At 68.7% G+C, this 112,780-nt stretch carries 109 protein-coding genes and 2 pseudogenes (2 of these 111 running past the window's edge); 32 read left to right on the top strand and 79 right to left on the bottom strand.

The window, feature by feature from the left end:
- The 3 genes in view from CAURIS_RS02520 to CAURIS_RS02510 are tightly spaced (each overlapping or abutting the next) and all read left to right on the top strand, a layout consistent with a single transcriptional unit that may run on beyond the window.
- A protein-coding gene (locus tag CAURIS_RS02520; protein ID WP_290342665.1) for a carbohydrate ABC transporter permease crosses the window boundary here: on the top strand, positions 1-232 show its final stretch. Its footprint begins 599 nt before the window's first position; 232 of the gene's 831 nt are visible here — the last part of the coding sequence; its start codon lies beyond the left edge, outside the window; it ends in the stop codon at positions 230-232.
- Entirely contained in the window at positions 232-1,560 is a 1,329-nt protein-coding gene (locus CAURIS_RS02515; protein WP_290342663.1) for an extracellular solute-binding protein, read from the top strand. The genes CAURIS_RS02520 and CAURIS_RS02515 overlap by 1 nt, the downstream gene beginning before the upstream one ends.
- Positions 1,560-2,246: a DUF1868 domain-containing protein gene (locus tag CAURIS_RS02510; protein ID WP_290342662.1), complete on the top strand. Its 687-nt coding sequence runs from the start codon at positions 1,560-1,562 to the stop codon at positions 2,244-2,246. The genes CAURIS_RS02515 and CAURIS_RS02510 overlap by 1 nt, the downstream gene beginning before the upstream one ends.
- Before the next feature lie 56 nt (positions 2,247-2,302).
- Here CAURIS_RS02510 and CAURIS_RS02505 read toward each other — a convergent pair whose 3' ends face one another.
- Complete coding sequence (locus tag CAURIS_RS02505) at positions 2,303-2,911, bottom strand: HAD family hydrolase (protein ID WP_290342661.1); 609 nt, start codon at positions 2,909-2,911, stop codon at positions 2,303-2,305.
- Positions 2,912-3,179: 268 nt separating this feature from the next.
- Between CAURIS_RS02505 and CAURIS_RS02500 the strand changes: the two genes are divergently transcribed.
- From CAURIS_RS02500 to CAURIS_RS02475, 6 genes are all read left to right on the top strand, one after another.
- Positions 3,180-4,502, top strand: coding sequence for an O-acetylhomoserine/O-acetylserine sulfhydrylase (locus CAURIS_RS02500; protein WP_290342660.1), 1,323 nt, complete (start codon positions 3,180-3,182; stop codon positions 4,500-4,502).
- Positions 4,503-4,533: 31 nt separating this feature from the next.
- Positions 4,534-5,637, top strand: a complete 1,104-nt coding sequence (metX, locus tag CAURIS_RS02495; protein WP_290342658.1) for a homoserine O-acetyltransferase MetX — start codon at positions 4,534-4,536, stop codon at positions 5,635-5,637.
- 523 nt (positions 5,638-6,160) lie between these two features.
- Positions 6,161-7,201 (top strand): extracellular solute-binding protein, encoded by a 1,041-nt coding sequence (locus tag CAURIS_RS02490; protein WP_290342657.1) that lies wholly within the window; start codon positions 6,161-6,163, stop codon positions 7,199-7,201.
- Between the two features lie 27 nt (positions 7,202-7,228).
- Positions 7,229-8,287, top strand: a complete 1,059-nt coding sequence (locus CAURIS_RS02485) for an ABC transporter ATP-binding protein (RefSeq protein WP_290342656.1) — start codon at positions 7,229-7,231, stop codon at positions 8,285-8,287.
- Between the two features lie 26 nt (positions 8,288-8,313).
- Positions 8,314-10,113 carry an ABC transporter permease gene (locus CAURIS_RS02480; RefSeq protein ID WP_290342654.1) on the top strand — a complete coding sequence of 600 codons (1,800 nt, stop codon included), beginning with the start codon at positions 8,314-8,316 and terminating at the stop codon, positions 10,111-10,113.
- The gene (locus CAURIS_RS02475) at positions 10,113-10,985 is read left to right on the top strand and encodes a glycerophosphodiester phosphodiesterase family protein (RefSeq protein WP_290342653.1); all 873 of its coding nucleotides are present in this window, start codon (positions 10,113-10,115) and stop codon (positions 10,983-10,985) included. Before CAURIS_RS02480 ends, CAURIS_RS02475 begins: the two co-directional genes overlap by 1 nt.
- A 44-nt stretch (positions 10,986-11,029) precedes the next feature.
- Here CAURIS_RS02475 and CAURIS_RS02470 read toward each other — a convergent pair whose 3' ends face one another.
- Positions 11,030-11,290, bottom strand: a complete 261-nt coding sequence (locus tag CAURIS_RS02470) for an ArsR/SmtB family transcription factor (protein ID WP_290342652.1) — start codon at positions 11,288-11,290, stop codon at positions 11,030-11,032.
- A gap of 228 nt (positions 11,291-11,518) precedes the next feature.
- Here CAURIS_RS02470 and CAURIS_RS02465 point away from each other — a divergent pair, with 228 nt between their 5' ends.
- On the top strand, positions 11,519-13,459 hold the full coding sequence (locus tag CAURIS_RS02465) for a glycerophosphodiester phosphodiesterase family protein (protein ID WP_290342651.1): 1,941 nt from the start codon (positions 11,519-11,521) through the stop codon (positions 13,457-13,459).
- On the opposite strand, the gene CAURIS_RS02460 is transcribed toward CAURIS_RS02465, so the two are convergent.
- Positions 13,456-13,791 (bottom strand): DUF3017 domain-containing protein, encoded by a 336-nt coding sequence (locus CAURIS_RS02460; protein ID WP_290342649.1) that lies wholly within the window; start codon positions 13,789-13,791, stop codon positions 13,456-13,458. The genes CAURIS_RS02465 and CAURIS_RS02460 overlap by 4 nt on opposite strands.
- The gene (locus CAURIS_RS02455; RefSeq protein WP_290342647.1) at positions 13,784-14,632 is read right to left on the bottom strand and encodes a bifunctional methylenetetrahydrofolate dehydrogenase/methenyltetrahydrofolate cyclohydrolase; all 849 of its coding nucleotides are present in this window, start codon (positions 14,630-14,632) and stop codon (positions 13,784-13,786) included. The genes CAURIS_RS02460 and CAURIS_RS02455 overlap by 8 nt, the downstream gene beginning before the upstream one ends.
- 25 nt (positions 14,633-14,657) lie before the next feature.
- Between CAURIS_RS02455 and CAURIS_RS02450 the strand changes: the two genes are divergently transcribed.
- Positions 14,658-15,128: a tRNA (cytidine(34)-2'-O)-methyltransferase gene (locus tag CAURIS_RS02450; RefSeq protein WP_290342646.1), complete on the top strand. Its 471-nt coding sequence runs from the start codon at positions 14,658-14,660 to the stop codon at positions 15,126-15,128.
- A gap of 10 nt (positions 15,129-15,138) precedes the next feature.
- Here CAURIS_RS02450 and CAURIS_RS02445 read toward each other — a convergent pair whose 3' ends face one another.
- The 3 genes from CAURIS_RS02445 to CAURIS_RS02435 all read right to left on the bottom strand — a co-directional run bounded on the left by CAURIS_RS02445 (position 15,139) and on the right by CAURIS_RS02435 (position 20,676).
- Positions 15,139-16,440: a PH domain-containing protein gene (locus tag CAURIS_RS02445; protein ID WP_290342644.1), complete on the bottom strand. Its 1,302-nt coding sequence runs from the start codon at positions 16,438-16,440 to the stop codon at positions 15,139-15,141.
- Positions 16,440-16,922: a PH domain-containing protein gene (locus CAURIS_RS02440; protein WP_290342643.1), complete on the bottom strand. Its 483-nt coding sequence runs from the start codon at positions 16,920-16,922 to the stop codon at positions 16,440-16,442. Before CAURIS_RS02440 ends, CAURIS_RS02445 begins: the two co-directional genes overlap by 1 nt.
- 625 nt (positions 16,923-17,547) lie before the next feature.
- Positions 17,548-20,676: an error-prone DNA polymerase gene (locus tag CAURIS_RS02435; RefSeq protein WP_290342642.1), complete on the bottom strand. Its 3,129-nt coding sequence runs from the start codon at positions 20,674-20,676 to the stop codon at positions 17,548-17,550.
- Between the two features lie 144 nt (positions 20,677-20,820).
- Here CAURIS_RS02435 and CAURIS_RS02430 point away from each other — a divergent pair, with 144 nt between their 5' ends.
- Genes CAURIS_RS02430 through CAURIS_RS02415 form a run of 4 tightly spaced genes read left to right on the top strand, consistent with a single transcriptional unit; the run spans position 20,821 to position 24,339 of the window.
- Complete coding sequence (locus CAURIS_RS02430; protein ID WP_290342641.1) at positions 20,821-21,711, top strand: MetQ/NlpA family ABC transporter substrate-binding protein; 891 nt, start codon at positions 20,821-20,823, stop codon at positions 21,709-21,711.
- A gap of 27 nt (positions 21,712-21,738) precedes the next feature.
- A complete protein-coding gene (locus tag CAURIS_RS02425; RefSeq protein ID WP_290342640.1) occupies positions 21,739-22,629 on the top strand; it encodes a MetQ/NlpA family ABC transporter substrate-binding protein in 891 nt (296 codons plus the stop codon).
- 1 nt (position 22,630) lies between these two features.
- The gene (locus tag CAURIS_RS02420; RefSeq protein WP_290342639.1) at positions 22,631-23,659 is read left to right on the top strand and encodes a methionine ABC transporter ATP-binding protein; all 1,029 of its coding nucleotides are present in this window, start codon (positions 22,631-22,633) and stop codon (positions 23,657-23,659) included.
- Entirely contained in the window at positions 23,656-24,339 is a 684-nt protein-coding gene (locus CAURIS_RS02415) for a methionine ABC transporter permease (RefSeq protein WP_290342638.1), read from the top strand. The genes CAURIS_RS02420 and CAURIS_RS02415 overlap by 4 nt, the downstream gene beginning before the upstream one ends.
- A gap of 4 nt (positions 24,340-24,343) precedes the next feature.
- On the opposite strand, the gene CAURIS_RS02410 is transcribed toward CAURIS_RS02415, so the two are convergent.
- Positions 24,344-25,258: a sucrase ferredoxin gene (locus tag CAURIS_RS02410; RefSeq protein WP_290342637.1), complete on the bottom strand. Its 915-nt coding sequence runs from the start codon at positions 25,256-25,258 to the stop codon at positions 24,344-24,346.
- A 117-nt stretch (positions 25,259-25,375) separates the two neighbouring features.
- On the opposite strand from CAURIS_RS02410, the gene CAURIS_RS02405 reads away from it, so the two are divergent.
- A complete protein-coding gene (locus CAURIS_RS02405) occupies positions 25,376-25,969 on the top strand; it encodes an AMIN-like domain-containing (lipo)protein (protein ID WP_290342636.1) in 594 nt (197 codons plus the stop codon).
- Positions 25,970-25,974: 5 nt separating this feature from the next.
- Here the strand turns inward: CAURIS_RS02405 and CAURIS_RS02400 are convergent, their stop codons facing one another.
- The 8 genes from CAURIS_RS02400 to CAURIS_RS02365 all read right to left on the bottom strand — a co-directional run bounded on the left by CAURIS_RS02400 (position 25,975) and on the right by CAURIS_RS02365 (position 35,439).
- Positions 25,975-27,519: a Y-family DNA polymerase gene (locus CAURIS_RS02400; protein ID WP_290342635.1), complete on the bottom strand. Its 1,545-nt coding sequence runs from the start codon at positions 27,517-27,519 to the stop codon at positions 25,975-25,977.
- 1 nt (position 27,520) lies between these two features.
- Complete coding sequence (gene imuA' / locus CAURIS_RS02395) at positions 27,521-28,252, bottom strand: DnaE2-dependent mutagenesis accessory factor ImuA' (protein WP_290342634.1); 732 nt, start codon at positions 28,250-28,252, stop codon at positions 27,521-27,523.
- Positions 28,253-28,351: 99 nt separating this feature from the next.
- Positions 28,352-28,999 (bottom strand): LuxR C-terminal-related transcriptional regulator, encoded by a 648-nt coding sequence (locus tag CAURIS_RS02390; RefSeq protein WP_290343282.1) that lies wholly within the window; start codon positions 28,997-28,999, stop codon positions 28,352-28,354.
- Positions 29,000-29,024: 25 nt separating this feature from the next.
- Positions 29,025-30,257, bottom strand: a complete 1,233-nt coding sequence (locus CAURIS_RS02385; RefSeq protein WP_290342633.1) for an alkylhydroperoxidase domain protein — start codon at positions 30,255-30,257, stop codon at positions 29,025-29,027.
- Positions 30,250-31,872 carry a dipeptide ABC transporter ATP-binding protein gene (locus CAURIS_RS02380; RefSeq protein WP_290342631.1) on the bottom strand — a complete coding sequence of 541 codons (1,623 nt, stop codon included), beginning with the start codon at positions 31,870-31,872 and terminating at the stop codon, positions 30,250-30,252. Before CAURIS_RS02380 ends, CAURIS_RS02385 begins: the two co-directional genes overlap by 8 nt.
- Positions 31,869-32,729 carry an ABC transporter permease gene (locus CAURIS_RS02375; protein WP_290342630.1) on the bottom strand — a complete coding sequence of 287 codons (861 nt, stop codon included), beginning with the start codon at positions 32,727-32,729 and terminating at the stop codon, positions 31,869-31,871. Before CAURIS_RS02375 ends, CAURIS_RS02380 begins: the two co-directional genes overlap by 4 nt.
- Positions 32,726-33,718, bottom strand: a complete 993-nt coding sequence (locus tag CAURIS_RS02370; protein WP_290343281.1) for an ABC transporter permease — start codon at positions 33,716-33,718, stop codon at positions 32,726-32,728. The genes CAURIS_RS02375 and CAURIS_RS02370 overlap by 4 nt, the downstream gene beginning before the upstream one ends.
- Positions 33,718-35,439 (bottom strand): TIGR04028 family ABC transporter substrate-binding protein, encoded by a 1,722-nt coding sequence (locus tag CAURIS_RS02365; RefSeq protein ID WP_290342629.1) that lies wholly within the window; start codon positions 35,437-35,439, stop codon positions 33,718-33,720. The genes CAURIS_RS02370 and CAURIS_RS02365 overlap by 1 nt, the downstream gene beginning before the upstream one ends.
- 135 nt (positions 35,440-35,574) lie before the next feature.
- Here CAURIS_RS02365 and CAURIS_RS02360 point away from each other — a divergent pair, with 135 nt between their 5' ends.
- Positions 35,575-37,497 carry an FAD/NAD(P)-binding protein gene (locus CAURIS_RS02360; RefSeq protein WP_290342628.1) on the top strand — a complete coding sequence of 641 codons (1,923 nt, stop codon included), beginning with the start codon at positions 35,575-35,577 and terminating at the stop codon, positions 37,495-37,497.
- Here CAURIS_RS02360 and CAURIS_RS02355 read toward each other — a convergent pair.
- Complete coding sequence (locus tag CAURIS_RS02355) at positions 37,481-38,659, bottom strand: ATP-binding protein (protein WP_290342627.1); 1,179 nt, start codon at positions 38,657-38,659, stop codon at positions 37,481-37,483. The genes CAURIS_RS02360 and CAURIS_RS02355 overlap by 17 nt on opposite strands.
- 111 nt (positions 38,660-38,770) lie before the next feature.
- Here CAURIS_RS02355 and CAURIS_RS02350 point away from each other — a divergent pair, with 111 nt between their 5' ends.
- Entirely contained in the window at positions 38,771-39,859 is a 1,089-nt protein-coding gene (locus CAURIS_RS02350; RefSeq protein ID WP_290342626.1) for a PspC domain-containing protein, read from the top strand.
- Between the two features lie 39 nt (positions 39,860-39,898).
- Here CAURIS_RS02350 and guaA read toward each other — a convergent pair whose 3' ends face one another.
- From guaA to guaB, 3 genes are read right to left on the bottom strand one after another with little or no spacing between them, the layout of a single operon-like run.
- Entirely contained in the window at positions 39,899-41,455 is a 1,557-nt protein-coding gene (guaA, locus tag CAURIS_RS02345; protein WP_290342625.1) for a glutamine-hydrolyzing GMP synthase, read from the bottom strand.
- A 10-nt stretch (positions 41,456-41,465) separates the two neighbouring features.
- A complete protein-coding gene (locus CAURIS_RS02340) occupies positions 41,466-42,620 on the bottom strand; it encodes a GuaB3 family IMP dehydrogenase-related protein (RefSeq protein WP_290342624.1) in 1,155 nt (384 codons plus the stop codon).
- A gap of 19 nt (positions 42,621-42,639) precedes the next feature.
- Positions 42,640-44,175 (bottom strand): IMP dehydrogenase, encoded by a 1,536-nt coding sequence (gene guaB, locus CAURIS_RS02335; protein ID WP_290342623.1) that lies wholly within the window; start codon positions 44,173-44,175, stop codon positions 42,640-42,642.
- A 150-nt stretch (positions 44,176-44,325) separates the two neighbouring features.
- Between guaB and CAURIS_RS02330 the strand changes: the two genes are divergently transcribed.
- Positions 44,326-44,697: a DUF5319 domain-containing protein gene (locus CAURIS_RS02330; protein ID WP_290342622.1), complete on the top strand. Its 372-nt coding sequence runs from the start codon at positions 44,326-44,328 to the stop codon at positions 44,695-44,697.
- 7 nt (positions 44,698-44,704) lie between these two features.
- On the opposite strand, the gene CAURIS_RS02325 is transcribed toward CAURIS_RS02330, so the two are convergent.
- Complete coding sequence (locus CAURIS_RS02325) at positions 44,705-45,544, bottom strand: hypothetical protein (RefSeq protein ID WP_290342621.1); 840 nt, start codon at positions 45,542-45,544, stop codon at positions 44,705-44,707.
- Positions 45,541-46,113, bottom strand: a complete 573-nt coding sequence (locus CAURIS_RS02320) for a sigma-70 family RNA polymerase sigma factor (protein ID WP_290342620.1) — start codon at positions 46,111-46,113, stop codon at positions 45,541-45,543. The genes CAURIS_RS02325 and CAURIS_RS02320 overlap by 4 nt, the downstream gene beginning before the upstream one ends.
- Before the next feature lie 378 nt (positions 46,114-46,491).
- Here CAURIS_RS02320 and CAURIS_RS02315 point away from each other — a divergent pair, with 378 nt between their 5' ends.
- Positions 46,492-46,791 (top strand): WhiB family transcriptional regulator, encoded by a 300-nt coding sequence (locus tag CAURIS_RS02315; RefSeq protein WP_290342619.1) that lies wholly within the window; start codon positions 46,492-46,494, stop codon positions 46,789-46,791.
- A 91-nt stretch (positions 46,792-46,882) separates the two neighbouring features.
- On the opposite strand, the gene groL is transcribed toward CAURIS_RS02315, so the two are convergent.
- The 11 genes from groL to glmS all read right to left on the bottom strand — a co-directional run bounded on the left by groL (position 46,883) and on the right by glmS (position 56,459).
- Positions 46,883-48,493, bottom strand: a complete 1,611-nt coding sequence (gene groL, locus CAURIS_RS02310; RefSeq protein ID WP_290342618.1) for a chaperonin GroEL — start codon at positions 48,491-48,493, stop codon at positions 46,883-46,885.
- A 21-nt stretch (positions 48,494-48,514) separates the two neighbouring features.
- Positions 48,515-48,814: a co-chaperone GroES gene (gene groES / locus CAURIS_RS02305; protein ID WP_290342617.1), complete on the bottom strand. Its 300-nt coding sequence runs from the start codon at positions 48,812-48,814 to the stop codon at positions 48,515-48,517.
- A gap of 170 nt (positions 48,815-48,984) precedes the next feature.
- Positions 48,985-49,461: a hypothetical protein gene (locus tag CAURIS_RS02300; RefSeq protein WP_290342616.1), complete on the bottom strand. Its 477-nt coding sequence runs from the start codon at positions 49,459-49,461 to the stop codon at positions 48,985-48,987.
- 90 nt (positions 49,462-49,551) lie between these two features.
- Positions 49,552-50,598: a tRNA (adenosine(37)-N6)-threonylcarbamoyltransferase complex transferase subunit TsaD gene (gene tsaD, locus CAURIS_RS02295; RefSeq protein WP_290342615.1), complete on the bottom strand. Its 1,047-nt coding sequence runs from the start codon at positions 50,596-50,598 to the stop codon at positions 49,552-49,554.
- Positions 50,595-51,092 (bottom strand): ribosomal protein S18-alanine N-acetyltransferase, encoded by a 498-nt coding sequence (gene rimI / locus CAURIS_RS02290; protein ID WP_290342614.1) that lies wholly within the window; start codon positions 51,090-51,092, stop codon positions 50,595-50,597. Before rimI ends, tsaD begins: the two co-directional genes overlap by 4 nt.
- Positions 51,089-51,769, bottom strand: coding sequence for a tRNA (adenosine(37)-N6)-threonylcarbamoyltransferase complex dimerization subunit type 1 TsaB (gene tsaB, locus CAURIS_RS02285; protein WP_290342613.1), 681 nt, complete (start codon positions 51,767-51,769; stop codon positions 51,089-51,091). The genes rimI and tsaB overlap by 4 nt, the downstream gene beginning before the upstream one ends.
- On the bottom strand, positions 51,766-52,272 hold the full coding sequence (locus tag CAURIS_RS02280) for a hypothetical protein (RefSeq protein WP_290342612.1): 507 nt from the start codon (positions 52,270-52,272) through the stop codon (positions 51,766-51,768). The genes tsaB and CAURIS_RS02280 overlap by 4 nt, the downstream gene beginning before the upstream one ends.
- A gap of 11 nt (positions 52,273-52,283) precedes the next feature.
- On the bottom strand, positions 52,284-52,775 hold the full coding sequence (tsaE, locus tag CAURIS_RS02275; protein WP_290342611.1) for a tRNA (adenosine(37)-N6)-threonylcarbamoyltransferase complex ATPase subunit type 1 TsaE: 492 nt from the start codon (positions 52,773-52,775) through the stop codon (positions 52,284-52,286).
- 9 nt (positions 52,776-52,784) lie between these two features.
- Complete coding sequence (gene alr, locus CAURIS_RS02270; protein ID WP_290342610.1) at positions 52,785-53,888, bottom strand: alanine racemase; 1,104 nt, start codon at positions 53,886-53,888, stop codon at positions 52,785-52,787.
- Between the two features lie 24 nt (positions 53,889-53,912).
- A complete protein-coding gene (locus tag CAURIS_RS02265) occupies positions 53,913-54,584 on the bottom strand; it encodes a hypothetical protein (RefSeq protein WP_290342609.1) in 672 nt (223 codons plus the stop codon).
- A 12-nt stretch (positions 54,585-54,596) separates the two neighbouring features.
- Positions 54,597-56,459 carry a glutamine--fructose-6-phosphate transaminase (isomerizing) gene (gene glmS, locus CAURIS_RS02260; protein ID WP_290342608.1) on the bottom strand — a complete coding sequence of 621 codons (1,863 nt, stop codon included), beginning with the start codon at positions 56,457-56,459 and terminating at the stop codon, positions 54,597-54,599.
- 99 nt (positions 56,460-56,558) lie between these two features.
- Between glmS and CAURIS_RS02255 the strand changes: the two genes are divergently transcribed.
- Complete coding sequence (locus CAURIS_RS02255) at positions 56,559-57,413, top strand: dienelactone hydrolase family protein (RefSeq protein WP_290342607.1); 855 nt, start codon at positions 56,559-56,561, stop codon at positions 57,411-57,413.
- A gap of 11 nt (positions 57,414-57,424) precedes the next feature.
- On the opposite strand, the gene CAURIS_RS02250 is transcribed toward CAURIS_RS02255, so the two are convergent.
- From CAURIS_RS02250 to eccCa, 10 genes are all read right to left on the bottom strand, one after another.
- Positions 57,425-57,700, bottom strand: coding sequence for a hypothetical protein (locus CAURIS_RS02250; protein ID WP_290342606.1), 276 nt, complete (start codon positions 57,698-57,700; stop codon positions 57,425-57,427).
- The gene (locus tag CAURIS_RS02245; protein ID WP_290342605.1) at positions 57,700-59,268 is read right to left on the bottom strand and encodes a hypothetical protein; all 1,569 of its coding nucleotides are present in this window, start codon (positions 59,266-59,268) and stop codon (positions 57,700-57,702) included. Before CAURIS_RS02245 ends, CAURIS_RS02250 begins: the two co-directional genes overlap by 1 nt.
- Positions 59,268-59,573: a hypothetical protein gene (locus tag CAURIS_RS02240; RefSeq protein WP_290342604.1), complete on the bottom strand. Its 306-nt coding sequence runs from the start codon at positions 59,571-59,573 to the stop codon at positions 59,268-59,270. Before CAURIS_RS02240 ends, CAURIS_RS02245 begins: the two co-directional genes overlap by 1 nt.
- A 139-nt stretch (positions 59,574-59,712) precedes the next feature.
- Entirely contained in the window at positions 59,713-61,056 is a 1,344-nt protein-coding gene (gene glmM, locus CAURIS_RS02235) for a phosphoglucosamine mutase (RefSeq protein WP_290342603.1), read from the bottom strand.
- 127 nt (positions 61,057-61,183) lie between these two features.
- Positions 61,184-61,732: a 30S ribosomal protein S9 gene (gene rpsI, locus CAURIS_RS02230; RefSeq protein WP_290342602.1), complete on the bottom strand. Its 549-nt coding sequence runs from the start codon at positions 61,730-61,732 to the stop codon at positions 61,184-61,186.
- Positions 61,732-62,175 carry a 50S ribosomal protein L13 gene (gene rplM / locus CAURIS_RS02225; protein ID WP_290342601.1) on the bottom strand — a complete coding sequence of 148 codons (444 nt, stop codon included), beginning with the start codon at positions 62,173-62,175 and terminating at the stop codon, positions 61,732-61,734. The genes rpsI and rplM overlap by 1 nt, the downstream gene beginning before the upstream one ends.
- 360 nt (positions 62,176-62,535) lie before the next feature.
- Complete coding sequence (locus tag CAURIS_RS02220) at positions 62,536-62,820, bottom strand: WXG100 family type VII secretion target (protein ID WP_290342600.1); 285 nt, start codon at positions 62,818-62,820, stop codon at positions 62,536-62,538.
- 53 nt (positions 62,821-62,873) lie between these two features.
- A complete protein-coding gene (locus CAURIS_RS02215) occupies positions 62,874-63,185 on the bottom strand; it encodes a WXG100 family type VII secretion target (protein WP_290342599.1) in 312 nt (103 codons plus the stop codon).
- Between the two features lie 87 nt (positions 63,186-63,272).
- On the bottom strand, positions 63,273-64,247 hold the full coding sequence (locus CAURIS_RS02210) for a type VII secretion-associated protein (RefSeq protein ID WP_290342598.1): 975 nt from the start codon (positions 64,245-64,247) through the stop codon (positions 63,273-63,275).
- Positions 64,244-67,864 (bottom strand): type VII secretion protein EccCa, encoded by a 3,621-nt coding sequence (gene eccCa, locus CAURIS_RS02205; RefSeq protein WP_290342596.1) that lies wholly within the window; start codon positions 67,862-67,864, stop codon positions 64,244-64,246. The genes CAURIS_RS02210 and eccCa overlap by 4 nt, the downstream gene beginning before the upstream one ends.
- A 156-nt stretch (positions 67,865-68,020) precedes the next feature.
- Between eccCa and eccD the strand changes: the two genes are divergently transcribed.
- Positions 68,021-69,337: a type VII secretion integral membrane protein EccD gene (eccD, locus tag CAURIS_RS02200; protein WP_290342594.1), complete on the top strand. Its 1,317-nt coding sequence runs from the start codon at positions 68,021-68,023 to the stop codon at positions 69,335-69,337.
- Complete coding sequence (locus CAURIS_RS02195) at positions 69,338-70,504, top strand: S8 family serine peptidase (RefSeq protein ID WP_290342593.1); 1,167 nt, start codon at positions 69,338-69,340, stop codon at positions 70,502-70,504.
- On the opposite strand, the gene eccB is transcribed toward CAURIS_RS02195, so the two are convergent.
- The 22 genes and pseudogenes from eccB to CAURIS_RS02085 form a co-directional block, all read right to left on the bottom strand.
- Positions 70,470-71,741: a type VII secretion protein EccB gene (gene eccB, locus CAURIS_RS02190; RefSeq protein ID WP_290342592.1), complete on the bottom strand. Its 1,272-nt coding sequence runs from the start codon at positions 71,739-71,741 to the stop codon at positions 70,470-70,472. The two genes, CAURIS_RS02195 and eccB, sit on opposite strands and share 35 nt — an antisense overlap.
- 113 nt (positions 71,742-71,854) lie before the next feature.
- On the bottom strand, positions 71,855-73,999 hold the full coding sequence (locus tag CAURIS_RS02185; RefSeq protein ID WP_290342590.1) for a DUF6541 family protein: 2,145 nt from the start codon (positions 73,997-73,999) through the stop codon (positions 71,855-71,857).
- A gap of 97 nt (positions 74,000-74,096) precedes the next feature.
- On the bottom strand, positions 74,097-74,993 hold the full coding sequence (gene truA, locus CAURIS_RS02180; protein WP_290342588.1) for a tRNA pseudouridine(38-40) synthase TruA: 897 nt from the start codon (positions 74,991-74,993) through the stop codon (positions 74,097-74,099).
- 82 nt (positions 74,994-75,075) lie between these two features.
- Positions 75,076-75,576 (bottom strand): 50S ribosomal protein L17, encoded by a 501-nt coding sequence (gene rplQ, locus CAURIS_RS02175; RefSeq protein ID WP_290342586.1) that lies wholly within the window; start codon positions 75,574-75,576, stop codon positions 75,076-75,078.
- 45 nt (positions 75,577-75,621) lie between these two features.
- Entirely contained in the window at positions 75,622-76,635 is a 1,014-nt protein-coding gene (locus CAURIS_RS02170) for a DNA-directed RNA polymerase subunit alpha (RefSeq protein WP_290342584.1), read from the bottom strand.
- 120 nt (positions 76,636-76,755) lie between these two features.
- Positions 76,756-77,361, bottom strand: coding sequence for a 30S ribosomal protein S4 (gene rpsD / locus CAURIS_RS02165; protein ID WP_290342583.1), 606 nt, complete (start codon positions 77,359-77,361; stop codon positions 76,756-76,758).
- 25 nt (positions 77,362-77,386) lie between these two features.
- Positions 77,387-77,791 (bottom strand): 30S ribosomal protein S11, encoded by a 405-nt coding sequence (gene rpsK, locus CAURIS_RS02160; protein ID WP_019193981.1) that lies wholly within the window; start codon positions 77,789-77,791, stop codon positions 77,387-77,389.
- Positions 77,792-77,794: 3 nt separating this feature from the next.
- Positions 77,795-78,163: a 30S ribosomal protein S13 gene (gene rpsM / locus CAURIS_RS02155; protein WP_006839471.1), complete on the bottom strand. Its 369-nt coding sequence runs from the start codon at positions 78,161-78,163 to the stop codon at positions 77,795-77,797.
- Between the two features lie 184 nt (positions 78,164-78,347).
- Positions 78,348-78,566, bottom strand: coding sequence for a translation initiation factor IF-1 (gene infA, locus CAURIS_RS02150; RefSeq protein ID WP_019193979.1), 219 nt, complete (start codon positions 78,564-78,566; stop codon positions 78,348-78,350).
- 157 nt (positions 78,567-78,723) lie between these two features.
- A complete protein-coding gene (locus CAURIS_RS02145; RefSeq protein WP_290342582.1) occupies positions 78,724-79,533 on the bottom strand; it encodes a L,D-transpeptidase in 810 nt (269 codons plus the stop codon).
- 46 nt (positions 79,534-79,579) lie between these two features.
- Positions 79,580-80,320 carry a type I methionyl aminopeptidase gene (gene map, locus CAURIS_RS02140; protein WP_435384033.1) on the bottom strand — a complete coding sequence of 247 codons (741 nt, stop codon included), beginning with the start codon at positions 80,318-80,320 and terminating at the stop codon, positions 79,580-79,582.
- A 91-nt stretch (positions 80,321-80,411) separates the two neighbouring features.
- The gene (locus CAURIS_RS02135; RefSeq protein ID WP_290342580.1) at positions 80,412-80,957 is read right to left on the bottom strand and encodes an adenylate kinase; all 546 of its coding nucleotides are present in this window, start codon (positions 80,955-80,957) and stop codon (positions 80,412-80,414) included.
- On the bottom strand, positions 80,957-82,285 hold the full coding sequence (gene secY, locus CAURIS_RS02130) for a preprotein translocase subunit SecY (RefSeq protein WP_290342579.1): 1,329 nt from the start codon (positions 82,283-82,285) through the stop codon (positions 80,957-80,959). The genes CAURIS_RS02135 and secY overlap by 1 nt, the downstream gene beginning before the upstream one ends.
- 367 nt (positions 82,286-82,652) lie before the next feature.
- Positions 82,653-83,090, bottom strand: a pseudogene (gene rplO, locus CAURIS_RS02125) (50S ribosomal protein L15); the annotation flags it as partial.
- A 7-nt stretch (positions 83,091-83,097) separates the two neighbouring features.
- Positions 83,098-83,283: a 50S ribosomal protein L30 gene (gene rpmD / locus CAURIS_RS02120; RefSeq protein ID WP_019193972.1), complete on the bottom strand. Its 186-nt coding sequence runs from the start codon at positions 83,281-83,283 to the stop codon at positions 83,098-83,100.
- Positions 83,284-83,288: 5 nt separating this feature from the next.
- Positions 83,289-83,921, bottom strand: a complete 633-nt coding sequence (gene rpsE / locus CAURIS_RS02115; RefSeq protein ID WP_290342578.1) for a 30S ribosomal protein S5 — start codon at positions 83,919-83,921, stop codon at positions 83,289-83,291.
- Between the two features lie 40 nt (positions 83,922-83,961).
- Positions 83,962-84,366 (bottom strand): 50S ribosomal protein L18, encoded by a 405-nt coding sequence (rplR, locus tag CAURIS_RS02110; RefSeq protein ID WP_290342577.1) that lies wholly within the window; start codon positions 84,364-84,366, stop codon positions 83,962-83,964.
- A 2-nt stretch (positions 84,367-84,368) separates the two neighbouring features.
- Positions 84,369-84,905, bottom strand: a complete 537-nt coding sequence (gene rplF, locus CAURIS_RS02105) for a 50S ribosomal protein L6 (RefSeq protein WP_290342576.1) — start codon at positions 84,903-84,905, stop codon at positions 84,369-84,371.
- Positions 84,906-84,923: 18 nt separating this feature from the next.
- Positions 84,924-85,322 carry a 30S ribosomal protein S8 gene (gene rpsH / locus CAURIS_RS02100; RefSeq protein WP_290342575.1) on the bottom strand — a complete coding sequence of 133 codons (399 nt, stop codon included), beginning with the start codon at positions 85,320-85,322 and terminating at the stop codon, positions 84,924-84,926.
- Positions 85,323-85,641: 319 nt separating this feature from the next.
- The gene (locus CAURIS_RS02095; protein WP_290342574.1) at positions 85,642-86,946 is read right to left on the bottom strand and encodes an esterase-like activity of phytase family protein; all 1,305 of its coding nucleotides are present in this window, start codon (positions 86,944-86,946) and stop codon (positions 85,642-85,644) included.
- Positions 86,947-87,087: 141 nt separating this feature from the next.
- Positions 87,088-88,704, bottom strand: coding sequence for a lipase family protein (locus tag CAURIS_RS02090; RefSeq protein WP_290342573.1), 1,617 nt, complete (start codon positions 88,702-88,704; stop codon positions 87,088-87,090).
- 112 nt (positions 88,705-88,816) lie between these two features.
- Positions 88,817-89,536 (bottom strand): DUF2786 domain-containing protein, encoded by a 720-nt coding sequence (locus tag CAURIS_RS02085; protein ID WP_290342572.1) that lies wholly within the window; start codon positions 89,534-89,536, stop codon positions 88,817-88,819.
- Between the two features lie 162 nt (positions 89,537-89,698).
- Between CAURIS_RS02085 and CAURIS_RS02080 the strand changes: the two genes are divergently transcribed.
- The 5 genes from CAURIS_RS02080 (at position 89,699) to CAURIS_RS02060 (ending at position 96,285) form a co-directional block, all read left to right on the top strand.
- Complete coding sequence (locus CAURIS_RS02080; RefSeq protein ID WP_290342571.1) at positions 89,699-90,178, top strand: carboxymuconolactone decarboxylase family protein; 480 nt, start codon at positions 89,699-89,701, stop codon at positions 90,176-90,178.
- Positions 90,179-90,182: 4 nt separating this feature from the next.
- Complete coding sequence (locus CAURIS_RS02075; RefSeq protein ID WP_290342570.1) at positions 90,183-91,043, top strand: formate dehydrogenase accessory sulfurtransferase FdhD; 861 nt, start codon at positions 90,183-90,185, stop codon at positions 91,041-91,043.
- Between the two features lie 77 nt (positions 91,044-91,120).
- Complete coding sequence (locus tag CAURIS_RS02070) at positions 91,121-92,572, top strand: pyridoxal phosphate-dependent decarboxylase family protein (RefSeq protein WP_290342569.1); 1,452 nt, start codon at positions 91,121-91,123, stop codon at positions 92,570-92,572.
- A 15-nt stretch (positions 92,573-92,587) separates the two neighbouring features.
- Positions 92,588-93,931: a lysine N(6)-hydroxylase/L-ornithine N(5)-oxygenase family protein gene (locus CAURIS_RS02065; protein WP_290342568.1), complete on the top strand. Its 1,344-nt coding sequence runs from the start codon at positions 92,588-92,590 to the stop codon at positions 93,929-93,931.
- Complete coding sequence (locus tag CAURIS_RS02060) at positions 93,928-96,285, top strand: GNAT family N-acetyltransferase (protein ID WP_290342567.1); 2,358 nt, start codon at positions 93,928-93,930, stop codon at positions 96,283-96,285. The genes CAURIS_RS02065 and CAURIS_RS02060 overlap by 4 nt, the downstream gene beginning before the upstream one ends.
- Here CAURIS_RS02060 and CAURIS_RS02055 read toward each other — a convergent pair.
- Genes CAURIS_RS02055 through CAURIS_RS02040 form a run of 4 tightly spaced genes read right to left on the bottom strand, consistent with a single transcriptional unit; the run spans position 96,282 to position 100,114 of the window.
- On the bottom strand, positions 96,282-97,079 hold the full coding sequence (locus CAURIS_RS02055) for an ABC transporter ATP-binding protein (protein WP_290342566.1): 798 nt from the start codon (positions 97,077-97,079) through the stop codon (positions 96,282-96,284). The genes CAURIS_RS02060 and CAURIS_RS02055 overlap by 4 nt on opposite strands.
- Positions 97,080-97,105: 26 nt before the next feature.
- A complete protein-coding gene (locus tag CAURIS_RS02050; RefSeq protein ID WP_290342565.1) occupies positions 97,106-98,137 on the bottom strand; it encodes an iron chelate uptake ABC transporter family permease subunit in 1,032 nt (343 codons plus the stop codon).
- On the bottom strand, positions 98,138-99,160 hold the full coding sequence (locus CAURIS_RS02045; RefSeq protein WP_290342564.1) for a FecCD family ABC transporter permease: 1,023 nt from the start codon (positions 99,158-99,160) through the stop codon (positions 98,138-98,140).
- A 6-nt stretch (positions 99,161-99,166) separates the two neighbouring features.
- Entirely contained in the window at positions 99,167-100,114 is a 948-nt protein-coding gene (locus CAURIS_RS02040) for an ABC transporter substrate-binding protein (RefSeq protein WP_290342563.1), read from the bottom strand.
- Positions 100,115-100,243: 129 nt separating this feature from the next.
- Between CAURIS_RS02040 and CAURIS_RS02035 the strand changes: the two genes are divergently transcribed.
- The gene (locus CAURIS_RS02035; RefSeq protein WP_290342562.1) at positions 100,244-101,038 is read left to right on the top strand and encodes a siderophore-interacting protein; all 795 of its coding nucleotides are present in this window, start codon (positions 100,244-100,246) and stop codon (positions 101,036-101,038) included.
- A 437-nt stretch (positions 101,039-101,475) separates the two neighbouring features.
- Here the strand turns inward: CAURIS_RS02035 and rplE are convergent, their stop codons facing one another.
- The 4 genes and pseudogenes from rplE to CAURIS_RS02015 all read right to left on the bottom strand — a co-directional run bounded on the left by rplE (position 101,476) and on the right by CAURIS_RS02015 (position 104,869).
- Positions 101,476-102,054, bottom strand: coding sequence for a 50S ribosomal protein L5 (gene rplE / locus CAURIS_RS02030; RefSeq protein WP_290342561.1), 579 nt, complete (start codon positions 102,052-102,054; stop codon positions 101,476-101,478).
- Positions 102,055-102,056: 2 nt separating this feature from the next.
- Positions 102,057-102,371: a 50S ribosomal protein L24 gene (gene rplX / locus CAURIS_RS02025; RefSeq protein WP_290342560.1), complete on the bottom strand. Its 315-nt coding sequence runs from the start codon at positions 102,369-102,371 to the stop codon at positions 102,057-102,059.
- Positions 102,372-102,373: 2 nt separating this feature from the next.
- Complete coding sequence (gene rplN / locus CAURIS_RS02020) at positions 102,374-102,742, bottom strand: 50S ribosomal protein L14 (RefSeq protein ID WP_115685305.1); 369 nt, start codon at positions 102,740-102,742, stop codon at positions 102,374-102,376.
- Positions 102,743-102,958: 216 nt separating this feature from the next.
- Positions 102,959-104,869 (bottom strand): annotated as a pseudogene (locus CAURIS_RS02015) (PTS sucrose transporter subunit IIABC).
- 88 nt (positions 104,870-104,957) lie between these two features.
- Between CAURIS_RS02015 and CAURIS_RS02010 the strand changes: the two are divergent.
- Positions 104,958-105,752, top strand: a complete 795-nt coding sequence (locus CAURIS_RS02010; protein WP_290342559.1) for a formate/nitrite transporter family protein — start codon at positions 104,958-104,960, stop codon at positions 105,750-105,752.
- Positions 105,753-105,756: 4 nt separating this feature from the next.
- On the opposite strand, the gene CAURIS_RS02005 is transcribed toward CAURIS_RS02010, so the two are convergent.
- Positions 105,757-106,944: a glycoside hydrolase family 32 protein gene (locus CAURIS_RS02005; RefSeq protein WP_435384015.1), complete on the bottom strand. Its 1,188-nt coding sequence runs from the start codon at positions 106,942-106,944 to the stop codon at positions 105,757-105,759.
- Between the two features lie 96 nt (positions 106,945-107,040).
- On the opposite strand from CAURIS_RS02005, the gene CAURIS_RS02000 reads away from it, so the two are divergent.
- Together CAURIS_RS02000 and CAURIS_RS01995 are read left to right on the top strand one after the other, a co-directional pair.
- A complete protein-coding gene (locus CAURIS_RS02000) occupies positions 107,041-107,919 on the top strand; it encodes a PfkB family carbohydrate kinase (RefSeq protein WP_290342558.1) in 879 nt (292 codons plus the stop codon).
- A 58-nt stretch (positions 107,920-107,977) separates the two neighbouring features.
- Positions 107,978-109,513 carry a bifunctional hydroxymethylpyrimidine kinase/phosphomethylpyrimidine kinase gene (locus CAURIS_RS01995; RefSeq protein ID WP_290342557.1) on the top strand — a complete coding sequence of 512 codons (1,536 nt, stop codon included), beginning with the start codon at positions 107,978-107,980 and terminating at the stop codon, positions 109,511-109,513.
- Here CAURIS_RS01995 and CAURIS_RS01990 read toward each other — a convergent pair.
- From CAURIS_RS01990 to rpsC, 5 genes are all read right to left on the bottom strand, one after another.
- Positions 109,510-111,594, bottom strand: coding sequence for a PhoX family protein (locus tag CAURIS_RS01990; protein ID WP_290342556.1), 2,085 nt, complete (start codon positions 111,592-111,594; stop codon positions 109,510-109,512). The genes CAURIS_RS01995 and CAURIS_RS01990 overlap by 4 nt on opposite strands.
- Positions 111,595-111,774: 180 nt before the next feature.
- Entirely contained in the window at positions 111,775-112,074 is a 300-nt protein-coding gene (gene rpsQ, locus CAURIS_RS01985) for a 30S ribosomal protein S17 (protein ID WP_290342555.1), read from the bottom strand.
- Between the two features lie 2 nt (positions 112,075-112,076).
- Positions 112,077-112,307, bottom strand: coding sequence for a 50S ribosomal protein L29 (gene rpmC, locus CAURIS_RS01980; RefSeq protein ID WP_290342554.1), 231 nt, complete (start codon positions 112,305-112,307; stop codon positions 112,077-112,079).
- Positions 112,307-112,723 (bottom strand): 50S ribosomal protein L16, encoded by a 417-nt coding sequence (gene rplP / locus CAURIS_RS01975; protein ID WP_019193943.1) that lies wholly within the window; start codon positions 112,721-112,723, stop codon positions 112,307-112,309. Before rplP ends, rpmC begins: the two co-directional genes overlap by 1 nt.
- A gap of 3 nt (positions 112,724-112,726) precedes the next feature.
- Positions 112,727-112,780: the 3' end of a 30S ribosomal protein S3 gene (rpsC, locus tag CAURIS_RS01970; protein ID WP_290342553.1), read on the bottom strand. 690 nt of this gene lie beyond the right edge of the window; the window shows 54 of its 744 coding nt (coding positions 691-744); its start codon lies beyond the right edge, outside the window — the gene reads right to left on this strand; the stop codon is at positions 112,727-112,729.

Raw genomic sequence — 112,780 nt, 5'->3', positions numbered from 1 at the left:
CGTGACCGGCGCGATTGCGGCGTGGAACGGCTACATGTGGCCGTTGCTGATCACCCAGTCGGCCTCCGTCCGCACCATCCAGCCCGGTATCAAGGCGCTGGCGGACGAAACAGCTGTGGATACAGGCCTGGTCCTCGCCGGCCTGATCATCGCAGCACTGCCCACCATCATCCTCGTGGTCTTTGGTCAGAAGTACCTGAGCCGCGGCCTAACCGAAGGAGCTGTCAAGTAATGAAGAAGTACACCCGCATCCTGTCTCTGACCACCCTGACCGCCGTCACCGCCACCACCCTCGCGGCCTGCGGCTCCGGCGCAGACACCCCCACCAACGCCGACGGCGAAGTCGTCGTCGACTTTTGGCACTCTTCCTCCGGCGCCGCCGGCCAAACCCTGCAGCAGCTTGTGGACGAGTTCAACGAGCAGCACCAGGGTGAGATCGAGATTGCCGCCTCCTACCAGGGCGACTACGGGGATTCCATCTCCAAGTTCGTCGCCTCCGTTCAAACGGTCGACCTGCCCGCGCTCCTGCAGGCCAACGACGTCCAAACCCGCTACCTCAAGGACTCCGGGCTGGCCATCCCCGCAGAGGAGCTCGCGAACGAGGACGACTCCTACGACTTCTCCAACCTCATTCCCGCCGTGGCCAACTACTATACGATGGATGATATGGTCTACTCCATGCCCGCGATGGTCTCCCAGCCCGCACTGTTCACCAACGACACGCTGCTGGCCGAGGCCGGGGTTGACCCGAACTCCCTTGACACGGTCGAAGGCCTGCTTGACGCTGCCGAGCGCGTTCACGAGGAAACCGGCCGCGCCGGCCTGACCTTCCACCACTCCGGGTGGTACATGGAGGAACTGATGGCCTCGCTGGGCAACGAGTTCTGCTCCCCCGAAAACGGCGTGGGCGCCGAGCAGCCCACCGAGTTCAACCTCACGCACCCCGACCTCGTGGCAACGTGGGAGCGGATCGGCGAGCTGTACGAGAAGGGGGCGATCCACAACCCCGGCAACGACGGGTCGGCGGCGACCGGCGCGTTCCTCAGCCAGGAGGCCGCCATTCAGATGAACTCCTCCTCGAACTACGGCAACGTCAGCCAGGCCAACATCGACTGGGACTGGTCCATCCGCACCATGCCGCGCGACACTGCCGAATCCGGCGCCGTACCGGGCGGCAACTCTCTGTGGGCGATCGAGGAGGGCACCTCCCAGGAGGAGCGGGACGCCGCCTGGGAGTTCATGAAGTTCATCGGCTCGGACGAGTCCCAGAAGACGATATTTGAGGAAACCGGCTACCTGCCGACAACCTCCTCCGCCGCCGAGGATCTCACCGACCTGACCCCGCAGCTCGAGTCGCTGCTTGACCAGCTGACCACCACCCCGGTGAACACCGTCACCGCGGGCTGCCACTCGGGTGCCCTCAACGACGCCCGCAGCTCCTACGGCGAGGCCATGTCCACCATCGCCAACGGCGAGGACGCGGAGACCGCGCTGGAGACCGCCAAGCAGGGCGCGGACGCCTCCATCGCCTCCTACAACGAGCGCGCCGGAAACCAGTAATGGCGGGCTTCGTTGATAACGCGCGCACGTGGGAGAAGTTCGACACCACCGGGGTGGCGCTGCGCCACCCGGGGTCCACGTTCGTCTCCGCGGTGCCCGCCACCTCGCCCCTGTACACCATCGGGCGCCGTATCCAGGACGACGTCACAGCGCGAGGCTGGGCCGGAAACTACGGCCTGACCGTGCCCTCAAGCTTCCACATGACGGTTCTGCAAGGCCTGAAGGAGCGTACCTTCGCCGGGCAGGACGCCGCGTGGCCCGCCTGGCTCGACGGTGCCGCGGACTTCCCTGAGGCGGTCCGCCTCATGCTGGGGCGCCTGCTGGAGGCAGGCATCCGCGGACCGCGGTCGGTGACCATGACCTCCCCGGGCGTCTGCCCGCTGGAAGGCAGGCTCACCATCCGCATGGAGCCCGCCAACGACGAGGTCGCCCGCGAGTTGGAGCGCTTCCGCCAGCAGGCCGGCGAGGTGCTGGAGATCCCCGTCGAGGCCCCCGGCGAGTACCGCTTCCACACCACCTTGGGCTACCGCTTAACGACGTCCGAGGACCGCGACCCCGAGCTCGGCGCCGCCGCTGAGGAGTACTCCTCGTGGCTCCGGCAGCACCCGGTGTACGAGCTGGAGGCCCCCGCGTTCTGCATCTTCAACGACATGCAGAGCTTCTCCCCGCTGCTCTACTTCAGGTAGCAGAGTCCGCCCCGCCCGGGTCGTGAAACCCGGGCGGGGCGCGCGTCGTGAGCGCGTCAGAGAAGGCCGCGGCGGGCGCCCTCAACTCCTTCCCAGAGGTGCGCGTCCCACCCGAACTCGCGGGCGGCGCTGACGTTGACGTCGCGGTCGTCAAAGAAGTGCACGGCGCAGCGCTCGTAGCCGTCGAAGGCCGCGGAAAGCTCCCGCTCGGCGATCTCGTAGATCTTCCTGTCGGGCTTTGCCACCCCTGCCTCGGCGGAGAAGATCTTCACCTCGATTCCGCTCGCCCAGTCTGCCTCGCGCACCGCGTTGACCATTGAAAACGGGGCGTTGCTGAGCAGCGCGAGGCGATGCCCGGCTGCGGCAAGGTCGCGCAGCAGCTCGTGCACGGCCGGGTCGGCGGTGGCGTTGCGCTCCCCGTCAAGGCGGCCGAGGGCCTGGTAGTCGATATCGCCGCCTGTCGCCCCGGCGCGGTCGAGGACGTGCGCCCAGTAGGTGTCGTCGTCAAGGCCGAGGTCGTAGTCGTCTCGCAGCTCCCAGTAGCTCTCCATCAGCTCCTTCACGCCGACCTCGACGTCGTTGCTGCGCAGGAAGTTCACCAGCCGCGGGACGCGGTCCCCTTCGGGGACGATGACCTTGCCGATGTCGAAGACAACTATTGCCACTTTCTCACTCCTTGGTCCACGAGATGTACCCTGCCCACTGTATTGGCCGCTGCCCATTCGTGAATTAGGCGGACATATGTTCACCAAGCTTTCATTCCGCGCGTTTACCCGGGGTTCATAACACGTCGCCAACAGCGATGCCGCCATTAGACCCCTCGGTCCATTCACGTGCCACTCTGCATATTTTTATTCACGCAAAATGCCTGCTCAGAGACGTAGACAGACAGCTTGGTACACGAACGCTTTGGGAGCCGATACATTGATGCCCATGACCAAGTACGACAACACGCAAGCAAGCGAGTGGGGCTTTGGCACCCGCTCCATCCACGCAGGCCAGACCGTTGACTCCGACACCGGCGCTCGCAACCAGCCGATCTACATGACGACGTCCTACGTCTTCAACGACGCCCAGCACGCCGCCGACCGCTTCAGCCTCGCCGACCCCGGCCCCATCTACACCCGCCTGACCAACCCGACCCAGCAGGCGCTCGAAGACCGCATTGCCAGCCTCGAGGGCGGCGTTGCCGCCGTGGCCTTCGCCTCGGGCATGGCCGCAGAGACCGCCGCCATCACCAACCTCGCCACCTCCGGCGACCACATCGTCACCTCCCCGCGCCTCTACGGCGGCACCGAGACCCTCCTCCAGTTCGCGATCAAGCGCTACGGCATCGACGTCACCTTCGTGGAAAACCCGGACGACCCCGAATCCTGGCAGGCCGCCGTCCAGCCGAACACCAAGGCCTTCTACGGCGAGACCTTCGGCAACCCGATCGCTGACGTCCTGGACATCCCGGCCGTCGCCGAGGTGGCTCACCGCAACAGCGTCCCGCTCATCGTGGACAACACGGTGGCCACCGCCGCCCTAGCCAAGCCGCTGGAGCTCGGCGCCGACATCGTCGTCGCCTCCACCACGAAGTTCTACACGGGCAACGGCGCCGCAGTCGGCGGCGTGCTCGTCGACGGCGGCAAGTTCGACTGGACCGTCGAGCGCGACGGCAAGCCGGTCTTCCCCTACTTCGTCACCCCGGACCCCGCCTACCACGGCCTGAAGTACGCCGACCTCGGCGCCCCGGCCTTCGCTCTCAAGGCGCGCGCCGGCATCCTGCGCGACACCGGCGCCGCAATCTCCCCCTTCAACGCATGGGTTGCGCTGCAGGGCCTCGACACCCTCGGCCTGCGCCTCGAGCGCCACAACCAGAACGCGCTCAAGGTCGCGGAGTTCCTGACCAACCACGAGAAGGTCTCCCACGTTAACTTTGCCGGCCTGAAGGACTCGCCCTACTACGCCGTCAAGGAGAAGCTGGGACTGCCCTACACCGGTTCCGTGCTCTCCTTCGACATCGCGGGCGACGAGAACGACCGCGCCAAGGCGTGGACCTTCATCGACGCGCTCACCCTGCACTCGAACCTCGCCAACGTCGGCGACGTGCGCTCCCTGGTCGTCCACCCGGCCTCCACCACGCACTCCCAGTCCGACGAGGCAGGCCTGGCCCGCGCCGGCATCACCCAGGCGACCGTCCGCCTGTCGGTAGGCATCGAGGACATCGAGGACATCATCGCCGACCTCGAGCGCGGCTTCGCCGCCATCTAGAACACGCCAACTGTTTAAGGAGGCACACACGTTGACTCTCCCGGAGGCCGGACAGCTCCACGAGGTACGAATCGGGGACTTCGAGACGGAAGCTGGGGCGCTGATCCGCGATGTTCGCATTGCCTACCAGCGCTGGGGGGACCTCCGCGGAGACAACGTGCTACTGGTCGAGCACGCCTTGACCGGCGATTCCAACGCCGCCGAGTGGTGGAGCGAAGCAGTCGGCCCGGGCAAGGCGCTCGACACCGATCGCTGGTGCGTCATCTGCACCAACGCCCTCGGCTCCTGCTACGGCACCACCGGCCCGGCAAGCACGCACCCGGACGGTGGCGCCTGGGGCTCGCGTTTTCCCGCCGTATCCATCCGCGACCAGGTGCGCGCCGAAAAGGCCTTCCTCGACATCCTCGGAATTAAGCGAGTGCACGCGGTGCTCGGCGGCTCCATGGGCGGGGCGCGCAGCCTGGAGTGGACGCTGCTTTACCCCGACATGGTGGAAAGCGCCTGCGTCATCGCGGTCTCCGCGCGCGCCAGCGCCTGGCAGATCGGCATCCAGAGCGCGCAGATCTCGGCGATCACCCGCGACCCCGCCTGGCGTGGCGGCGACTACTACGACACGGACGACTCCCCCGATCAAGGCCTCGCGGCGGCGCGCCGCCTGGCGCACCTGACCTACCGCGGTGAGCTGGAGATCGACGAGCGGTTCGGCACCTCCGCCCAGCCCGGCGAGGATCCCCTGGGAGCCTTCCGCAGCGATGACCAGCGCTTCGCCGTCCAAAGCTACCTTGAGCACCAAGGGAAAAAGCTGGTCAAGCGTTTCGACGCCGGAGCCTACGTCTGCCTCACCGAGGCTCTCAACCGCCACGACGTCGGCCGCGACCGCGGCGGACTGAACAAGGCGCTGGCTTCCTCGCAGGTCCCGACCATGGTGGTGGGCGTAGACACCGACATCCTGTACCCCTACCACCAGCAGGAACACATCTCGCGCAACCTGGGCAACCTGCTGGGCATGTCCAAGCTGTCCAGCCCCATGGGCCACGACGCCTTTTTGACCGAGGCGCGCCAGATGGACCTCATCCTGCGCAAGTTCATCGCGCTGACCCAGGACGACCCCACGGGCGGGCAGTACTGCATCTAGATTTCATGCCCTCTACCCGGGTGGCTGCTGCCGTACAGCAGCCACCCGGGTTTTTGCATCTCCGCGCTGAAAGCGTAGCTGCCTATTGAACAGTAGCCCTCAGGCGACTGTAGCCATTTCCTAATGTGTCATAGTTCATATCGGAACTAGGCAATCTTTACGCGTCACATTTTTCTCGAATGTCAATTCGATCCCTATGGTAATGATAAGGGAATCGATACCCCTTAGACCCCCTTCAGGGGGTAGCTGCTACAACAGTGCGGCACCGGGCAGTAACCGGAACGCGGCACAGCCTCAAGAAAACCTACGAAAACGATAGTTAAGCACCTGGCCATGTAATTACCGCAAGGTTTTCGCGAAGTTAACGTAATAGTCATGGGAACGTTCAAGTTAGGCCACAGTTAACTGCCAAGCTATCGGGGAGCATTTCGTTTCCGCTGTCTATTTTGCTGTCCAAAAAACAGAGATCGAACGGATTTTCGCACGAAATGCCGCGTCGACCGACCTAGGAAAGGAATCCACAATGCGATTTGGTTTGGCAAAAGCCGCCGCATCCGTACTCGCCGCAACGATGGCTGCGACGACCCTCAGCGCCTGCGGCTCCGACCCGGAGAACGAACCCCTGGTGATCTACTCCAACTCGGTGTCCGACGGCCGCGGCGAGTGGCTGCAGGAGGAAGCTGCCGCAGCTGGTTTCGAGATTGAGTTCGTCGACCTCGGTGGCGCCGACATCCAGAACCGCCTCATCGCCGAGCAGGCCAACCCCATCGCGGACGTCGTGTACGGCCTCAACAACATCTACTTCGAGAACCTGAAGTCCTCCGGCGTGCTCCAGCCGTACACGCCGGCATGGTCCGACCAGGTTGACCCTTCCATGGGTGACGGTGAGACCTTCTGGCCCATCGTCCGCGAACCCATCATGCTCGTCTACAACGACGCCGCGTACACCCCGGAAACCGCGCCTGACGACTGGCCGGACCTGTGGGAGAAGGAGGAGTACCACGGCCGTTACGAGGTGCCCCGCAACCTCGGCGGCGCCACCACCCAGCTGGTGATCTCCGGCATCCTTGCCCGCCACTTCGACCCGAACGGTGACCTCCACGTCAGCCAGGAGGGCTGGGACGCAATCGAGGCCTACTTCGAGCACGGTGTGCCCGCCGTCGAAGGCCAGAACCTCTACGGCCACATGGCCAGCGGTGAGGTGGACATGGGCCAGATGTACCTCGCCGGTAAGGCCGCCCGCGAGGAGGAGTACAACCTTCCCACCACCGCCGTCCACCCGCCGGTGGGTGTCCCGATGGCAACGCAGCAGGTCGGCCTGGTCGCCGGCACCGATAAGCCGGAGCGCGCGCAGGAGTTCATCGACTGGTTCGGTGGTGCTGAGTTCCAGGCCAAGTGGTCCAACCAGTTCTTCACGGCCCCGACCAACCAGGAGGCCCTCGAGGACGCGGACCAGGAGGCGGTCCAGCAGACCGAGGCGTTCGAGGAGCAGGACATCGACTGGACGATCGTCTCCGAGAACCTCGCCGCCTGGATTGAAAAGATCGAGCTCAACTACCTCTAAGCTCACCAACTCTGAAGGAAGAATCCCGTGATCAAGTTCGAAGACATCGTTGTCCGCTACGACAACGACTTCCTCGCGTTGCCCGAGTTCAATCTGACGATTGAAGACGGTGAGTTTTTCACCCTCCTCGGGCCGTCCGGCTGCGGCAAGTCCACCGCGCTTCGCACGCTGGCGGGCTTCATCAACCCGACGTCCGGCCGAATCCTGTCGAAGGACCGTGACATCACCCGTGCACCGAGCAACAAGCGCGGCATCGGCATGGTCTTCCAGAACTACGCCCTGTTCCCCTCCATGTCCGTGGGCGACAACATCGCGTACGGCCTGAAGACCGCGAAGGTTGCAAAGGACGAGATTTCCGAGCGCGTCGCCGAGGTGGCACGAGAGGTCAACCTCACCCCCGAGCAGCTGGACAAGGGCATCGCCGCCCTCTCCGGTGGCCAGCAGCAGCGCGTCGCCATCGCGCGCGCCCTCGTCATGCGCCCTGACATTCTGCTTCTCGACGAGCCCCTTTCCAACCTCGACGCCAAGCTGCGCCAGCAGCTTCGTGTGCAGCTCAAGGACCTCCAGCAGCAGTCGGGTATCACCACCGTGTACGTGACGCACGACCAGGAAGAAGCGCTGTCTATGAGCGACCGCATCGCGGTGCTCAACCGCGGCATGATCGAGCAGGTTGGGCGCCCCCAGGACGTCTACAGCGACTCCGCCACCGAGTTCGTCTGTAACTTCCTCGGCGACGTGAACCGGCTCTCCCCCGGCCAGGTCGCGGAACTCAACAACCAGGGCGCCGGGCTTAACCCCGAGCACAACCACTACATCCGCCTGGAGAAGGTCCGCTTCACCCAGAACCAGGCTGAGCTTCCCGCCGGTATCCACGTTCTGCGTGGCGTTCCCGAGGGTCGCAGCTACCTCGGCACGACTTCGGTGTACACCATCCGCGCGCTGGACTCTGCGATCCGCGTGCTCGTGCAGGAGTCGGGCCACTTCGAGTGGGCCGAAGGCGAGGTCTACCTCGGCATCGATCCCCAGTGGATTCGAAGCTACGCGCCGTCGACCGAAAACTTCGGGGATAGCGGGGAGAAAAAGTGAGTCGACAGAAGAAAGACATCCAATCGATGTTCAGGTCGCCCCTGAACATCATTGTGATGATCATCGTGGCGTGGTTTATCCTCGCCTTCCTCATCGTCCCGTTGGTCACCCTCCTGCTGACGGTGTTCCGACCCGGCGGCGAGTGGTCCTTCAGCGTCTTCCCGCGGCTGTTCTCCTCCGAACGCGCCATGATGTCGCTGCGAAACTCGTTCCTGCTCGCCGTTGTGCTCTCGTTCACCGTGAACATCGTCGGTGTCTTCATCGTTCTGGTGACGCGCTACTTCGACATCAAGGGCGCCCGAATCCTCTACCTGGGCTTCGCCACCACCCTGTTGTACGGCGGCGTGGTCCTCGTGTCGGGCTACAACCTCATCTACGGTCCGAACGGCTTTATCACCTCCCTGCTCTCGAACTACTTCCCCGACATGAACAGGGAATGGTTCACTGGCATGCTCGCCGTGGTCCTCGTCATGACGTTCTCCACGACGGGTAACCACCTGCTGTTCATGACCAACGCGATCTCCAAGATCGACTACCAAACCATCGAGGCAGCAAAGCAGATGGGCGCCAGCACGTGGGGCGTGATCTCCCGGATCGTCCTTCCCGTGATGAAGCCGATCTTCTTCTCCATCACCGTGCTGACCTTCCTCACGGGTCTCAGCGCCATGTCTGCACCGCTGATTCTCGGCGGCGACACCTTCCAGACGATCTCGCCGATGATCCTGACGTTCGCGAACACCGTCTCCTCGCGCGACCTCGCGGCTGCGCTGGCGATGTTCCTCGGTATTGCCACCATCCTGCTTCTGGTGATCCTGAACCGCCTGGAAGCAGGCGGCACCTACTTCTCGGTGGCAAAGGTCCCCTCGCCTCTGCCGAAGCAGAAGATCGAGAACCCGGTTGCGAATGTGCTCGTTCACTTCTTCGCCTACGTGCTGTTTGTGATCTACGCAATTCCGCCGGTGCTGATCACCATCTTCTCCTTCACGGATGCGCAGACCATCTCTACCGGCCAGCTGACGCTCGATTCGTTCACCCTGGACAACTACCTGCTGATCGTCACGGACGCGGCCGCCCTGCGCCCGTTCCTCATCTCGATCATCTACTCCGCCGTCGCCTCCGCGATCGTCGTGTTCTTCCTCCTCTTCGTGGCGCGCATCGTCCAGAGGCACAAGAACTGGATCGCGGTGGCCTTCGAGTACCTGCTCCACATCCCGTGGATCCTGCCGTCGACCCTCATCGCCCTCTCGCTCGTGCTCACCTTCAGCCAGAGCAACGTGCTTGTGGGTGGTCTGGTGCTGACGGGTACGACGATCATCCTGGCGATCGGCTACATCATCGAGAAGATCCCCTTCACCCTGCGCATGTTGAAGGCGAGCTTCATGGGTGTCCCCGACAGCCTGGAGGAGGCCGCGCAGATGCTCGGCGCGTCCTCGTTCCGTGTGTTCCGAACGATCCTGCTGCCGATTGTCTTCCCGGTCGCGATGGGCATTTTCGCCCTGAACTTCAACTCGCTGCTGGACAACTACGACATCGCAGTGTTCCTGTCGCACCCCTTCTACCAGCCGCTGGGTATCTTCATCCAGAGCGCGACAACCTCCGAGTCGATCAACGACACTACGGCGCTGACGTTCGTCTACACCGTTTTGCTCATGATCATCTCCGGCATCGTGCTCTACCTGGTGTACGGTCCCTCGATTTTCAAGGGCACCCGCCGGACCGCGAAGTCCTCCGCTTACTCCGAGATCCTGCGCCGTAAGCTGACCGAGGACGCGGATGACCTCAACCCCGCCGTCACCGCGAACATCGAAGGTGGTACTGGTAAGTAATGACCTTCGAACATTCCTCCATCGGCCTCCCCGAGTGCGCGGAAACCAACGCGATTCTCCTGGAACGGCTATCGAACCAGCCCTTCCTCATCGCCGCGCACCGCGGTCAGCCCGGCGGCACGATCGTCGAGAACACGACTGCGGCTGTCAACGCCTGCTTCAACCTGGGCGCGGATATCGCGGAGATTGATCTCATGCGTTCGGCAGACGGAGTGTTCTACCTCTACCACCCCGGTTACGAGAAGATGCACTTCGACCTCGACGTCGACATCAGGACGCTGCGGTCCGAAGAGATCGACAACCTCCAGTACGCGTGGTTCGTCCGCGCAAGCAACCGCCCTTGCACCCCGGTGCGGTTGTCGGAGGTTCTCGACAGCATCGGCGACGGCCTGCTCAACCTGGACAAGTCGTGGAAGTACGGGCACGAGATGCTCGACTTCTTGGCGCAGCACCGCGCCCACAAGAACTCGATCTTGAAGGGCCCGGCGCACGCCGAGACCCTCGAGCTCATGAGCTCCCACGACGAGAAGTTCATGTTCATGCCCATCGTCGAGACCGCCGAGGAGCTGGAGACAGCACTGGCGGCCGCCGACAGCGGCACGATCAACATGGTGGGCCTCGAGCTGCTTGCCGACGGCACCGATGCCACCCTGGCATCGGCGGAGACGCTACAGCGCATCCGTAGCAAGGGGCTCTACCTCTGGCTCAATGCCATCAACATCGCCGAGGGAACGCCGATGTACCTGGGCTGGGACGACGAGACATCCGTGCTCCAGGATCCGGACCTGGGATGGGGGCGGCTCGCCGAGGCCGGGGCTGATGTCATCCAGACAGACTTCACACCGGCTCTGGCTTCCTACCGGGCTTTGTAGATCCTCCGAAGAAGTGCCCCACCGCCTCTGGCGGTGGGGCACTTTTACGTCAGGTGGGCGTCGTCAAGCGGAAGCGAGCGCTTCAGCACCATGCGCGCGGACTCGGTGGCGGTGATTTCGCGCGTGCGCCCGCGTCGCGCGGATTCGATGAGTCCCGCCCGCTTCAGGATCTGGATGTGGCGGCACAGTACCGAGGAAGAGACCCCGAGAATTAAGCGCAGCTCCGTTTGTGTGCGCTTCCGCGAGCCGCACAGGCGCAGGATGTTCCACCGAACTCCGTCGGCGACAGCGGCCAGGATCCGCACGTGCGCCTCACCGTAGCGGTAACAGTTGATTCGGCCACCGGGCTCAAGGAAATCTCGCGGATTATTCACCACGGAATCACCCTAACTTTTGACCGCCGTCCGAGAAAGGCCATCACCGTTTCCCAATTCTCTGAATGAGATCTTCGTCCTGTTGCCCGGAGTGCCCTGCTCTTTATCGTCGCGGTAGGTCAGCTGAAAGGCAGTTGACACGAACAAGGGAGATTCCCTATGACGCGCTTACAACCCGGCGCTTATCGCACCCTAGCTCTGCTGCTTTCCCTAGGGCTTGCGCTCAGCCTGCTACCGCACGCCGAGGCCGAAGACGGTCCGCAGTGCCTGCCGTGGCGGGGCCAGTACGACCAGGTCGTCGACAAGCGGACGAACGCGAAGGTCATCACCGCGCAGCATCGCGGGGCGTTTAGCCACGACGTCCCGGAAAACTCAATCGAGGCATTCAAGCGCGGCTTTGCGCAATGTCGCCCGGCCATTGAAACCGACGTGCGCCTCACCTCCGATGGCGAGCTGGTTCTCTTCCACGACACCCACATCGGAAAAATGCTCGAACCGGAGTACAACCCGGAGACGAACGAGGGGCCCAACCCGCCGATCAACCAGGTCTCCTACGCGGACATCGCCTCCAAGCCACTCCTGAAACCCGACCGGACGACAACGCACCACGTCGTTCCCCGCCTAGACGACCTCATCGAGTTCATGGCGCACAATCGGAGCGACTCCCTCATTCACCTGGAGGTGAAGGACACCCCGGCGATCACCAAAGCGATCAGCATCTTGGCCAGCGCGGACAAAGAGTACCCTGATCAGCACTTTCTGCAGCGGTTCATCGTGAAAATGCCTATGTCGGAGTACCCCACCCCGCAGCAATGGCGCGACGCTGTTGACGCCGCAGGAGCCGCTGGCCCAATCATGGCTATGCCCGTCATCGCCCCGTGGAACGCCGCGAAGATCGACTCGGGGCCTGAGCTCCCGGATCCCGCCGAGCTGCACCTGCCCTCGAACGCCAGCCGCGCCGTCGCAGCGTGGGCCGCGGAGGATCCCCAGTGGGCTCCGTTCGTGGAAGTGGTCATCAAGGACTCGCACGAATTCACGCAGAAGGTGCACAACCCGACGAGCAACTTCGGCGCCTTCGACTCTCCCGCTTCGCTTGCCCTAGACAACGCGGAGCCCGGCACCGTGGCAGAATTCGTATCGCTCGTCCACTTCTACGAGAAAAAGCTTGGCGCATTCGTTCCCGTGCCCACCTTCGTGATGTACACCGATGGGCCCACGGCAGGCTTCACCGTCCCGAACAAGTACGGCGATAGGCGCCCCATCCCTGCCACCGACGCCTTTTACAACGCCGATTCCAGCTGCTGCTACCTACTCAACGACCGGCGCAAAGCCTCCCGGTACGCACGGGAAGAACACGACTGGAGAGACAACCTGGATTGGCTGCGCTCCATCGGAGCGAACGTGCTTACCTCCGACGACCCCGACACCATCGATATCTACGCAAGCCTCAAGGGTTACCTGAACACTACGGCGCAGCCGGACCCCGCCACTCCCCCTGCAGGATTGAACTCCAGCCTGTACACGCGCATGCGGGGAAGCGCCGTGGCGGACTACGATTACGTGACCATCAAGGGGTGGAACGGCGGCGCCTCCGGAGCGTGGGGCGGCCAGGTGTGTCTCTTCACTGACCCCGGGTTCTACCTGTGGACGGTGGCCTGCCAGTACGAAAACCCCGCGTTCAGCAACGAACTGGAAATACGGACGACCGGCGACGGCCACATGCAGATCCGTGACGTCACCTCGGGCCAGTGCCTCTACTCCGACCCGCAGCGCGACTGGGCGATTTTGTGGAGCCACGACTGTACCTCGACGCGCGCAAAGTGGACGCGCACCCCTGACCACCGCTTCGAAGATGTAGACGGACGGCAGATCAACTTCGAATGGGACGACAGGTATGCCTACGGCTACCCCTTCGCCTACAACTACCTAACGCGCGGCGACACGTCGCCGTGGTCGATCTGGAAACTGGAGCGAGCGGAGGGCTCCACCGATCCGAAGCCGCCACATGAGGCACCCAGCGCGATGGAAAAACCGCGCGCCCCGGAAAGCGGCCACCGGCCAGGGCCCGACGAACCCCGCCACCCAGAGGACACGCGCTAACTCCCCAGCGCGTCCACCGAGCCCGCGAGGAACATCATCGCGGCCCCCAGGCCGGCGCAGAACAGGGCGTCGAAGCGCCGGGAGCGCACGGCGAGAAGGCCGATCAGCCGCGAGTCACAGGCGTAGCGCACGAGCGCCAGCCAGAGCATCGCCGCCCCGAGGGTGAAGGTGGCGCGGCGCCAGTGCTCGGTGAGCGCGAAGAGGCAGGAGGCGACGAAGCCGATAACAAATAACCCGGCCATCACCCGCTGCGCCCACAGGGGCAGCGGGGAGGGCGGGTTCTCGGCGTCGTGGGGGTTGTCAACGGATAGGCCCCCGGGGGCGTTAGACAAGCTGCTCGGCACGCTCCACGATGTTGCGGACCAGGAAGGTGCGGGTCATCGGGCCCACCCCGCCCGGGTTCGGGGAGACCCAGGCGGCCTTGTCCCACACCTCGGGGTGGACGTCGCCGACGGTTTTGCCGTCGACGCGCGAAACGCCCACGTCGAGAACCGCCGCGCCCTCTTTGACCATATCGGCGGTGAGCATGTGGGGTTTGCCGGCGGCGGCGATGATGACGTCGGCCCGGCGCGTCTCCGCCGCCAGGTCCTTCGTCCCGGTGTGGCACAGCACGGCGGTGGCGTTAATCGAGCGGGCGGTGAGCATGAGCGAAAGTGGGCGACCCACAGTCACGCCGCGGCCGATGACGCAGACGATGGCGCCATCGAGCTCCACGCCGAAGCGCTCGAGCAGCATGAGTGAACCGTTCGGGGTGCACGGCAGCGGAGCGGGCTCGTTGAGCACCAGCTTACCCAGGTTGACCGGGTGGAGCCCGTCGGCGTCCTTGGCCGGGTCGATGAGGCCGAGCACGCGGTTTTCGTCGAGGTGCTCCGGCAGCGGCAGCTGGACGATGTAGCCGGTGACGGCCGGGTCGTTATTCAGGGCGTCGATAAGCTCCTCGAGCTCTTCCTGCGTGGTGTCTTCGGGCAGCTCCTTCCTGATGGAGGCGATGCCGAGCTCCTCGCAATCCCGGTGCTTCATGCGCACGTAGTTCTGGCTCGCGGGATTCTCGCCGACGAGCACCGTGGCCAGGCCCGGGGTCACCCCCTTCTCCTGCAGCGCCGCGACGCGCTTTTTCAGGTCCGCGAAAATCTCCTCGCGGTAGAGCTTGCCGTCCAGTTTCTTCGCACTCACGACCCCCATCCTAGACTTGGAGCCCGTGTGCGCACTCCATGTCATCTTTGATAATCCCGTGATTCCGCCGAACACGGGCAACGCGATCCGCATGTGCGCGGGCACCGGGGCGACCCTCCACCTCGTCGAGCCCCTCGGCTTCGACTTGAGCGAAAAGCACCTGCGGCGCGCGGGCCTCGACTACCACGACCTCGCACACGTGGTCATCCACCCCGACCTCGACGCGTGCTTCGCCTCGCTTGACCGCGCCCGCGTCTTCGCCTTCACCACCCAGGCCACCACCTTCTACCACGACGTGGCCTACCGCGACGGCGACGCCCTCCTCTTCGGCACCGAGCCGACCGGGCTGCCCCGCGCGCACTCCCACCACCCGGGCGTCACCGAGCGAGTGCGGGTGCCCATGCTGCCGGGGCGCCGCTCCATGAACCTGTCCAACACCGCCGCCGTGGCCTGCTACGAGGCGTGGCGCCAGCTCGGCTTTCCGGGCGGCGTGTAGCCCCGCGGCCTCAGCCGGGAAGGGCGCGCCCGCGAAGCGTATCGACGACCCGCCGGGCCTCCCCCTCGTCCACATCGCGCGCCGTCGCCCGCACCGGCCCCGGCACGAGGTCGAGCTGCACGCTCGCCAGGCGCAGGGCGCGCTGCAGCGGGCCCTGTTTCAGCGTGAGTTCCTGGATGTGGGGGGCCTCCACCATCGCGTAGCGCCGCGAGATCCTGCCCGCGGTCACCACGACGACGTCCCGGCGCAGCGCCAGCGTCTGGCGCCCGAAGTCTATCGGGGAGACCCAGCGCGCCCGGCGCGGGGAACGCACGTCGACCTCTGCCTCGGCCGGGTCCAGGTCCGCGAGCTCCGGGGCGTTCAGCGGGCTCAGCGCGTCCACCACCGCGAGCGCCTGGTCCAGCGTGCCCACGGGCAGCAGCGTGAGCGTGCCCCCATCGCTTCCCACCTTGTAACCGGCCACGTTGACCTTGACCTGCCACCACCCGAGCGGGCGCCACAGCGGGGGCTGCGACAGTGAGACCGCGTGGATGCGGTTGAGGGGCACGACCTGGCGGCGTCGATTAGCGAGGCCATATGTAACGGTGAGAACCTCCGACTCCTCACCGCTTTGGACCGAATTGAACCGCCACGACTGGTCGATCATCTGCCACAGCGGGGGAATCGCACCGATGAGAACCACCACGGCGGCACCGGCGGTGAGGTCCGTGAGCAGCGGAATCGCGGCGATCAGCGCCGCAGCCAGCGTGCCTACCTGCAGCGTCGTGCCAATAATCGTGCGCCGAATCGGGACGGGCTCCACCAGGTAGTCAGTGGCCTCGCCGCCCGCCGTGGCCGCGTCCTCGCCCTCGCGGGCGACCGCGTGCATGATCTCCGCCCGGACCTTCTCGGCCTCCTGCTTGGGCAGGTAGGCAATTTCGAGCGCCGAGTCCCCGCCGCCGGCGGCTTCCACGCGAACCGCCGCCAAGCCGAAAATGCGCGCCGCCAGGGGCTCCACCACGTCGACGGCCTGGACCCTGTCGTAGCGCACCGTGCGCACGTGCGTGGTCAACAGCCCCCGCGTCATTCCCACTTCCTCCTTGCCGACGCCAAAGCCCATCTTCGCCCACCACAACTGGGACGCCGCGCCGAGGATGATCACCCCAACCACGAGGACCACCACCACGCGCACGATGATCGCTGTGCCCAAGTCCCCCTCGCGCGCCCAGTTGTACAGCGGCGTGAACCCGTTAACCAGCGCGACAACGAGCAGGGCGAACACAATCGTCCACCCCCTGATGATGGGAGTCAGCCGGTGAACTTTTCTGTCCATCACAGCCCGCTCATCCGCTCGCGCGCCTTCTCGGCCAGGCGGTCACGCAGCGCGTCGGCCTCCTCCGCCTCAATCCCCGGCAGCGCCGAAACTGACGTCGTCGACGCCGTATTGACCTCCAGCTTCTTCACGCCCACTGCGCGCTCCACCGGGCCCGAGGTCACATCGACGAACTGGATCCGCCCGTACGGCACCGCCGTCATCGACCGCCACAACCGGCCCCGTGCCAGCACGAGCTCATCATCCGTTTCCAGCCACCCCATCGCGCGCACCCGCAACGGGATAAGCACCGCCTGCACCAGCACGATCGCGAGCAGAACACCAAGCGGGATGAGCCACCACTTCCCCCAAATCAGGTACGCGACCACCAGCGCAGCGCCAATGATCACCGTCCACATCAGCAAAGTGACGTACTGGGGGACCACCAACTTCGGCGAAACGCGGTTCATCTCCTCGGCGGTCCTTGGCAGCGGGTGTGTCATGGCGGACAGTTTAACATTGGAGGCACATATGCACAGGCTGGGCGCTTGCTGCGTCGACCGGTGCGGGGGCTTTTGGGTTGTGCGTTCTGGTTTTGCGCTGCGGTCGGAGTTTGCGGTTCTGGTTCTTCGGTGGGGTCGACCCTGGTCGACCGCAACGCAGAGTCGGGGTTCGCGACCCTGGGGTTTCACGCGCTGGTTTTCGCTGCGGTCGACCAGCACCCACGCACAGTCGGGGTTTAGCGCCTCGTGGTCGACCCCAACGCACAGCCGGGGTTCGCGACCCTGGGGTTTCACGCGCTGGTTTTCGCTGCGGTCGACCAGGGTCCGAGCGAAGTCGGGGTTTGGCGCCTCGTGGTCGACCCCAACGCACAGCCGGGGTTCGCCACCTGGGGTTTCACGCGCTGGTTTTCGCTGCGGTCGACCAGGCCCCCCGCAAAGTCGGGGTTTAGCGCCTCGTGGTCGACCCCAACGCACAGCCGGGGTTCGCCACCTGGGGTTTCACGCGCTGGTTTTCGCTGCGGTCGACCAGCACCCACGCACAGTCGGGGTTTAGCGCCCCCCCCCTGGTCGACCCCAACGCAAGCCAACGCCACCTGAGCCGCCTGGCCCGCCAAGGCGCCGTGCCTCAGTGGAAGTCGCGCGACCCGCGCGAGAGCCACTCCCCCATGACCAGGGGCTCGAGTTTGTCAGCCACCACGGTGACCGCCCCGGTGGCGTTTTGCACTACCCCGCGCACGATGAGGGCTTTCGCCGTGCGCGCCACCACTTTCTGTCGTTTCCACAGCCCCGGCGAGACGAGGACGTTGATCAGGCCAGTCTCGTCTTCCATGCCGAAGAAGGTCACCCCGCCGGCGGTGCCGGGGCGCTGGCGGTGGGTGACCACGCCGGCGACGCGGGCGCGGGTGCCGTCCTCGACGGTGGGGAGGTCCTGGGCGGTGAGGATGCCGTCGTGAAGCAATGCCTCGCGCAGTAGCTCGATGGGCTGCCTGTCCGGGGTGACCCCCGTGGCTGCGATGTCGGCCGCCATGAGTTCGAAGGCGTTCATGCCGGGCAGGGCGGGGGCGGCGATGGCCGACAGGCCCGGCAGCATGCCCTCGCGCTCCGTCGCGGCGACGCCGGCCTGCCACAGGGCTTGGCGGCGTTCCACGCCGAAGCAGTCGAGCGCCCCGGCCCGGGCGAGCGCCGCGACCTGCTCCACCGACAGGTCCGCCCGGCGCGCCAGGTCCGGGATGCCCGTGAAAGGCTGCGCGGCCTCGACGCGCTCGGCAGCCTTGGCCCCCAGGCCGGTGACCAGGTTCAACCCCACGCGAATGGTCGCGTTGTCGCAGCAGCGCGCCTCGACGCCCGAGTCGTTGACGCTCACGGGCAGGGCAGTGATGCCGTGGCGGCGCGCGTCCTGGATGAGCGACTGCGGCGAGTAGAACCCCATCGGCTGGGCGCGCAGCAGGCCCACGCAAAATTGCGCCGGGTAGTAGCGCTTGAACCAGGCAGAGAAGTACACCAGCGAGGCGAAGGACTGCGCGTGCGACTCCGGGAAGCCGTAGGCGGCGAAGGCCACGATCTTCGCCCAGAGCTTGTCCGCGGTGGCCGCGTCGATCCGGTTGGTCTCCCAGCAGCCGTTGAAGAAGCGGGCCTTCAGCGCCGCCATCTTCTCCGGGGAGCGCTTCGCGCCCATCGCGCGGCGCAGCGCATCCGCCTCGCGCCCGCTAAAGCCCGCGGCGTCGACGGCGATCTGCATCAGCTGCTCCTGGAACAGCGGGATGCCCAGGGTTTTGCCCAGGGACTTCTCCAGCACCGGGTGGTCGTAGTCCACCGCCTCCCTCCCGTCGCGGCGGCGCAGGTAGGGGTGCACGGACCCGCCCTGGATCGGGCCGGGGCGGATGAGCGCGACCTCGACGACGAGGTCGAAGAAGCAGCGCGGCTTGAGGCGCGGCAGCGTGGACAGCTGCGCGCGCGACTCCACCTGGAACACGCCCACCGCGTCGGCGCGGCAGAGCATGTCGTAGACCTCGGCGTCGGCGAGGTCGAGCTCCCACAGGTTGACCTCGCGCCCGGTGGTATCGCGCACCAGGTCGATCATGTGGTGCAGCGCCTCCAGCATGCCCAGGCCGAGCAGGTCGAACTTGACCAGGCCAGCCGAGGCGCAGTCGTCCTTGTCCCACTGCACCACCGAGCGGTTTTCCATCCGCGCCCACTCCACCGGCACGACGTCGGCGATGGGGCGGTCGCAGATGACCATGCCGCCGGAGTGGATGCCCAGGTGGCGGGGCTGCCCCTTGAGCTGGTTCGCCAGCTCCGCCACGGCCTCGGGCGGGTCGGCGGTGCCCTTCGACCACGCGTCGGCCGCGCCTTGGGCGTAACCGAGGGCGCGCGCCGCGTCCCGGACCGCGCCCTTGGTGCGGTAGGTGATCACGTTGGCCACCTGCGCGGCGTTGTCGCGGCCGTAGGTGTCATAGACGTACTGGATCACCTCCTCGCGCCGGCCCGATTCGATGTCGAGGTCGATGTCCGGCGGGCCGTCGCGGTCCGGGGAGAGGAAGCGCTCGAAAAGCAGGCCGGCCGCGATCGGCTCGGCGTTGGTGATACCAAGCGCGAAGCACACCGCAGAGTTCGCCGCCGAGCCGCGCCCCTGGCAGAGGATGTTCTCCCGGCGGCAGAAGCCCACCAGGTCGTGGACGATGAGGAAGTAGCCGGGAAAGTTCAGCTCCGCGATGACACCCAGCTCGTAGTCGATCTGCGCCAGCGCCCGCTCGCGGATGTCCGCCGGGCGGGTGGCGTAGCGCACCTCGGCGGCGGCCAGGGTGATGGCGCGCAGCCAGCTCATCTCGTCGTGGCCGGCGGGCGTGGGAAAGCGCGGCAGCTCCGGGGCGACCAGGTTCAGGGTGAAGGCGCACTGTGCCGCGAGCTCGACCGACGCCGCCAGCTTGTCCTCGCAGCCCGGGCACAGCGCCAGCAGCTGCGCGCCCGAACGCAGCCAGTTCGCGCCCATCGGGTGCAGCTCGCCGTGGGCGGCATCGATTGCTTGGCGACGCCCCAGCGACCGCTTCGCCGCGGCCAGGCGCGCCTGGTCCCGGGTGGCGGCAGCGGGGGCAGCGGTGATGATGGCCGGGACGTGGGGGGAGGCGTCGAGAAGCGCGTGGTGGTCCGCGTCCTCCGGGGTGAGGGAGACCTCGTACTCCCTGACCACTCGGTCTAGTCCGAATAATTCGACCAAGTGAGCGATGTCGTCGGCCCAGCGCCACCCGGCCAGGACGGTGCAGGTGCCGTCCAGTTCGGCGGCGATGGACTCCAGCGGCGGGTAGGACACCCGCCCCTTCTCGCGCGTTGCCATGTGCGCCCGGGACATCAGCCGCGACAGCCGCCGGTAGCCCTCGGGCCCGCGGGCGAGGACGGGCAGGATGCGCTCGCCGAGAGTGAGCTCCGCGCCGAAGACGGCGTCAATCCCCGCGGCGGCCGCGGCCTCCGCAAACTTCACCGCGCCGTAGAAACCGTCCCTGTCCAGCACCGCAAGGGCGCCAATGCCGAGGTGCAGGGCGCGTTCTACGAGCCCTTCCGGCTCGCTCGCCCCGTCGAGGAAGCTGTAGGAGGACACGGCGTGCAGCTCGGCGAAGGGCGTGGCCACCTTGCGGGGCGCCGGTGGGGCGTCGACAAGCGAGCTCGCGTGATTGACGGGCAGGGGGACGGGCCCTGGCCTGCCGGAGAGGATGCGCTCCAGGCGCGACCACGACAGCACCTCTCCCCCGTTGAATCTCATGGCTCCATGCTACACGCAATCGCCACTACGTTCGAACGCGCCGGATGGGGCGAGTCCGCGCGGAATAGACTAAGCGGTATATCGGGTGATAAGTTGTCACACGTCAATAATTTCCGGCTACACACACTTTTAAGGAGTCCTCTCATGCGCTTCAACCGTGCTTTCGCCGCCGCTGCGGCGACGCTCGTCACCGCGGCGGGCCTGACCGCCTGCTCCGACGAGAACGCCGAGCAGGCCGACAACGCCGAGGGCGAGCCCACCGTCGTCCGCATCGGCACCACCGACGCTGACCAGCAGGCGTGGTCGGTCTTCTCCGACCTCGCCGCCGAAGAGGGCATCGAGCTCGACCTCGTCTCCTTCTCCGACTACAACCCGGTCAACGAGGCCCTCGCGCAGGGCGAGCTGGACGTGAACAAGTTCCAGCACATCAAGTACCTCTCCGAGTACAACGTCAACTCCGGCAACGACCTGCGCATCGTCGGCTCCACCGAGATCGTGCCGCTGGCGCTGTTCTGGAAGGACCACGACTCCCTCGACGGCATCGAGGGCGAAGAGGTGGCCATCCCGAACGACCCCTCCAACCAGGGCCGCGCCATCAACGTGCTCGCCCAGGCTGACCTGGTGACACTGAAGGAAGGCGTCCAGGACCCGCTGACCCCGACCCCAGCCGACATCGACGGCGAGAACTCCAAGGTCTCCGTCGTCCCGGTCGACGCCTCCCAGACCCCCTCGGCCTACAACGAGGGCCGCCCCGCCATCATCAACAACAGCTGGCTGGACCGCTCCGGCATCGACCCGCAGCTGGCCATCTTCCAGGACGACCCGAACTCCCCGGAGGCCGAGCCCTACATCAACGTCTTCGTCACCACCGCTGACCGCGTCGACGACGAAGTCCTGAACCGCCTCGCCGAGATCTGGCACGACCCGCAGGTCACCGAGGCCGTGGCCCAGGACTCCAAGGGCACCTCCGTTCCGGTCCAGCGCGACAAGGACGAGCTCAACGACATCCTGGAGCGCCTGGAGAACCAGAACTAGGCCCCGGAAGGACACCAAGGAACCGCCATGCGCCTATCCCATCTCGCCGCGGCGACCGCCGCTACCCTCGCGGCGACCAGCCTCGTCGCTTGCTCCGACGATTCCAACGACGCATCCGGCGGCAACGCCTCCGGCGACGCCGTTACCGTGACAATCGGCACGACCGACGCCGACCAAGAGGCGTGGTCGGTATTCGAGCAGAAAGCTGAGGAAAACGGCGTCACCCTCGATATCGTCCGCTTCACCGAATACCCGCCGGTCAACCCGGCGCTGGACGAGAACCAAATCGAGATCTCCAAGTTCCAGACGATCAACTACCAGGCCCAGTACAACGCCTCGTCCGGCAAGGATCTGCGCATCATCGGCTCCGGCGAAATCAACATCCTCGGCCTGTACTGGAAGGACCACGACTCTCTCGACGGCATCGAAGGCGAAGAGGTGGCCATCCCAAACGATCCCTCCAACCAGGGCCGCGCCATCAACGTGCTGGTGCAGGCCGGGCTGGTTTCCCTCCGGGAGAACGCGCCACGGCTCACCCCGACGCCGAACGACATCGACGAGGCCGCCTCCACGGTCAAGGTCGTCGCGGTTGACGCCTCCCAGACTCCTTCCGCCTACAACGAAGGTCGCCCCGCCGTCATCAACAACAACTGGCTCGGCCGTGCTGGCATCGACCCGGCTTCGTCGGTCGCCGCCGACGACCCGAACTCCGAGCTCGCGGAGCCCTACATCAATGTTTTCACCGTACGAGCCGAAGACGTTGACAACGAAACCTACGCCAAGCTTGTCGACGCCTGGCAGTCCGACGAGGTCACCGAGGCTCTCGACCGCGACTCAAACGGTACCGCCGTCCAGGTGAAGCGCTCCAAGGAGGAGCTCAACGAGATCCTCGATCGACTCGTGGAGGAGTACAGCTAACGTGTCCACAACTGGTACCCGGGTGGAACTCCGGGACGTATCCAAGGTTTTCACCGCCGGCGACCGCACCGTCACCGCAGTCGACGGCGTCACCCTCACCGTCGAACCCGGGGAGATCCTCGGCGTGATCGGCTACTCGGGCGCCGGTAAGTCGACGCTCGTGCGCCTCATCAACGGCCTCGACATGCCCACCGGCGGGGAGCTTCTTCTCGACGGCACCGACGTCGTCGGCATGAGCGAAAAGAAGCTGCGCGCCATCCGCCGCAACGTGGGCATGATCTTCCAGCAGTTCAACCTGCTGCAATCGCGCACCGCGGCGGGCAACATCGCCTACCCGCTGGAGCTGGCCGGCATGAGCAAGGCGCAGCGCAAGGAACGCGTCGCGGAGCTGCTCGACTTCGTCGGCCTCAGCGACCGCGGCGGCAACTACCCGGAGCAGCTCTCCGGCGGCCAGAAGCAGCGCGTGGGCATCGCGCGTGCGCTTGCGACCAACCCCTCGCTTCTGCTTGCCGACGAAGCCACTTCCGCCCTCGACCCGGAAACCACCCAGGAGGTGCTGGCCGTGCTGCGGCGCGCCAACACGGAACTGGGGGTGACCATCATTGTGATCACCCACGAGATGGAGGTCATCCGCTCCATCGCCGACAAGGTCGCGGTGATGGAAGACGGCAAGGTGGTCGAGTACGGCTCGACCTACGAGGTGTTTTCCTCCCCGCAGGCGGCGGTGACCCGGCGCTTCGTGGCCACCAGCCTGCGCGATACCCCCGACGCGGTCGAGGTCGCCGCCCTGCTGGACGCCCCGGGGCGCCTGTTTACGGTCAGCCTGACGGAGGAGTCCGGTTTCTTCGGCGCCGCCGCCCGCGCGCGGGACAAAGGGGTGTCGGTGCAGCCGGTCCACGCGGGCATCACCACGCTGCAGCACCACTCCTTCGGCAAGATGACGGTGCGCCTCAACGGCAGCGACGCCGCTATCAACGAGTTCCTCTCCACCCTCCAGAGCACCACCGACATTGAGGAGATCACCCGATGAACCAGTTCGTCCTCGCTGCCGGGCCGGACTGGGACCGGCTCGGACCGCTTTTCGTCGAGGCCATCGGCGACACCCTCGTGATGGTGAGCATCACCATGGTCGTCGGCGGCCTCTTCGGCCTCATCCTCGGCCTGCTGCTCTACACCACGCGGCCCAGCGGGATCCTGAAGAACGCCCCGATCTACTGGATCATCAACATCCTGGTCAACTTCTTCCGCCCGATCCCCTTCATCATCATGATCGCGATGCTCTACCCCATCACCCTGAACGTGGTGGGGACGACGATCGGGCGCGAGGCCGCCACCTTCGTCATGTGCGTCGCGGCCACCTTCACCGTGGCCCGCATCGTCGAACAGAACCTCGTGGCCATCGACCCGGGCGTTATCGAGGCGGCCCGCTCGATGGGCGCCGGCCCCTGGCACATCATCCGCACGGTGATCCTGCCCGAGGCCCTCGGCCCCCTCATCCTCGGCTACACCTTCATCTTCATCGCCGTGATCGACATGTCCGCCATGGCCGGCTACATCGGCGGCGGCGGTATCGGTGACTTCGCCATCGTGTACGGCTACCGCCAGTTCCAGCCCTCGGTCACCTTCGCCGCGGTCATCGTCATCGTGGTCATCGTGCAGCTGGCCCAGTTCCTGGGCAACTGGCTGTCGAAGAAGGTCATGCGCCGCTAGCACCTCACGACGCGCGGGGCGCAACCTCCTCCGCAGCCCAGTACGCCCCGTCCTTCGGGGCGTCGCCGCAGGAGGAGATGATCCCCGACGCCTCGTGGCGCCGCAGCCGCACCTCGTACTCGGCGCCGGAGGTGGTGTCCGCCACCGTGACGGCGGCCTCCTCCTCCCCCTTTTCCTCCGCCGCGATGCGCAGCTGGCCGTACATCACCCGCTGCCCCGCCTCCGCGAGGTGGGCGGCCACCGCGATCTCCGCGGCCTGGCCCACCGGCGAGTAAATACCCCGCCCGCGGTTGCCGGGGACGAAAAACAGCCCGCGCATAGCCTCGGCGAGCATGGATACGGTCGCCTCGAGGTTCATCCGCCCGAAGCTGTAGCCCCAGGGCATGAGCAGAAGCGTCGCGGCGAAGCGGTGGCCCTTCATGTGGGACGTCTCCCACACCACGTCGCGGCCCTCCTTGAAGGGGTAACGGCGCTCGATCTCGTTGACGAGCGGCCGGCCCTTGATCGCGCAGCAGCGATCGCGCTTGGCGTGGGTGCACACCAGCACGAGGGGGGCCAGGCGCGCCATCGCGTCGTTGCGGCCCGGCCCAGACAGGTCGAGGTCGAGGATCGCCTCGGGCCCGTCGACATGCTTGACCTCTGTCAGCCCAATATCGCTGAAGACGATGTAGAGGTGGTGGTCACTAATCTTCCGCCCCTCGCGCGTAGGGTGGCGGATCAGCTGCAGCGATGCGCCCCACTTCGCCATGTGCTCCTTGAGTTTGGCGGTGAGCTCGGGGCCGAAGGTGTCCCCGTCGAGGATGTCGTGGCTCCAGCGGCCGGGCCACTCGAACAGGACGTAGACCACCCCCTTCTTCGCGGTTCCGGGCAGAGGTTCGACCTCGTTGTCCGAGCAGAGAATGTCCACCGTGTCGTTCATGCACCCCACTGTAGTGACTTTAGGTAACCCTAACCGCAACCCCGGCCATTCGGGGGATCGGATCTTTTTGCCGCCGGGCATTTCCCATCCACCCCCGTGTTCACTACCATAATGCTCATGAATTTTAAGGCAGGGTTCGTGGGCGCCGTGACCGCGGTCGCGGCGTCCGTTGCGGGCTGCGCGGCCCCGGCGCCCGGCGACCCGAACTCGGAGGAGCGAGTCGCGTCCCTGCCAACCACCACCCCAGCCGCGGCCACCTCCACCGAGCTCGCCCCGCTGGGCACGCCGGACGCCTCGCCGAAGACCATGCGCCCCGAGGAACCAGCCGAGCTCGCCGTCACGGGTGTGCGCGTGGGCAGCCACAAGGCCTTCGACCGCGTCGTGGTCGACCTCGCGGGCTCCGGCACCCCGGGCTGGTACGTGGACTACGTGTCCTCCCCCATGCAGGAAGCGACGGGGCAGCCGCTCAATGTGGTCGGCTCCGCCTTTTTGAACATCTACATCGACGGCACGATCTACCCCTTCGAACTGGGCCTGGGGCAGGTCCCGGTCGACCCGTCGGGCGGGTCGAGCAACATCGTCGACGTGCTCAACGTGGGCACCTCGGAGGGGCGCAGCCAGGTCGTGGTGGGCCTGCGCTCGGAAAAGCCCTTCTCCGTGCAGGTCCTGGGCAACCCCACCCGGCTCGTCGTCGACGTGCTCAAGTCCTAAACCCGCTAACCGTACACCGCCTCCACGCGCCACCTCTGGCGCGTCCACACCAGAAGCCAGGCGTGCACCTTTTCGCCTTTTTCTTGCTTGCCGACGACCTGCAACCGCGCCACCTTATTCGGCCGCGCACCCCACCAGCCCTCGTCCACCGGCCACGGGCCCGCCCAGCCCGTCACGACGTAGCGCTCCTTGCCCCACGCCATCGCGTAGGGTGCCGCGGTGAGCAGCGCTTCGGCGGTGACCCCGACGCGGCGCGCTGAGGCGTCGATAAGCGTGACGGCGGAAGCGGGGTGGTCGATACCGCCGCCGAGCCGGGCGGGCAGCGGCGGCGGGATTGCCCCGGGCCAGGAATGCTGCTTCGTGTCCGGGGGTTTTTCGCCGAAGGGGACGAGTGCCACGCGCTCGGCCACCCCGCGCCCGCCGACGTAGACGGGCTGGACAACGGCGTCGATGCCGAGCTGCGACTGGACCCGCTCGACCACCCGGCGCGCGGCGTCCGTGCTGGTCCCGTCCGCCCAGAGCTCCGCCACGGTATCGGGCTGCGCCAGCTCGAGCGGCTCGAGGATGAGTGAGGTGATCGCGCCCGCGCCGCCGCCGGTGAGCCAGCCGTCGAGCTGCCAGCGCACCCGGTCCGCCGTGGCGGATTCGCTGAGCGCCTCGCGGGTGCGCCAGACGCGCTCGACCCTCTCGCCCGTCTCCAGCTCCGCGGTGACCTTGAGGCGCAGGCAGTTGCAGCCGGCCGCCTTGAGCCGCTCGTGCAGTCCCGCCGCGAGGGCGCGGGCGGCGAAGGCGGCGGCGTCGACGCGCTCGATCGGCTCCTCCGGGGTGACCGCCACGGCGAGGTCCGCCGCCGGCAGCTCGGGGGCGACCCGGCGGTCGGGGGCGGCGCGGGCGATGCGGTGCAGGTGCATGCCGGGCGGCCCGAAGCGGGTGGTCATCGCCGTCGCGGGTACGTCCGCGAGCTCACCGAGGGTGGAAATGCCCAGCTGGCCGAGCTCCGTCACCGTCTGCGCGTCGGCGCCCAGCGCCGCCTCGGCGAGCAGGACGCGCAGGGGAAGCTCCGCGAGAAAGCGGGCGGAGGCACCGGGGGCAACGACGGCGGAGACCCGCGCGGCGATGACGGCGGTGGCGATCTCGTCGGCCACGCCCGCGAAGGCGTCGATACCGCGGCGGGAGGCGGCGTCGAGAAGCATCTCCGTGGCCACGTCCTCGCCGCCGTGGAAGCGGCCAGCAGCGGCGGCGTCCACCACGACGAGCCCGGGCCGCAGCACCTCGACGGACGAGGCGACCTCGTCGAAGCTTGAGGCCAGGGCGGCGAAGGTGCGCCCGTCTCGGTCCGGGTTGTCCTCCACGACGCTGAGCGCCGGGGCGAGCGCCTGGGCGTGGCGCAGCTTCATCCCGCGGCGCACGCCGCACTCGCGTGCGGCGGCCGAGCACGCCTTGACGCGGCGCTGTGCCACCACCGCGACGGGCTCGGCGAGCGCATCGTCCGCCTCGAGGCGCGCCGCCTGCACGGGCCAGTCCGGAAACCACACGGCGGCGACGCGCACGCTACTTCACCACCTTCAGCGCCGGGCGCGGCTGCGGGGCTGTGCCCAGGGTGATCACCCGCGACGCCGGGCGCGATCCCTTGGCCTGAGCCCGCACCCGGATGTCGATGCCCGTGATCCGCCCGCTCCCGTGCCCGACACCGTGCACGCCCGCGACTTCACCGACCACCTCGAGCGCCGGCGAGGGCACGCGCGTGCCCACCGCCACCAGCGCGGCGCGGCCCTGGCGCAGCCTGGCCAGAAGCGGCCGCGCCCGCACCGGGGACAGCTCGAGGCGCTGCGGGGTGTACACCACCACCAGGTCGAGCCCCTCCGCCAGCACGCCGGCCACTCCCAGGGGGTCGATGCCCGGCTCGGGCACCGCCACGACGCGCTCCAGGTGCTCCGGCAGCACCCCGGCGTAGGAGAGCTGTTCCCACCCGACTACGCCGCAAAAGCCCCCGGCGGCGGCGACCTGCTTGATCATCTCCACGACGAGGGCGGGGGTGTCGCTGACGTGGCTCACCGCGCCCCGCGGCAGGCCACCTCCCGGAAGAAGTGTTCGAAGCTCCTCCCCGACGGGGAGCACCTGAGCGGGCGCGGAAACCGGGGCGTCCGGCTCGCCGCCGAGGGCAGCCATGCGTGAGCGCAGCTCGGCGATCTGCTCAGCTCTGGTCGGCTGAGCAGGCTTTTTATCCGCCGCCGCCAGGGCCGCCGCGGCCCCCGACACGCTTCGAATGGGTGTTCTCCTCACGGGTTTTAGTATGCACCCGCGGGCAGGCACGGGCAACAGGCCAGATAGAACACGTTTTCTAATGCGTGCGTGGGCGCAGCTCTGCTGCTGGGGGCGGCGCTAATCCAGGTCGCGGTCCGCCGCCCAGCGCGTGAGCTGGTGACGGTTGGAGGTCTGCGTCTTGCGCAGGATGTTCGAGGCGTGAGTCTCCACCGTCTTGACGGAGATGAACAGCTGCTTTCCGATCTCCTTGTAGGTGTAGCCGCGCGCGAGCAGGCGCAGCACCTCCACCTCCCGGCGCGTCAGCGCGTCGACGGCGGGGTCCTCCACCTTGACCGGCTCCCCCTCCGGGTCGTCGACCACCCCGCCCGAGACGAAGGCGTCGAGCACGAAGCCTGCCAGCCGCGCCGAGAAGTAGGCGTCGCCGCCGTGGACCCGCTCGATGGCCTCCGCCAGCTCTTCACCGCCGATGTTCTTGGTCACGTACCCGCGCGCGCCCGCGCGGATCAGGGCGATGACGTCCTCGGCCGCGTCCGACACGGACAGGGCGAGGTAGCGCGGCCCGGGCACGGCGCCCCGGAGGACGGCGAGGCCGCCGCCGTCGGGCATGTGGACGTCGAGAAGCACCACGTCGGGGCGCGTCTCGTCGATGCCCGCGATGGCCTGGGCCACCGTGCCCGCCTCGCCGACGATGTCCACCTGGCCGGACAGCTCGGCGCGCACGCCCGCGCGGAAGACGGAGTGGTCGTCGACGAGGAATACTCTCAACATGCCCTCAGGATAGCCCGGCGCGCTAGCGGAAGCGCTTGGGCACGTCCGGCTCCCCGAGCCCCAGCATCAGGCGGTTGGCCCAGTTGAAGAAGGAGGCGGAGTTGATGACGTCGATAATGCTGAGCTCGTCGAGGCCCGCCTCGCGCAGCCGCTCCACGTGGCTGGCGGAGAACTCGGCGGGCGTCGCGGTGAGCGCCACGGCCGCGTCCCGGATCGCGTGCCACAGCGGCGAGCCCAGGTCTGCGCCCACGCCGTCGGCGAGGAGCCTGTCGATCGCCGCCGCGTCCCCGCCTTCCTCCTTCGCGCGGGCCTGGTGCACCGAGGCGCAGTACGCGCAGCCGTTGAGGCGCGAGACCACGGTCGCCGCCAGCTCGCGCTCGGCGCGGCCCAGCCCGCCGCTGGTGTTGTAGAAGATGTCCAGGTCCGTCAGCGTGCGCGCCTTCAGGGCCTCGGGATCGCGGGCGAGGAGGCGGAAGTACTCGGAGCCGATGCGCTCGGGCTTAATCAGGGCGTCGCGGTGGCGCTGCGTGAACTGCTCCTTCGGCAGGTCCGCCAGCCAGGGCTTCCACCCCAGCGAGTGCGCCACGAAGCCCTCGGGGGCCACCACCTGGGGAAGCAACGTGCGCGGCCCCGGCTCCCAGCCCGGCTCGTCCACTCCCTGCGCGCGGGTGGCCCCGGCCACAGGCGCCGGGTTCCCGGCCAGCACGGCCACCCCGTGGGCCACGCGCAGCTGGAAGGCCACGAACGCGACCAGCTGGGCAAAGGAGACGATGGCGTCGTCGCTCCACCCGGCCTTTTGCAGGTGGCCGATCGCCTCCGGCGAGGCGTCCTTCGGGTGGAAGGTGAAAAGGTGCGCGACGTCGAAGGCCGCCGCCAGCGCGTCGCCGAGCCCGTCGGCGGGGTCGAAGGTGACAAAGCCGCCGCCCGCGTAGGGCCCCGTGGACGCCCCGCGCTCGATTGCCTTATCGACGCCCGAAGTCAGCGCCCCCTCATCCCCTTCCGCCTCCTCTTCCAGAAGCTCCCGGTAAAACTCGCGCGCTCGCGGGCTGCCGGAGATGCCGGCCACGAAGGCTGCCACGGCGAGGCGCCAGGCCTGCGGGAAATCCCCCGGCTCTGCCGGCTCGAGCAGGGCGCGGAAGCTCGCCTCGGCGTTGGCTGTGGCGTCGGGGCGGCGCTGGCGCAGCGCGGCGATCTCCGCGGGCGCGTCGGCCAGCAGGTCGACGACGTTGGCGGAAGCGGCGGACTGCTTAGACAAAGAACTCTCCTAACTCGCGGGCGCGGAAGACGGCGCCCGGAATCGCGTCGATGAGCGTGCGGGTGACCTCGGCTCGGGGGTGGGCGAACACGTCCTCGGTACGCCCCCTTTCTACCTGGGCCCCGCCGCTGAAGACACTGACCGTGTCCGAAATCTGCCTGACCACGGCGAGGTCGTGGGAGATGAAGATGAACGTCAGGTCCAGCTCGCGCTGCAGGTTGTCCAGCAGGCGCAGGATCTGCGCCTGCACGGTGACGTCGAGGGCCGAGACCGCCTCGTCGAGCACGACGAGCTCCGGCTCGACCACGAGCGCGCGGGCGATGGCGACGCGCTGACGCTGCCCACCCGACAGCTGCGCCGGGCGCCTGTCGGCGTGCTGCGGTCCCAGTGCCACCCGCTCGAGGTACTCGCGGGCCTTTTCGCGCGCCTTCGCCTTGCCCAGCCCGCCGACGTTGCGCACGGGCTCGGCGACGATGTCCTCGACCGTCATGCGCGGGTCCAGGGAGGAAAAGGGGTTTTGGTGCACCATTTGGATCCGGCTGCGCAACCGGCGCCGCTCGGCGGCCGAGGCCCGGGTGATGTCCTCGCCGCCGAAGACGATGGAGCCCTCGTTCGGGGGCCGAAACAGCGAGATCGCGCGGCCCGTCGTGGTCTTGCCGGAGCCGGACTCCCCCACCAGCGCGTGGGTGGAGCCGCGCGCCACGTCGAAGCTCACGCCGCCGACGGCCGTGATGTCCCCGAAGCGCACCGCGAGGTCGCGCACCTCGAGCAGGGTGTCGCCGGTGGCGGCGGGGCGCCGGTAGGCGTTGGCGGAGGCGAGCGAGGGGGCGTCGGCGAGCAAGCGGCGCGAGTAGTCCTGCTGCGGGTTGGCCAGCACCGCCTCGGTGGGCCCGGCCTCGACGACCTTGCCGCGCTCCATGACGACGATCTCGTCGGCGCGGTCGCCCGCCACCGCGAGGTCGTGGGTAATCAGCAGGATCCCCAGACCGAGGTCCTCGCGCATGCGGTCGATGAGGTCGAGGATGGTCTTTTGCACCGTCACATCCAGCGCGGAGGTCGGCTCGTCGGCGATGAGCACCTCGGGCTCCAAGGCGACGGCCGCGGCGATGAGCACGCGCTGCTTCATCCCGCCCGACAGCTCGTGCGGGTACTGGCCGTGGCGGCGCTGCGGGTTGTCGATGCCGACCTGCTCGAGCAGCTCCACCGCGCGCTGGCGGCGCTGCTGCGCGGTGCCGACGCCGTGGATGGCCAGGCCCTCCTCGATCGACGCGCCGACCGTCTTGAGCGGGTTGAGCGAGTTGTTCGGGTCCTGCGGCACCAGCCCGATGCGCTGGCCGCGCACGGCGCGCCAGTCCGCCGCGGTGGCGCCCATGATCTCCTCGCCGGCGAACTCGACGGAACCCGCGGCCACCGTGGCGGAGGGGCCGAGCAGGCCGATCGCCGCCAGGGCCGAGGTGGTCTTGCCGGAGCCGGATTCGCCGACGAGCGCCGTCATGCGGCCCGGGCGCACCGCGAAGCTGACGTCGTCGACGGCGCGCACGCCGCCGTAGTCGACGCTGAGCCCCGTGACCACCAGCGACGCCTCATTTGTGCGCTGCTTTTCCTTTGCGGTCATTGCTTCTCCTCCACACCGATGTTGCGCGACAGGCGGTTGGCCGACATGACGGTGGCCACGATGGCCAGCGCCGGCAGCGTGATGGTCCACCACGCGAAGGCCATGAAGTCCCGGCCCTCGGCGATGATCAGGCCCCACTCCGGCACCGGCGGCGGGGCGCCGTAGCCCAAAAAGCCCAGGATGGACAGCTGCAGCACGGCCGTGCCGAACTGCAGGGCCGCCAGCGCGACCACCGGGGTCAGCGAGTTGGGCAGCACGTGGCGCCACAGCACCTGCGCGCGCGTCGCCCCCGAGCCGTAGGCGGCCTCGACGTAGTCGGCCTGGGCGACCGTCATCACGTTCGAGCGCGCCAGGCGGGCGAAGGTGCCGATGGTGGTCACGCCCACCGCGAAGGCCGCCTGCAGGGAGCCGAAGCCCAGCACGATGATGAGGGAGAGGGACAAAAGGATGCCCGGGATGGCCAGGAAGACGTCGACAAGCCGCATGATCACGGTGTCCACCCAGCCGCGCAGCGCCCCGGCGATGAGGCCGAGCGCCGTGCCCACCACGAGCCCGACCGCGACGGCGAGGAGCGCGCCGAACAGCGACTGCCGCGCGCCGTAGACCACGCGGGAGTACACGTCGCGGCCGACGGAGTCGGTGCCGAACCAGTGCTCGCTGCTCGGCGGCAGCAGCGCCTCGTCGGCCCCGGTGTAGGGGTCCCACGTGGCAAACACACCGGGGATGAGCGCCCAGAGGAAGGCGACGGCGAGAACGACGAGCGCCAGGATCGAGCCCGGCGCAAGCCACGGGTTCGCGCGCCCGCGCTTGGCAAAGCGCTTGCTGGGGTGCCTAGAAGGGGTCAGTGCCTGGCTCATGCGCTGTGCCTCGCTTCCTCAGTTGCCTGCTCCGCGTGCAGCTGTTGCGTGCGGGGCTGCTCGTACTCCCCGCGCAGCCGCACGTCGAGCACGGGGTAGAGCATGTCGACGATGAAGTTGATCACCACGTAGGCCACCGCGGCCACCAGCACCACGCCGAGCAGCACCGGCGTATCCCTGTTGGACACCGCAGTGACCACCAGCGAGCCCAACCCGGTGCGCCCGTAGACCGTCTCGGTGACCACGGCGCCGCTGATCAGCTCGCCGAACAGCAACCCCGCCATGGTCAGCGCGGGCAAGGTGGCGTTGCGCAGCACGTTGCGCCAGAAGATGCGGGCCTCGCCCGCGCCGCGCGAGCGCAGCACCTGCACGAAGGGCTGCGCCTTGACCTCGTCGATCGAGCGGATGAGCACCTGGATCAACGGCGCGGCCATGGGCACGACGAGCGTGAGCGTCGGCAGTATCAGGCCCTCCAGCGGGCCCGGGTCGATCACGTCCACCCAGCCCAGCCGGAAGGAGAAGAACTGCAGCAGCAGGATCGCGACCCAGAAGCCGGGCAGGGAGACGAGGAACGAGGGCAGCGCGCGGAAGAAGGAGCCGACCGCCCCCATCCGCGGCAGCGTGGCCACGTACGCGATGATGAGCGCGAGCACCGCGGCCAGGGCGATCGCCGCGCCGGCGAGGGCGAGGGTGTAGGGCAGCGCGTCCGCGATGAGCGCGGCCACGGGGGTGCCCGTGCGCACCGAGTAGCCCAGGTCGCCGGTGATAAACCCGCCGAGCGCCGCGAAGTACTGCACGATCACGGGTCTGTCGGCGCCGAGCTCGCGGCGGATCTCCTCGATCTCCTCCTGCGACAGCCCGAGGGCGGGGTCCGCGTAGCGGGCCATCACGCCGTCGGAGGGCAGGGCCGACAGGAGGAAGAAGGCCACCGTGTAGGCGATCAACAGCACGATCAGCCCCTGCCCCAGGCGGCGCAGTGCGTACTTCATCATTGTGCGCTCCCTTCGCCAGTATCGCTCTTTGAGCTACCCGAGCGGTCCACGTAGACGCCGTAGAAGGACGGCCGCGCCACAGCCTCCGCCGAGAAGCCCTTCAGGCGCGGCGAGAGGGCGTAGACCTGCGGCTCCTCGAACAGTGGCAGGGCGTAGGCCTGCTCGGTGACGTAGTCCTGCACCCGGCCCACGGCCTTGTCGCGGTCCTCCTCCTCGGGCAGGGAGACGGTCTGCTGCAGCAGGTCCTCGAGGTAATCGTCGGCGACTGTCTCCTCGCCGCCGTCCCCGTCGAAGGGGCGGTTAATAAAGACGTCGCGGGCCGAAACCGAGTAGAGCGACTCGATGGCGCCGTAGTCCGCGCGGCCCACCATGGAGTGGTAGATCTGGATCTTCGCCGGGTCCTTGGAGTCGGCGTTCTGGCTGGCGTTGTCGCCGGAGTTGATGTTCAGCTCGACGCCGATGTCGCGCAGCTGGTCCTGGATCATCGTCTGCACCTCCCGCGAGCGCGGCTGCGGCCCCGCGATGTTGACGCGCAGGGAAAGGCGCTCACCGTCTTTTTCGCGCACCCCGTCCGGCCCGGGCTCCCACCCGGCCTCGGACAGCAGGCGCCGGGATTCTTCCGGGTCGTAGGCGTAGGCCTGCGGTTGCTGCGCCCGGTAGCCCAGCCCGTTCTCGGCGACGGTGGAGGTGGCCAGCGGGTAGGAGGGCGAAAACAGCACGCGCAGGATCTCCTCCCTGTCGATGCCGTGGATAATGGCCTGGCGCACCCGGATGTCGCGCAGCAGCGGGTGGTCGAAGCGCAGCGCCAGCTGGTTGTTCATGGAGTTGGTGCCGTGGGACTCGACGATCACGCCGGCGTCTTCCAAATAGCTCTCGGCCGGCGCCGTGATGCTGCGGGCGATGTCGGCCTGGCCCGAGAGCACCGCCCCGGTGCGCATGGACTCCTCCGGGGCGTGGACGTAGCGCACCCCGCCGATGCGGGCGGGCCCCTGGTGCTCGCGCACGGGCGGCGCCCAATTGTAGTCCTGCCGGGTCACCAGGGTCAGCTCGGTGTTGATCTCCTCGCCGGCGATGACGAAGGGCCCGGAGCCGACGATGTTGACGGCGTTGCCGGGGCCGAACTCCTCGTTGCTGAGCTCCAGGGTGGCGTCGGAAAGCAAACCGGCGTTGTAGACGGAGACGGCCTGGGGGAAGCCCGGGGCCGGTTCGGTGAAGTGGAAGCGCACCGTGTTCTCGTCGATGACCTCGCCATAGTCGTAGCCGCTGATCTGCTCGGAGGCGCTGAGCACGCGCTCGGGGTCGCCGCGGCCGTAGAGGTCGATGTTATCCACGACGTTCTGGGCGGTCATGGGCGTGCCGTCGGAGTAGGTCACGTCGTCGCGGATGGTGAAGGTGAACTCGGTGGCGTCCTCGTTGACCTCGGGTAGCTCGGTGGCGATCCAGGGGTGCAGCTCGAGCGTCTCCGGGTCCTGGTAGAGCAGCCTGTCGGTGATCTGGTTGACCACCCCGCCGTTGGGGTAAAAGCCGGCCGCGGGCGGGTAGAGGGAGGTGAACCAGTTCGGTTCGAGGTACGTGATCATCTCCTCTCCCTCCGGCTGACCGACGGAGTCCGCCGGCTTCACGGAATCCGCCGGGGCGCCGCAGCCCGCCACGAGGGCCCCCGCGACCAGGATGGCGGCGCCACCCCGCCGACGCGCCGCGTTCCACACCGCTTTCACGCCACGTCTTCCTTTCTCATCGCTTCTCATCGCTTCTCATCGCTCACAGGCAACGCACGGTACCATACATAGACGACTCTGTTTCTTTCAAGTAGACCGAACGGTACGTAATGGGGTGGGGGTACAGTGGAGGCCATGCACGCCGAGACCTCCATCGCGCTCGTGGGCATGGGCCCGCGCGGCATCTCCACCATCGAGCGCATCGCCGCTTACCTCGCCGCCTCCTCCACCCCGCAGCCCCGGCTCGCGCTGCACCTCATCGACGACTCCGAGATCGGCGCGGGCCGCGTCTGGCGCACCGACCAGACCCGGACGCTGTGCATGAACACGCTCGCCGGCGCCGTCACGCTGTTCACCGAGCCCGGCGCGACCATCGGCGCGCCCGCCCTCGAAGGGCCCACCATGTACGAATGGATCCAGCTGCAGCGCGGCGAGCGCGAGGAGGTCGCCCGCCCGGCGCAATCGCTTTACGACGCCCACCCCGCCGACCCGGCCCGCCTTGAGCGCTACTCCGCGGAGATCTCCGCCACCCGCCCCGAGTCCAACCCCTCGCGCGCCCTCTACGGCGAGTACCTGCACTGGGTCTACGGAGTCGCCCTGGCGCAGCTGCCGGAGACTGTCTCGGTGCACACCCACCGGGCCAGGGCGCAGCGCATCGGCGCAGTCGACGGGCGCGACGCCATCGAACTCAGCGACGGCACCACCGTGCTCGCCGACGCCACCGCTTTGTCCACCGGCTGGGTCCTGCCTGCCACTGCCCCCGAGCCCGGCGGCGGCACGTGGGTGCGCCCCGACAACCCCGTCGAACAAGATGTCTCCGCCCTGCCCGCCGGCGAGGAGGTCCTCGTGCGCGGCCTGGGCATGGGCTTTTTCGACCTCATGGCGCTGAGCACCATCGACCGCGGCGGGCGCTTCGTCGCCGACTCCTCCGCCCGCGCCGGCCTGCGCTACGAGCCCTCGGGCCGCGAGCCGCGCTTGGTGGTCGCCTCGGGCCGCGGCTACCCCTACCTGCCCAAGTCGGAGTACCACTCGCTGCCCCCCGAGGCGCGCCTGGTGCGCCTGCGCACCACCCTGGACGAGCTTTCCTCCCAGTCCACCCCCATCAGCTTCGGCACGCAGATCTGGCCGGCGCTGGTGCGCGACGCCTACGCCCTGTACTACGAGGAATTGGGCCGCGTGCGCCCCGGCGCGCTGAGCGCCGACGCCGCCGCCATCACGCGCCTGATCGACTCCGCCGACCTGGAAGCCGCCGCCTCCCCCACCGACATCGAGGCCGTGCCCGCGGCCCTCAACGAGGCGCTGGACGGGCTTAGCGCCGAGCCCTTCGACATGCTCGAGTGGATCGCCCCCCTGCGCGGCACAGAAGAGCTGGACCGGGACGCGCTCACGCGGCACATCGCCGGGCGCCTGGAGCGCGACATCGCCGAGGCCCTCGCCGCGTGGGACTCCCCGCTCAAGGCCGCCCTGTGGGAGATTTCCTCCGCCCGCCGGCCCACCCAGCTGGCCCTGCAGAACGGCCGCGGCGCGGAGGAGGACCGCCTCACCTCGCTGCGCTCCTTTTTGGCCTTCGGGCAGATGGTCGGCTCCGGCCCGCCCCTGTTTCGCACGCGCGAGCTGCTCGCCCTCGTCGACGCCGGCCTGGTCTCCTTCCTTGGCGACCACCCGACGCTAACCGCCGACGGCGGCCGCTTCACCCTCGCCAGCGCCGGCCGCAGCGCCACCGCGCCCGTGCTGGCCGACGCCTTCCTCCCCGGCCCCGACGTCCGCCGCGCCGCCGACCCGCTGACGCTGTCCCTCCTGCGCACCCGCCGCATCCACCCGTTTACGCCCCACGAGGCCGCCTCCCCGGCCCCGGAGACCGACGCCACCACCCGGCGCACCGTCCACCCCGACGGCAGCATCGACCCGCGCGTGCACATCGCCGGGATCCCCACCGGCGGACAGTGGGCCGACACGACGATCTCCCCCCTGCCCGGCACCGACGCCCCCTTCCTGCAGGAAACCGACAAGGTCGCCGCCTCCCTGCTGCGCGCCGCCGGCGTTACACAGCGAGGGTGAGAACCACCTCGGTGCCCTCCCCCGGCACCGAGCCCACGGTGGCCGAGCCGCCGGCGCGCTCCATGCGCCCGACGATGGAATCGCGCACCCCGTGGCGGTCCGCCGTCACGCCGGCCGGGTCGAACCCGTCCCCCCTGTCGCGCACGTAGACGGCCAGCTCGCCGAGCATGTTCTCGGCGTAGACGTCCACGTGGTCCACGCCCGCGTGCTTCGCGGCGTTGACCATCGCCTCGCGCGCCGCCAGGACGACGGGCTCGGTCTCGCTCGAGAAGGCCACATCCTCGCCCACGGTGACGGGGCGGATGCTCACCGGGTAGAGGTCCTCGACCTCCCCTGCCGCCTTGGCCAGGGCACCGAAGAAGGTCAGCTGGTCCTCCGGGGCGTCGGGGGTGGCGTCGAAAAGCCATGCCCGCAGCTCCCTTTCCTGGCTGCGCGCCAGGCGCGCCACCTCGGCGGGGTCCGCCGCGCGTTTCTGGATCAGCGCGAGCGTCTGCAGCACCGAGTCGTGCAACCGGGAGGCGATCTCGCTGCGCTGGTCCGCCACCGCCTTGGCCTTGCGCTCCTCCACGAGCGAGGAGGTGAGCTTGACCAGCAGCGGCACCACCAGCAGGCCCACTCCCGCCACCGCCGCCAGCACCGCCATGACCACGCCCGTGGTGCCGCCGCCGCTCTCGCCGCCGAGCAGCGCCACCGCCGTCACGCCGCCCATGACCAGCACGATTCCGAGCGCGAGCGCGAGGAAATTGCTCGTCGAGGACAGCCCGCGGTCGTAGGCCTGCCACGCGACGACAGCACCCACGGCGACAACGCCCGTGACAAAGACGAAGATCCAGTTGGCGCCGCTGACCACGCTCAGCGAGACCACCGCCCCCGCGGCGCCCGCCGCGGCCACGAGGTAGAAGGCGGAGGCGGGCCACGCCGAGGCGGGCGCCGCGTCCGGTTCCTCGTCCGCCGGCAGCAGCGGGGTAAACACCCACGCGAGCGCGTACAGGATCAGCCCGAGCCCGCCGGCGAAGCAGGCCACCGCGAAAAACACGCGCACCCAGCGCAGGTCCACCCCGAGGTGCTCCGCCACTCCAACGCAGACGCCGCCGCCGATGCGGCCCCGGCGCTGCCGGTAAAACTGCGGGTAGAGGCCGTGGCGCGCAGTTGTGGTAGGCATGCGCCCATCATCGCACGGCGCCGCGGTGGTTTGAATCGGGGAATACCCTGAAACCAAAAATCGGGGCCGATCCCGATGGTGCTTTCCAACCGGGGGCGCAACACTAAAAGCATGAATACCGCACACCCGAACCCCACCCCACCGTCCACCTCCCTCCGCGGAATGTGGGACACCCGCCCGCCCCGGATCCCCGAGAAACAGGGCGGCAACGCCGTCATCGCCGGCGTCTGCGAGGGCATCGGCGCCCGCTACGGCGTCGACCCCGTCCTGATCCGCCTCGCCTTCGCGGCGCTCACCCTCGCCTACGGCGGCGGGATCTTCCTCTACCTGCTGCTCTGGCTGAACATGCCGCTCTTCGGCACCACCGTCACCCCCTGGGGGGCGGTCAACGCCCCGAAGGACTCCCTCAACAAGGTGGAAAGGGATCAACGGTCCACCGGCTGGGCCCTCCTCGTCGGCCTCGTCATTTTCTTCCCCTCCATCGCTCTTAACGACGGCGGCTGGGCCGCTTCCTCCCTCCTCACCCTGTTCCTCGGGCTGGCCGGCCTCTACCTTTTGCACAAGTCCCAGCCGGTCCCGCCGCACGGGCTTCTGGCTCAATCGTCCGAGAAGCGCAGCGAGGCGGGCCGGCGCGTGGACACCACCCACCTGAGCGTTCCCGCCGGGTACGAGCACCCCGCCGGCCCCGAGGTCACCCCGCCGAGCTGGGACCCGCTCGGGGTGGCGCCCGACCTGTGGCACCTGCCCGATCCCGGGCCCGAGCCCGCACCGGCCCCGCGCAAGGGCAACAGGGTGCTGCGCGGCTTCCTCATCGCCCTCATCCCCGTCAGCGTCATCGCGATCGCCGTCCTCGCCGTCCCCCCGCGCTTGCCCATCTGGCTCGACGAGGAAGACGCGACGCGCACCATCGTCGTGGAGGACGACCTGGCCGACACCTACGACAGCTCCGTGGGCAGCACCCGCCTCGACCTGTCGCGCCTGGAGCAGCTGGAAAAGGACCGCTCCGTCACCGTCGACCACGGCATCGGCACAGTCACCCTCGTCCCGCCGCAGGACGTGCGCGTCGAGCTGGAGTGCACCGTCGGCGTCGGCGAGTACACCTGCCCCACCGTGCTGAACGGGGAGGCCGACGGGCCGACCCTGCACCTGAGCGTGGACGTCGGCATCGGCTCCGTCGACGTCGTGGCCGCGGACTCCTAAGACGCTATCCCGGAACGCCCCGCACTCGCGGGGCGCGGCTTATTCCCACTCGATGGTGGCCGGGGGTTTGGAGGTCACGTCCAACACGACGCGGGTGACGGCCTCGACCTCGTTGGTGATGCGGGTGGAGATGGTCTCCAGCACCTCGTAGGGCACGCGCACCCAGTCGGCGGTCATGGCGTCTTCGGAGGCGACGGGCCTGAGCACCACCGGGTGGCCGTAGGTGCGGCCGTCGCCCTGGACGCCGACGGAGCGGACGTCGGCAAGCAGCACTACCGGGCACTGCCAGATCTGCTCGTCCAGGCCTGCCCGGGTGAGCTCCTCGCGGGCGATGGCGTCGGCTGCGCGGAGCGTTTCCAGGCGCTCCTCCGTCACCTCGCCGATGATGCGGATGCCCAGGCCGGGGCCCGGGAAAGGCTGGCGGCTGACAATGACCTCCGGCAGGCCGAGCTCGCGGCCGACGGCGCGCACCTCGTCCTTGAACAGCAGGCGCAAGGGCTCCACCAGCGTGAACTCGACGTCCTCAGGCAAGCCGCCGACATTGTGGTGGCTCTTGATATTCGCCGTGCCGGTGCCCCCGCCCGACTCGACGACGTCCGGGTAGAGCGTGCCCTGCACCAGGAATTCCACCTCCTGGTCCGACAGCACCTCGGCGACTGCGCGCTCGAAGGAGCGGATGAACTCCGCTCCGATCGCCTTGCGCTTGGCCTCCGGGTCGGTCACGCCGGTGAGCTTGCCCAAAAAGGCCGCGCGCTCGTCGACGGTGACCAGCCGCGCGCCGGTCGCGGCCACGAAGTCCGTCTCCACCTGCTCGCGCTCGCCCTGGCGCAGCAGGCCGTGGTCGACGAAGACGCAGGTGAGGCGGTCGCCGATCGCGCGCTGCACCAGCGCCGCCGCCACCGCCGAGTCCACCCCGCCGGACAGCCCGCAAATGGCGCGGCCGTTCTCCCCGACCTGCTCGCGCACCTGCTCGATGAGCTGCTCCGCGATGTTGGAGGCCGTCCACTCCTGCTCGAGGCCCGCGACCTCGGTGAGGAAGCGGGTGAGCACCTGCTGGCCGTGCGGGGAGTGCATGACCTCCGGGTGGTACTGCACGCCGGCGAAGCGCTTCCCGGTGTGCTCGAACGCCGCCACCGGGGCGCCGGCGGAGGAGGCGGTGACGGTGAAGCCCTCCGGCGCCTGCGTGACGGAATCGCCGTGGCTCATCCACACCGTGTGCTCGGCGGGAAGGCCGTCGTGGAGGACACCGCCCGTGGTGCGCACCGCGGTGCGCCCGTACTCGCGCGCACCGGTCTTTTCCACCTTGCCGCCCAGCGCCTGCGTCATCACCTGGAAGCCGTAGCAGATGCCGAAGATGGGCAGGCCGAGCTCGAAGACCTCCGGGTCGAGCTGCGGGGCGCCCTCCGCGTAGACGGAGGACGGCCCGCCGGAGAGCACGAGAGCGACGGGGTCCTTCGCGCGAACCTCCTCCGCTGTAATGGTGGAGGGAACGACTTCGGAGTACACGCGCGCCTCGCGCACGCGGCGGGCGATGAGCTGCGCGTACTGCGCACCGAAGTCGACGACGAGAACTGGGCGTGTTTGAGGAGTAGTCACGGCCCAAATCTTAGCTGACGGCCAGACCCACCTTCTGGAAGGACTTCGTGTCGGTGTAGCCGCACTTGGCCATCGCCCGGCGCAGCCCGCCCACAAGGTTCGTCGTGCCGTAGGGGTCCGTCGCCGGTCCGTGTAACACCGCCGCCAGCGGCTGGCGCTCGGTGGCGTAGCCGGTGGGTTCGACGGAGCCGCGCGGGAAGCGCGGGTGCGCGGAGGCGGCCTCCCAGTACACCCCGTGCCCGGCCGCCTCCTCGGCGGCCGCGAGCGGGCGGCCCACCATCACGGCGTCCGCGCCGCAGGCGATCGCCTTGGCCATGTCGCCGCTGGTGCGGATCTCCCCGTCCGCGATGACGTGGACGTAGCGCCCCCCGGTCTCGTCGAGGTACTCGCGGCGCGCGGCCGCGACGTCCGAGATCGCGGTGGCCATGGGCACGCCGAGGCCAAGCGCCTGCGCGCTGTTGGTGTTGCCGGCCCCGACAATGATGCCGGCCGCGCCCGAGCGCATGAGGTGGGTGGCCGTGGTGTAGTCGTAGACCCCGCCCGCGATGACGGGGACCTCCAGCGAGCCGATGAACTCCTTGAGGTTGAGCGCCTCGCCGCCGCTTTGCACGTGCTCCGCGGAGATGAGCGTGCCGTGGATGAACAGGATCTCCGCCCCGGCCCGGATCACGCAGGGTGCGAGGCCGCGGGCGTTCTGCGGGGACACCCGCACCCCCACGGTCACGCCCGCGTCGCGCACCTGAGCGATGCGCTCGGCCAGCAGGTCGGGATCCAGCGGAGCGGCGTGGAGCTGCTGCAGGGTCTTCGTCGCGGCGGCGCGCCCGCGCAGCACCTCGTCCACGCGGGCGAAGTCCTCCCCCACCTCGCCGATGCCCGCCACGCGGGCCACCGCCTCCTCGAAGGAGGCGTGGCGGCCCAGCAGGCCCTCGGCGTTGAGCACGCCGAGCCCGCCGTTGCGGCCCATCTCGATGGCGAACTCGGGGCTCGCCAGCGCGTCCGTGGGGTGCGACAGCACGGGGATGTCGAAGTTGTAGGCGTCGAAGCTCCAGCTCGTGTCCACGTCCGAGGAGGAGCGGGTGCGCCGGGAGGGCACCAGGGAGACGTCGTTAAGCGTGTAAGCTCGGCGCGCCTCGCGCCCGATCCCGATTTCAACGTAGTCGCGCATCTGTGTGCTCTTTCCCCTTTTAGCTGTGGTAGTTCGGCGCCTCGACGGTCTGCGTGATGTCGTGCGGGTGGGACTCGCGCAAACCGGCGGAGGTGATCTGGACGAACTGGCGGGTCTGCAGCTCGGCGATGGAGGCGGAGCCCGTGTACCCCATCGCGGCGCGCAGGCCGCCCACGATCTGGTGGGTGATGGCGTCGAGCTCACCGCGGTAGGGCACGCGTCCCTCGACGCCCTCCGGGACGAGCTTGTCCTCGCTGGTTACGTCGGCCTGGAAGTAGCGGTCCTTGGAGAAGGAGCGCTTCTCCCCCGACAGGCCGCGGCCCTGCATCGCACCCATGGAGCCCATGCCGCGGTAGCGCTTGTACTGCTTGCCGCCCACGACAACCACGTCACCGGGGGCCTCCCTCGTACCCGCCAGCATGGAGCCCAGCATGACGGTGGAGGCCCCCGCCGCCAGGGCCTTGGCCACGTCGCCCGAGTGCTGCATACCGCCGTCGGCGATGATCGGCACACCGGCCTCGCGGGCGGGCACGGCCGCCTCGAGAATCGCGGTGATCTGGGGCGCGCCCACCCCGGCGACGACGCGGGTGGTGCAGATGGAGCCCGGGCCGATGCCCACCTTCACGGCGTCGGCGCCGGCCTCGATCATGGCCTTCGACGCCTCGCGGGTGGCCAGGTTGCCGCCGATGACGTCGACACGCTCCCCGAAGTCCTTCTTCACGCGGGAGACCATCTCAAGCACGCGGTTGTTGTGCGCGTGGGCCGAATCCACGACGAGCGCGTCAACGCCCGCCTCGACGAGGAGCGCGGCGCGCTCGTAAGAGTCCTCCCCGGTGCCAATCCCGGCCGCGACAAGGAGGCGGCCCTGGGCGTCCTTGGAGGCGTTCGGGTACTGCTCGCTCTTGACGAAGTCCTTGACGGTGATCAGCCCCGTCAGCTTGTCGTCCGCGTCGACGATCGGCAGTTTCTCCACCTTGTTGGCACTCAGCAGCTTCAGCGCCTCCTGCTTGCTCACCCCGTCCCGGGCGACGACGAGCGGCATGGCCGTCATCACGTCGGCGACCCGGCGGGAGAAATCGGGCTCGAAGCGCATGTCGCGGTTGGTGATGATGCCCACGAGCGTGCCATCCGCGTCCACGACCGGCAGGCCCGAGATGCGAAAGCGCGCGCACAGCTCGTCGACGTCCGCCAGCGTCATGTCGGGCGCCGCGGTGACCGGGTTGGAGATCATGCCGGACTCGGAGCGCTTCACGATGTCAACGTGCTCCGCCTGGTCCTGCGCGCTGAGGTTGCGGTGCAAAACGCCGATACCGCCCTGGCGCGCCATGGCGATGGCCATGCGCGACTCGGTGACGGTGTCCATCGCCGCCGAGGCGATCGGCATGCTCAGGCGGATGTTGCGGGTCAGCTGCGTGGAGGTGTCCACCTCACCGGGGACGATGTGGGACTCCGCGGGCAAAAGCAGCACGTCGTCGAAGGTCAGGCCGCGCAGGGCCACCTTGTTCGGGTCGTCCCCGCCTGTCAGTACTCGGTTCAGTACTCGATCGTGTGCCATAGAAAACCAGCTCCTTCGCGCGCGTTGCTACCCTGCTTGCTGGAATCATGATATATCGGCCCACAAAATCCCACATTCAGGGAGGTCACCCCTCACGCGGGCCCCCGGGGGAATTGCTTGGCACCACGGCCGGCAATAGGGTAATGGGGTGTGAACTACGACGACATGATGCCCCTCGACCCCTTCGCGAACGATCCCAATGACCCGGCGTCGTTTATCGAGGACGACGAGGTCGCCCGCCCCCTGTCCCCGCAGGAGCGCATCGACGTCACCAACGAACTCGCCCAGGTCCGCGAGTTCAAGAACTACCTCCGCCCGCGCGGGATCCTCGGCATCTTCTTCACGTGCGAGGACTGCGAGCAGGTGCACTACTACGACTGGGAGATCATGGAGCAGAACATGCTCGCCAGCCTGCGCGGCGAGCTGCCCCCCGTGCACGAGCCGAGCGCCGAGCCCAACGTCGAGGCGTACGTGACCTGGGATTACGCCTGCGGCTACATGGACGGGCTCTCTTCGCGCTAGCGGGCAGCTACTGTGCCGCCCCACCCGCCGAGGGCGCGATCGGCACAGCCGGCTGCAGCACGCTCGGCTGGACCGTCGTGCTCGGCGCCGACGTCGCGCTCGGGCGCGGGGCGCTGGTGGGTGTCGGCTGCGTCGTTGCCGGGTCCTCGCGCGGGGGCTCGGGGGTCACGGTCACCGTCACCGTCTGGGTCCGGGTCTCGGTCACCGTCTCCGGGGCCGGCGCGGGCGCGGCGGGGGCGCTCCCCGGCGCCGGCTGCGGCGTTGCCTGCGCGGTCGTGCGCTCGGTGACGGTGACACTCGGGGTTTCGGCCGCGTCTTGGTCCTGGCCCTCGCCGTGGCCGATAATCCCCATCAGCGCCTGCGCCTGGTCGAGCAGGCTGCGGGCCGCGGCGTCGTCGCCCGAGGCGCTCGCCGCCTCAAGCTCCTCGAGGGTGCCGGCCAGCTCCACCACCGCGGCCCTGTCGCCGAACACCGCGGTAGCGGGTCCCCACAGCGGCGAGCCGGGGGTCGCGTTGTAGAGCGCCGAACCGGTCCCGGCGACCAGGGCGGTCGCCGCAGCGGCTCCGATCAGCCCCGCCAGCCAGGGGCTGGTGCCGCGTCGGCGGCGCTTCTCGCCGAGGTCGACGACGGTACTTTCCGAGGTATCGATCTCAGGCGCGGGCGGCATCTGCGCTGCGACTTCTTCTCGGAGCTGGAGAAACAGGGCGGCGAGCTCGTCGCTTCCCCCGGAGGGATCCTCCCCGCGGGAGAGGGCGGTCAGGAAAGCGTCGTCATCTGCGAGCGGCTGAAGGTGCGCGGAAACGCCGTCTCGCTCGGACGGCCTACCCGCGGAATAACGACGCGTCATGCGTGCTCCCCTTCTTCGATGGTCTTGCGGAGGGTGGCAAGGGCACGGTGCTGGGCGACCCGAACAGCCCCGGCGGTACTACCTACAACCTCGGCGGTTTCCTCGGCGGAGAGCCCGACGAACACTCTCAGGATGAGGATGTCGCGCGCCTTGTCACTCAATGAATCGAGCAACGCCCTTACTCTGTTACTACCGTCGCTGAGCAGGGCCAATTCCTCCGGTGTCCCGCCGGTGTACTCCGCGTCCGGGACGTCCTCCGTGGGGTTGAGCTTGTCGCGCGCCATGACGCGGTGCGCGTCGGCGACCTTGTTGAAGGCAATACCATAGACGAACGCCATGAAAGGCTTGCCGGTGTCCACGTAGCGCTCAATGCTGGTGATTACCGCGAGGCAGACCTCCTGGGCCACGTCCTCGGCCGTGGGGGTGCGCCCCCCGCCGATGCGGGCGCGGGCGTAGCGCAGCACGGGAGGGTGGATGAGCCGGACGATCTGTTGTAGCGAGCGACGATCCCCCGCGGTGGCGTGGGGGACGAGCTCGGCGAGCTCGGCATCGAGGTCGCTCGTTGCCATGCGTCTCCTTCCTTCCGCACTGCAGCCGCGGCCCGCCCCGACGCGTGCCGGGGGCCGTTTTTATCAGGGTTACATAGTACGCCGTAGCACGGTGAATGCTCGCACTAGCTGCACATGTGCGCCAGTCGCGCGGCGCCGCGGCACCTCACCAGAAATTCACCGACCTTTAACCTGGAGCGAAACCCCAGGTAGAACCGCGTGATTTCACAGTGATTACACACGTTCAAGATGGCCGTTACCACTCCGACACCAGCCGTTAACTCTGCTTCGGAAGCATGCCTAGCGGCGCACCCGCACGGTGCACCCCGTCCGGGCGGACCACACCGGGCCGACCGGGCCAGCCGTGAACGTTGTTACGTGAATAAGGAGCCTCATTCCATGTCTCAACCCCACCTCCTCCCCGGCCCCAACGCGGATTTCTGGGACTGGCAACTGCACGGCGCGTGCCGTGGCGAGGCTTCGGAGGTTTTTTACCACCCCGACGGCGAGCGCGGGCGCGCCCGCACCCAGCGCGAGAACCGGGCGAAGGCCATTTGCTACACCTGCCCCGTTCTCGCCGAGTGCCGCGAGCACGCCCTGCGCGTCGCCGAGCCCTACGGCATCTGGGGCGGCATGAGCGAGTCGGAGCGCCAGGCGCTTCTGCGCGGCCGCGCGAAGGTCACCGCGGGCTCCCGCTAAGAGCGGAGCACCCCGCGACCGCGAGCGAAAGGGCCCCGGCGCCTCCTCCAGGGAGGCTGCCGGGGCCCTGTGGCCTTTCCAGGCGGGCGCCTTAGTGGGCGTGCCCGTGGTGGTCGTCGCCCTCCTCGGCCGGCTTCGTCACCACGGAGGCCTCGGTGGTGAGGATCATCCGGGCGACGGAGGCGGCGTTGACGACGGCGGAGTGGGTCACCTTGACCGGGTCAATGATGCCCTGCTCGATGAGGTTGCCGTACTCCAGCGTGGCGGCGTTGAAGCCCTCGCCGTTGCCCAGCTCGGCGGTCTTGGCCACGACGACGGAGCCGTCGAGCCCGGCGTTGTCGCCGATCCAGTACGCAGGCTTGGTCAGAGCGCGTGCCACGGCCAGCACGCCGGTCTTCTGCTCACCCGTGAACTCCTCGGCAAACGAGTACAGCTCGCGGGAGATCTGCACCAGCGCGGAACCGCCGCCGGCGACGATGCCCTCCTGCACCGCGGCGCGCGCGGCGTTGATGGCGTCCTCGACGCGCAGCTTGCGCTCGTTGACCTCGGTCTCAGTGGCGGCGCCGACGCGCAGGACGGCCACGCCACCCGAGAGCTTCGCCAGACGCTCCTCCGCCTTCTCCTTGTCCCAGGTGGAGTCGGTGGTCTCGATCTCGCGGCGGATCTGGGCGCGGCGCTCCTCGACGGCCTCGGCGGAGCCTGCGCCGTCGACGATGATGGTGTCGTCCTTGGTCACCGTGACGCGTCGGGCGGCACCGAGGTGTTCCAGGGTGGCGTCCTTGAGGTTGAGGCCAACCTCCGGGTCGATCACGGTGGCGTTGGTGACCACGGCGAGGTCATCCATGAACGCCTTGCGGCGCTCGCCGAAGTAGGGCGACTTCACGGCGACGACCTTCAGGGTCTTGCGGATGGTATTGACCACCAGCGTCTGCAGCGGCTCGCCGTCCACGTCCTCGGCGATGATGAGCAGCGGCACCGAGTCGTTGGCCACCTGCTCCAGGAGCGGCAGAAAGTCCGGCAGCGAGGAGACCTTGTTGCGCACGAGCAACACGCGCGCGTCCTCGAGGATCGCCTGGCCGGCGTCTGGGTCCGTGACGAAGTAGGGGGAAAGGAAGCCCTTGTCGAAGGAGATGCCCTCCGTGATGTCCACGTAGGACTCCATCGACTGGGACTCCTCGACGGTGAGCACACCGTCCTTGCCCACCTTGTCCATCGCGCCGGCGACCATCTCGCCGACCTCGGGGTCGCGGGAGGAGACAGTGGCCACGTTGGCGATCTCCGCGGAGGAGGACACCGGGGTGGCGCGCTGCTTCAGTTCCTCGACGACCTTCTCGGCCGCGGCGGCGATGCCCCTGTTCAGCTCGATGGGGTTCGCCCCGGCCGCGACGTTGCGCAGCCCCTCGGACACCAGCGCCTGCGCGAGCAGGGTCGCGGTGGTGGTGCCGTCGCCCGCGATGTCGTTGGTCTTCACGGCCACGGACTTCACCAGCTGGGCGCCGAGGTTTTCGAACGGGTCCTCGAGGTCGATGTCGCGGGCGATGGTCACGCCGTCGTTGGTGACGGTCGGCCCGCCCCACGCCTTGGAGAGCACCACGTTGCGCCCGCGGGGGCCGAGGGTGACCTTGACCGCATCGGCGAGGGTGTCCACGCCGCGCTGGATGCCTTCGCGGGCTTCCTGGTCAAATGCAATCAGTTTTGCCATTGGTGGCTAAGCCCCCTTTGCTTACTTTTCGACGACGGCCAGCAGGTCGCGGGCGGAGAGGAGCAGGTAGTCTTCGCCGTTGTACTTCAGCTCGGTGCCGCCGTACTTGGAGAACACGACGGTGTCGCCCTCCTTGACGTCGATGGCGACGCGGTTGCCGTTGTCGTCCAGGCGGCCCGGGCCTACGGCGATGACGACGGCTTCCTGCGGCTTCTCGGCAGCGGAGTCGGGGATGACCAGGCCGGAGGCGGTGGTGGTCTCGGCCTCGGCGATCTGGACGAGGACCTTGTCTTCGAGCGGCTTGATGTTGACGTTAGCCATGATCAACAACCTTTCGTGATGTGTTGAGCCTTGTTCAGTGTCAGCGGTTCTTCGTGGGCGCAGCCGTCGTCGCGGGTGAACAACTGTGCTCGAAACAACCTGCTAGCACTCTACCCGCACGAGTGCTAAACAACAACACTTAAGGCACGCCGGGCTACCGGGCTACCGGGCTACTCGGTGTCCCGGCGGTTCACCACCGCGTTGTGCCACAGTTCGTACTCCTCGGCGTTATCAGCGCGGTAGTTGGCCACCGCCCGCACCGACTGCTCGATGGCCGCGACGGTCGCCTCACCGAGATCGCCTCCCTCCTGGGCCGAAAAGAGCACCGGTCCGCACACCGCGCGCGTCGGGTCCGCCAAAAACTCCGGGTTGGCCGTGTCCGCAGTATTGCGGGCAAGCGAGGCAACCGGGTTCGGCTGGCCGCCGCGGGTATCCGCCTGCGGGTCGTAGAACAGGGCGTAGCGCTCGCCTTCCTGCTCGAAGGCGGCGTCTGTGGTGGTGGCGGTCGCGTGAGCGCCGATCAGGCGGCCGGCGTCTTCCGGGCGGAAGATCACGCGGCGGTACTCAAGGTCCGGTTGGACGATCACGCCGAATCGCTCGGCGGGGGCGTTCGTGGGGGCGGCGGTGGTCGGGGTCTCAGAGCTCATGGTGGGCAGTACCTTTCCCTGCGGTAAACGAACACCGCCAACGCTAGCCTGATTCGCCGCCGCGGGCAGCGCGCCAACTAAAAACGGGAGCTAGACCAGCGGGGTTTCCACCTCAAGGGTCGGGTTCGTGGCCGCTGCCAGGTCGGACGGTGCGGCCCCCTCGTGGATGAGCTGCGCCGCCAGCGCCGCCACCATCACGCCGTTGTCGGTGCACAGGGAAAAGCGCGGCACGCGCAGCTCGACGCCTCGCTCGGCGCAGCGCTGCCCGGCGAGCTGGCGCAGCCGCGAGTTCGCCGCCACACCCCCGCCGAGAAGCAGCGTGCGCGCCCCCGTGTCCTCGCAGGCGAGCACGGCCTTGGCGGTGAGCACGTCGCAGACCGCCTCCTGGAACGAGGCGCACACGTCCTCCACCGATATCACCCGACCCTCGCGCTCGGCGGCCTCGACGTAGCGCGCCACCGCGGTCTTTAGCCCGGAAAAGGAGAAGTCGTAGCGGTGCTCGCCGCGCATGTCCTCCGCTTTTGTCAGCCCGCGGGGAAAGTCGATCGCCGCGCGGTCACCGCGGGCAGCAAGCTTATCGACGACAGGCCCGCCCGGGTACCCCAAGCCGAGGAGACGGGAGACTTTGTCGTAGGCCTCACCGGCGGCGTCGTCAAGCGTGGATCCGAGCTCCTTCATCGGCCGGCCCACCGCGCTGACCTCGAGCAACTGGGTGTGCCCGCCGGAGACGAGCAGCGCGATCGAGTGCGGCAGCTCCGCCGCGCCGTCGAGGTTGGCCACCGCGACGTGCCCGCCGAGGTGGTTGACCCCGTAGAAGGGCACCCCCCACGCGGCCGCGTAGGCCTTCGCCGCCGAGGACCCGACAAGCAGCGCCCCGGCGAGACCAGGGCCGATTGTCGCCGCCACTGCGTCGGGCGCGCTCACCCCCGCCTCTCCGAGCGCCTGCTCCATGACCTGCGGCATGGCCTCCAGGTGCGCGCGGGAGGCGATCTCGGGCACGACGCCGCCGAAGCGGGCGTGCTCCTGCATGGAGGAGGCCACGGCGTCGGCCAGGATGTCCATGGTGCCGTCCGGGTGCAGCTCGACGATGCCCACGCCCGTCTCGTCGCAGGAGGTCTCGATGCCAAGGACGATCATTCTTCTTCCCTTCCGCCGTGTCTCTCGCTCGCGCGGTGGCGCATCATGGAGTACGCGTCCACGCCGGAGGGTTGATAGTAGTTCTTGCGCACCGCGAGGGTGAAAAAGTCGAAGCTCTCGTACATCGCGATCGCCCGCGCGTTGTCGGTGCGCACCTCGAGGAACATCGGGCCGTCCATGAGGTCGGCGGTGTGAACGAGCTGATCCATCAGGGCGCGGCCCAGCCCGCGCCCCTGGTAGGCGGGGTCCACGCCGATGGTGTGCACCTCGAACTCCGGGTCAGAGCGGGGGCCGAGCATGGCCAGCCCGGCGTAGCCGACCAGACGCTCCCCGTCGTCGGGCTCATCCGCGAACGCCCCGACGTAAAAGGTGTAAGGCTGCGCCAACTCCGAGACGAAGACGTCGCGCGACCAGGGAGCGTCGCCGGCGAAAAGGACGGCCTCGATGGCTGCGACGCGGGCGGCGTCACCGCGCGTGAGCTCGCGCATCCTCATCGCCCGGCCTCCTTTTCGGTGACTGCCACGGGCGGGATCGCGGGCGAGAGGGGCTTGTGCGCGGGCGGGACCGCGTCGGGTCGGCGCAGGTAGTGGGGCACGAGCGGGCCCGGCTTCGCGTCCAGGTCAGCGGCGGCCACCAGGCCGGCGGCGCGCGGGGCCGCGTAGGTGGTGCGGCGGGCGGGCACGCGCACCTCGCCCGCGAGCTCGGCGGGCACGCTGAGTACGTCGATATCCCCGGGCACTGCCAGGTCCGCTGGGGCGCACACGCCGGGCCCGTCGACGCGGCGGCCGTCGGCGTAGCGCGCCCAGTAGACCTCGCGGCGGCGGGCGTCGGTAAGCACGAGCGCGCTGCCCTGCCCCGCCAGCTCTGCGGCGGCCGCGTCGTGCGTGACCACCCCGTGGACCGCGATGCCGAGGGCCTGGCCCAAAGCGGCGGCCGTGGCCATGCCCACGCGCAGCCCCGTAAAGGGGCCGGGGCCGCAGCCGACCACGATCGCGCCGAGGTCGGCGAAGCTCAGGCCCGCTTCCTTGAGCAGCCGCGTCGCCGTGGGCATCAGCTCCTCGTTGTGGGCGCGCGTGCGGCGCACCTTTTCCGCGAGCGTCCGGCCGTCAGCGGTGTCGACGACGCCCGCGATCAGGTCCGCCGTGGTGGTGTCGAGGGCGAGGACGATCACGGCGCGGGCGTCCCCAGGACCCAGGAGCCGGCGGCGGTGTGGAAGGGCAGCGCCGCGTTCAGCGGGTAGGGCTGGTCCATCGGGATAGTGCACAGGTCGACGGCGTTGAGGTCGACCTCGTCGAGTACGGGCGCGGAGCCGTCGCTCGGCAAAAGAACCATGTAACCGTAGCGGCCGTCGAGGTCCACTGCGGACTCGTCAATCCCCAGCTGCGAGATCTTGTCCGCGGCAAGGGGGGCCGGCTCGGTCGGGCACAAAGTGACGTAACCGACGTACAGCGCCGGGTCGTACACCCGGGCCGGGTCGACGAGCTGGGCCACCACGACGTCTCCGTCAGCGGGCGTCGACTCGCGCAGGCTGCGCTCCAGTGAGTTGGTGTACGGCCCCTGCGCCTCACCCTCGGCCTGCGACTGCGGGATGAAGATGATGGCGGCGAGGACAGCCAGCCACAAAACGACGGCCAGGGCAACCCAGGAACGGTGCTTGGTGTTCAACGTCAACATGGTTGCCCAGCTTAGCGCCCCACCGTGCGCCACGAGACGATGCGTGCCTCGCACTCCGGGTCCTGCGCGGCCAACGTGGAACGATCCAGCGCAACCACGAGGTAGCTCCCCGCGATCTGTTCGACGAGCCCGCCGCCCCACTCGGCGACCACGACCGCCTGCTCGAGCTTCGTGTCCAAGTCGAGCGCGTCGAGCTCTCCGAGCGGGTCACCCGAAGAACCCTCGCCTAGAAGGCGGTAGGCGTCCACGTGCACGAGCGCCGGGCCCTGCCCGGCCGGGCGGTGCTCCCGCGCGATGACGAACGTCGGGCTGGTCACCCGGCCGCCGACCCCCATTCCCTCCGCGATTCCCTGCGTCAGCGTGGTCTTCCCCGCCCCCAGCGGGCCGTCGAGAATGACCACGTCTCCCGCCTCGGCCGCCCGGCCGAGCTCGCGGCCGAGCGCCTTCGTCTCCGCGGCGCTGGCGCATACGCGCCGGCCCTCCCGCGCGAACGAGTCCTTCATACCTGCCCCTTAGATCCCTTCCGTCTTCTCGCACGCCGTCTTTTCGCACCCTCGGTACGTCCGTTGCGTGCGCCCCGTCGGCGCGCACACCACCTCGTAGTTAATCGTGCCAGTACTACGCGCCAGTTCCGTCGCACTCATCCCCCCGGCGCCGAACAGCACGGCCTCGTCGCCTGCGGCAACGCCGTGCGGGTTGTCCCCCAGCCACACGACGAACTGGTCCATGCACACGCGCCCGACCTGCGGGTAGCGTCGCGCGCCCACCCCGACGGCGAAGCGGCCCTGCCACGCGCGCGCCACCCCGTCCGCGTAGCCGGCGGAGATCACGGCGGTGAAGCCGTCGTCGGGCGCGCGCCAGGTCAGCCCGTAGCTCACGCCCTCGCCCTTGCCTACGCGGCGCACCGCCAGCACCCGGGCCACCCACGACATCGCCGGGCGCAGGCCGTTGTCCGCCCCCTCCACGGGCTCCAGCCCGTACAGCGCCAGCCCCACGCGGGCCTGGTCGAAGAGGAAATCGCCCCGGGTCAGCGTCGCGGGCGAGTTGGCCAAATCGTTGCGCTCCACGTTCAGCCCGTGGGCCCGGGCGCAGTCGATGGCGCGGCGAAAAGCCCGGGCCTGCACGTCGTTGTAGGCTTCGTCCGGCTCGTCCGCGCAGGCCAGGTGGCTCATCACCCCCACCACGTTCAGCCCGGCGCGCGCCGCCAAAGAAAACGCCTCCCGCCAGTCCTCCTCGTCGATGCCGGCACGGTTCATGCCCGTGTCCACCTCGAGGTGGACGGGCGCGCTCGTGTGGGCGTCGACAAGCGAGCGAAGGTGCTCCACGCTGGGCGCGGCGACCTCGATGCCCTCGGGAATCACCTCGCCGGGCGCCCACAGCCACGCCACCACGGGCTTCCGTGTCAGCTCGCGCACGCGCTGCGCCTCGGCGAAGGTGGCCACCCCGAATGCGTCCGCGCCCGCGGCCTCCATCACCGGCACGACGCGCTCGACCCCGTGGTTGTACGCGTTCGCCTTCACGACGGCCACAAGACGTGCCCCGCCCACCAGCGACTTCATCGTGCTGGTGTTGTGCGCGATCGCGCCCAGATCAATGCGGGTGTCAAGCAAGCTCATGCGCTTAGCCTAAACCCGCCGCCCCTACGCCAGGTGCAGGGCACCCAGCAGCACGAGCAGGCCCGCCACGGACCACGTCGCCGCCGAGGTGACGGTGCGCGGGTTGGCGCGCGCCCAGGCAAAGCCGCGCCCGAGCGTGCTGCCCGGGCGGGCGCGCACCCACCCGACGAGGAGCGCGGACAGCGTCGGCAGGCTCAGCGCGACCGTGGCGTAGAGCACCAGCGACCCGTAGCGCACCGCGGGCTCGATACCGGCGGCCGACAGGACCGCCAGCCCGCCGTAGAACGGCACGGACGTGGCTGACTGCACCACCCCGAGCACAACGCCGGTGAGCACGGTGAGCAGGTTCGGGGCGCGCAGCGGGCGCATGATCTTTTCCACCAGCTCCGAGTTGCTCCCGCCGCGCAGCGCCAAAAGGGCCGTGGCCAGGCCCACCACCACGAGGATCACGCCGAAAACGGGCCCTTCGACGAAGCGCTGCACCACAGGGCCCAACCCGTCGAAGACGAGGAGCATGACCAGAGCCAGGCCCGCCACACCCAGCCAGTCACCGGCGATGAGCAGCGAGGTAATCGCCGCGTAGCGCCCCGGCTCGGCGGTGCCGCGGCGTGGCACGGTGATGCCGACGGCCACGATCACCCCGATGAGCAGCAGGTTGATCGAGTCGACGAAGGCGAAGGTCAGAGCTGTGAGCACTGCGGCGCGACGCTACTCGACGGTTACGGACTTGGCCAGGTTGCGGGGCTTGTCGATGTCCTCGTTGCCGTTCTCGCGGGCGATGTCCGCCGAGAGGAACTGCAGCGGCACCGTGGCCAGAAGCGGCTGCATGATCGTCGGGGTCCGCGGGATGCGCACCAGCCAGTTGGCGTAGGGCTCGACGGCGGTGTCACCCTCCTCCGCGATGACGATTGTTTTCGCGCCGCGCGCCCGGATCTCCTGGATATTGGAGACGATCTTCGAGTGCAGCTGCGAGACCCCCCGGGGGCTGGGCACGATGACGACGACGGGCAGGTCGTCCTCGATCAGCGCGATGGGCCCGTGCTTGAGCTCTCCCGCCGGGAAGCCCTCGGCGTGGATGTAGGCCAGCTCCTTGAGCTTGAGCGCGCCCTCGAGCGCGATGGGGTAGCCCACGCCGCGGCCGAGAAAGAGCATCGTCTTCACCGCCCCGAGCGTCCGCGAAATCTGCGCGACCTGCTCGCGGGCCTGAAGCACCGCGTCCACCTTGGCGGGGATGGCCTCCAGCTCCTGCCAGATCTGGCGGATCTCGTCCGGGTACTTCGTCCCCTTGGCCTGGGCCAGCGCCAACCCCACGATGTAGTTCGCCGCCACCTGAGCCAAAAACGCCTTCGTCGAGGCGACGCCGATCTCGGGCCCGGCGTGGGTGTAGAGCACGGCGTCCGACTCGCGCGGAATCTGCGATCCGTTGGTGTTGCACACCGCCAGAACCTTCGCTCCCTGCGCCTTGGCGTGGCGCACCGCCTCCAGCGTGTCGGCGGTCTCGCCCGACTGCGAGATGGCGAGCACGAGCGTGCGCTCGTCGAGGATGGGGTCGCGGTAGCGAAACTCCGAGGCGACCTCAATCTGCACCGGGATGCGCACCCAGTGCTCGATGGCGTACTTCGCCGCCAGCCCCGAGTGGTACGCCGAGCCGCAGGCCACCACGAAGACCTGGTTGAAGGACTTCAGGTCACCATCAGTCAGGTTATTCTCGTCCAGCGTGACGCGGTTGCCGTCCCAGTGCCCGGCCAGCGTGTCGCGCACGGCGGCCGGCTGCTCGAAGATCTCCTTCATCATGAAGGAGTCGAAGCCGCCCTTCTCCGCCGCCTCCAGGTCCCAGTCGATGGTGAAGGGGGAGCCGGTACCCGGCGTGCCGTCGAAGTTGAGGATCTCGTAGCTGTCCTTGTCGATGATCACCACCGAGTCCTGGCCCAACTCCACCGCGTCCTTGGTGTGCTCGATGAACGCCGCGACGTCAGAGCCGAGGAACATCTCCCCCTCGCCCACGCCCACCATGAGCGGGGTGGAGCGGCGCGCCGCGATGATCCGGTCGGGGTGGTCCGCGTGCATGAACAGCAGCGTGAACGCGCCCTCCAGGCGGTTGAGCACCTGCAGCGCCGAGGCCCGGAAGTCGCCCGCGGTCTCCCCCTCGTTGTACGCCAGGGCGAGAAGGTGCGCCGCCGTCTCCGAGTCGGTGTCGGAGGACAGCGTGACGCCACGCTGCTCCAGCTCGGCGCGCAGCGGGCCGAAGTTCTCGATGATGCCGTTGTGGACGATGGCCACCTTGCCGTCGAAAGACATGTGCGGGTGCGCGTTTTCGTCCGTAGGCCGGCCGTGGGTGGCCCACCGGGTGTGCCCGATCGCCGTGGTGCCGGCCAGCGCGCCGCGGCCGGCCTCCGCGATCTTGTCGTCGAGGTTGGCGAGCTTGCCGGCACGCTTGACGACGTCAAAGCCGCCCTCGCCCGCCACCGCGATGCCCGCGGAGTCATACCCGCGGTACTCCATGCGCCGCAGCGCCGCGACAGCGATGTCGAGCGAGGCCCGCTCGCCCACGTATCCCACGATTCCACACATAGCGAACACAATAAACCACCGGCCGCGCCGCTTCCCAACGGCAACGCGCCGCCGCGAGAGACCCCGACCGCCTGCACGCTTTCAAGTATTCTCGAATGCGTGTCTGCGAATCTGAAGAAACTGTCCTCCCTGTCTAAAAAGGGACCCCACCACGTGCTCGAGGGCGACCTCGGCTACACGGGCCTGCCCGGAAAGGTTTACGCCCCAGAGAAAGGCAAGGACCTTCCCGCCGTCGCCTTCGGCCACGACTGGGTGCGCGGCGTGGACGATTACCGCGATACTCTGCGCCACCTGGCCAGCTGGGGCATCGTCGCCGCCGCGCCGGACACGGAAACCGGGCTGCGCCCGGACCACGCCGGCCTCGCCGCCGATTTGGAAACCACCCTGCAGATCCTCGCGGGTGTGCGCCTGGGCAACGGCAATATCACCGTCTCCCCGGGCAAGCTCGGCCTCGCCGGGCACGGCATGGGCGGCGGCGCGGCCATCCTCGCCGCGGTGGACAACAAGAAGGTCGCCGCCGTCGCCGCCGTTTACCCCGCCTCCACCGCGCCTTCCGCCGTGGAAGCGGCCCGCAGCGTTCTTCTGCCCGGCATGATTATCGGCCCCGACTCCGACAGCAACGCGATCTTCGATCCCGGCAACCCCGCCGACGTGGCCTACAACTGGGCCGGCGAGAAGGTCTACCGCGTGATCAAGAACGGCAACCAGCGCGCGATCCCCGAAGACGGCCTGTTCAAGCGCCTCACCGGCCTCGGTGCGCCGAACCGCAAGGTCCAGCAAACGGTCCGCGGCCTGCTTGTCGGCTACTTCCTGCACCAGCTCGGCGGGGAAAAGAAGTACGCCGCTTTCTCCGCTCCGGACGCCTCCGGCGGCGGGGTGTCCTCCGTGGCCGGGGAGGGCATCGCGTCCCTCGTCGGCTTTGACACCGCGGGCGACGCGCTCAAGCTGGGTTAGACGGCCCCGGGTTAGACGGCCCCGGTCGGTTCCGCTTCGCTCGGGCCCGGACCAGCCGGGTCGTCGCGCTGCATAATCTGCTGCACCCTGGTGCCGCGGCGCTGCGGCCGGTAGGCGCCGCGCGGCGGGTCCATCGGCGGAGTACGCAGGTTGAGCTCCCTGATCACCTGCTGCTGGCGCCCCGCTTGCTCCATCTTCCGGTGGGCCTCGTTGATCGCCGCCTCGAAGTCCGCCATGCGTTTCGCGGTGCGGAGCTTGTACTGCTCTACAAACTCGAGAAAGTCCATTACCATCCACTCGTTTTCTTGATCTGGGAACCTGTCGGGGTGCGAGAAGGCTCTGGGGGTGACGGGGGCGCCGGGGGCGCCGGCTGCTCAGTGACCGCTGGCGCCTCCGGGGCAGGCGGTGTGGCGGCCGCGGGTTCGGTCGCGGGAGCGGCCGGACTATCCATGGGGGCTGCGTGGGCTGCGTGGTCGAGGTGCGCGAGCTTTCCGGCGGGCGGCGGGGGCTCCTTAACCTGCGCCAGCTCGGGCGGCGGCGTGAAGGATCCCTCCGGTGTTACGGGCTGGGGCGCCGGGGCCGGTTCCGGGCAGGGCGGCGCGGGCTCGCTGTGCCCGTCGCAGGCACAGTCGCACGTGTACTCGTGGCCGCAAGGCGGCAGCACCTGCTCGACGGCCGCTCGTACCGCCGCCTCGGCGTGGCTCACGGCGGAGGCGATACCGTGCGCGCCCGCCTGCCCTGCCGAGGCGAGCGCCTCCGCAGCTGCCGCCGCTGCGGCGACGGACCCAGCGGGGGAGCTCGCCGCGCGGTTCGCGCACGAGGTATCCAGGCCGGCGTCGATGTCGGCATCGATGTCGATGTCTATGTCGATTTTGGCCACGAGCGTCGCGTTCGTCGCGGCGGGACCCGCCGGCGCGAGGGCCGCGGAGCTCGCGGCTGCCGAACTGGACGCCGCGGAGCTCGCCACCGCGGAACTCGGCACCGCAGAACTCGGCACCGCAGAGCTCGGCGCTGTAGGAATGCTGCCAGCATCGCGCGGCTGAGGCGGTTCGGGCGCTGGTGCGGGTGTTGGTGTGGGAGCAGGTGCAGGCGCGGCGGCGGGGTGCGTCGGCGGGGCCGGCACGGGGCGCGGTTCCTCGCACACCGGCGTCACCGTCGGCCGGGGCGTCTCGGCAGCGCAGGGCGCGGGCTGTGCCGGCGGCGGGGCCGGCCTGTGCTGCTCCGCCTCCCGGCACATCAGTTCGCACTCGTTCAGGCAGCGCTCGATGCTGTCGTTGCGGTCCTTGACCGTCCCGAGCACGTTGCTCAGCCCCTCGCCTGCCAACGGGAGCAAAAGCGACACCACCTGTGCGTGCGGCGAGGCTTTGCAGACCATGAGGACGAGCGAGACGAGGTCGAGCATCGCCGACGCCCCCGCGTCCGAGGTAGTGCACACCTCGTCGATTGCCGTGCAGCACTGGTCCACGGCCTCGCGCAGCCGCTCGGCGTTGTCTCCCTGCTGGTTCTCCCCCGCCTGCCGGGATTTTTCGTCCGGGCCGATGCCGACGCTGTCGAACCATTCGCCCACGCCGTCCATCTTGTCCATGAACGCGCTTGCGCCGAGCTCCGCGAGGATCTTCTCCACCACGTCGCGCCCCAGCCCGATGAGCTTGCCGGCGAAACGCGCCCCGCGAGGGCGCGTGAGGTTGTCGGCCCCGGCACGCACCAGCGCCAGGTTCATTCCTTCGGTCTGGCGCTGGGCGGCCGTGATCTGGGCCGCGACGGCGTTGATGTGGGCCACCTGCGTCGGCGGGGCGAGAGGGATCGAGCTCGCGTCGACAACGATGCGCGAAAGCTTGTCCAGGACCCCCTCCATCAGCGCGCACCCCCGCCCAGGGCTTCGGCGTTGCGGGCGTCGCTCGCCTCCACGGTGTCCACGAGCCCGATGATCTGCTCCCACGCGGCCACGCGGTTTTCCATGAACTCTATGGTCAGGTGTTGGATTCGCACCATCGCGCGCGAGAGGCTTTCGGCAGTGGCGGCAAACCCCTGCCCCGCCGCGCCCGACGGAAAGTCGGGCAAGTTCGCCCGCAAGTCGGCGATCACCTGGCGGTGTTCGTCGACAGCGGCGCGCAGCTCGGCGCGCGCGATCTCAGGATCCACGTTCAGCGGAACGCTCATGTCCCCCATTCCCCCTTGGGCGGCCCCTCGGCCGCCCCCTCGCAGGGCCAAAAATACTTGCACCCTACTTAGACTGTCTTTTACCCCGCCAGGTTCCCGCTACCCCCATTATTTTTGGCCGGGACCGGCACACAGGACGCTACACTGCCGCCACGACCGCCGCGAGTTGACCGGCAACGCGGCGCGCCACCTCCGAGTCGGCGGCTTCCACCATGACGCGGAAAAGCTCCTCCGTGCCGGAGGGACGCAGCAGAACCCGGCCCGACTCCCCGAGCTCGTCCTCGGCCGCGTCGATTGCGCTGAGCACGGAGTCGTCCTTCAGGATGAGCGCCTTGTTCGACACCGGCACGTTGATGAGCACCTGCGGCAGTACCGTCATCACGCTCGCCAGGTCCTCCAGCGTGCGACCCGTCTCCGCCATCCGGGCCATGAGGGTCAGGCCGGACAGGGTGCCATCGCCGGTCGTCGCGTGCGCGGGGATCACGATGTGCCCGGACTGCTCGCCGCCGAGGGAGTAATCGCCGCGCCCCAGCTCCTCGAGAACGTAGCGGTCTCCGACCTTCGTCTCCTTCACGGTGATCCCCTCGCGCTCCATCGCGAGCTTCAGCCCCAGGTTGCTCATGACCGTGGCAACCAGAGTGTTTTCGTGCAAGCTGGAACGCTCCTTCATCCCGGTGGCGAGGATCGCCATGATCTGGTCGCCGTCGACGATGGTGCCGCGCGCGTCGACAGCCAGGCACCGGTCCGCGTCCCCGTCGTGGGCAAGCCCGATGTCCGCGCCGTGTTCGACAACCGCCGCCTGGATTTTGTCCATGTGGGTGGACCCGGAGCCGTCGTTGATATTGAAGGCGTTCGGCGAGTTGAAGATGGGGATGACCTCGGCTCCTGCCGCCGCATACGCCCTAGGCGCGACCTCGAAGGCGGCACCGTTGGCGCAGTCGACGACGACCTTGATTCCGCTCAGGTCGGTCCCCACGGCCTCGCGCAGGTGGGCGAGGTAGCGCTCCCGCGCGTCCATCCCCTCCTCGATCACGCGCCCGATACCGGTGCCGGTCGGCCCCGTCTCGTCGAGCTCCGCCATTGCCGCCTCGATGCTGTCCTCCACGCTGTCGGGAAGCTTCCGGCCCCCGGCCGAGAAGAACTTGATGCCGTTATCCGGCATCGGGTTGTGGGAGGCCGAGATCATCACGCCGATGTCGGCACCGTAGTCGTCGGTAAGAAATGCCAGGCCCGGGGTGGGAATCACGCCGACGCGCAAGACATCGACGCCTTTCGACGCCATCCCCGCCGCCATGGCCGAGGCGAGCATCTCCCCTGACACGCGGGGGTCCCGGCCGATGATGGCCGTGGGTCGGCGCTGGCCCGATCCCGCCTTCTCCGTCAGCACTACCGCCGCCGCAGCGCCCAGCTTGAGCGCCAGCGGGGCGGTGAGCACCTGGTTGGCGAGGCCGCGGACACCGTCGGTTCCAAACAATCGAGTCATGGCGCCAATTATGCCCGAGGGCACCCGCCCGCCCCGGCACACGGCCCGTGAAACAAAGGGGTCCGACGACGCCGAAGCCGCCCGGCTGGAAACCAGCGGGGCGGCGTGAGCGGCATACCTCGGGCGATTAACGCTTGGAGTACTGCGGAGCGCGGCGGGCCTTGTGCAGACCGGCCTTCTTGCGCTCGACGGCGCGGGCGTCTCGGGTGAGCAGGCCAGCTTTCTTCAGGGTCGGGCGCTCAGCCGGGTTGTAGACGTTGAGGGCGCGCGCGATGGCCAGGCGCAAAGCGCCAGCCTGACCGGTCGGGCCACCGCCGTTGATGGTGGCCTTGATGTTGAACTGGTTCTCGCGCTCCAGAAGCGTCAGCGGGGTGAGGATGTCCTGCTGGTGCAGCTTGTTCGGGAAGTAGTCCGCGAACTCGCGGCCGTTGACCACGATCGTGCCCTCGCCCTCGGTCACGGTGACGCGGGCGATGGCGCGCTTGCGGCGGCCGACGGTCTGGATCGGGCCCTCGTGGAGGGAGACGACCTCGACAGCCTCCTCGGCTTCGGTGTCAGCCTCGGGGGCGATCGCGTCACCGATGGTGTAGTTGAACTCCTCGGTAGCGGCGGTGGCTGCCTCGATATCGGTGGCAGCGCCGAGGTTTTCTTCTGCGTAGTTGTTCGGTTCGGTCATTACTGTGCCACCTGCTTGAACTCGAAGGTTTCCGGCTTCTGAGCGGCGTAGGGGTGCTCGGAGCCGACGAAGACGTGAAGCTTCTTGATGGACTGGCGGGAGAGGCGGTTGTGCGGCATCATGCCGCGCACTGCCTCCTCGATCACGCGGTCGGCGCGCTCGTCAAGTGCACGACCCAGGGTCATGGACTTCAGACCGCCCGGGTATCCGGAGTGGCGGTAGCGCATCTCGCGGTCGCGCTTGTTCGAGGAAATGTGGACCTTGTCGGCGTTGATCACGATGACGTGGTCGCCGGTGTCGACGTTCGGCGCGAACTGCGGCTTGTGCTTGCCACGCAGGATGTCCGCTGCGGTGGAAGCAAGCTTGCCCAGAACCACGTCGGTGGCGTCGATGACGTACCACTTGCGGGTGATGTCACCGCTCTTCGGGTGGTAGGTAGACATGCATGACTCCTTAAAGTCTGTCTAGAGAGCTGCCGGCCAGTTTCGAGTGCGCCCCGCCGCACCCGCCGGCGGCCGGTGGAGACCCGGCGGGTGGAGCGCCCGGAGGCGCCAGAACACACAGGTGTATAAGGCTAGAGGACTGCCCCGCCAAATACCAAAACGCGCCAAGGCGCCGCCGCGGCGTGCGCGGCGGCGCCTTCCCCCGATGCGTTTCCCCCCGAACAGTGGTCCCGCCCGCTGGGTCCCCGGCGCGCTCCCCCAAGCGCACCGGCCCAGCGGGCGAGGTGTCATGCGGCGCGGCGGGCTGCGTCTACCCCCGTATTCCGCCCGCCGTCCGCACGTCTGGTGTCCGCGCGGGGCTTAGCCCCAGCTCGCGGCGGCTGCCGCGTTCACGGCCTGCATCCGGCTGTTGCCCTCCTCCACCGTGGCGGCGATGGTGCGCAGGATCGTGTTGAGCTCCTCGGCCGCCTGGTCCCACTTCTGCTGGTGGGCGGCGTACGCCTCGGCGGCCTCGCCCTCCCACGTGGTGACCATGGGCTGAAGCATGCTCTTGAGGTCGTTGAGCTGGGCCTCAATCGCTGCGGCGGAGGCGTCCATGTCCTGGGCCGCGCCGGAGAGCTGGCCGAACCCGTACTTGATTTCCATGCTGTTGCTGTTTCCTTTCGTGTGGCTGTCGTGCGTGAAACTGCGCCGCGGGCCTACAGAGCGAGTCCGGCGGAAATGGAGCGGAAGTCGTCGGTGTTGCTGGCGTCGACCCCCTCGTAGTTCTTCGCGTTGTCGCGGATGTTCACCGCGATGGCGCTCAGTGCCTCGCCCAGGCGGCGCTGCGCGTCGTCGTAGCGGACCATGAGCTCGTCGAAGCTGCGCTGCGCCTCGCCGGCCCAGAAGGAGCGGGTCGACTCCGCAACCTGCTGCACCCGGTCGATCTCGGTGTTGACGTTGCTGTTGGTTTCGTCGACGCGCTCGGCTGCGGAGCGCATCACATCAGCTTCGGTCTTGAACTGTCCCATATGGTTCGTCCCCCCTTGTGTGTGGAGTGTGGTTGTTGCCCTAGTGGCGGCGATTGCCGGAGGCTGCGTCGCCGCGTGCGGCCTGACTTACCTCGCACCCCTATTGGACGACGCAACCGTGCCGCCGGTTCCCTCCGGCGGCAAAGTTTTTTCTTCGGCCGGTCCGGGCGCTGTGGCTGAGTCGAAGGCGGCGGAGTCCATGGCCATCCGGCAGGTCGCCTGCTGCACGGTGGTGGGCGCCGTGCGCGTGTGGCAGCCCACGAAGAGCTGCCGGCCGGCGCTTTCCCACGTCTTCCACAGCGCCTCGGAGCCGTCGGGCGAGCGCTGCAGGTACAGCACGACCGCCCCGTCGTTACTCACCAGCTCCACCTCGGGGTCGGCCTCGATATCGCGGAGCACCTGGGCGATCATTTCGGCGGGCGGTAGCTGATAGAGCTCCTCCACGGCGAGCTGCAGGCGGAAGTCCGGGTCCTGCCCCGTCGCGCGCCACATGTCGCCGTCGGCGGCCACCGTGAAGCCGGTGGGCACCTCGACGCTCAGGCCGTCGCGCAGGATCACGGCGCGCGGTGCCGGGGGCGGGGCGGCGGTCCGTGGATCAGCCTGCGAATCAGTCTGAGGAGGAGAGGAAACGACCGGCGCTGCCTCGTCCGCCCGCAGCGCGAGCGTGCCCCAGATCACCGCACCGACGATCAGCACGACGGCGGCTGCCGCCGCGGGCACCACCCACCTGGGCTCCTCGCCCGCCACCCGCGACTGCGGGCGGGTGATCTCCACTTCTTCTTCGACAGGGGAGGATGTCGATGTCCCCATATCCGCCTCCGTTTCCGGCCGCTCGGCGGTCAGCACGATGTCGTAGCCCGCCAACGCCTGGTCGAGCCGCTCCACGTCGCTTTCCTCCGCCACCACGTGGACCACTGCCCCGCCGGGGTCGGGGCCGAAAAGCCCGCGCACGTAGCTGGCGATCTCCGCCGGGGTGGGGCGGTCGTAGCGGTAGACTCGGGCGGCCCCGTCGAAGATGACCACCCCGCCCGACATCCTGATGGTCAAAGCCGGGGCGTTCACAGCGCCTCACCTTCCGCGTAGGGCGCGGCGATGTGCACGGTGCCCACCACCTCGCTGCCGCGCACGAGCGTGGCCCGCCCCGGTTTGTGCGCGCTGGGCCTGACGCCGAAGATGGTGCCTTCGTCGCGGGTGGCGTCGAAAAGCAGTGCGTCGGGCGCGAGGTCCTTGAAGGCCCCGAGGAATCCGCCGTAGAGGGCGCGCGCCACACCGCTGAACTTGCGTGCGGCGACGATGTGCAGGCCGACGTCGCGCGCGTGCGGCACAAGCGGGATGAGGGGGCGCAGGACGTCCTCGCTGAGCAGGTCGAGGTCGTCGATGATCAGCCAGATGTCCGGGCCCTGCCACCAGGAGCGCTGCGCGAGCTGCTCGGCCGTGACCCCGGGCCCGGGCAAGCGCTGGGAGAGAGTCGTGGCGGCGGCTGCCACCGCCTCCCCCGCGGCGGACGACCCGGCGGCGTACGCGGCGACCATCTCCTCCGGCGCCCGGCCTAGGTGGGTGCGGCGCGGGTCGAGAATGACCAGGCGCGCCTTCTCGCGCGGCAGCGCGCACACCGCCTCGATGGCGCTGGCCACAAGCGTGGACTTGCCGCACCCGCCGGTGCCGAGGGCGAGCACGTGACCCGAGGCGCAGGCGACGGGCTCCAGGCGGGGCCCGCCGACGCCGAGGGGGAGGGCGCCGGCGGGGAGGGCGTCGAGAAGCGTACGCGTTGTGACGTGGGCGGGCAGGACCTTCAGGCGCGGGACGGGGGCCTGGTCGGCGCTGCGGGCGGCGATGTGCGCGAGGTCCTGCGGGTAGGTGGCCGCGACCAGCATGGGCACCCCGGTGTGCGAAAGGCCCCGGCCCGGTTTGTGTGGCAGGCTCGCCTGGGCTTTGCGGTCGATGAGCGAGTCGTGGGGCTCGGTCAGACGCAGTTCCAGGCGCGTACCGATGAGGTCGCGGATAGTGGCGCGCACCGCGCTCCAACGCTGCGCCGTCACCACCAGGTGGACACCGGCCGCCGGGCCGTCCTCCGCGATGCGCGTGAGCTTTTCGCGCAGGTCCGCGAGGGGCGAATCCGTCCCCGCGATCGCGTGCCAGCCGTCGACGATGAAGATGGCGTGGCGCCCGCCGAGCGCGGCCGGGTCGTCGATAAAGCCGGCGACCTCGTCGACCACGCGGCGCACCTTCTCCTCGTTGTCGCGCGCCGCGACGCCCGCGACGTGCGGCAGGACCTCAAGGCCCGTGAGCAGGCCCGCCCCGGCGTCGATGGCGTACACGGTGATCTGCTCGGTCGTGTGCGTCGCCGCCAGGGAGGCGACGAGCGTGGTCAGGGCCATCGATTTCCCGGTCTGCGGGCCGCCGACGATGGCGAGGTGCCCGCCCGCCGCGGACAGGTCGACGGTCAGGTGGTCCTGGCGCTGCTTGTAGGGCTCGTCCGTCAGCCCGATGACGGCGCCGAGGAAGCCCGCCTCCTCGCACACCGCGGCCAGCTCGATCGACGCAGGCAGCGGGGGCAGCCACACGGTGTGTGCCCACAGCCCGCGGGCGCGGGCTGTCCGCGCCGCGGCGGCGACCACGGCGGAGAGCACCGTGGTGGAGTGATCGACGATCTCCTGTGCCGCGGGGGCAGGCTGGGTGGCGTTGGGCCAGCCGTCGAAAAGCTGTATGCGCGGGCCCTCGCCCGGCTCCTGGAGCTCGACGCGGCGGGTGACCGGCCCGGAGACGTAGGCGGCGCGGAAGCGGGTGAGCGCGCCGGGGCCGGTGGCGAGGAAGCCGGAACCCGGCTCGGCGGGCAACTCGTGCGCGTCCGGCACCCCGAGGACCTGGCGCGATTCCGCGGCGGAGAAGGTCTTCAGGCCGATGCGGTACGACAGGTGGGAGTCCAGGCCCCGCAGCCGCCCCTCCTCCAGGCGCTGGGAGGCGAGCAGAAGGTGAACACCGAGGGAGCGGCCGAGCCTGCCCACCGCCACGAACAGGTCGGCGAAGTGGGGGTGCTGGCTGAGCAGCTCGGAGAACTCGTCGACCACGATGACCAGCGCCGGCAGCGCCTCCATCTCCCCCGGGTTCTGCGCGCGGGCGGCGGCGTAGTCGGTGATGTTGGCGAAGTTCCCTGCCGCGCGCAGCAGTTCCTGGCGGCGGTTAAGCTCCCCGGAGATCGCGTCGTGCATGCGCTCGACCAAAAGCGCTTCCTCTTCCAGGTTCGTGATCACGGCGGAGGTGTGCGGCAACCCCTCGCAGCCGAGAAAGGTCGCCCCGCCCTTGAAGTCGACGAGGACGAGGTTGAGCTCCTCGGGCGAGTGCGTCGCCGCCAGCGCGACGACGAGCGTGCGCAAGAACTCGCTTTTGCCGCTGCCTGTCGCCCCGATGCACAGCCCGTGCGGGCCCATCCCGCCGTGGGCGGCCTCCTTCAGGTCCAGGTAGACCGGCTGGCCGTCCGGGCCGAGCCCGAACGGGACGGTGAGGCGCTGGCGCGTGCCCTCGCGGCCGGCCCACATGGTGTGGTCGTCGAGGTGGTCGATGTCCGCGATGCCGAGCATGTCCAGCAGCCCCGACGCCACCGTCGCGTTCGCCTCGACCGGGCGGCGGTAAAAGGCGAGGTGGCGGGCAATGAGCAGGGCCTCGGCCGCGCTGAGGGTATCGGGGGTGCCCAGCAGCTCCTCCCCCGCCTCGGTGCGGGCCCGGACCTCGGAGGTGCAGGCGAGGTTGAAGGCGTCCTCGTCGACCACGTAGGCGGGGTCGGCGTCGATGACGATGACGCAGTCCGCCGCCGGGTCCGCCAGCGCCGCGTGAGCGCCCGCCGCGTCGGTGAGCACCACCGTGAGCCAGGCAGCCTCCGGGGCGGCGGTGTGAGGCAGCCACTTCGTCCACGCCAGAGAGGTATCCGGGTGCCGGTTGATCACGCCGATGGCCTCGGGGCCGTGGAAGAAGGCGAGCTGGGCCACCAGGGCGCGCGCCACGCCCAGGGCGCTCGGCCCGGCCAGGGTGAGCGTGGGGAAGGCCGACAGCTGGACAACGATGGGCATGCCGGGCACCGTGCCCACCGCGGCCACGGTGCGGCGCAGGCTCACAGCGCACACCGGGTCGAGGTCCTCGGGCGAACCGGGGTCGGCGACGTCGATGGGGGTGCACAGCGCGCTTTCGCCCACCCCGATGCGCACCTCCCCGGCGCGCTGCGCGTCAGCGCCGCGTTCCCACACCCGCCACGTCGGCGTGGCGGTGAGCAAAAGGGCCGGGTCGGGGTGAAAGTAGACGGCGTGGGCGCGCTGCTTGTCCGCGTTGGCCCGGGCGCGCGCCGCCAGCGCGTCGAGGTGGCGCAGGTAGACGCGCCTGGTCTCGTCGATGTCGCTCGTCTTGTCCGGCGGCGAGAGCATCATGAGCACGCCGAAGACCATCATGAGGGGAAAGAGCATCATCATCGGGCTCATCCCCCGCCCGGACAGCACCATGATGGCCACCATCGCGCCCACCGCGGCGAGCATGACCACGGGCATGAGGATCTTGATGAGCGGTGGCGTGGTGTTCTTCTGCGCCGCCGGCACGCCTTCCGCGGCGAGCGTTCCCGCAGGCAGGGCCGGGGCAGGCTCCGCGGCCTGCGGCGAAAGCGGCGCCAAAACGGCATTGTGGTCGAGCCCGAGCACGGACGATTCCCCCTTGTGTTCCCCCCTCCACAACCGCCGGTCCACCCCGAACCGGCGACTACTGCTGTGGACGTTCCCACGATCCTAGGCAATAATGAAGTTCCGCGCGCGGCAAGGGGGACGCCGCGCCTCAGACTGCACTTATCGGGGGTTTCCATGGTTGCCACTTCGGCGCACCACGTCGTGCGCGTGACGGTCCGCATCGACGTCGTCTCCTTCCACAGGGACGTCGACCTCACCCTGCCCACCTCCTCCGCGCTCAGCGAGATTCTCCCCGAGCTGGCGCGCCTGGTGGAGCTGCCGGAGGTCCACCGGCCGTGGCAGGCCACGACTGTCGCGGGTACTGCGCTGGACATGCATACGCCACTCTACCAGCTCAAGCTTCGCGACGGCAACGTACTCGTGCTGCGCCCGCAGGAGCCGACGCACCCGCCCGCGGTGCGCGACGCCGCCGAGTCCCTGGCTGCGGCGGCCGAGGGCGCCGCCTCGCTGCGCGGGCTCGACTCCGTGACCTCGCTGGTCGGCTGCGCGGTGCTCGCCGCCGCCCTCGCGCCCTTCGTCGGGGTGGTGGTGGCGCTTGCGGGGGCGGCGGCAGCGGCGCTTGTCCTGGGCCTCTACGCGGGCTCGCGCCTGCTTTTCCTTTCCGGGGCGCTGGCAGCCGCCGGTGCGTGCGGCGCGTGGGTGGCGGGTCCCCCCGCCGGCTGGGAGGCGACCGACCCGGCCCTGGGGGTGCTCGCGGCCGCCGCTACCCTCGCCGTGATCACGGGCGCAGGGGCGCTTTTCTCGCTTGTCGACGCCCCGCTCACCGCCGCCTGCCTCACCACCGCAACCCTCGCGGCCGCGGCGGCCGCGGCGGTGTGGCTGCCCTCCCCCACGGCCCCGCCCGCCGTCGCCGTGATCGGCGCCGTGTTGGCTGCCGCCGCCGCTCCCGGCGTGGCCACCCGCGCTGCCGGGCTGCGGGTGCCGCGCATCCCGACAGCCGGGGAGGAGTTCGCCACGGCGGACGGCTACCAGCCGGACGTCGATACGCGGGCGCACGCGGCGCGCGCGACGGTGGCGGGAATGACGGTGGCCTGCGCCCTCGTCGGGGCGCCGTCCCTCCTGTGGCTGGCCTGGGGCGGCGGCACTTGGGCCGCCGTGCTGTGCCTATGCGTCCTCGGCGCGGTGGGGTTCCACGCCACCCGTCACCACTACCGCGTCCCCCGGGTGAGCCTGAGCGCGATCGCGCTGGCCGCGGCGCTGGGCTGCGGGGTCGCGGCAGCGCGGATGGAGCCCACCCACCCCGCCGCCGTCACCCTGGCGGTCCTGGTCGGCCTGGCCTGCGCCTCGGCCGTGGCGTGGGTGCCGCGGCTGCCGGAGCTGGAACCGACCACCGTGGTCTGGGTCGAGCGCGCGGAGGCGGTGGCGCTCATCGCCGCGCTGCCCGTGGCCGCCTACGTCTCCGGCCTTTTCGACCTGGTGCGGGGGTTCTAGGTGCGCGCCCCGGCCATCGCGGCGTGCGCTGCCACCGTGGCGGGTGCGCTCGTCATCGCCGTCGACGCCGCCGCGCAGGACGTCCCGTGTACAGCGCCCGCCCCCGCCGAGGCACCCGCGGTCCCCGAGTGGGCGGCCGAGCTGCGCCGCTTTGCCACCGGGGCCGGGGTGCGCGTCGCCGTCATCGACACCGGGGTCAGCCCCAACGCGGAGCTTGTCCACCTCGTGCCCGGGGCGGACTTGGTCACCCCGGACACCCCGGACCCGCTGTTCGACTGCGACGGCCACGGCACCGTCGTCGCCGGGATCATCGCCGCGCGCACGACCGGGATTGCCCCCGGTGCGGAGATCCTCGCGGTGCGGCAGACCTCCGCCCACTACCGCAACAGGCAGCCGGGGGACGAGGTGGAGGCGTCGGGAAGCGTGCGCTCCTTGGCCGCGGCCATCCACGCCGCCCTCGACGAGCGGGCGCGCGTTATCAACGTCTCCGTCGTCTCCTGCGTGGACCCGCGCGATCGCGGTGCGATCGATTCCACCGCCCTGGACGGGGCTCTGGCCCGCGCGGAAGCCGAAGGAGCCGTGGTCGTTGCCGCCGCCGGCAACGCAGGGCAGCACTGCGCCCACGGTTCCTACGTCCTACCCTCCCACTCGCCCACCGTCCTTGCCGTCGGGGCCCGCGAGTCCGCGCACGCGGTGGCGGACTTTTCGGTGGCCGCGCCCGAGGGCGCACCGCCGCTGTCCGCCACCGGCACGGCCGAGGTGGGGCTGTCCTGGGCGGGCGGCGGATTCGCCGCAGGCAGTGCCCCGCAGCGCGACACGGTGGCCCCCTTCGTGGGCACGAGCTTCGCCGCGCCCGTGGTCAGCGCCACCGCGGCGCTCATCATCGAGCGCTACCCGCACCTCACCCCGGGAGAGGTCCGCGCGCTCATCACCGCGGCGGCCGAACCGGCCGGCGGGGCGGTGGAGCCTCTGGCCGCGCTGACGCACGTGCAGGCGGCGCAACGCGCCGCCGCCGCGCCCCTCGTCGTGGAGCCAGCGCGCGGGGCTGCGTCCCCGGCGCGCGGCCGCTGGGGGTGGGCCATGGCCGGCCTCGCCGCCCTATGCGCGCTCGCCATGTCTGGGGCGAGCGCGGTCAGTAGGTGGCGGTCAGCGCGGCCTCGCGGCTGAGCTCGCTGCCGGCGGGGAGCAGAGAGAGGATCTCCCACGGCACCTTTTCCTCGTGCACCGCCCCCACCATCTCGAGCGCCTCGCGCCCCTGCGCCTCGTGGCGCAGCCCGTGCAGGGAGACGGCGTGATACCCGTGGCCCGTGTCCACGGCAACTGACCCGGCAGGCAGACCAGTGAAGTAGGCGGCCACCGACCCTCCCGAGAGCCGGGTGCGCCCGGCCGCTAATGCCTCGCCCGCCTCCGCCGCGCCGCGGGTCTCGTCGACGCAAACGGGGCCTGCCGCCGGGTCGAGCCAGCGCGGGGGCGCGGTGGGTAACCGCACATCCACCGGGTTCGCTGCGTCGGGGTGGGTCGCTATCTCCCCGCGCGGCACTGCGCGCACTGCCGCGCCCGCGTCCGCCAAGACGTCGCGCTGGGTTGGGGTGAGGCCCTGCACCCCGCCGTCCGGGGTGACTAGCCAGGATTCCTCCCCGGCGGTGAGCACCTCGGGCAGCGGGCTCGGCAGCGCGAAGGGCGGGTGCTCCCGCAGCGCCCCGAGAAGTTGCGCCGGGGGCTGCCAGCGCGGGGTTGCGGCGTCGATCCCGAGCCGCCGGCGCACGATCCGCCCCGCGGCACTATCGGGGTTCGGCAGCAGGGTGCGCCCCTGCGCGGTCACCACCCACTCGCTGCCCCCCACGGCGGCGAGGACCGCGGCACCGGGGGCGAAAGCGCGCGGGCTGGCGCCTTCTTCCACGGCCAGCACGGTCACCTCCCCCGCCTGTTCGCAGGCGGACCAGCGCAGGTCCGGCGTGTCTGCCGCGGCGAAGGCCGAAGGGGCGTCACCAATGCCGATCGGCACCCCGCGGGGCATGCCCACGAGGTGCTCCTGCCCCACCCGCGCCGGTTCCTCCGCCGCCCCGGCGGCGAGCCTGGCGGACGCCAAGTTGGTCACCGGGTGGACGGTGCCGTCGACGCGGACGTAGAGGTTGCCGGAGGCGTCCCGCAGGATCAGCGCGTCGCCAGGGTCGGGGGAGGGTTCGAGCCAGGCGACCAGCGCAGCGGCGGCAACACCGAGCGCGACTGCGACGACGCCGAGGATGAGCGCCCGCCGCCGCGTGGCGAGTGGGTCGTGGATCATCCTGATGTCACCGAACACCAGGCCGTGCTCCACCCTGCGGCGCATAAAACGGTGGCCCGTCACCTGCGCACGGGTGGTGGGCAGCAGCCGCTCCGGCCGCCTGCCTGCGGATGTACTCATGCACACTCCCCCTGTGTGTTTCCCCCTGTGTGGTTCGCGCCGGCTCCCCCCGAGCCGGGCGCATGCCCGCTTACAATAGCGCAACGCGTCGCCCCGCGCCGGGGAAACGCCGCCTACGGTTGCGGGGCGGCCGGCTCCAGTTCGGGGAGGGGGTCGGAGCCGCTGCGTGTGGCGTCGTTACGCAATGCGCGAAGCTCCGCCCGGGTGAACTGCTCGTTGACGGCGAAGATGACCGTGGATCCCTTGCGGTAGACCGCGGTGGCTCCCGGCGCCGTCCACAGGCCCTTGAGCTGCTCGTAGTTGGGGAACTGCTCGCGCCAGAACGGGTCGGGGCTGAGCAGGAAGAACTTGACGTTCAGGTCCCGCGCCGCCCGGTCGACCGCGTTGCCCGCCCCAGGGTCACCGCGCAGCCCGTTGCCGAGCATGTCCGCGTGCCAGTAGAGCGTGTCGAAGCTCGAGCCGCGCCCGCCGGTGGGCCACAGGTAGTGCCGGGAGATCGTGGGCACGCCGTTGTAGGCGTAGATCCACGAATGCCCGTCCGCCGGGTCGCCCATGGTGTAGCCCTCCCAGGCGGCGGGCTGGGAGGCCAGCCAGTCGAAGGCGAGAAGGTCGTCGTCGCTGACCATGCGGCCACCTACGCGCACGGCACTGTAGCTCGCCTCCGCGCCCTCGGCGGCGCGCTCGCGCGCCCACCACGCGACCCCGGCGCCGGCCACGAGCGCGAGGGCGACGGAGGCGGCGACACTCGCCCGCTGCCAGCGCGGCGAGCCGCTGCGCGCCGCGAGCGGGGCGAGGCAGACCAGCCGGATCATGGCCGCAAGCCCCACGGCGGCTCCCACGACGGTGAGCATCGCCACCGGCAGAACGAGGCGGTGGGCGGCATTGTAGTGCAGCCCACCGATAACGGAGAGGATGTCCCCGCCCACCCCCTCGAAGGGCTCGATCGCGTGGACGGCGGTGACCACCGAAAGCGCGTAGAAGAGCACGGGCCACGCCTGGCCGCGCCAGAAAAGCGCCACGAGCGCGCCGAAGCCCGCGAGCCAGAGAAGCGTCACCGCCGTGAAGCCGGGGAAGAACTCCCCGACGTGGCGCGTAGCCAGCCCGACGACGGCGCTCCACGCATCGGTGATGTCCGAGTCCGCCGAGGTGTTCCAGCCGGTGACCTCCTCCGTCTGTTCAGAACCCGCCAGCGCCTGGGGCAGGTACACCACGACGGCCGCCAGTGCGGGCCCGGCCAGCCACGCGAGGTCCGTCAGCCTGGACCGGGCGGGGCGGACGAGCAGGCCGGTGAGCCAGAACAGCGCGACCGGCAGCGCGATGTAGGTCACCACCGAGGGGTGGACCTGCAGCACGCCCACGAAGGCGAGGGCCGCCGGCAGGGCGAGTGCGCGCTGGAATGGCACCGCACAGAAGAGGAAGAGGGACGCGCCGACCATGGTGGTGGCGAACAGGTAGGGCCACATGCCCACGTAATCGGCGACCCAGAACGGCGGGGCCACGTAGATAGCGACGGCGGCCAGGCCACCGGCGATCTGGGCAGTCAGGCCCCGCGAGCGCAGCACCGCGAAGGCGAGGCACGCCATGGAGACCGGCAGCGCCGCGCCGACGAGAACCGTCGTGGCGATGTTGACCGCGGGGATCGGCTCCAGCCCTGCTGCCTCGGCGAACAGGGCGATCCCCGCGTGGTAGGCCGAGGGGTAGAGCAGGTCGGCGTGGGTTTCCATGTTCTGCAGCTCGCCCATGCGGGTGGGCGAGGCGACGCCTTCTTCCATGATGAAGCGCACCACGTTGGCGTGCCACTGCGAGTCCCAGCCCTGCACGATGTTGCCCACGCCGTGCGGCAGGCGCACCAGCCAGTTGAGGCGGTCCCCGATGATCATCCAGGCGCCCGCGACCACGCCCGCGGCGGGGAGAAGCCAGGAAACGCTCCCCCAGCTGGGCCCGGTTCTGGGCCCGGTTGTGGGCCACAGCGCGGCCCGCCAGCTTTCCTCCCCTCGCCGGCGCGCGCGCCGGGCGAAGGCCCAGCGCCACAGCCCGGCCGCGGCAAGCCCGATAAGCAGCGTGATACTGAAGGTCAGCCACGTGAACGGGGCGTTGACCACGCCCCACATCCACGCGCTCAGCCCGACAAGCCCGAATGTGGCGGGCAGGGCCGCGGCCAGGGCGGCCGGCACTCGCGCGCCGGCGACCCAGGCGAAGGCGAAGCCGGGGACAACGAAGACGAGCAGGGCGAGGATCACCGTTCCTGCTAGGGCCATCGCTGCGTCCTTCCCATCGACCCGCCCCGGGCTGGGCGGAGTTTTCGCACGACACGCATTCTATTCACACAGCGCCGCAGGCCCGGATTGGGCGCGCTTAGAGCGCGTCGCGGCGGGCCCGGGTCGCGCGGACGCGCTCGGCGTAGTCCCGCTCGGCCGGGTAGGTCACCCCGGTCAGCGTGAGCCCCCGAGCGGGCGCAAGCCGGACCTCGGGCGAGCGCTGCCTCTCCCCCAGCAGCCCGCCCACCCAGGTCGCGTCCCGCCGCCCCTCGCCCACCTCAAGGCAGGAGGCCACGAGCGCGCGCACCATATTCCAGCAGAAGGCGTCCGCGCTCACGTGGGCCTCGTAGAGCTCGGGCTCGTCGCTTGTCGACGCCTCCACCCAGCGCATCTCGCTCACCTCCCGCACCGTCGTAGCGTGCGGGCGCGCCTTGCAAAAAGCCGCGTAGTCGTGCAGCCCGACCACGAGGTCCGCCGCGGCCTGCATGCGCTCAATGTCCACCGGCTTCGGCCACACGGCAGTGTCCGCCCGCCGGGTGGGCAGGGCTCCCGCCGGGTTGGTGGTCACCCGGTAGACGTAGCTGCGCTCCAGGGCGGCGAAGCGGGCGTCGAAAAGCGGGTGCGCCTTTCGGACGGCGGTGACCCGCACGTCCTCGGGGAGGAACTTGGCCAGGCGGCGCACGAGGTTTTCGGGCCGGCCGTCGATGGAGCGCTGCTCGAGGCTGGCCCGCGGGACGTCGAGGTGGGCGACCTGCCCGGTGGCGTGGACGCCGGCGTCGGTGCGCCCGGCCACCGTGAGCCGCGCCGGGGAGCGCAGGATGGTGCTCAGCGCGTCTTCGAGGGTCGCCTGGACCGTGCGGGTGGGCGTGCCGTCGGCCGAGTCCCGTTGCCGGGCCCACCCGTGGAAACCGGTGCCGTCGTAGGCGATGTCGAGGCGCAGGCGCACCTCATCGCGTTCGGTCTCGCCCTCGGTATTCGCGTTGCGTACGGTCACGGCCCTCACACTAGCAACCCGCGCAACGCGAACACCCCGCCCGGTTCGCTCGGAACCAGGCGGGGTGTGCGACGGTCGGAGACTAGTCTTCCTTGGTCTCCTCGGCGTTGTCGGCCTCAGCGTTGTCGGCCTCAGCGTTGTCGGCCTCAGCCTGCTCGGCCTTCGCCTTCTCGGCTTCCTTGGAGGCGGCCGCGCGCGCGGTGCGGGTCGCCTCGGCGGACACGGTCTCCTCGAGGACGAGCGAGATGTGGGTCATCGGGGCGTTGTCGCCGGCGCGGTTCTCCAACTTGATGGAGCGGGTGTAGCCGCCCTCGCGGTTGGCGAACTTCGGTGCGAGCTCGTTGAACAGGTACGCGACGATGTCCTTGTTCGGCAGCTCGGCGGCGACGGCGCGGCGGTCAGCCAGCGTGCCCTTCTTCGCCTTGGTAATCAGCTTCTCTGCGTAGGGGCGCAGCACCTTGGCCTTGGCCTCGGTGGTCTTGATGGCGCCGTGCTCGAAGAGGGACTGTGCCAGGTTGGAAACGATGTGCTTCTGGTGGCTGGCGGACCCTCCGAGGCGGGCACCCTTCTTGGGGGTAGGCATGTTCGTACTCCTCGTTGCGGTTAGGTGAGCGCGTGCTCGGTGGTGTTACTCGGTTTCTTCCGCGCTGGTGTCGACGTAGTCGCCGGTCTCGGCGTCGTAGCCCTCGATCTGGGTCGGGTCGAAATCTTCCGGGGCGTCCTTCAGGGTCAGGCCCAAAGAGGCGAGCTTGATCTTCACCTCGTTGATGGACTTCTGGCCGAAGTTGCGGATGTCCAGCAGATCACTCTCGGTGCACTCCGCGAGCTCGCCAACCGTGTGGATCTCCTGGCGCTTCAGGCAGTTGTAGGAGCGCACGGAGAAGTTGAGGTCCTCGATGGGCAGGTTGTAGGCCGCGATGTACTCGGTCTCCTGCGGGGAGGGGCCGATCTCGATGCCCTCGGCGGCGGTGTTCAGCTCGCGGGCGAGCCCGAACAGCTCGACGAGGGTGGAGCCTGCGGACGCCAGGGCGTCGCGGGCTGTCATGGAGTTCTTCGTCTCCACATCGATGACCAGGCGGTCGAAGTCGGTGCGCTGCTCAACACGCGTTGCCTCAACCTTGTAGGCGACGCGGGTGACCGGGGAGTAGATCTGGTCAACCGGGATGCGGCCGACCTCCCCGCCTGCGCTGGGCACGGCCGGGACGTAGCCGCGGCCGCGCTCGACAACGAGCTCCATCTCCAGGCGAGCCTGCTCGTTGAGCGAGGCGATGTGCAGATCCGGGTTGTGGATCTCCACGCCGGCGGGCAGGTCAATGTCGCCCGCGGTGACGTCGCCAGGCCCCTGCTTGGACAGGTACATGACCACCGGCTCGTCGGAGTCGGAGGACAAGACAATGTCCTTCACGTTGAGGATGATCTCGGAGACGTTCTCCTTGACGCCGTTGATCGTGGTGAACTCGTGGAGGACACCGTCGATCTTGATCGAGGTCACCGCCGCGCCCGGGATGGACGACAGCAGCGTGCGGCGCAGGGAGTTGCCGAGGGTGTAACCGAAACCGGGCTCGAGTGGCTCGATGACGAACTTCGAGCGGTTGGTGTCGATGTATTCCTCGGTGAGCTGGGGGCGCTGCGAGATGAGCATGTGCTTCTCCTTTGTCGGCAACCACTATTTGATGCCGGTAGGAACGGGTGCTGGAAAAATCGGAAGATTTCGCGCCTCGGGCAACGGTGCGCGTCGGCGCGGGGTGAAGTAACGGCTGCGTTACTTCGAGTAAAGCTCGACGATCAGCTGCTCCTGCAGCGGAACCTCGATCTGAGCGCGCTCGGGCAGCTGGTGCACGAGAATGCGCAGGGTCTCCGGGACGACCTGGAGCCAGGCCGGCACGACGGAGTCAACCAGGTTGTCCTGGGCCTCCTCGAACCACAGCATGTTGCGCGACTTTTCGCGGACATCGACGATGTCGTACTGGGAAACGCGGTAGGAGGGGACGTTGGTCTTCTTGCCGTTGACCGTGAAGTGGCCGTGGGAGACCAGCTGGCGGGCCTGGCGACGGGTACGGGCCAGGCCGGCGCGGTAGACGACGTTGTCCAGGCGGGACTCCAGCAGGATCAGCAGGTTGTCGCCGGTCTTGCCGGGGAGGCGGTTGGCCTCCTCGTAGTAGCGGCGGAACTGCTTTTCCATCACGCCGTAGGTGAAGCGGGCCTTCTGCTTCTCCTGCAGCTGGAGCAGGTACTCGGACTCCTTGATGCGGGCGCGGCCAGCCTGCCCCGGGGGGTAGGGGCGGCGCTCGAAGGACATGTCGCCGCCGACGAGGTCGACGCGGAGGCGACGGGACTTACGGGTAGCAGGGCCGGTGTAACGAGCCATGGTGTATTACCTCTTCCTTTCTGCCTTACACGCGACGACGCTTCGGCGGACGGCAGCCGTTGAAGGGCTGCGGCGTCACGTCCGAGATCGAGGACACCTCAAGGCCGGCGGCCTGGAGCGAGCGGATGGCGGTCTCGCGGCCGGAGCCCGGACCCTTGACAAAGACGTCAACCTTCTTCATGCCGTGGTCCATCGCCTTGCGGGCGGCGTTCTCGGCCGCCATCTGCGCGGCGAAGGGGGTGGACTTGCGGGAGCCCTTGAAGCCGACGTGGCCGGAGGACGCCCAGGAGATCACGGCACCGTTCGGGTCCGTGATGGACACGATGGTGTTGTTAAACGTGGACTTGATGTACGCGTGGCCTGCGGCCACATTCTTCTTGACGACGCGACGGCCACCACGGCGCGCGCCGGAACGAGTCTTCGGAGGCATGTGTTACTTCTTCTTTCCTGCGATGGTCTTCTTCGGTCCCTTGCGCGTGCGCGCGTTCGTCTTGGTGCGCTGGCCGCGCACCGGCAGGCCGCGGCGGTGGCGCAGACCCTGGTAGGAGCCGATTTCGATCTTGCGGCGGATGTCGGCCTGGACTTCGCGGCGCAGGTCGCCCTCGACGGTGTAGGAGGACTCGATGGCGTCGCGCAGCGCGGCGAGCTGATCGTCGGTCAGGTTATCCGTGCGCAGGTCAGGAGAAATGCCCGTCTTCTCGAGCAGTTCCTTGGAACGGGTTGCGCCGATTCCGTAGATGTAGGTCAGTGCGATCTCCATGCGCTTGTTGCGGGGAAGATCCACACCAGCTAGACGTGCCATGTGGGACGTACCTTTCAGGTTGTTACGGTGGTTTTCTCCCTACTCGCCCGCACCACGCGACGCTTCACCCGGTCCTAACCGGGCGGTGGGTCGTGATAACGCGCGGCTCCGGCCACCGTGGCCGGAGGTGAAAGACGCACACCCGCGGGCGCGGGGATGCGCTTGGGTAAGGAGGCTTGTCTACTTACTTGTAGCGGTAGGTAATACGGCCGCGGTCCAGGTCGTAGGGAGAAAGCTCCACAACGACGCGGTCCTCGGGGAGGATACGGATGTAGTGCTGGCGCATCTTGCCGCTGATGTGAGCAAGGACTTCGTGTCCGTTGTCGAGCTCGACACGGAACATAGCGTTCTTCAAGGGCTCGACGATGCGGCCCTCGACCTCAATAGCGCCTTCTTTTGCCATACACTCCACTTCCTCAAGCACTATGCGTGCTGGTCACGTGCCGTATTTCCGGGGTTGCTACACGGCGTGGGCGCACGGGCACAGCCCGTCTGCCACACACCGAAAGTCCAGTGTAACCGCTTACCAGCGCAAACACAAACCAGCGCCGGCTGGAGGTTTAGTAGATGAAGACCTTGTCGCCGATCTGCAGGTCGTTGAAGTACCGCTGCGCGTCGCCGCGGTGCATACGGATGCACCCATGCGACAGGTACGCCGGGTCACCCTCGTGAAACGCGATGCCGTTGTTGGTGAAGTACGTGGCGTACGGCATCGGGGCGTTGTTGAACTCGTAGGAGATCTCGTCTTTGACCTTCCGGTTGACGTAGAAGGTCCCGCGCGGGGTTTCGTACCCCGGCTTGCCCGGGCCGATCGTGGCGGCCTGGTAGTACATCTTCCCGTCCCGCTGCAGCCAGGAGCGGCGCCCGTCGATGTCGATGCACGCCTTCGCGTCCTTCGGGCACGGCCCGTAGTCGAAAGCCGGGGCCGCGGATGCGGGGGCCTGTGCGGCCCGCGCGGGCGTCTGCGCTGCCGGGGCGGGCGCGGGCTTCGGCGTGCGCTGCGCGATCAGCCCCGGGAAGAAGGTCTCCACAGCTCGGTCAACGGCCGCCTTCGCCTGAGCCGGAAGCTCGGGGTTGATCGCCCCCAGGCCGTTCGCCTGCTGGATCAGGGTGTTGCGGGTGTTCCAGGCCGCATCCCGCGCCGCGCGGTCCTGCTGAGCGGCAAGCTGCTCGAAGGCAGCGGTGGCCTGCGCCGCGAAGGCGTCCAGGCTGCCCGCCGAGGAGGCGGAGCTCAGCTGCGCCAGCGGGTTAGCCTGCTGCGCGTGCGCGGGCGCGGCGAACAGGGAAACGGACAGCCCGGCGAGCGCGGCGACGCTAGCGGCGCGGCGCTTCGCTCGCGAGGGCTTCGAGTGGCGCGGTGTGTACGACATGCGCTCAGTATATCCCCCGGGCAGCCGAAATCTCGCCTTTTGCGCCCTACGCCGGCCGCGGGGTGAGCACGCGGGGCCCGTCCGCGGTCGCCGCGACGGTGTGCTCCCAGTGCGCCGCGGGCGCGCCGTCGAGCGTGAGCACGGTCCAGTCGTCGTCAAGCACCTTGCTCTCAACCCCTCCCCCGAGGATGAGCATGGGTTCGATGGCAAGCACCGAGCCCTCCCGGATACGGGGGCCGCGGTGCGGGCGGCCCTCGTTGGACAGATAGGGGTCCTCGTGCATGCTCCGGCCAATCCCGTGCCCGCCGTAACCGTCGAGGATGCCGAGCACAACGCCGAAGCGTTCCTCGGCGCGGCGCGTGGCGGCCTCGAGCGCGTGCGAGACGTCGGTGAGCCGGTTGCCGGGGACCATCGCGGCGATCCCTTCGTTCAGAACCCACTCCGTTGCGCGATTGAGCTTATCGACGTCTGCAGCGAGCGCCCCCACCCCGAACGACCACGCCGAATCCCCCACCCAGCCGTCGAGGGTTGCCCCGCAGTCGATAGAGACGAGGTCTCCCTCGCGCAGCACGGTCCCGCGGCCGGGGATGCCATGGACCACCACGTCGTTGACAGAGGCGCAGATCGACGCCGGAAAGCCCTCGTAGCCCAAAAACGTCGGCGTCGCTCCGTGGCTGCGGATGACCTCCTCGGCAACCCGGTCGAGTTCCCGGGTGCTCACGCCGGGCGCCGCTGCCGCGCGCACCGCGACGAGCGCCTCGCCCACCACCCGGCCCGCCGCCTCCATGGCGTCGAGCTCGGCGGGCGTCTTGGCAGGTAGGCTGCGGCGGAAAACCACGGGGTGTCGGCTCCTTCGGGCGTCGGAAAGCGCGGGCGTGCTACTTACCCAGCTTCTCCAGGGCTCGCGCGTTGACCTCCTCGACGTCTCCGACGGCGTCGATGTTGATGATGGCGTCGCCGTAGTGCTGGATCAGCGGCGCGGTCTCGTCGCGGTAGACGCCCAGGCGGGTGCGGATGGTCTCCTCGTTGTCGTCTGCGCGGCCGCGGGCCAGCATGCGCTCGACGACGACCTCCTCGGCAACGACGAAGTTGAGCACGCCGTCAAGCTCCACGCCCTTGTTGCGCAGGAGCTCGGCGAGGATGTTCGCCTGCTCCACGGTGCGGGGGAAGCCGTCGAGGAGGAAGCCGTCCTTCGCGTCGTCCTCGTTCAGGCGGGCCTCCACCATGCGCGCGGTGACGTCGGTGGGCACGAGCTTGCCGGCGTCGATGTACTGCTTCGCCTCCACGCCCAGCGGCGTGCCCTGACCGATGTTGGCGCGGAAGAGATCGCCGGTGGAGATGTGCGGCACTCCGAGCTTCTCGGAAAGTATGGCGGCCTGGGTGCCCTTGCCCGCGCCGGGAGGGCCGAGGAGAACGAGACGCATTATCGCAGAAGTCCTTCGTAGTTGGATTGCAGAAGTTGAGATTCGATTTGCTTGACCGTGGTCAGCGCCACGGACACCATAATCAGGATAGCCGTGCCCCCGAACGCGGTCATACCCATGCTGCCCGTGCCCGCGATTCCAGCGTCGAGCGCCAGGTTCGGCAGGATGGCGATGAGCGCGAGGTAGAGCGCGCCGACGAACAGCAGGCGATTCATGACAAAGCCGAGGTACTGGGCCGTCGGGCGGCCCGGGCGAATGCCGGGGATGAAGCCGCCGTACTTCTTCATGTTCTCCGCCTGCTCCACCGGGTCGTACTGGATGGAGACGTAGAAGTAGGAGAAGAAGATAATCATGGCGAAGTAGGCCACGATGTACTGCCAGGAGCCGGGGTTCTGCAGCCACGCCATCACGTTGTTCATCCACCAGTTATCCGGCGGGGTCGGGTTGTTCATCGTGACGATCTGCGTGATGAGCACCGGCACGTACATCAGCGAGGAGGCAAAGATCACCGGGATCACGCCGGCCTGGTTGACCTTGAGCGGCAGGTAGGTCGAGGACCCACCGTACTGGCGGCGGCCCACCATGCGCTTGGCGTACTGCACCGGGATACGGCGCTGCCCCTGCTCGACGAAGATGATGCCCACCACGAGCACCACAACCGCGGCGATCACCAGGCCGAAGGTGAGGCCGCCGGATTGAGTGAGGATGGTCGCGCCCTGGGAGGGAAGCTGGGTGGCAATGCCCGCGAAGATGAGCAGCGACATGCCGTTGCCCACACCCTTCTCAGTGATGATCTCGCCGAGCCACATGATGAGGATCGCGCCGGCGGTCATGACGATGATCATCATGATGAGAGTCCACGCGCTGCGGTCCTCCACCAATACGGGGTTGCCCGCACCGAGTAGCTGCTCGCGGTCCGCCAGGGCGACAATGCCGGCAGACTGCAGCAACGCGAGCGCCACGGTGAGGTAGCGCGTGTACTGCGTCATCTTCGCCTGCCCGGCCTGGCCCTCCTTCTTCAGCTCCTCGAACTTCGGGATGACCACGGTGAGCAGCTGCACGATAATCGACGCCGTGATGTACGGCATGATGCCGATGGCGAAGATCGACAGCTGGAGCAACGCGCCGCCGGAGAACAGGGAGATGATCGAGAACATCGTCGCTTCCTCGCCCTGCTCAATGCTGTCGAGGCGCTGGCTGATCAGTCCGTAGTCCACGCCGGGCGTGGGAATTTGCGCACCGACCCGGTAGAGGATGATCAACGCGATGGAGATGAGGATCTTCTTGCGCAGATCCGGGTCTTTAAACGCCTGAACGATAGCGGACACTAAGCCTCCTGGCTCCTCCCCCGGCCGGCGGGAGAATAGGACGTAATCTTGCAGTACAGGACGGGGCGCGACCCCTTCCCGGCTGGAATGACCTCCCTACCTTACCAGCCGCCCCCGACAGCGCTAAGTCACCCGTCCATCTTGCCGCTCCGTGCCAGCCTGAAGCGGGCCGCCCGTGGAAAGCGAAACTCCCCGGCACGCCCGCACAGGGCGCTCCGGGGAGTCGTGAGTGTCGGCCTTACTTGTCGGCCGGGACCTCAGAGCCCGCGATGGACGCGGTCTCCGTCAGCGGGTCCGAGGGCAGAACGCCCTTGGAATCCGCCACGTCGGCCTTCCGCGCGCCGGAGCGCGGGCGGAACTCAGCCTCGGTGACGGAGCCGCCAGCTGCCTCGATCTTCTCGACGGCAGACTTGGAGAACTTCGTCGCGGTGACGTCAAGCTTGACGTTCAGCTCACCGTTGCCGAGAACCTTCACCGGCTGGTTCTTGCGCACCAGGCCGGCGGCAACGATGTCGGCAACATCGACGGCCCCGCCGTCCGGGAACGCCTTCGCCAGGTCTGCGACGTTGACGACCTGGTACTCGACGCGGTTCGGGTTCTTGAAGCCCTTGAGCTTCGGCAGACGCATGTGCAGCGGCATCTGGCCACCCTCGAAAGCGGCGGAAACCTGCTTCCGAGCGCCGGTGCCCTTCGTGCCGCGGCCCGCGGTCTTGCCCTTGGAGGCCTCACCGCGGCCGACGCGGGTCTTGGCCTTGTTGGCGCCCTGTGCCGGGCGCAGATCATGGAGCTTGATGATGTCAGCCATGGTGTATCTACTCCCCTGCAACTTCTTCGACGGTGACGAGGTGGCGCACCTTGAGAATCTGGCCGCGGGTGGCAGCGTTGTCCTGCTTGACAACGGACTGGCCGATCTTCCGCAGGCCAAGCGCCTCGAGGTTCTTCCGGGTAACCGGCTTTTCGCCCACCTTGCCGTGGTGCAACGTGATCTTCAGTGCCATTGTGCTTAGGCCTCCTGTCCTGCGCGGGCGCGGAGCATGCGGGCCGGGGCGACGTCCTCGATGGACTTACCGCGCTTGGCGGCGATCTCCTCCGGGCGCACGAGCTCCTTCAGGCCGGCAACGGTGGCCTGCACCACGTTAAGAGCGTTGTCGGAACCCAGTGACTTCGCCAGGATGTCCTGCACGCCGGCGCACTCGAGCACGGGGCGCACAGCGCCACCGGCGATGACACCGGTACCGGGTGCTGCCGGGCGGAGCATGACGATGCCCGCGGCGGCCTCAGCCTGCACCGGGTGCGGGATGGTGCCGCCGATCATCGGGACGCGGAAGAAGTTCTTGCGAGCCTCCTCGGCGCCCTTCTGGATAGCGGCGGGAACTTCGCGCGCCTTGCCGTAGCCGACGCCGACCATGCCCTGGCCGTCGCCGACGACGACGAGCGCCGTGAAGGACATGTTGCGCCCGCCCTTGACGGTCTTGGCAACGCGGTTGATGGTGATGACGCGCTCGATGTACTTGTCGCGCTCGTCGTTGTGGTTGCGGCGGTCATCGCGGCGGCCGCGTCCGCCGCGCTCGTTGTTGCGGTTGTTGTTGCGGTTGTCGGCGGAGCGCCCGCCGTCACGCCGTTCACGTTCGGCCATTACGCGATCCTTCCGTTGGTGGTGTTGAGTGCGGTGATCATTAGAACTTCAGACCACCTTCACGAGCTGCGTCAGCGAGGGCCGCGATGCGGCCGTGGTACTTGTAGCCGGCACGGTCGAAGACAACCGCTTCAATGCCGGCGGCCTTGGCGCGCTCAGCGGCGAGCTGGCCAACCTTGGCAGCCTTGTCCTTCTTGTCGCCCTCGAGGGTGCGCACGTCCGGCTCCATGGAGGAAGCCGAGACGAGCGTGTGCCCAGCGAGGTCGTCGATGATCTGGACGTGCATGTGGCGGGACGAGCGGTGCACGACGAGACGCGGGGTCTCCGGGGTGCCGCGCAGCGTCTTGCGGATGCGGTTGTGGCGGCGAACGCGGGCTTCGCGGCGGCGCGAGGAGATGTCGCGGCCGACCGGGGTGCGCTTGGTGTTTTCTGCAGTGTTGCTCATGTTTACTTACCCGTCTTTCCGACCTTGCGGCGCACCTGCTCGCCTGCGTAGCGGATGCCCTTGCCCTTGTACGGATCATCCTTGCGCAGCCGGCGGATGTTAGCCGCAATCTGGCCAACCTGCTGCTTGTCAATGCCCTCGATGGAGAACTTGGTGTTGCCGTCGACGGCGAAGGTGATGCCCTCCGGCGCCTCGATCAGGATGGGGTGCGAGTAGCCTAGGGAGAACTCGAGGTCCTTGCCCTTGAGCTGGACACGGTAACCAACACCGAAGATCTCCATGTTGATCTTGTAGCCCTCGGTCACGCCGACAACGAGGTTGTTCACCAGCGAGCGGGACAGACCGTGCAGAGCGCGGTTGGTGCGGTGGTCGTCCGGACGGGACACCACGATTTCATTGTCCTCAACGGAAGCTGTGATCGGCGCCGGCAGCTCGAACGCCAGGGTGCCCTTCGGGCCCTTGACCTGGACGTTTTGGCCGTTGATCGTGGTCTCCACGCCGTTGGGGATGGCGATGGGTGCTTTACCTACACGCGACATAGTCTTTACAACCTCCCTTTACCAGACGTAGGCGAGGACTTCCCCACCTACGCCCTTCTCCTGGGCCTGACGGTCGGTCAAAAGGCCCTGGGACGTGGAGATGATGGCCACGCCAAGGCCGCCAAGAACCTGCGGCAGGTCATTCGACTTTGCGTACACGCGCAGACCCGGCTTGGACACGCGGCGCAGTCCGGCGATGGACGCCTCGCGGGTCGGCCCGTACTTGAGGTCGAGGGTGAGCTGCTTGCCCACCTTCGCGTCCTCAACCTTGTAGTCAGCGATGTAGCCTTCCTGCTTCAAGATCTCGGCGATGTTCGCCTTGATCTTGGAGGAAGGCATGGACACGGTCTCGTGGTGCGCATTGTTTGCGTTGCGCACGCGAGACAGCATGTCCGCGATCGGATCAGTCATGGTCATAGTGCGACCGTTTGCCTTTCTCGTTGCGGTTCCCTGGAAACCCACCTCGACGCGGCGTGAGCCGGCGTCGCGTTTACCGTGTGGTTTGTCGGGGGCTACTCCACGCTCCCCGCGCTCAGTAACGCGGGGCGCTCGCCGCCTCCCTTTCACCCGGTCCGCATGTTGGCGGGGGGCCTGCAACAAAGTTGGATGTTCAGATGTTCATCGGATGCGCGCGCGAAAGCCGCGGCACGCAAGTCCGCCCGATCAGGTTACCCGCCCGATAAAAAAAGGCCAAATCGCTTATCGACGCCCGCCCCGGGCGCCCCACCTGGACACCTCAAGGCACGAGGAGCGTGTGGAAGTACGTCGTCTGCGTGTCGTTGAAGTTATCGTCGCTAACAACGACGAGGGTCCGGCGGCCGTCGTCAGCCCTGGGGCCCCACGCGAGCCCCTCCACGTTGTCCGGATGCGGGCGCACCGCGGCGAAGTCGAAAACCAGGCTTTTCGCCGCTGGCTTCTCCGTCCCGTCCAGCTTCTCGACTCCCAGCACGTTGCCGGCACCCGCGAGGTCCAGCTTGTAAATCTCTGCCTTATTCTCGCCGTTGTCGCCGAGCTCTGGGAAGAACCCGCGCTCCAGCAGGTATAGGTCGCCGTTCTCGTCGGCTAGGAGCGAGGTTGCGCCGCGCCCCGCCTCGACCCGGACCACGTACTCCCGGGTGGGTTTGCCGGTCGCCAGGTCGTAGAAGGTGAGCCTGTTCATCGAGGCGTTCTTCTCGCTGTTTCTCACCCCGTCCTGGGCGAGCGCGTCCTCGTTGACGGTGACGGCGGTGTTGCCGTCGGCAAGCAATGCCATTCCCTCGGGACCGTTGTTGTGGTGGATCCCCCGGGTGGAGGCGCCGTCGGGGGCGTGGTAGGCGGGGACGTCGATGCGGCGCACCTCTTTCCCCTCGGGCGTCGACTCGATAATCTGCGGCGCGGCGACCTGCCCGGCTTTGGCGTTGCCTTCGGTGGTCCACAGGAAGTTGCCGCTGGGCAGGACGCGGATCTCCTCCGGGTCCATGAACTCGGTGTACGCGTTGCCCTGCGGATCGGTGAACCTCACCTCGCCGGCGGGGGTGAAGGTCTTGTGATCTTCGGTGGTGAAGTAGTAGGCGCGGATCGGCCCGTGCTCGCCCTTATCGTCCGAGAGCACGATGTAGCGGCCCGGCGCGACCTCGTCGATACCGCTTAGCCCGCCGATCGCGGCATCGCCATTGACCGCGCTGAAGTTGAAGCTGGTGATGTGCTCGCCGGGCGCGGTCTGCGGCTTTTCTGCCCCGGAGGAACCTGCGAGCAGCGAGGAGCTAGTCGAGGAGTGCCCTGGCAGCGCGTCCGCGACGGCCTGAAGCAGCACCACGGTGAGCCCGCCGAGCACCGCCGCGGCAGCAGCTACGCCCGCCAGGGCCGCGGGAACCGGAACCCGCGCCCCCGCGATGACGACCTCGCGCTGCGCAAGGTCAGCCCAGTGCACGGCCCCGGCCGCGGGAGCGGGCGCCTCCCGCGCCACAGCGGGGGCCGGGCTGAGCGCAAGGGCGGTGGCGATTGTGAGGGCGAGCGCCGCGCGCATCGGGCGGCGGCCTGAGGGCAGAGAGGAACGGGACACGGGGGCGACTCCTGGGAATACGGGCGGCGGGGAATGTCCTTTTCAGTCTAGGAGCGCCCCCGCGGCCGGCAAGCCGGGAAAGACCAGTTCACGCACCCTTTCCCGAAAGTTCACCGGCCTGGCCCGCGGCGCCGGCGCACCCTAGAAGGGGACGTTGATCCCCGCGCTGCGGAGCAGGGGCAGCAGCGCCACCGCCGCTCCACCGAGGGTGGCGAGGATGACGCCGACGATCACCGCGATCGTGCCCGCCGGGGAGGTGATGCCCGAACCCTGCGTGCCCGAGCTCGCGCCCTGGGTCGTGCCGGGCGCCACCAGCCCGCTCGACAGCGGCAGGCTCGACAGAGCCGAGCTCAGGTCTACGGCCGAGGAGCCCTCGTTCCCGTTGAAGTTCGTGCACAGCTTCGCGTTGTCCAGCTCGCGCCCGTGGAAGCGGACCATGAGGAAGGGGATACCGAAGGAACCTCCTGAGACGGCCTGCGCGACGTGGTTGTACTCGCCGATGGTCCCGATCTCGGGGATGATGTCGTCGCGGTAGTAGACGGGAACGCCCTTGCCGCACCAGTTCCGGGCGAGCTCCTTGGCCTGGCCATAGGCGACGTTGCGGTCGAAGCGCCCGGAGACGATCATGACGGGCACCTTCGGCGTACCGTTGCCGATGTGCTGGTCCGCGATCGCTTTCCGCGCCTCGGGGCTGTCGGCGACGACCTCGCCCAGCGAGCGCCCGCCCTTGATCCACTCCCGGGTCGTGGCGTAGGCGTACTTATCCATGATCTCGTCGGTGCACATCCCGGACAGCGAGTCGAGCGCCTCGCGCCCCTTGTCGTTGACGTTCTCGTCGATCAGCTTTTGCAGGTCGGGGTAACGGCGGAGGAGGCCGTTGATGGAAAACCCGATCGCGCCGGACAGGTCGGAGCCGTCGATGTTGGCCATCACCGCGTTGAGGTCGGCGGGCGGGGCCGATGCGTAGGCGCCCACGAGATTCACGTCGGGCGCGTACTCCGGTTGCGCCTCCGCCGCCGCGGCGGAGGCGCCGCCACCCTGGGAGTGCCCGTAGAGCGCCACGGAGCCGAACTCCTCGCCCCGCCCTTCAACGAGTGTGCTGGCCGCGCGGGCCGCATCGAGCATCGCGTGCGCTTGGTCCAGCCTGTTCATGTAGGTGTGCGTGCCCTCGGTACCCATACCGATCAGGTCGGTGACCACGACGCGCACGCCCTGGTTGGCAAACATCATGTCGTAGAGGCCCTCGAAGTTGACGAAGCGTCCCGTGTTCGCAGGATCCGGCTGCCCGTCGAGCGGCCAGTTGCGCGAGGGGGCGCAGTGGTCACCCTGGCCGACGGTACCGCGCACGACCACGAGCGTGGGGCGTGGCCCCTCCCCGCGCCACGGCACGGTGGGCTCCAGCACGTAACCCGTGACCGGCTCCAGTTGTCCCACCGCGTTCTTCGTGGTGTACATGATCTTTTCCACCGTGTCGGGCAGGGCGAGGTCGTTGTCGCCGAACAGACCCGAGTAGGGCGCCGTCTTTTGGCGCAGGATCTCCCCCTCCGTCGTGGGCGCGACACCGGCGGTGTCGTAGAACGGGTCGACGCTGCCCGCCTGGATCTTTTCGCTCGTGACCTTCGACGAGCCCACGCTCGAGCCCTCCAGGGAGCTACCCTCCTCGGCTCCCGCGGGCGCCGCCACCCCCACGACCAGCGCGGCGGTGACCGCAATCGTCGTTGCACCGCGCGCGAGCGCACGCTGATTTATAGCCGCCATCTCGTTCCCACTTCCTTCCAATCGGAAAATACTTTGGCTCACAATAAATCACTAATGTGTTGTGCGCTACAGTTTGATACTTTTTATTGCCCGGATCACCCCCGCTACCCCCTCACCACGGCAGCGCCGGGCGCTGACGCACCCTGGTCTGCCCCAGATCCGTGTTCTGCCCGGCGCGAAACCCCAGGTTAAACGCACCCCCGTCGAAGGCGCCGCGGGAGCGCGAGGAGCGAGACACCAGGCCCTCGGCCTCGACGTAGGCCCGCTGGGCCTCTTCCGCGCGGCGCTGGTCGCTCACGAGAGCGAGGGCGTAGCGGCCGTCGCCACGCGCCACTTTCGACTCGGCCGAGCCGAGCTTGTCGGCGACCGAGGCGGCAAAGCCCGACATGAAGGAGCGGCGCTTGACCACCGTCGAGGTGTCGTGCCAGCCCTGGCTGGAGTGGGCGCGCGCCCCGGCGAGCATCACCGGGTTGAGCAGGGCGTACAGCATCTCCACCCGGTCGAGGTGGCGCCGCGCCCCGAAGATCACCGCCGAGACCGCCCGCGTGGTGTTCGGGGTGCGCATCATGAACCCCGTGCAGTGCAGGGCCGCGGCCAGCGCGAGCAGCAGCGCCGCCTGCTTGTCCGTGTACGCGCCCACGAACTCGACGCTGCGGTGCTCCACCTCGTCGTCAGCGTCGGGTTTTGCCAGGTCGCGCTCCTCGAAGCCGTAGGCCGCCATGTACTCGAAGGCTTTGGCGTAGAAGGAATCCCCCTCCGGCGTGCCCTCGCGGTCAGCCGCGTGGTCGAGCAGCTTGCGCACCTTCTCCTTGATCTTGTCGATGTCTTTCATCCGTCCCCCTTTGTGCAGGCCGCGCCGCGTGTCGGTGCGGCTGGCTCCGTTATAGCCAGCCGCCCGGACACCGCCCCGCCCGCACCGCCCCTCCCTGTGGATAACCCCCGCGCGGGCCTCCCGCCTGTGGATAACGCGCACCACGGGGCATAGGGTTGGTGTATGACCCATTCACGTCCCCAGCTCCGCGGCGAGGGGTTTCGCTCCCTGCTGCCCATGGTGAAGTACTCCTCGCAGAACACCCCCGAGCAGTACCGCCATCTGGTGTCCCTTCGCGCCTCCGTGCTCAACGACTGCCGGGCGTGCATCACCACCCACCGCCGCGACGCGCGCGACGATGGCTGGTCGCACGAGCGCATCCTGCGCACCGAGGACTGGACGAACCACACCGACGCCTTCGACGACTCGGAGACCGCCGCGCTGCGCCTGACGGACGCCGTCACGCACATCGACGGGGAGGCCTCCGTGCCGGACGAGCTCTGGGACCGCACCGTGGAGCTGTTCGGGGAGGACGGCGCGCACAACCTGCTGGTGAGCATCCTGGCGATCAACACGTTTAACCGGCTGAGCATCACCACCCGCACCGACCCGCACTCCATCAAGGGCACCACCGACTTCGACCTCGACTACAGCGCGCACTAACCATATGGGACGTATCACCCGCAACGTCGCCGTCACCCGCGTCACCCGCGGCGACGGCCGCATTCTCACCGACACCCGCGCCGGCTCGACCAGCGTCGAGGAGCCCCTCGAGATCAGGGCGGGCGGCCGCACACTCACCACGACCATGCGCACCCCGGGCCACGACGTCGAGCTCGCGCACGGCTGGCTCTACGCCGAGGGGCTCATCGCCTCGCTTCACGACGTCTCCACAGCGCGCTACTGCGCCGGTGCCGTCGGCCCCGAGGGGCGCAACACCTACAACCTCCTCGACATCGACCTCGATACCGCACCCGACTCCACCGCCCGCCGCGCCCCGACCATCCCACTCCAACTCGCGCCGCCGGCCCCCGGGGCGGGCTCCGCGTGCGGGGTCAGCGGCGAGCAGACCATCAGCGAGCTGCTCCACCGCGTCCCCTCCCCCGGAGATTCCCTCGCGCTCGACCCGGAGCTGGTGATGGGGCTGCCCGCGGCGCTGCGTGCGCAGCAGAAACCGGTGCGCAAAACCGGCGGGATCCACGCCGCCGGGGCCTTCGGTGCGGACGGCGCCGCGCTGGTAGTCAGGGAGGACATCGACGCCCACAACGCCGCCGACAAGGTCGTGGGCCACATGCTCCTCGAGGAGCAGCTGCCCGCCGTGGGCACGATCCTCGTCGTCACCTCGCGCGCGTCCTTCGAGCTGGCGAAGAAAGCGGCCGCGGCCGGGTTCTCCGCTCTCGTCGCCGCCGGCCCGGCGTCCTCGCTCGCGGTCGAGTTGGCCCGCCGGGCGGGCGTCGCGCTCGCCGGTGACGCGGGCGAGGAGGGGTTCCGCCTGTACGCGGGGGAGCTGCAGGAGGGGCGCCACTAAGCGTAAGCCGTTGGTTTTTCGCACCGCGACAACCCCCATCAGAGGTTAGCCAAACCTTATTTTGATAACGTCGGGCTATGCCCTCCACACATGAGCAGACCCCGTCCACCTCCGTCGGTCCCTACCTCGTCGGGCGCGGAGCGTCGACGGGCGAGTTCTTCGCCGCCATCAGTCAAGCGGCGTCACACGCCGCGCACGCGATTTACGGCGCTGACCACCCAGTTCCCTCCACCACCCCCTCGGCGGCCAAGCAACTCGCAGACATCGACCTCGCTGCCCCTGTCCACGAGCTCGACCGCGCCCTCGCGGAGCTGCGCGAGATCTGGCTCGACGAGGCAGTGCTCTACCACCACCCGAGATACCTGTCCCACCTCAACTGCCCCATCGCCCTGCCCGCCGTCGCCGCAGAGGTGCTAGCCACTTCGCTCAACACCTCCGTGGAGTCCTGGGACCAGGCTGGCGCGGCTGCGTTGATCGAGCAACGCCTGATCGAGTGGGTCAGCCGCACCCTGGGGTTTCCGGAGTCCGCCAACGGCGTGTTCACCTCCGGCGGCACCCAATCCAACCTGCAGGCTCTGGCCATCGCGCGGAACAAGGCCCGCGCCTCGGCGCCCCTCGACTCGCTCGCAATCTTCGCCTCCCCCACGGCGCACTACTCAGTGCACCGCGCGGCTGACCTCCTCGGCATCGCGCCGGGCAACATCGTCAGCGTCGCCATGGAGCCCGCTGCGCTGAGCGCCGCCCTCACCCGCGCCCAACGGAGCGGGTGCACGCCCGCGGCCGTGGTGGCCACGGCCGGAACGACGGATCGCGGGCTCATCGACCCGCTCGACGGCATCGCCGACGTCTGCCGGGCCGCCGGGGTGCACCTCCACGTCGACGCTGCCTACGGCGGGGCCGCGTGTTTGTCGCCTACCCACGCGGGTCTGCTGCGCGGCATCGACCGGGCCGACAGCGTGACCATCGACTTCCACAAAACCTTCTACCAGCCCCTCACCTGCTCCGCGCTGCTCTGTCGCAACGCCTCTGACTTCGCCGCCGTGCGCGTGCACGCCGACTACCTCAACCCCGCCGATGCCCCGCGGCTCAACCTCGCCGACTACGCACTGCAGACCTCGCGGCGCTTCGACGCCCTCAAGCTCTGGGTCACCCTCAGGACGGTCGGCCCCGAGGCCTTCGGCGCTGCCTTCGACAGCATCATCGCGCTCGCCCGCGACGCCGCGCACGCCATTGAACACGACCCCGAGCTCGCCGACCTCGACCTCTACGAAAAGCCCCATCTCAGCACCGTGCTCTTTTCCCTGCGCGGTGACCCGCACGGCGCACTCGCCGCCCCCATCCGCGACGCCCTCTTTTCCTCCGGCACCGCCGCCATCGCCGTCACCCGCATCGACGAACGCACCCTGATGAAGCTCACCATCCTCGACCCGACGCTGAAGCTCGACGAAATCACCTCGGTCCTTCGCGCCGTTGTCCGCGTCAGCCGTACCCTGCCCACACCTCCCGATCGAGCAGCAGACACACTGTAAAAGGAACAGCTTTTCATGCCCACGCCTCACACCACCGACACCAACCGCACAGTCGACATCGCTGGGGTCGGCATCGGCCCCTTCAACCTCGGCCTCGCCGCGCTCGCGCAGCCGCTGGTCAGCGCCGGGGAACTCACCGCAGCGTTCTTCGACCGCCGCCCCGCCTTCCGCTGGCACCCGGGCCTCTTGCTCGAGGAATCCACCATCCAGGTTCCCTTCCTCGCCGACCTAGTCACTCTGGCCGACCCTACGAGCCAATACAGCTTCCTCAATTTCCTCAAGCTCAACGGCCGCCTTCACCGCTACTACATCCGCGAGGACTTCTACCCTCTGCGAAGCGAGTATTCCGACTACTGCGCGTGGGTCAGCGAGCAGCTCAGCACCATGCATTGGGGGAACGCCGTCCGCGCGGTGCACCCGGCACCGGAGCAGCTGCGCGCCGCAACCGGCGCCCGCTGGGTCGTCGAGGTCGACGGGCAGCCCGAGGTTTTCGCCCGCAACGTGGTCAGCGGCGTGGGCACCGACCCCTTCGTTCCCGAGGAGCTTTCCGGAGCTTTGCGTACCAGCGACTCGCCCCGCGCAATCCACTCCGCCGACTACCTCCCGGCGCGCGCGTGGCTGCGGGAGGCCGAATCGGTGACTGTGATCGGCTCCGGCCAGTCCGCTGCCGAGATCTATGCGGATCTACTTCCCCAGGCTGTCGCGAACGGCACGCGCGTGGATTGGATCACCCGCTCTCCGCGCTTTTTTCCCATGGAATACACCAAGCTCACCCTCGAGCTGACCTCCCCGGAGTACGCGCGCTACGTGCGCGGGCTTCCCATGGACCAGCGCGACCGGCTGGTGCTCGAGGACCGCAGCCTGTACAAGGGCATCTCCTCGGAGACGGTGAATGCCATCTACGACATGCTCTACCGGCTCAGCCTCTCCTGCGACTTAGCGGAGCACACCACGCTGCGCGCCGGGGTAAGCGTGCGCTACGCGCGCACCCGCAGCGACGCCCTCGAGTTCGACCTGCGGCACGACGAAAGCGGCACCCAGGCCACGCACACCACCCACGCCGCGATCCTGTGCACTGGTTACCGCAGCGCCCAGATCCCCGCCTTCCTCGAACCCGCCCGCGACCTGATCAACCTTGACCCGAAAGGGCGCTTCGACCTCAACGAGAACTTCGCCGCAGACGACGACGGCTCCCTCTTCGCGCTCAACGCGGACGAGCACCTCATCTCCCTCAACGGCCCCGACCTCGGGATGGGACCATGGCGCAACTCCATCGTTTTGCGTGCCATCACGGGCCGGGAGGTCTACCCCATCGAGCGCTCCATCGCCTTCCAAGACATCGGGGGGTTCGGCGCATGAGCGTTATCCACACCACCGCCGGGTGGCTCACGTTTCGCCCCGCGGCCGTTGCCGACCACGACACCCTACACCGCTGGGTCACCGACCCGCGCTCGCGGTTCTGGGGTGCGCTCGACGCCTCGCCCAAAGACGTCGCCGTCGAGCTTGCCCGCCTCGCCGCCGCCGCGCACGAAGCCGGCTACGTGATCGAACGCGCTGGCACCCCCCTCGCGTTCGTCGAGCTCTACGACCCCTCCCGTGTGCTTTTAAGCCACCTCGCCGAGAAGCTGCCCCTGCGCCCTGGCGATCTCGGCATGCACCTGCTGTGCGCCCCGCCGGAGGGAGAGGCCACGGAATCCGGTCTGACCTCGGCGCTCATGGCCGCGACCGTCGCGTGGATTTTTGCAGCCCCGCGCAAGCACCGGCGCATCATCGTGGAACCCGACACCCGCAACACCAAGATCCTGGCCAAAAATGCCCTCGCCGGGTTTCGCACTGTGCCCGGCTTCGCGCAGACCGTCATCGCCGAAAAAACCGCCTGTATCCAGGCAGTGGAGCCCGCCGAATTCTACGCCTCCCCACTCGCCGCGAGGGCCCGAGCGCCGCACCTGAACCTGCCCTCGCCTGCCACACACCTCACGGCAGAGTCGGCCCGGCGCGCGGAGGCCCACCTCGTGGCCAAAGCGCTACGCGAGATGATCCACGAGCGCGTCCTCACCCCACTCCCGGCCGAAGAACCCGGCTACGCAACCATCGACGCCGGAGGCACGACCATCCGTTTCGCGGCGACGAAGCATCCGCTGGAGCACTACAGCATCGACCCGGACACGGTGCGCGACGACAACGAAGCTCCGGTCCGACTCATCCCGCTCGTCTCGCGCCTAGCGCCGCAGCTGGGCATTCCCGCGTCCTTCGTGCACACCTACCTAGAGGAATTGTCCTCCACCCTCGCCGGGCGCGCCCGCGCCGAAGCCCTGGCTCGCCCCCTGGTCGCAGAGCTCACCGACGCCGCCGCATCGCTGAAACCCGCCGCGTACATGCAGTACATCGAGTCGGCGATGGTGGAGGGCCACCCCGGGTTCATCGCCAATGCCGGGCGCGCCGGAATGAGCGAAGCCGAGGCCACGGCCTACGTGCCCGAGCAGGGACGCTCCACCGCGCTCGTGTGGGTCGCGGTGCGCAGGGAGGCGGCGACTGTGGCGTCGATACGCGGCGTGCGCATGGAGGACCTAACCGGCGCCGTTCTCGCGCGCCATGGGCTCGACCCGGAGCGCTACGTCGCGTTGCCGGTGCACCCCTGGCAGTGGGAAAACAAGGTCACGACCGTCTTCGCCGACCTCCTCCTCAGCGGCGACATGGTCTACCTCGAGGAGGGCGAGGACCTCATGCACCCGCAGCAATCGCTCCGCACTTTCTTCAACCTCACGCGCCCCGAGCTGCCGTACGTCAAAACGGCAGTGGCCGTGCGCAATATGGGCTTTACCCGCGGCTTGTCACCGGCTTATATGTCGGCCACCCCCGCCATCAACGAATGGGTCGCTTCGCTTCTCGACGCCGACCCAGACCTGACCCACTACAACGTGCGCCTGCTCAAAGAAATCGCTGCGATCGGCGTAACCGGCGACGTCTACCACGGCAGCGCCGCCTCCGGCGTCGCGGACAACGGCCCCCACCAGAAGATGCTCGCGGCCCTATGGCGCGAGTCCCCGATTCCGATGCTCGGCGAGGGCAACGTCGCGGTCACCCTCGCCGCGGTACTGCACACCGACCCCGCCGGACGCCCGCTCGCCGCCGAGTGGATCGACCGCTCGGGCCTGACCCCCGCCGACTGGCTGGCCCGGCTGCTCAATGTCTACCTCCGCCCCGCAATCCGCGCCCTGGCAGAGTACGACATCGCGTTCATGCTGCACTCCGAGAACGTCATCCTGGAACTCGACGGCTTCGTCCCGGTCGGTTCCTTCTTCAAAGACATCGGCGAGGAGGTGGCGGTGCTTAACCCCCAGCGCGAGGTGCCCGAAGCCATCGCCCGTATCACCAGCGACGCCACTATGGACCAGGAGCTGCGTGCCCAGCCGATTCACGCCGACATCATCGACGGGGTGCTGCGTCACCTCGGCGCCCTCTTATCCGATGCCGGTGTCCTCAGCGACGAAGAATTCTGGGCCTGCGTTCGCGCCTGCGTCAACGGGTATAAGGCCGACTACCCCGACTCGGGCGCAACCCTCCCCCTCTGTGCCCCGGACTTCACGCACTCCTGCCTCAACCGGCTGCAGTGGCGCAACCCCGAGACCATGGTGGACTTGAGTGAGCAGAATGCGTCGCTGCTGTACGCGGGCCGGATCCCTAACCCGCTGTACAGACCGCCGAGCGTCTAGCGAACGGTCCCCCGCGGGACGATCACAGGCGCGCTGCCCGCGGGGTCGTCCCACACCTCGGCGCGCAGCCCGTAGGCCTCGGCGAGCACCTCGGTGGTGAGGGCCTGCTTCGGGGTGCCGTGGGCGAGAATGTGCCCCCCGCGCATGACCACCAGCGTGTCGGAGAACATGCCGGCCAGCATGAGGTCGTGCAGCACCATCACCACTGCTTTGCCGGCGCGGGCCTGATCGCGGGCGAGCGCCAGCATGTCGATGGCGTGCGCGGGGTCGAGGAAGGTCGTGGGCTCGTCGAGGAGCAGCACGGGGGTGTCCTGCGCCAGGGTCATCGCCAACCACACCCGCTGCCGCTGGCCGCCGCTGAGGGCGTCGATCTCGCGCTCGAGCAGGTCGGTGATGCCGGTCGCCTCGCAGGCGCGCGCAATCGCCTCATGGTCCGCTGCGGAGGGGCCGGCCATGCGCCCCTGGTGCGGGTGGCGCCCGCGCGCGACGAGCTCGCCGACGTAGAGCCCGTCCGGCGCCGAGGGGTGCTGCGGGAGAAGCGCCACGCGCCGGGCCGCCTCGCGTGCTGTGAGGGTGTGGACGTCGGTGCCGTCGACACGCACTGTGCCCTCGCGGGGAGTCAGCAGCTTAGACATCGACTTGAGCAACGTGGACTTTCCACAACCGTTCGGCCCGATGAGGGTGGTCACCTCCCCCGCCCGCGCCGTGAGATCCACGCCGTGAAGGACGTCCGCCCCGTCTGTGTAGCCCGCGCGGATACCGCGCGCGACGAGTGCAGCATCAGTTCGTTCCATGTCCGCCTCTCTGTGTCCGTGTGTGTTCACCGCCCCGATCGCCTCCACACCAGCACCACCAGGACGATCCCGCCGACGACAGCCGAGACCGCCCCCACCGGCGCCGTTGACGGGATGAGGCCGGCGATGACCGCGCACACCGCCAAGATCGCCGCCCCGGCCAACGCCGCGACCAACGGCGGCGGTACAGGCGTTTGGGCGACGAGCCTGCCGAAGTGGGGCGCGATGAGGGCAACGAAGCCGATCGGCCCCACCGCCGCGACGACCACGGCCGACACCCCGGTCGCCGCAACAAGCAGCAGCCTGCGCTGCATCGTAATGTTCACCCCCAGCATGGCGGCGGAGGCGTCGTCGTGCGCCAACAACGGCAAGTCGCGCCCGCACCACAGGCCCAGCGCGACAAAGGGGGCCAACCCAAGCAGGAGAGGAAGGATGGCATCCATGCGGATGAAGCCCGTCGATCCCGCCAACCAGGTCTGCGCCTCGGCGGCGCGCAGTAGCTCCGCGCGCAAGAGAAGGTAGCTCACGCCCGCCTGAAGCATCATCGTCAGCGCAACACCGACGAGGACGATTCTGTTGCTCGTTCCAATGCCGCCCAGCAGCGACAGCACCACAACGACAGCAACCGCCCCCACCAGCGCCAGCACGGCGCGCCACCAGAAGATAGGGATGTCGTCGACGAAGGAAGGGCGGTACGAGATGCTTCCTAGCACGACGGCGACTGCCGCGCCGGAGGTGACGCCCAGAATGTCCGGGGACGCCAGCGGGTTGCGCGACATTGATTGGGTCCACGCCCCCGCCATGCCCAGCGCCGCACCGACGATAAGGGTGGCGAGGGCGACGGGGATCCGCAGGTCCCACACCGCCATGATCTCACGCGCAGTGCCGCCGCCGGTGAGCACCTCGACGACCCGCCCGGGGGACGTGGACACGGCCCCCTGCCCCAAGAGGATGAGGTAGGCCGCGCCGGCCGCAAGGGCGAACACCACCCCGGCGGCGCTCTGTTTCGCCCTGCGCTCGCGCCTCTGCGCACGAAGAGCATCTGTTGCTCGGTTCACCTACATCGCCCCCTTCCGTCCTATCCCGCGGCGCACCGCCGCGATGAGCACCGGGCCACCGATGACGGCGATGACGATAGACATTTCCAGCTCCCCAGGGCGCATGATGAGGCGCCCGATGATGTCGGCGCACAGCACAAGCGCTCCCCCGAAGAGCGCCGCGGGCAGGAGCAAGCGACTGACCTGCGGGCCGAGGAAGCGTCGCAGGATATGCGGGGCGGCGAAGCCGACAAAGGCGACGGGCCCCGCGGTCGCGGTGGCGGTGCCAGCGAGCACGACCACACCCAGCGCCGCCAGCGCGCGGGCCAGCCGTGGCGAACCGCCGAGCGCCAGGGAGGTCTCTTCCCCCATCGCCAACAGATCAAGCGGGCGCGCGGCGACGGCGGCGATGACGGCGCCGACGGCCACACCCGCCCAGGCCACGGCGGCATCGTCGTAGCTTCGGCCGAAAGTCGAACCCACCGTCCAGTACCTCATGCTGTCCAACACTGAAGTGTCGAACAATCCAATGAGGGCCGACCCGGCGCTCAGAGAGGCGTCGACGCCAACGCCCACCAAGATGAGGGTGAGCGGGCTCGCCGAACGCCGCGCAACCACCAACACCAGCGCAGAGGTCGCGGCCGCACCGACGAAGGCGTACACCGTAGCGTCGGCGAGACCAACCACAGCGCCCGCCGCGCTGCCCACGGCCACGGCAAAGGCCGCGCCCGCGGTCACACCGATGAACCCGGGATCCGCGAGCGGGTTGCGGGTCCACGCCTGCGCGAGAACACCGGCGATGGCCAGCGATGCGCCGACGGCGTAGGCGAGCAAGGTCCGCGGAACGCGCAGCTGCCAGAAGATATTGCGCACGTCGTCGCTTCCCTCGCCGAGAGCTGCGGCGAGGAGCTCGTCGAGAGAAATGGTGCGCGAGCCGAACGCCAGCGAAGCCACGACCGCGAGGAGGGAGACAACGACAAGCAGCACGATGGCCCGCGCACTATCGCGGGACCGGCGCACTGTGAGAGTGCCGGGGGTACTCATCGAGTGTTAGTTCAGCTGCTCCTCGAACCTTTCGGCCACCCACGGGATGGTCACCGGGTTGGGCATGCTCATCGCGTTGCCGGTATCAGTGTCGAGGTAGCGCACGCGCCCGTCCTTGACCACCTCAAGGTCTTGGAAGATAGGGTCGTTCTTGACCTGGTCGACGAGGCCATTGTAGTCGAGCACGAAGAGATAGTCGACGTTGTTGAGCTCGGAGTAGTTCTCCGGGGCGTAGTCAACGAAGAACGTGGAACCGTCGCCCTGGAGCTCGTCGGGGATGACGAAGCCGAGGTCCTCGATGAACTGCCCACGCCCATCGTCGGCGGTGTACAGGCCAATCTTGCCGTCGTACGGCATGACGATGGCCGCTCGAGCCCCCTGCACCTCGGGGTGGTTGGCCCTGAAGTCCTCGAAGACCTGCTCGGTCTGTTCCACGAGGTCGCGGCCCTCAGCCGACTTGCCCACGGCATCGGCGATGGTCTCCACCTGCGCTTCCCACGGCACCTGCCAGTCGTCGTACTCCGCCGGCTTCACGGTCGTCGGCGCGATGTTTTCCAGGGACTCTTGCGCCTCAACGTCGACGGCTTGGTTCACGGCAACGATGTGGGTGGGGTCGACCGCCGAGACCTGTTCCAGGATGTCTGCGGTGAACCCGCTGGCAACGTTGTAGATGACCTCCGGCTGGGCGTCGCCGAGCAGGTCCTCGGCCCACGGGCCAACACCGGAGGGGCCGACGTCGCCCTCCGCACCCCACGGCGCGACGGCGACAGGGGTGATGCCGAGAGCCAGCAATGTGTCCGCGTCGCCCAAGCCGAGGCTGGCGACACGCATCTCACTGTCGTCGCCCTCAGCCTGCGTCGAGTCCCCCTCGCCGCGGGAGCAGCCCGCCAGCGCGAGCGTGGCGGCGGTGAGGGCGGCCACGATGCCCGTGGCGCGCTTGTTCAAAAACATCATTGCGTGTGTCCTTCTGTAGGCCGTCCGATTTACACCACATGGGTATGTGCAAATTGCATTGACTACCGTATAGTAGGACGCGCACCAGATGTAATGCAAGCCTTACCTTTCTAATTGAGGTTTCGATACATGCCCTCCCACCTCCTCCACCCCGTCACCCTCGTCGCCAACGAGCAGCTCAAACCCCGGCTACACCGCCTCACCTTCACCGCGGAGGCCTTCGCCGACTACCCCTTGAGCGGGCCGGACGAGTACTTCGGCCTACTCATGCCGAAGCCGGGGCGCCCCTTCCGCCCCTTCAGCTTCAGCGGCATCAACATCCGCGCGGCCGTCGCAACCATGCCCGAGGAGACCCGCCCCGACCTTCGCTGGTACACCATTCGCAACCTCGATAGCGCACGCAAGCTTATCGACGTCGACGTGGTCACCCACGGCGATACCGGCCCAGGTTCCCGGTGGATCCGCCAGGCGCGCCCCGGCGACACCGCCGGCATGTTCACCTGCCCCGCCCTGTGGACGCCGCCGACCTCCTCACAGCTGCTCGTGGCCGACGCCTCGGCACTGCCCGCCCTGCGCCACATCCTGGCATACCAGCAGGCAAACGCCCCCCGGGCCCTCGCCAGGACCCATGCCGTCGCCGTGGTCACCTCCCCCGAGGAGATCGAGGACGGGCTGGCCGAACAGTGGGGCGAGGTGCTGGCCTCCCTCACCGTCATCGAGGCGCCGAAAACCGCTGAGACCGAGGCCACCCTGTCCGCCCTGCGCGACAGCTTCGGTGAGAAGCAACCGCCGCGCTCCGTGTGGGTCTCCGGCGAGGGCGCCCTGACCAAGTCCGTGCGCACGCTCGCCGTGAAGGAGTGGGGCCTGCCCCCTTCCGACGTCGTCTGGGTCCCGTTCTGGTTCCACGGCAAGGCCCGGCCCTAGCCGCGCCAGCCCCTCACCCACCCCTGGTTAAGAACAGAAGGGTAAGAATCCACGACATTCGGGTCCGCACGTGGATTCTTGCCCTTGTGTTCTTAACCGCAGGGATCCCAGCCACCCCACCGCGGCCAGGTAGTCCGTGCGCACGCTCGCCGTGAAGGAGTGGGGCCTGCCCCCTTCCGACGTCGTCTGGGTCCCGTTTTGGTTCCACGGCAAAGCCCGGCCCTAGCCGCGCCAGCCCCGCACCCACCCCTGGTTAAGAACAGAAGGGTAAGAATCCACGACATTCGGGTCCGCACGTGGATTCTTGCCCTTGTGTTCTTAACCGCAGGGACCTTAACCGCAGGGATCTTAATCGCAGGGATCCCAGCCACCCCACCAACGACAAAACCCCCGTCACGGCCCGGTGGGCGGTGCGGGGGGTTGAGGCGTCGACAAGCTTAAGCTTGCTGCATCTTGCCGTCCTTGTCGGCGAAGGGGAAGCCGAGGTGGCGCAGGAGGGAGCGGCCCTCGTCGTCGCTCGTGGCGGTGGTCACCAGGGTGATGTCCATGCCGCGGACGCGGTCGATCTTGTCGATGTCAATCTCGTAGAACATCGTCTGCTCGGACAGGCCGAAGGTGTAGTTGCCGGCGCCGTCGAACTGCTTGTCGTTGAGGCCGCGGAAGTCGCGGATACGCGGCAGGGCGACGTTGAGCAGGCGGTCCAGAAACTCCCACATGCGGTCGCCGCGGAGGGTGACCTTCGCGCCGATGGGCATGCCCTCGCGGAGCTTGAAGTTAGCGATGGACTTCTTCGCGCGGCGCAGCTGCGGCTTCTGGCCGGTGATCGCGGTGAGGTCCTCCAGCGCGCCGTTGATGACCTTGGAGTCGCGGGCGGCGTCGCCGACACCCATGTTGACCACGATCTTGGTCAGGCCGGGGATCTGCATGACGTTGTCGTAGCCGAACTCCTCGTTGAGCTTGGCGCGGATGTCGTCCTTGTAGCGGGTCTTGAGACGCGGGGTGTAGTTCTCAGCCATGCTTAGATGTCCTTCCCGTTCGTCTTGGCAACGCGGACCTTCTTGCCGTTTTCGTCGAAACGGTAGCCCACGCGGGTCGGGGTGCCGTCGGAGTCGAGGACCATCACGTTGGAGACGTGGATGGGGGCCTCCTGGGTGACGATGCCGCCGGACTCGGCGCCGCGCTCGTTGTAGGAGTTCGCGACGTGCTTCTTGATGCGGTTCACGCCCTCGACGAGGACCTTGTTGCGCTTCGGGTAGGCCTCGATGACCTTGCCCTGGGCGCCCTTGTCCTTGCCCGAGATGACCTGGACCATATCGCCCTTCTTGATCTTCATACCTAGATCACCTCCGGTGCGAGAGAAACGATCTTCATGAAGCGCTTGTCGCGCAGCTCGCGCGCGACCGGGCCGAAGATGCGGGTGCCGCGCGGCTCGGTGTCGTTCTTGATCAGAACGGCCGCGTTCTCGTCGAACGCGATGTACGAGCCGTCCGGGCGGCGGGTCTCCTTCTTGGCGCGCACGATGACGGCGCGCACGACCTCACCCTCCTTGACGTTGCCGCCGGGGGCAGCTTCCTTCACGGTGGCGACGATCGTGTCGCCGATACCGGCGAAGCGTCGGACAGAGCCGCCGAGCACGCGGATGCACAGAATCTCTCGCGCACCGGTGTTGTCGGCGACCTTCAGACGCGATTCCTGCTGAATCACTGTGGTCTCCTGACCTGGTTGAATGTGCGCCAGATTTCCGTCCTGCGCGCACGTGGTCACATGTATTTATGCACTTTTGCTTATCGACGAACACCGCTGCCGCTTTCGGCGATACCCGCGGCGTCGAAGGGTCTCGGGGCGTTCACTCGGAAACGCGCGCCCGCCCCGACCAGCTCCAGGCAACTGTGGTATTTAACCACGGCCGCGGCGCTGGAATCAAATCTCGGCCGGCTCCACCGTGAACAGGTCCTCCCCAGCTTCGACGTCGCCGGGCAGGAAGAGCGCCGGGGCGATCGCCCCGACCTTCTTCGTGTTGGATACCACCACGGGGTGGTCACCTCGTAGCCGGCGGCGGCGATGCCCCCGATGTCGAACTCGGCCAGCAGCTGCCCGCGGGTGACTGTGTCGCCTTTGGAAACGCGCGGGGTGAAGTGCTCTCCCTTGAGGTTCGCGGTGTCGAAACCGATGTGCATGAGCACGTCGACCTTCTTGCCGTCTGTGCCCGTGCCCCGCACGGCGTACGCGTGGCCGGAGGGGAAGGTGACCACCACGGTGCCGTCGAGGGGCGAGCGCAGTTCGCCGCGCGTCGGCGTGACGGCTACGCCCTCCCCCAGCTTGAGCGCGGCGACCATCGGGTCCGACACCTCGGACAAGGCGATGGCCCGGCCAGTCAGCGGGGAGGCGACCCGGGTGGCGTCGGCCGAGGCCTCCGCGATGGTCGCGGCGGCGACGGCATCCGCGCGGGTGTCCTCGGGCGCGTCGGGGTCGATGGTGCCGCGGCGGGCGACCATGACTCGGCCGTAGAAAAAGGCCGCGGCGAAGGAAACCACGAAAGTGACGGCGCACAGCAGGAGAAACGTCCCCATGTCGCTCGCACGCATGGAGACAACGCCGATGAACCCGGCGGCGCCGAGTGCGACGGACTTGACGTCGAAGAGGGCGACCAGCATGCCGCCCACGGCGGAGGCCCCCATGGCGATGAAGAAGGGCCAGCGTAGCCGCAGGTTCACGCCGAAGATAGCGGGCTCGGTGATACCGAAGACCGCGGAGACGCCGGAGGATCCCGCTAGCCCCTTCATCTTTGCGTTCCGGGCCAGGACGTAGACGGCGAGCGCCGCCGCGCCCTGGGCGACGTTGGCCATGGAGGCCGTCGGGAAGATGAAGGAGCCGCCCTGGTTGATCAGCTCTAGTTCGATCGGCGGGAAAGACTGGGGCAGGACCGTGATCACGATCGGGGAGTAGACCAGCCCGAACAGTAGCCCGCCGACAGGCCCCCCGATGTCGTAGAGGCCGGCGAGGGCGTCGATAAGCAGGTCGCCGAGCCAACGCACGGCCGGGCCGACCGCGATGAAGGTGATGAAGCCCGTGATCAGCAGGGTCGCCAGCGGCGTGAGGAGGAAGTCGACGGTGCCCTTGAGACGGCGGTGGAACCACTTTTCCACGGTCGCCAACACCCAGGCGACGGCGAGGACCGGCAGCACCGCGCCCTGGTAGCCGGCCTGCGCGACGGGAAGCCCGAACAGGTCCCAGTAGGGCATGGTGCCCTCGGCCATGGAGGTGGCAACCTCGTAGCCGTCGACGAGCGCGGGGTGCACCATCGCCATGCCCATGCCCGCGCCCAGGTACTCGTTGCCGCCGAAACGCTTGGTGGCGGAATACCCCACCAGCACCGGCAGGAAGGTGAAGGGCGCGGAGGCGAGGACGTTGATGATCTCCGTCGGCGGTGAGCACGTTGTTAAGCGCCATGAGCAGGCCGCCGCCGACGAGGATCGGGATAAGGGGGACGAAAGTATCGGAGCGGACCTTGATGAAGCGGGTGAACCAGCTGCCCTGCTTCGCGGCCACCTCTTTGAGCTCATCGGTGGAGACAGCGATATTTCATCCCGTCATCGCGTCGAGCTCGGCGAAGACCTGATCCACGTCCCCGGGGCCGACGATGACTTGGAACATCCCGCCCGTCTCGAAGGTCCCCTTGAGGTCGGGGTCGTTATCCAAAGCCGCGGTGTCCACCCGGTCCGGGTCCTTGAGCACGAGGCGCAGGCGTGTGGCGCAGTGCGCGGCGCCCACGATGTTGTCCTCCCCGCCGAGCCCGGCCAACACGCGGGCCGCTACGTCTTTGTGGTTCATGGCGCTTCCTTTCTTTCCCCACATTCAAGCACGCCGCCATCACCGGCCGCGGCGCTTGATGGCGGGAAGGATTACTACGATTCGGCCTATGAGTTTCGCCGAAGAAGCCCCCGCCTCGATACAAAACAAACTCGACCTTTTCAGCCACGAACCTGCCCGCTTCGCCGCCCGCGCCGTCATGGCTGGCGTGTACCTCAGCATCATGACCGCGTTCGCGGCGTCGACCGCCACCCTCGTGGAGGCCGCGGCCCCCGAGTGGGGCAAGTATGCGTTCGGGGCGATTTTCGCCGCCACGCTCTACATCATCATCGTGCTCCAGGGCGAGCTGGCGACGGGCGACATGATGTTCATGACGTACGGCGCCGTCCACCGCATGAACACGGTCTGGCGCGGCCTGCTCATCATTTTCGTCGCCACTGTGTTTAACCTCGTTGGCGCCGTCGCGCTGTCGTGGCTGATCTCCACCACGACGATCGCGCAGGACGTGAGCTTGGACGGCGGCTTCCTCCACGACATGCTAGAAGACAAGCTCTCCAAGCCCTCAGTGACGCTTTTCTTCGAGGCGATCCTGGCCAACATCGTGGTCAACATCGCCTTCATGGTGTCCACCCAGGCGGGCAAGGACTACTCGGCGAAGCTGTGGGGCGTCATAATCATCATCCCGGCGTTCGCCGCCATGAGCTACGAGCACTCCATCGCCAACTTCGTTCTGACGTCCCTCGGCGGCTTCGTCATCGGCCCCGAGGCGATCGAGGGGTTCACCATCGGCAACGTCTTACGCAACTGGGGAATCGTCTGGCTAGGCAATCTCGTCGGCGGCGGGCTGATCATGGGCGGCGTCTACGGTTGGCTGAACCGAACGTCGACGGACTACAAGGACTAGCGCCCTACTGCACGTCGAGGCGCTGCCACGGCGCGCCCTCGGTGCTAAACACCGCCGAGGAGAACGCGACCTCGCCGTCGGCGGCCGTGACCTCCACCCCGTCGGCGGTGACCAGCACCTCTCCGAACGCGCACTCGGCCCACCGCGGCAGGCCGCCCTTGTCCAGGGCAAGCGTGCCGCGCCCGCCCTCGCCCGGGGTCCAGGTGATGGTGAGGGGTGCGGCGCCGGTGGCGTCGAAAAGCTGGGCCCGCCTCGGCTCGGGGCCGACCCGGAAGCGCTCGACGAGCATGTCCGCCCCGGCCGGCAGCACGAGCTCCTGGTACAACCGCCCGCCGCGCAGGCGCACCCGGCGCGGCAGCGTGAGCTGGTGGACCCACCCCTCGGCGTCAACCGATGGCGTGTCGTCGCGGCCGGGCAGCCCCATCCATCCGAGCATGAGCGCGCCCTCGCCCGCGTTGATGAGCTGCGGCGCGTAGAACTCGTGGCCGTAGTCGAGCGGGGTGTAGTCGGTCTCCACCGCGAAGTGGGTGCCCGTGAGCGTGCCAACGATGTAGCCGCACTCGTCGACGTCCGGAAACTGCGGGCAGATTACCAGCACGTCCCGCTCCTCGCGGGTTTCCTCGTCCGTCAGGCGCAGCAGGTTGGGGCACTCCCACATGTACGCCGCGGCAGCGTTGGGGCTGAGCCCCGCGAACTCAATTGCGCCCGCGAAGTCCCACGCCTCCAGGTCCTCGCTGGTGTACATGACCGCCGCGCCGGTGCCGCCGACGCGCTGGGCGCCGAGAACCATCCGCCAGCTCCCGTCGGCTGCGCGCGTGACGTGCGGGTCGCGGTAGTGGGCGGTAAAGCCCGGGGCGGGGCCCGCGATAATCGGGTTGGCGGGGCTGCGGCGAAAGTACCCGCCGGCGGGGCCGTTGATGTCGCCGACCTCCACGAGGTTCTGGGTGGCGCGGCGTTCGCCCCCGGCCTTGACGTTGCCGGTGTAGAGCAGGACCATCCGCTCCCCGTCCACGGCGGCGCTGCCGGAGTAGCACCCGTTGCGGTCGTAGAGGAAGTCCGGGTAGAGCGCGTCCCGCAGGTGCCGCCACGTGCCCTCGCCGAGCGTGGTCACGGCGTGGCCCCAGCCGGTGCGCTTCGCACCGCCGGGGAAGGCGGGGTCGTGCTGATAAAACGCGTGCAGCGTCTCCCCCACGAGCACGATCCCGTTCGGGTCGTTGAGTCGGCCCTGCGGCGGGCTGAGGTGATATTTCGGCCGGTACGTCGTGCCGCGTAGTTTACGGTTGAAACCATGATCACCGTCTACGGCGAGGGCCTCATCGACCTCGTCCCCGCGCGCCCCGAACCCCTCGCCCCGCTCGTCCCCTCGCTCGGCGGAGGCCCGTTCAACGTCGCCCGCGCCCTGAGCCGGCTCGGCTCCCCTGTCGCCTTCCAGTCCCGCCTGTCCACTGACGCCTTCGGCGCCGCGCTCACGCAGTCGCTTCACGACGCCTCCGTCGACCTCTCGGCACTCACCCGCGGGCCGGAGCCCACGACGCTGGCGGTGACCTCGCTGCGCCCCGACGGCTCGGCCGCCTACACCTTCTACACCGGGGGCACCGCCGACCGCTTCGCCGAGCCCACCCCGGTGCCGGGCGGCTACGCCGTCTTCGGCACCGTCTCCCTCGCGCTCGAGCCGGCGGCCTCGCGCTACGCCGCCGCCGCTGCCGCCAGCGCCGCCGCCGGCGCCGTGGTCTGCCTCGACCCCAACATCCGCCCCTTCTACGCCACCGACTCGCACCGCGAGTTTTTGCGCTCCACGCTCGACAGCGTCACGGTGCTCAAGATGTCGGACGAGGAGGTAGCTTTCATGGGCGACGTCTCCGCCGTCCCCATCGTGGTGACCACCCTGGGCGCCAAGGGCATCTCGGTGCGCGCCCCCTTCGGCACCCTCCGCGTCCCCGCGCCGGAGGTCGCGGTTGCCGACACCATCGGCGCGGGCGATACGGTCATGGCCGCGCTCGTCCACGAGTTCGACTCCCGGGGCCTCGACAAACAGGGCCTTCTGGCGCTGGGCGAAAACGACTGGCGCGCTATCCTGCACTTCGCCGCCGCTGCGGCCGCGCTCACCGTCTCCCGGCGCGGGGCCAACACCCCGACGCGCGCCGAGGTCCTCGCCGCGTGTTCTTAGTTTCACGGCACCCGGTGCGCACTAGCGGCGGCGCCGGATTCCCGTTAAACGTGGAGGTATGACGCAGCAACCCAGAATCCTGTCCATCGCCGGCACCGATCCCACCGGCGGCGCCGGCATCCAGGCCGACCTGAAGTCCATCGCGGCTTCGGGCGGCTACGGCATGAGCGTGGTCACCGCCCTCGTGGCCCAAAACACCCGCGGCGTGCGCGAGGTGCACACCCCGCCGACGGATTTCCTCCTCGCACAGCTTGAGGCGGTCTTCGACGACGTGGAGGTCGACGCCGTCAAGGTGGGCATGCTCGGCAGCGCAGAGATCACCCGCGCCGTCGCCGACTTTCTGGCCGCGCACCCCGTCGAGGTGGTCGTGATCGACCCGGTGATGGTCGCCACCTCGGGCGACCGGCTGCTCAGCGAGGACGCCGAGGACAGCCTGCGCCAGTTCGTGCGCGAGCACGCGAGCGTGGTCACCCCCAACATCCCCGAGCTCGCCATCCTCGCTGACGCCTCCCCCGCCACGACCTTCGACGAGGCGCTCGCCCAAGGCACGGCTCTCGCCGCCGACTTCGGGGTGCAGGTGCTGGTCAAAGGCGGCCACCTCGACGGCCCCGACGCCCCAAACGCGCTTGTCACCCCCTCCGGCGAGGTCCACGTCACCCGCCTGCCCCGCCTGGAGACGACCAACACCCACGGCACCGGGTGCTCGCTGTCCGCGGCGTTGGCCACGCGCATGCTTATCGACGCCTCCCCCGCCGCAGCCGCCGAGCACTCCGTGCGCTGGCTGCACGAGGCCATCGCCGGCGGCGCCGCCCTGGGCGTCGGCCACGGCCACGGCCCCGTCGACCACATGCGCCCGCTGCGCCGCCTGGCGGCCGCCGCCGATTCGACCCCGTGGGACACCAACCCCGCGCCGGCCGCCGAGCCGCGCCCCCGCATCGCGGCGGCCGGCCCCCACACGAACGATTTGTGGCAGCGCGCGGCCGCCCGCGCCTGGCCGGACACGCTGGCGCTCGGCTTCATTTCCGAGCTGCGCGCGGGCACTCTCCCCGCACGCGATTTCGAGTTCTACCTCTCCCAGGACGCCTACTACCTGTCCGAGTACGCGCGCGCCCTGTCGCTGGTCGCCGCGAAGGCGCCGGAGCGCGCCACGCACGAATGGTGGTCGGCCGCGGCCACGGGCGCGACGGCGGAAGAAGCGGTGCTGCACCGCGACTGGCTGGCCGGGCGCGGGCTCGCCGAGGCGGCCGAGGCCCCCTCCCCCGTCACCCTCGCCTACGTCAGCCACCTCAAGGCGGCGGCCGCGACGGGCGATTACGCTGTCGCCGCCGCGGCGGTTCTGCCCTGCTTCTGGCTCTACGCCGAGGTGGGCCTCCACCTCGCGGACGCCAACCAGCCGGACCACCCCTACGGGGCGTGGCTGTCGCTGTACGGCGGCGAGGACTTCGTTTCCGAGGTCACCGGCGCCATCGAGCTGACCGAAAAGGCCCTCGAGGCGGCCTCCCCCGCGCAGCGCGACGCCGCGCGCGAGGCCTTCATGCACTCCTGCTTCCTCGAGCGGGAGTTCTTCGACCAGGCGGCGCGGCTTCAGTCCTAGGCGTCGACGCCCACCTGCTTGCCGTCCGGGCGCCACGCGACGGCCACGGCCGGGCGCGGCACCGCGTCGCCGCCCTCCGGCCAGTTCGAGCCCGGGTTCTCGAAGGTTGCGTCGTCCTCCTCGCCGGGGTGCTGCACGTTGACCATCACGCGCATGTCGTCGACGATCGGCCCGCAGGTCTCGGCGCCCTTCGGCACGGTGAGGAAGCACTTGACCTGGCCGCGGTTCTCTCCCTCCAGGCCCACGGCGTACAGGCCGTCGTTGCTGCCCAGCGCGTTGCCGTCGGTGGAGATCCACAGGTTGCCGTGGCTGTCGAACGCGATGTTGTCCGGGCAGGAGATCGGGGACACCTTCGACTCGTCGAAGCCGCCGAAGTAGGTCTGAGCGGCGGCCGGGTCGCCGCAGACGAGCAGGAGGTTCCAGGTAAAGGACTCGCCGGCGTGCTCGTCCTCGATCTCCATGACCAGGCCGTTCTTGTTCTCGCGGATCGGCGCGTACTCCATGACGTCCTCCTTGCTCTTCTCCGCATTTTCGCCGGTGGCGCCGCGGTAGGAGTTGTTCGTCAGGGCGAGGTAGAGCTTGCCGGTCTCCGGGTGCGGCTCGAAGTCCTCGGGGCGGTCCATCTTGGTCGCGCCCACGGCGTCGGCCGCCAGGCGCGTGTACACGGCGACCTCCTCGCCGGTAAAGCCGTCGACGTGCGACTCAACGCCGTCGGCGGTGGCGGTGAGCAGCTTGTGCCAGGTGCCGGTGCCGTCGAAGTGGCCGTCGGCGGGCAGCTCGCCGTCGCCGGTGATCTCCTCCTGCGGGGAGTTGCCGTCCAGGGAGGCGACGTAGAGCGTGCCCTCGTCGAGGATGGACATGTTGTGGGCGGCGTCGCCCTCCTTGATCTGCTTGGAGGAGACGAACTTGTAGATGTACTCGAAGCGCGCGTCGTCGCCCGAGTAGCACACGACGGTGCCGTCGTCGGTGACGTGGATGGTGCCGGCCTCGTGCTTGAACCGGCCCATGGAGGTGTGCTTGACCGGGGTGGACTCTGGGTCGAAGGGGTTGATCTCCACGATGTAGCCGAAGCGGTTGAACTCGTTCGGCTCCTTGGCCAGATCGAAGCGGTCGTGGATCCTCTCCCACTTGCGCTCCGAGGCGGCCTCCTCGACGCCGAAGCGCTTGACGTCCTCGGCGGCGCGGCCCTCCGTGACCGACGCCGCGTTGGCCCAGTACTGGTCGATGTTCTCTTCGCCGGAAAGGAACGTCCCCCACGGGGTGACGCCGCCGGAGCAGTTGTTGAAGGTGCCCAGCACCCGCGTTCCGGTCGGGTCCGCGCTGGTCTTCAGCAGGTCGGACCCGGCCGCGGCGCCCGTGAGCTCGAACTCGGTGGTGCCGGTGATGCGGCGGTTGAGCGGGCCGAACTCTCGCTGGAGCTGGCCGGTGTTGCCCACCTTGGAGACCTCCAGCACGGTGTGGCCATGCGCGGCGATGCCGATGTTGATCTCCTCGTCCGTCGGGTTCTCCGGGTCGTAGTTGGGGAACATGTGCGGCTCGGTGGAGTATTCGTGGGAGCAGACGTAGACGAGGCGGTTCGGGTCGTCGGGGTGCTCGAGGAGGCCGGCGAAGTCGTTGTTGAAACCGAACTGGCGCGCCGCCGCCTCGGCGGTCTGGTTCATCGGGTCGAACTCGGGCGCGTCCTCGTAGACCGGGTCGCCCCACGCGATCAGCACGGCGCTGGTGTAGCCCGCCGGAACGACAACCAGGTCCTCGGTGTTCGGCTCCACGGTCTCGAACTGCATGCCGGGCCGCGGCGGGGCGTCGTTGGCCTGCGTGGCCGTGTCTTCCGCGGTGGTGGTCTCCGCCGGGGCTGCGCCGTTATCCTCCGAGGCGCACGCGGTCAGGGCGGCGCCGCCGCCCACCGTGACTACGCCGAGGCCGAAGGCCTGCAGCACGCCGCGGCGCGAGACGATGTCGCCGAAGTACTCGTTGTCGGAAGTGTTCGTGCACTCCCCGTAGCACGCGTTGCCGCACTTGTAGGTGCAGGTCAGCTTTGATCGGTTGGATGCGAACGGCAGTTTCAGACCCTTGAGTCCCATGTCGGCTCCTTCTCGTGCGCGCGGTGCTGGCCACCACGATCTGTAGGACGAAGGAAGAGTAGCGCCGTAGGTTAGCCCGGCGGGGAAAACCAAGTGAACAGTTGGTGACTATTACGGGCGCGAAGAAGGGGCGTCGATAAGCAAAAAGCCCCGCGGGGCGGGGCTTTCGCACGGGCTCGCTTAGCGGGCCTTCTCGATGATGTCCACGAGACGGAAGTGCTTGTCCTTGGACAGCGGGCGGGTCTCCTCGATGAGGACGAGGTCGCCGACGCCGGCGGTGTTCGTCTCGTCGTGGGCCTTCACGCGCTTCGTGGTACGGACGATCTTGCCGTACAGGGCGTGGGACTTGCGGTCCTCGACCTCGACCACGATCGTCTTGTCCATCTTGTCGGACACGACGTAGCCGCGGCGGCGCTTCTGCAGGCCCTTTTCCTTCTTGTTTTCGTTCACTGTGGTTGCGTTCACGTTTGCCTCAGTCATGGTTATGCCTCAGCTCCCGGGACGACAGACAGGCCGAGCTCGCGCTCGCGCAGCACGGTGTAGATGCGTGCGATGTCGCGCTTGACGGTGGAGATGCGGCGGTTGTTGGTCAGCTGCCCGGTGGCGAGCTGGAAGCGCAGATTGAACAGCTCTTCCTTCGCCGCGGACAGGCGGGTGCGCAGCTCATCGTCGGTGAGCTCGCGGAACTCAGATGCGGGGGTACCGTTTGCCATTAGAACTGGTCCTCCTTCTTGATGATGCGAACCTTGCACGGCAGCTTCGCACCCGCGCGGCGCAGTGCCTCGATGGCGGTCTCCTCGTTCGGGTAGGACATCTCGAAGAGGATGCGGCCCGGCTTCACGTTGGCCACCCACTTCTCCACGGGGCCCTTACCGGAACCCATGCGCACGCCGAGCGGCTTCTGGGTCAGCGGACGGTCCGGGAAGATGTTGATCCAGACCTTGCCGCCGCGCTTGACGTGGCGGTTGATCGCGATACGCGCGGATTCGATCTGACGGTTGGTGATGTAGGCCGGCTCGAGAGCCTGGAGGCCGTAGTCACCGAAGTTGATGGTGTTGCCACCCTTGGACACGCCGCGACGGTGCGGGCGGTGCTGGCGGCGGTACTTCACGCGCTTCGGAATAAGCATGTTTTAGCCCTCCTGCTTCTGCTCTGCGCGCTGGCGACGCTGGCCACCGCGGCGCGG

The sequence above is a fragment of the Corynebacterium auris genome (assembly GCF_030408575.1).
Lineage (GTDB): Bacteria > Actinomycetota > Actinomycetes > Mycobacteriales > Mycobacteriaceae > Corynebacterium > Corynebacterium auris.
The sequence above is the reverse complement of the archived record's forward strand: the minus strand, read 5'-3'. Positions and strand labels throughout refer to the sequence as shown.

Coding starts and splice junctions, on each gene's coding strand:
- CAURIS_RS02515 (WP_290342663.1), top strand. CDS start 232: ATGAAGAAGTACACCCGCATCCTGTCTCTGACCACCCTGACCGCCGTC.
- CAURIS_RS02510 (WP_290342662.1), top strand. CDS start 1,560: ATGGCGGGCTTCGTTGATAACGCGCGCACGTGGGAGAAGTTCGACACC.
- CAURIS_RS02500 (WP_290342660.1), top strand. CDS start 3,180: ATGACCAAGTACGACAACACGCAAGCAAGCGAGTGGGGCTTTGGCACC.
- CAURIS_RS02490 (WP_290342657.1), top strand. CDS start 6,161: ATGCGATTTGGTTTGGCAAAAGCCGCCGCATCCGTACTCGCCGCAACG.
- CAURIS_RS02480 (WP_290342654.1), top strand. CDS start 8,314: ATGTTCAGGTCGCCCCTGAACATCATTGTGATGATCATCGTGGCGTGG.
- CAURIS_RS02475 (WP_290342653.1), top strand. CDS start 10,113: ATGACCTTCGAACATTCCTCCATCGGCCTCCCCGAGTGCGCGGAAACC.
- CAURIS_RS02465 (WP_290342651.1), top strand. CDS start 11,519: ATGACGCGCTTACAACCCGGCGCTTATCGCACCCTAGCTCTGCTGCTT.
- CAURIS_RS02445 (WP_290342644.1), bottom strand. CDS start 16,440: ATGGACAGAAAAGTTCACCGGCTGACTCCCATCATCAGGGGGTGGACG.
- CAURIS_RS02440 (WP_290342643.1), bottom strand. CDS start 16,922: ATGACACACCCGCTGCCAAGGACCGCCGAGGAGATGAACCGCGTTTCG.
- CAURIS_RS02435 (WP_290342642.1), bottom strand. CDS start 20,676: ATGAGATTCAACGGGGGAGAGGTGCTGTCGTGGTCGCGCCTGGAGCGC.
- CAURIS_RS02430 (WP_290342641.1), top strand. CDS start 20,821: ATGCGCTTCAACCGTGCTTTCGCCGCCGCTGCGGCGACGCTCGTCACC.
- CAURIS_RS02425 (WP_290342640.1), top strand. CDS start 21,739: ATGCGCCTATCCCATCTCGCCGCGGCGACCGCCGCTACCCTCGCGGCG.
- CAURIS_RS02415 (WP_290342638.1), top strand. CDS start 23,656: ATGAACCAGTTCGTCCTCGCTGCCGGGCCGGACTGGGACCGGCTCGGA.
- CAURIS_RS02410 (WP_290342637.1), bottom strand. CDS start 25,258: ATGAACGACACGGTGGACATTCTCTGCTCGGACAACGAGGTCGAACCT.
- CAURIS_RS02405 (WP_290342636.1), top strand. CDS start 25,376: ATGAATTTTAAGGCAGGGTTCGTGGGCGCCGTGACCGCGGTCGCGGCG.
- CAURIS_RS02380 (WP_290342631.1), bottom strand. CDS start 31,872: ATGACCGCAAAGGAAAAGCAGCGCACAAATGAGGCGTCGCTGGTGGTC.
- CAURIS_RS02375 (WP_290342630.1), bottom strand. CDS start 32,729: ATGAGCCAGGCACTGACCCCTTCTAGGCACCCCAGCAAGCGCTTTGCC.
- CAURIS_RS02370 (WP_290343281.1), bottom strand. CDS start 33,718: ATGAAGTACGCACTGCGCCGCCTGGGGCAGGGGCTGATCGTGCTGTTG.
- CAURIS_RS02360 (WP_290342628.1), top strand. CDS start 35,575: ATGCACGCCGAGACCTCCATCGCGCTCGTGGGCATGGGCCCGCGCGGC.
- CAURIS_RS02355 (WP_290342627.1), bottom strand. CDS start 38,659: ATGCCTACCACAACTGCGCGCCACGGCCTCTACCCGCAGTTTTACCGG.
- CAURIS_RS02350 (WP_290342626.1), top strand. CDS start 38,771: ATGAATACCGCACACCCGAACCCCACCCCACCGTCCACCTCCCTCCGC.
- CAURIS_RS02340 (WP_290342624.1), bottom strand. CDS start 42,620: ATGCGCGACTACGTTGAAATCGGGATCGGGCGCGAGGCGCGCCGAGCT.
- guaB (WP_290342623.1), bottom strand. CDS start 44,175: ATGGCACACGATCGAGTACTGAACCGAGTACTGACAGGCGGGGACGAC.
- CAURIS_RS02325 (WP_290342621.1), bottom strand. CDS start 45,544: ATGACGCGTCGTTATTCCGCGGGTAGGCCGTCCGAGCGAGACGGCGTT.
- CAURIS_RS02320 (WP_290342620.1), bottom strand. CDS start 46,113: ATGGCAACGAGCGACCTCGATGCCGAGCTCGCCGAGCTCGTCCCCCAC.
- CAURIS_RS02315 (WP_290342619.1), top strand. CDS start 46,492: ATGTCTCAACCCCACCTCCTCCCCGGCCCCAACGCGGATTTCTGGGAC.
- groL (WP_290342618.1), bottom strand. CDS start 48,493: ATGGCAAAACTGATTGCATTTGACCAGGAAGCCCGCGAAGGCATCCAG.
- groES (WP_290342617.1), bottom strand. CDS start 48,814: ATGGCTAACGTCAACATCAAGCCGCTCGAAGACAAGGTCCTCGTCCAG.
- CAURIS_RS02300 (WP_290342616.1), bottom strand. CDS start 49,461: ATGAGCTCTGAGACCCCGACCACCGCCGCCCCCACGAACGCCCCCGCC.
- tsaD (WP_290342615.1), bottom strand. CDS start 50,598: ATGATCGTCCTTGGCATCGAGACCTCCTGCGACGAGACGGGCGTGGGC.
- rimI (WP_290342614.1), bottom strand. CDS start 51,092: ATGAGGATGCGCGAGCTCACGCGCGGTGACGCCGCCCGCGTCGCAGCC.
- CAURIS_RS02280 (WP_290342612.1), bottom strand. CDS start 52,272: ATGTTGACGTTGAACACCAAGCACCGTTCCTGGGTTGCCCTGGCCGTC.
- tsaE (WP_290342611.1), bottom strand. CDS start 52,775: ATGAAGGACTCGTTCGCGCGGGAGGGCCGGCGCGTATGCGCCAGCGCC.
- alr (WP_290342610.1), bottom strand. CDS start 53,888: ATGAGCTTGCTTGACACCCGCATTGATCTGGGCGCGATCGCGCACAAC.
- glmS (WP_290342608.1), bottom strand. CDS start 56,459: ATGTGTGGAATCGTGGGATACGTGGGCGAGCGGGCCTCGCTCGACATC.
- CAURIS_RS02250 (WP_290342606.1), bottom strand. CDS start 57,700: ATGGACTTTCTCGAGTTTGTAGAGCAGTACAAGCTCCGCACCGCGAAA.
- CAURIS_RS02245 (WP_290342605.1), bottom strand. CDS start 59,268: ATGGAGGGGGTCCTGGACAAGCTTTCGCGCATCGTTGTCGACGCGAGC.
- CAURIS_RS02240 (WP_290342604.1), bottom strand. CDS start 59,573: ATGAGCGTTCCGCTGAACGTGGATCCTGAGATCGCGCGCGCCGAGCTG.
- glmM (WP_290342603.1), bottom strand. CDS start 61,056: ATGACTCGATTGTTTGGAACCGACGGTGTCCGCGGCCTCGCCAACCAG.
- rpsI (WP_290342602.1), bottom strand. CDS start 61,732: ATGACCGAACCGAACAACTACGCAGAAGAAAACCTCGGCGCTGCCACC.
- rplM (WP_290342601.1), bottom strand. CDS start 62,175: ATGTCTACCTACCACCCGAAGAGCGGTGACATCACCCGCAAGTGGTAC.
- CAURIS_RS02220 (WP_290342600.1), bottom strand. CDS start 62,820: ATGGAAATCAAGTACGGGTTCGGCCAGCTCTCCGGCGCGGCCCAGGAC.
- CAURIS_RS02215 (WP_290342599.1), bottom strand. CDS start 63,185: ATGGGACAGTTCAAGACCGAAGCTGATGTGATGCGCTCCGCAGCCGAG.
- eccD (WP_290342594.1), top strand. CDS start 68,021: ATGGTTGCCACTTCGGCGCACCACGTCGTGCGCGTGACGGTCCGCATC.
- eccB (WP_290342592.1), bottom strand. CDS start 71,741: ATGAGTACATCCGCAGGCAGGCGGCCGGAGCGGCTGCTGCCCACCACC.
- CAURIS_RS02185 (WP_290342590.1), bottom strand. CDS start 73,999: ATGGCCCTAGCAGGAACGGTGATCCTCGCCCTGCTCGTCTTCGTTGTC.
- rplQ (WP_290342586.1), bottom strand. CDS start 75,576: ATGCCTACCCCCAAGAAGGGTGCCCGCCTCGGAGGGTCCGCCAGCCAC.
- CAURIS_RS02170 (WP_290342584.1), bottom strand. CDS start 76,635: ATGCTCATCTCGCAGCGCCCCCAGCTCACCGAGGAATACATCGACACC.
- rpsD (WP_290342583.1), bottom strand. CDS start 77,361: ATGGCTCGTTACACCGGCCCTGCTACCCGTAAGTCCCGTCGCCTCCGC.
- rpsK (WP_019193981.1), bottom strand. CDS start 77,791: ATGCCTCCGAAGACTCGTTCCGGCGCGCGCCGTGGTGGCCGTCGCGTC.
- rpsM (WP_006839471.1), bottom strand. CDS start 78,163: ATGGCACGTCTAGCTGGTGTGGATCTTCCCCGCAACAAGCGCATGGAG.
- infA (WP_019193979.1), bottom strand. CDS start 78,566: ATGGCAAAAGAAGGCGCTATTGAGGTCGAGGGCCGCATCGTCGAGCCC.
- CAURIS_RS02145 (WP_290342582.1), bottom strand. CDS start 79,533: ATGTCGTACACACCGCGCCACTCGAAGCCCTCGCGAGCGAAGCGCCGC.
- map (WP_435384033.1), bottom strand. CDS start 80,320: ATGGAGGCGGCGGGCCGGGTGGTGGGCGAGGCGCTCGTCGCGGTGCGC.
- CAURIS_RS02135 (WP_290342580.1), bottom strand. CDS start 80,957: ATGCGTCTCGTTCTCCTCGGCCCTCCCGGCGCGGGCAAGGGCACCCAG.
- rpmD (WP_019193972.1), bottom strand. CDS start 83,283: ATGGCACTGAAGATCACGTTGCACCACGGCAAGGTGGGCGAAAAGCCG.
- rpsE (WP_290342578.1), bottom strand. CDS start 83,921: ATGGCCGAACGTGAACGGCGTGACGGCGGGCGCTCCGCCGACAACCGC.
- rplR (WP_290342577.1), bottom strand. CDS start 84,366: ATGAGCAACACTGCAGAAAACACCAAGCGCACCCCGGTCGGCCGCGAC.
- rplF (WP_290342576.1), bottom strand. CDS start 84,905: ATGTCGCGTGTAGGTAAAGCACCCATCGCCATCCCCAACGGCGTGGAG.
- rpsH (WP_290342575.1), bottom strand. CDS start 85,322: ATGACCATGACTGATCCGATCGCGGACATGCTGTCTCGCGTGCGCAAC.
- CAURIS_RS02090 (WP_290342573.1), bottom strand. CDS start 88,704: ATGGCGGCTATAAATCAGCGTGCGCTCGCGCGCGGTGCAACGACGATT.
- CAURIS_RS02085 (WP_290342572.1), bottom strand. CDS start 89,536: ATGAAAGACATCGACAAGATCAAGGAGAAGGTGCGCAAGCTGCTCGAC.
- CAURIS_RS02080 (WP_290342571.1), top strand. CDS start 89,699: ATGACCCATTCACGTCCCCAGCTCCGCGGCGAGGGGTTTCGCTCCCTG.
- CAURIS_RS02075 (WP_290342570.1), top strand. CDS start 90,183: ATGGGACGTATCACCCGCAACGTCGCCGTCACCCGCGTCACCCGCGGC.
- CAURIS_RS02070 (WP_290342569.1), top strand. CDS start 91,121: ATGCCCTCCACACATGAGCAGACCCCGTCCACCTCCGTCGGTCCCTAC.
- CAURIS_RS02065 (WP_290342568.1), top strand. CDS start 92,588: ATGCCCACGCCTCACACCACCGACACCAACCGCACAGTCGACATCGCT.
- CAURIS_RS02060 (WP_290342567.1), top strand. CDS start 93,928: ATGAGCGTTATCCACACCACCGCCGGGTGGCTCACGTTTCGCCCCGCG.
- CAURIS_RS02055 (WP_290342566.1), bottom strand. CDS start 97,079: ATGGAACGAACTGATGCTGCACTCGTCGCGCGCGGTATCCGCGCGGGC.
- CAURIS_RS02045 (WP_290342564.1), bottom strand. CDS start 99,160: ATGAGTACCCCCGGCACTCTCACAGTGCGCCGGTCCCGCGATAGTGCG.
- CAURIS_RS02040 (WP_290342563.1), bottom strand. CDS start 100,114: ATGATGTTTTTGAACAAGCGCGCCACGGGCATCGTGGCCGCCCTCACC.
- CAURIS_RS02035 (WP_290342562.1), top strand. CDS start 100,244: ATGCCCTCCCACCTCCTCCACCCCGTCACCCTCGTCGCCAACGAGCAG.
- rplE (WP_290342561.1), bottom strand. CDS start 102,054: ATGGCTGAGAACTACACCCCGCGTCTCAAGACCCGCTACAAGGACGAC.
- rplX (WP_290342560.1), bottom strand. CDS start 102,371: ATGAAGATCAAGAAGGGCGATATGGTCCAGGTCATCTCGGGCAAGGAC.
- CAURIS_RS02010 (WP_290342559.1), top strand. CDS start 104,958: ATGAGTTTCGCCGAAGAAGCCCCCGCCTCGATACAAAACAAACTCGAC.
- CAURIS_RS02000 (WP_290342558.1), top strand. CDS start 107,041: ATGATCACCGTCTACGGCGAGGGCCTCATCGACCTCGTCCCCGCGCGC.
- CAURIS_RS01995 (WP_290342557.1), top strand. CDS start 107,978: ATGACGCAGCAACCCAGAATCCTGTCCATCGCCGGCACCGATCCCACC.
- CAURIS_RS01990 (WP_290342556.1), bottom strand. CDS start 111,594: ATGGGACTCAAGGGTCTGAAACTGCCGTTCGCATCCAACCGATCAAAG.
- rpsQ (WP_290342555.1), bottom strand. CDS start 112,074: ATGACTGAGGCAAACGTGAACGCAACCACAGTGAACGAAAACAAGAAG.
- rpmC (WP_290342554.1), bottom strand. CDS start 112,307: ATGGCAAACGGTACCCCCGCATCTGAGTTCCGCGAGCTCACCGACGAT.
- rplP (WP_019193943.1), bottom strand. CDS start 112,723: ATGCTTATTCCGAAGCGCGTGAAGTACCGCCGCCAGCACCGCCCGCAC.